Source organism: Psychrobacter okhotskensis (assembly GCF_013248965.1).
GTDB lineage: Bacteria > Pseudomonadota > Gammaproteobacteria > Pseudomonadales > Moraxellaceae > Psychrobacter > Psychrobacter okhotskensis.
In genome coordinates this window covers 1-111,840 of sequence record NZ_JABRVQ010000010.1, presented here as the reverse complement: position 1 = coordinate 111,840, position 111,840 = coordinate 1, and the positions used below count along the sequence as shown (strand labels likewise).

91 protein-coding genes and 1 pseudogene are annotated in these 111,840 nt (G+C 43.5%); 52 read left to right on the top strand and 40 right to left on the bottom strand.

Translation table 11 applies throughout. The annotated features are described in order from the left end of the window. Positions 1 to 429 precede the first annotated feature (429 nt). Both HQR03_RS07010 and HQR03_RS14340 read right to left on the bottom strand, forming a co-directional pair. Positions 430 to 1,962 (bottom strand): sensor histidine kinase, encoded by a 1,533-nt coding sequence (locus HQR03_RS07010; protein ID WP_227523205.1) that lies wholly within the window; start codon positions 1,960 to 1,962, stop codon positions 430 to 432. 41 nt (positions 1,963 to 2,003) lie between these two features. After that, positions 2,004 to 2,690 carry a response regulator gene (locus tag HQR03_RS14340; protein WP_173239664.1) on the bottom strand — a complete coding sequence of 229 codons (687 nt, stop codon included), beginning with the start codon at positions 2,688 to 2,690 and terminating at the stop codon, positions 2,004 to 2,006. A 279-nt stretch (positions 2,691 to 2,969) separates the two neighbouring features. Between HQR03_RS14340 and HQR03_RS07000 the strand changes: the two genes are divergently transcribed. Next, positions 2,970 to 3,506 (top strand): Spy/CpxP family protein refolding chaperone, encoded by a 537-nt coding sequence (locus HQR03_RS07000; RefSeq protein ID WP_173239663.1) that lies wholly within the window; start codon positions 2,970 to 2,972, stop codon positions 3,504 to 3,506. A 119-nt stretch (positions 3,507 to 3,625) separates the two neighbouring features. Here the strand turns inward: HQR03_RS07000 and HQR03_RS06995 are convergent, their stop codons facing one another. Genes HQR03_RS06995 through HQR03_RS06985 form a run of 3 tightly spaced genes read right to left on the bottom strand, consistent with a single transcriptional unit; the run spans position 3,626 to position 8,390 of the window. Further along, positions 3,626 to 4,510, bottom strand: a complete 885-nt coding sequence (locus tag HQR03_RS06995; RefSeq protein ID WP_173239662.1) for an exonuclease domain-containing protein — start codon at positions 4,508 to 4,510, stop codon at positions 3,626 to 3,628. A 44-nt stretch (positions 4,511 to 4,554) separates the two neighbouring features. Continuing rightward, entirely contained in the window at positions 4,555 to 6,291 is a 1,737-nt protein-coding gene (locus HQR03_RS06990; RefSeq protein ID WP_173239661.1) for a hypothetical protein, read from the bottom strand. A 44-nt stretch (positions 6,292 to 6,335) separates the two neighbouring features. After that, positions 6,336 to 8,390 (bottom strand): hypothetical protein, encoded by a 2,055-nt coding sequence (locus HQR03_RS06985; protein WP_173239660.1) that lies wholly within the window; start codon positions 8,388 to 8,390, stop codon positions 6,336 to 6,338. 261 nt (positions 8,391 to 8,651) lie between these two features. Between HQR03_RS06985 and ggt the strand changes: the two genes are divergently transcribed. Next, the gene (gene ggt / locus HQR03_RS06980; protein ID WP_217271556.1) at positions 8,652 to 10,598 is read left to right on the top strand and encodes a gamma-glutamyltransferase; all 1,947 of its coding nucleotides are present in this window, start codon (positions 8,652 to 8,654) and stop codon (positions 10,596 to 10,598) included. A 10-nt stretch (positions 10,599 to 10,608) separates the two neighbouring features. Here the strand turns inward: ggt and HQR03_RS06975 are convergent, their stop codons facing one another. Continuing rightward, entirely contained in the window at positions 10,609 to 11,424 is an 816-nt protein-coding gene (locus HQR03_RS06975; protein ID WP_217271555.1) for an AraC family transcriptional regulator, read from the bottom strand. 375 nt (positions 11,425 to 11,799) lie between these two features. Between HQR03_RS06975 and HQR03_RS06970 the strand changes: the two genes are divergently transcribed. The 10 genes from HQR03_RS06970 to cysE all read left to right on the top strand — a co-directional run bounded on the left by HQR03_RS06970 (position 11,800) and on the right by cysE (position 25,267). After that, positions 11,800 to 12,786 carry a proline racemase family protein gene (locus HQR03_RS06970; protein ID WP_173239659.1) on the top strand — a complete coding sequence of 329 codons (987 nt, stop codon included), beginning with the start codon at positions 11,800 to 11,802 and terminating at the stop codon, positions 12,784 to 12,786. Between the two features lie 113 nt (positions 12,787 to 12,899). After that, on the top strand, positions 12,900 to 14,147 hold the full coding sequence (locus tag HQR03_RS06965; RefSeq protein WP_173239658.1) for an NAD(P)/FAD-dependent oxidoreductase: 1,248 nt from the start codon (positions 12,900 to 12,902) through the stop codon (positions 14,145 to 14,147). A 104-nt stretch (positions 14,148 to 14,251) separates the two neighbouring features. Further along, positions 14,252 to 15,133 (top strand): 4-hydroxy-tetrahydrodipicolinate synthase, encoded by an 882-nt coding sequence (gene dapA / locus HQR03_RS06960; protein WP_173239657.1) that lies wholly within the window; start codon positions 14,252 to 14,254, stop codon positions 15,131 to 15,133. 111 nt (positions 15,134 to 15,244) lie between these two features. Continuing rightward, complete coding sequence (locus tag HQR03_RS06955) at positions 15,245 to 16,741, top strand: aldehyde dehydrogenase (RefSeq protein WP_173239656.1); 1,497 nt, start codon at positions 15,245 to 15,247, stop codon at positions 16,739 to 16,741. An 89-nt stretch (positions 16,742 to 16,830) separates the two neighbouring features. Continuing rightward, positions 16,831 to 18,279: an alanine/glycine:cation symporter family protein gene (locus HQR03_RS06950; RefSeq protein ID WP_025651020.1), complete on the top strand. Its 1,449-nt coding sequence runs from the start codon at positions 16,831 to 16,833 to the stop codon at positions 18,277 to 18,279. Positions 18,280 to 18,585: 306 nt separating this feature from the next. Then, a complete protein-coding gene (gene dnaE, locus HQR03_RS06945; protein ID WP_173239655.1) occupies positions 18,586 to 22,302 on the top strand; it encodes a DNA polymerase III subunit alpha in 3,717 nt (1,238 codons plus the stop codon). A gap of 55 nt (positions 22,303 to 22,357) precedes the next feature. After that, positions 22,358 to 22,756 (top strand): Hpt domain-containing protein, encoded by a 399-nt coding sequence (locus HQR03_RS06940; RefSeq protein ID WP_173239654.1) that lies wholly within the window; start codon positions 22,358 to 22,360, stop codon positions 22,754 to 22,756. Beyond that, entirely contained in the window at positions 22,756 to 23,628 is an 873-nt protein-coding gene (locus tag HQR03_RS06935; RefSeq protein WP_173239653.1) for an RNA methyltransferase, read from the top strand. The genes HQR03_RS06940 and HQR03_RS06935 overlap by 1 nt, the downstream gene beginning before the upstream one ends. Positions 23,629 to 23,728: 100 nt before the next feature. Continuing rightward, the gene (locus tag HQR03_RS06930; protein ID WP_173239652.1) at positions 23,729 to 24,172 is read left to right on the top strand and encodes a YtoQ family protein; all 444 of its coding nucleotides are present in this window, start codon (positions 23,729 to 23,731) and stop codon (positions 24,170 to 24,172) included. Between the two features lie 174 nt (positions 24,173 to 24,346). Next, positions 24,347 to 25,267, top strand: a complete 921-nt coding sequence (gene cysE / locus HQR03_RS06925) for a serine O-acetyltransferase (RefSeq protein ID WP_173239651.1) — start codon at positions 24,347 to 24,349, stop codon at positions 25,265 to 25,267. 97 nt (positions 25,268 to 25,364) lie between these two features. Here cysE and HQR03_RS06920 read toward each other — a convergent pair whose 3' ends face one another. Beyond that, positions 25,365 to 25,730 carry a DUF488 domain-containing protein gene (locus tag HQR03_RS06920; protein ID WP_173239650.1) on the bottom strand — a complete coding sequence of 122 codons (366 nt, stop codon included), beginning with the start codon at positions 25,728 to 25,730 and terminating at the stop codon, positions 25,365 to 25,367. A gap of 263 nt (positions 25,731 to 25,993) precedes the next feature. Between HQR03_RS06920 and HQR03_RS06915 the strand changes: the two genes are divergently transcribed. Beyond that, complete coding sequence (locus HQR03_RS06915) at positions 25,994 to 26,728, top strand: glucose 1-dehydrogenase (protein WP_173239649.1); 735 nt, start codon at positions 25,994 to 25,996, stop codon at positions 26,726 to 26,728. A 160-nt stretch (positions 26,729 to 26,888) separates the two neighbouring features. Here the strand turns inward: HQR03_RS06915 and HQR03_RS06910 are convergent, their stop codons facing one another. From HQR03_RS06910 to pheA, 6 genes are all read right to left on the bottom strand, one after another. Continuing rightward, positions 26,889 to 27,422 carry a 2-amino-4-hydroxy-6-hydroxymethyldihydropteridine diphosphokinase gene (locus tag HQR03_RS06910; protein ID WP_173239648.1) on the bottom strand — a complete coding sequence of 178 codons (534 nt, stop codon included), beginning with the start codon at positions 27,420 to 27,422 and terminating at the stop codon, positions 26,889 to 26,891. After that, positions 27,415 to 27,834 (bottom strand): dihydroneopterin aldolase, encoded by a 420-nt coding sequence (gene folB / locus HQR03_RS06905; RefSeq protein ID WP_025652742.1) that lies wholly within the window; start codon positions 27,832 to 27,834, stop codon positions 27,415 to 27,417. The genes HQR03_RS06910 and folB overlap by 8 nt, the downstream gene beginning before the upstream one ends. Before the next feature lie 80 nt (positions 27,835 to 27,914). Further along, positions 27,915 to 28,877: an EamA family transporter RarD gene (gene rarD / locus HQR03_RS06900; RefSeq protein ID WP_173239647.1), complete on the bottom strand. Its 963-nt coding sequence runs from the start codon at positions 28,875 to 28,877 to the stop codon at positions 27,915 to 27,917. Between the two features lie 289 nt (positions 28,878 to 29,166). After that, positions 29,167 to 31,515, bottom strand: a complete 2,349-nt coding sequence (locus HQR03_RS06895; protein WP_418889568.1) for a bifunctional prephenate dehydrogenase/3-phosphoshikimate 1-carboxyvinyltransferase — start codon at positions 31,513 to 31,515, stop codon at positions 29,167 to 29,169. Positions 31,516 to 31,607: 92 nt separating this feature from the next. Then, complete coding sequence (gene hisC / locus HQR03_RS06890; protein ID WP_025652739.1) at positions 31,608 to 32,738, bottom strand: histidinol-phosphate transaminase; 1,131 nt, start codon at positions 32,736 to 32,738, stop codon at positions 31,608 to 31,610. 249 nt (positions 32,739 to 32,987) lie between these two features. Further along, the gene (gene pheA, locus HQR03_RS06885) at positions 32,988 to 34,163 is read right to left on the bottom strand and encodes a prephenate dehydratase (protein WP_173239646.1); all 1,176 of its coding nucleotides are present in this window, start codon (positions 34,161 to 34,163) and stop codon (positions 32,988 to 32,990) included. 643 nt (positions 34,164 to 34,806) lie between these two features. Between pheA and HQR03_RS06880 the strand changes: the two genes are divergently transcribed. Both HQR03_RS06880 and HQR03_RS06875 read left to right on the top strand, forming a co-directional pair. Further along, positions 34,807 to 35,748 carry a transaldolase gene (locus HQR03_RS06880; protein WP_037025863.1) on the top strand — a complete coding sequence of 314 codons (942 nt, stop codon included), beginning with the start codon at positions 34,807 to 34,809 and terminating at the stop codon, positions 35,746 to 35,748. A 108-nt stretch (positions 35,749 to 35,856) separates the two neighbouring features. Next, a complete protein-coding gene (locus tag HQR03_RS06875; RefSeq protein ID WP_025652736.1) occupies positions 35,857 to 36,324 on the top strand; it encodes a hypothetical protein in 468 nt (155 codons plus the stop codon). Positions 36,325 to 36,400: 76 nt separating this feature from the next. Here the strand turns inward: HQR03_RS06875 and HQR03_RS06870 are convergent, their stop codons facing one another. Next, positions 36,401 to 36,970, bottom strand: coding sequence for an adenine phosphoribosyltransferase (locus tag HQR03_RS06870; protein ID WP_173239645.1), 570 nt, complete (start codon positions 36,968 to 36,970; stop codon positions 36,401 to 36,403). Positions 36,971 to 37,299: 329 nt separating this feature from the next. Between HQR03_RS06870 and HQR03_RS06865 the strand changes: the two genes are divergently transcribed. Continuing rightward, on the top strand, positions 37,300 to 37,464 hold the full coding sequence (locus tag HQR03_RS06865) for a rubredoxin (protein WP_010201990.1): 165 nt from the start codon (positions 37,300 to 37,302) through the stop codon (positions 37,462 to 37,464). A gap of 27 nt (positions 37,465 to 37,491) precedes the next feature. Further along, positions 37,492 to 38,526 carry an alpha/beta fold hydrolase gene (locus HQR03_RS06860; RefSeq protein WP_173239644.1) on the top strand — a complete coding sequence of 345 codons (1,035 nt, stop codon included), beginning with the start codon at positions 37,492 to 37,494 and terminating at the stop codon, positions 38,524 to 38,526. Between the two features lie 125 nt (positions 38,527 to 38,651). Here HQR03_RS06860 and HQR03_RS06855 read toward each other — a convergent pair whose 3' ends face one another. After that, on the bottom strand, positions 38,652 to 39,689 hold the full coding sequence (locus HQR03_RS06855; protein WP_173239643.1) for a WG repeat-containing protein: 1,038 nt from the start codon (positions 39,687 to 39,689) through the stop codon (positions 38,652 to 38,654). Between the two features lie 286 nt (positions 39,690 to 39,975). Here HQR03_RS06855 and HQR03_RS06850 point away from each other — a divergent pair, with 286 nt between their 5' ends. Continuing rightward, positions 39,976 to 40,908, top strand: a complete 933-nt coding sequence (locus tag HQR03_RS06850) for a DMT family transporter (protein WP_025652732.1) — start codon at positions 39,976 to 39,978, stop codon at positions 40,906 to 40,908. A gap of 133 nt (positions 40,909 to 41,041) precedes the next feature. Here the strand turns inward: HQR03_RS06850 and HQR03_RS06845 are convergent, their stop codons facing one another. Further along, positions 41,042 to 42,463: a solute carrier family 23 protein gene (locus tag HQR03_RS06845; protein WP_025652731.1), complete on the bottom strand. Its 1,422-nt coding sequence runs from the start codon at positions 42,461 to 42,463 to the stop codon at positions 41,042 to 41,044. A gap of 536 nt (positions 42,464 to 42,999) precedes the next feature. Between HQR03_RS06845 and HQR03_RS06840 the strand changes: the two genes are divergently transcribed. Continuing rightward, the gene (locus HQR03_RS06840) at positions 43,000 to 44,433 is read left to right on the top strand and encodes an L-serine ammonia-lyase (protein WP_217271554.1); all 1,434 of its coding nucleotides are present in this window, start codon (positions 43,000 to 43,002) and stop codon (positions 44,431 to 44,433) included. Positions 44,434 to 44,622: 189 nt separating this feature from the next. Here HQR03_RS06840 and HQR03_RS06835 read toward each other — a convergent pair whose 3' ends face one another. The 3 genes from HQR03_RS06835 to xthA form a co-directional block, all read right to left on the bottom strand. Further along, positions 44,623 to 45,021 (bottom strand): DUF4377 domain-containing protein, encoded by a 399-nt coding sequence (locus HQR03_RS06835; RefSeq protein WP_025652729.1) that lies wholly within the window; start codon positions 45,019 to 45,021, stop codon positions 44,623 to 44,625. A gap of 369 nt (positions 45,022 to 45,390) precedes the next feature. Then, on the bottom strand, positions 45,391 to 46,614 hold the full coding sequence (argJ, locus tag HQR03_RS06830) for a bifunctional glutamate N-acetyltransferase/amino-acid acetyltransferase ArgJ (RefSeq protein WP_101211942.1): 1,224 nt from the start codon (positions 46,612 to 46,614) through the stop codon (positions 45,391 to 45,393). Between the two features lie 68 nt (positions 46,615 to 46,682). Further along, positions 46,683 to 47,507 (bottom strand): exodeoxyribonuclease III, encoded by an 825-nt coding sequence (gene xthA / locus HQR03_RS06825; RefSeq protein WP_173239642.1) that lies wholly within the window; start codon positions 47,505 to 47,507, stop codon positions 46,683 to 46,685. A 246-nt stretch (positions 47,508 to 47,753) separates the two neighbouring features. On the opposite strand from xthA, the gene HQR03_RS06820 reads away from it, so the two are divergent. The 5 genes from HQR03_RS06820 (at position 47,754) to HQR03_RS06800 (ending at position 55,004) form a co-directional block, all read left to right on the top strand. After that, the gene (locus HQR03_RS06820; protein ID WP_173239641.1) at positions 47,754 to 48,374 is read left to right on the top strand and encodes a hotdog domain-containing protein; all 621 of its coding nucleotides are present in this window, start codon (positions 47,754 to 47,756) and stop codon (positions 48,372 to 48,374) included. A gap of 9 nt (positions 48,375 to 48,383) precedes the next feature. Next, entirely contained in the window at positions 48,384 to 49,256 is an 873-nt protein-coding gene (locus HQR03_RS06815) for an ABC transporter ATP-binding protein (RefSeq protein ID WP_173239640.1), read from the top strand. A 390-nt stretch (positions 49,257 to 49,646) separates the two neighbouring features. Beyond that, positions 49,647 to 50,438 (top strand): ABC transporter permease, encoded by a 792-nt coding sequence (locus HQR03_RS06810; RefSeq protein ID WP_025652753.1) that lies wholly within the window; start codon positions 49,647 to 49,649, stop codon positions 50,436 to 50,438. A gap of 417 nt (positions 50,439 to 50,855) precedes the next feature. After that, on the top strand, positions 50,856 to 52,553 hold the full coding sequence (locus HQR03_RS06805) for an AMP-binding protein (protein ID WP_173239639.1): 1,698 nt from the start codon (positions 50,856 to 50,858) through the stop codon (positions 52,551 to 52,553). 750 nt (positions 52,554 to 53,303) lie between these two features. Then, positions 53,304 to 55,004, top strand: coding sequence for an AMP-binding protein (locus HQR03_RS06800; RefSeq protein WP_101211948.1), 1,701 nt, complete (start codon positions 53,304 to 53,306; stop codon positions 55,002 to 55,004). A gap of 539 nt (positions 55,005 to 55,543) precedes the next feature. On the opposite strand, the gene HQR03_RS06795 is transcribed toward HQR03_RS06800, so the two are convergent. From HQR03_RS06795 to sohB, 5 genes are all read right to left on the bottom strand, one after another. Continuing rightward, positions 55,544 to 56,413, bottom strand: a complete 870-nt coding sequence (locus tag HQR03_RS06795) for an SDR family oxidoreductase (RefSeq protein WP_101211949.1) — start codon at positions 56,411 to 56,413, stop codon at positions 55,544 to 55,546. Between the two features lie 172 nt (positions 56,414 to 56,585). After that, positions 56,586 to 57,350, bottom strand: a complete 765-nt coding sequence (locus tag HQR03_RS06790; RefSeq protein WP_101211950.1) for a histidine phosphatase family protein — start codon at positions 57,348 to 57,350, stop codon at positions 56,586 to 56,588. A 48-nt stretch (positions 57,351 to 57,398) separates the two neighbouring features. Continuing rightward, positions 57,399 to 58,643, bottom strand: a complete 1,245-nt coding sequence (locus tag HQR03_RS06785; protein ID WP_173239638.1) for a phosphotransferase family protein — start codon at positions 58,641 to 58,643, stop codon at positions 57,399 to 57,401. 241 nt (positions 58,644 to 58,884) lie between these two features. Continuing rightward, positions 58,885 to 60,135: an acyl-CoA dehydrogenase family protein gene (locus HQR03_RS06780; RefSeq protein WP_227526716.1), complete on the bottom strand. Its 1,251-nt coding sequence runs from the start codon at positions 60,133 to 60,135 to the stop codon at positions 58,885 to 58,887. Positions 60,136 to 60,393: 258 nt separating this feature from the next. Further along, entirely contained in the window at positions 60,394 to 61,374 is a 981-nt protein-coding gene (gene sohB, locus HQR03_RS06775; protein ID WP_173239637.1) for a protease SohB, read from the bottom strand. A 374-nt stretch (positions 61,375 to 61,748) separates the two neighbouring features. On the opposite strand from sohB, the gene aspS reads away from it, so the two are divergent. The 12 genes from aspS to rffA all read left to right on the top strand — a co-directional run bounded on the left by aspS (position 61,749) and on the right by rffA (position 74,132). Beyond that, positions 61,749 to 63,575 (top strand): aspartate--tRNA ligase, encoded by a 1,827-nt coding sequence (gene aspS / locus HQR03_RS06770; protein WP_173239666.1) that lies wholly within the window; start codon positions 61,749 to 61,751, stop codon positions 63,573 to 63,575. Positions 63,576 to 63,642: 67 nt separating this feature from the next. Beyond that, positions 63,643 to 64,656 (top strand): lysophospholipid acyltransferase family protein, encoded by a 1,014-nt coding sequence (locus tag HQR03_RS06765; RefSeq protein ID WP_173239636.1) that lies wholly within the window; start codon positions 63,643 to 63,645, stop codon positions 64,654 to 64,656. 133 nt (positions 64,657 to 64,789) lie between these two features. Further along, a complete protein-coding gene (locus tag HQR03_RS06760; protein ID WP_173239635.1) occupies positions 64,790 to 65,593 on the top strand; it encodes a glycosyltransferase in 804 nt (267 codons plus the stop codon). Between the two features lie 88 nt (positions 65,594 to 65,681). Beyond that, positions 65,682 to 66,851 carry a nucleotide sugar dehydrogenase gene (locus HQR03_RS06755; RefSeq protein ID WP_173239634.1) on the top strand — a complete coding sequence of 390 codons (1,170 nt, stop codon included), beginning with the start codon at positions 65,682 to 65,684 and terminating at the stop codon, positions 66,849 to 66,851. Between the two features lie 99 nt (positions 66,852 to 66,950). Continuing rightward, positions 66,951 to 67,799: a hypothetical protein gene (locus HQR03_RS06750; protein ID WP_173239633.1), complete on the top strand. Its 849-nt coding sequence runs from the start codon at positions 66,951 to 66,953 to the stop codon at positions 67,797 to 67,799. A 33-nt stretch (positions 67,800 to 67,832) separates the two neighbouring features. After that, positions 67,833 to 68,591, top strand: a complete 759-nt coding sequence (locus tag HQR03_RS06745) for a hypothetical protein (RefSeq protein ID WP_173239632.1) — start codon at positions 67,833 to 67,835, stop codon at positions 68,589 to 68,591. An 88-nt stretch (positions 68,592 to 68,679) separates the two neighbouring features. Then, the gene (locus tag HQR03_RS06740; protein WP_173239631.1) at positions 68,680 to 69,375 is read left to right on the top strand and encodes a putative nucleotide-diphospho-sugar transferase; all 696 of its coding nucleotides are present in this window, start codon (positions 68,680 to 68,682) and stop codon (positions 69,373 to 69,375) included. Between the two features lie 95 nt (positions 69,376 to 69,470). Further along, positions 69,471 to 70,529 carry a dTDP-glucose 4,6-dehydratase gene (rfbB, locus tag HQR03_RS06735; protein WP_173239630.1) on the top strand — a complete coding sequence of 353 codons (1,059 nt, stop codon included), beginning with the start codon at positions 69,471 to 69,473 and terminating at the stop codon, positions 70,527 to 70,529. Beyond that, positions 70,529 to 71,401 (top strand): glucose-1-phosphate thymidylyltransferase RfbA, encoded by an 873-nt coding sequence (rfbA, locus tag HQR03_RS06730; protein ID WP_173239629.1) that lies wholly within the window; start codon positions 70,529 to 70,531, stop codon positions 71,399 to 71,401. The genes rfbB and rfbA overlap by 1 nt, the downstream gene beginning before the upstream one ends. Then, the gene (locus tag HQR03_RS06725) at positions 71,401 to 72,438 is read left to right on the top strand and encodes a TDP-N-acetylfucosamine:lipid II N-acetylfucosaminyltransferase family protein (protein WP_173239628.1); all 1,038 of its coding nucleotides are present in this window, start codon (positions 71,401 to 71,403) and stop codon (positions 72,436 to 72,438) included. Before rfbA ends, HQR03_RS06725 begins: the two co-directional genes overlap by 1 nt. A 1-nt stretch (position 72,439) precedes the next feature. After that, on the top strand, positions 72,440 to 73,015 hold the full coding sequence (locus HQR03_RS06720; protein WP_173239627.1) for an acyltransferase: 576 nt from the start codon (positions 72,440 to 72,442) through the stop codon (positions 73,013 to 73,015). After that, a complete protein-coding gene (rffA, locus tag HQR03_RS06715) occupies positions 73,002 to 74,132 on the top strand; it encodes a dTDP-4-amino-4,6-dideoxygalactose transaminase (protein ID WP_173239626.1) in 1,131 nt (376 codons plus the stop codon). Before HQR03_RS06720 ends, rffA begins: the two co-directional genes overlap by 14 nt. Positions 74,133 to 74,219: 87 nt before the next feature. Here the strand turns inward: rffA and HQR03_RS06710 are convergent, their stop codons facing one another. From HQR03_RS06710 to HQR03_RS06680, 7 genes are all read right to left on the bottom strand, one after another. Further along, positions 74,220 to 75,080, bottom strand: a complete 861-nt coding sequence (locus tag HQR03_RS06710; protein ID WP_173239625.1) for a glycosyltransferase — start codon at positions 75,078 to 75,080, stop codon at positions 74,220 to 74,222. Between the two features lie 53 nt (positions 75,081 to 75,133). Further along, positions 75,134 to 75,970, bottom strand: a complete 837-nt coding sequence (locus HQR03_RS06705) for a glycosyl transferase (RefSeq protein WP_173239624.1) — start codon at positions 75,968 to 75,970, stop codon at positions 75,134 to 75,136. A 106-nt stretch (positions 75,971 to 76,076) separates the two neighbouring features. Continuing rightward, positions 76,077 to 77,006, bottom strand: coding sequence for a branched-chain amino acid transaminase (locus tag HQR03_RS06700; protein ID WP_173239623.1), 930 nt, complete (start codon positions 77,004 to 77,006; stop codon positions 76,077 to 76,079). Between the two features lie 292 nt (positions 77,007 to 77,298). After that, on the bottom strand, positions 77,299 to 80,145 hold the full coding sequence (gene glnE, locus HQR03_RS06695; protein ID WP_173239622.1) for a bifunctional [glutamate--ammonia ligase]-adenylyl-L-tyrosine phosphorylase/[glutamate--ammonia-ligase] adenylyltransferase: 2,847 nt from the start codon (positions 80,143 to 80,145) through the stop codon (positions 77,299 to 77,301). A 338-nt stretch (positions 80,146 to 80,483) separates the two neighbouring features. Next, complete coding sequence (locus tag HQR03_RS06690) at positions 80,484 to 82,442, bottom strand: bifunctional metallophosphatase/5'-nucleotidase (protein WP_173239621.1); 1,959 nt, start codon at positions 82,440 to 82,442, stop codon at positions 80,484 to 80,486. Between the two features lie 55 nt (positions 82,443 to 82,497). After that, positions 82,498 to 83,154, bottom strand: a complete 657-nt coding sequence (locus HQR03_RS06685; RefSeq protein ID WP_173239620.1) for a phosphatase PAP2 family protein — start codon at positions 83,152 to 83,154, stop codon at positions 82,498 to 82,500. A 116-nt stretch (positions 83,155 to 83,270) separates the two neighbouring features. Continuing rightward, positions 83,271 to 84,677, bottom strand: coding sequence for a glycosyltransferase family 4 protein (locus HQR03_RS06680; RefSeq protein WP_173239619.1), 1,407 nt, complete (start codon positions 84,675 to 84,677; stop codon positions 83,271 to 83,273). 221 nt (positions 84,678 to 84,898) lie between these two features. Between HQR03_RS06680 and tusD the strand changes: the two genes are divergently transcribed. The 4 genes from tusD (at position 84,899) to HQR03_RS06660 (ending at position 86,671) form a co-directional block, all read left to right on the top strand. Then, on the top strand, positions 84,899 to 85,333 hold the full coding sequence (gene tusD / locus HQR03_RS06675) for a sulfurtransferase complex subunit TusD (protein ID WP_173239618.1): 435 nt from the start codon (positions 84,899 to 84,901) through the stop codon (positions 85,331 to 85,333). Positions 85,334 to 85,400: 67 nt separating this feature from the next. Beyond that, positions 85,401 to 85,724, top strand: a complete 324-nt coding sequence (locus HQR03_RS06670) for a hypothetical protein (protein ID WP_173239617.1) — start codon at positions 85,401 to 85,403, stop codon at positions 85,722 to 85,724. A gap of 258 nt (positions 85,725 to 85,982) precedes the next feature. After that, on the top strand, positions 85,983 to 86,312 hold the full coding sequence (locus HQR03_RS06665) for a hypothetical protein (RefSeq protein WP_101211964.1): 330 nt from the start codon (positions 85,983 to 85,985) through the stop codon (positions 86,310 to 86,312). Further along, a complete protein-coding gene (locus HQR03_RS06660) occupies positions 86,309 to 86,671 on the top strand; it encodes a TusE/DsrC/DsvC family sulfur relay protein (protein ID WP_173239616.1) in 363 nt (120 codons plus the stop codon). Before HQR03_RS06665 ends, HQR03_RS06660 begins: the two co-directional genes overlap by 4 nt. A gap of 75 nt (positions 86,672 to 86,746) precedes the next feature. Here the strand turns inward: HQR03_RS06660 and HQR03_RS06655 are convergent, their stop codons facing one another. Next, positions 86,747 to 87,310, bottom strand: coding sequence for a tRNA (cytidine(34)-2'-O)-methyltransferase (locus tag HQR03_RS06655; protein WP_025652776.1), 564 nt, complete (start codon positions 87,308 to 87,310; stop codon positions 86,747 to 86,749). Between the two features lie 376 nt (positions 87,311 to 87,686). On the opposite strand from HQR03_RS06655, the gene HQR03_RS06650 reads away from it, so the two are divergent. Next, positions 87,687 to 87,827: an entericidin A/B family lipoprotein gene (locus HQR03_RS06650; protein WP_037025595.1), complete on the top strand. Its 141-nt coding sequence runs from the start codon at positions 87,687 to 87,689 to the stop codon at positions 87,825 to 87,827. Positions 87,828 to 87,949: 122 nt separating this feature from the next. On the opposite strand, the gene hemW is transcribed toward HQR03_RS06650, so the two are convergent. Further along, positions 87,950 to 89,287, bottom strand: a complete 1,338-nt coding sequence (gene hemW, locus HQR03_RS06645; protein WP_244951993.1) for a radical SAM family heme chaperone HemW — start codon at positions 89,285 to 89,287, stop codon at positions 87,950 to 87,952. 662 nt (positions 89,288 to 89,949) lie between these two features. Between hemW and HQR03_RS14180 the strand changes: the two genes are divergently transcribed. The 6 genes from HQR03_RS14180 (at position 89,950) to accC (ending at position 95,975) form a co-directional block, all read left to right on the top strand. Beyond that, entirely contained in the window at positions 89,950 to 90,147 is a 198-nt protein-coding gene (locus tag HQR03_RS14180) for an EVE domain-containing protein (protein WP_244951991.1), read from the top strand. Beyond that, on the top strand, positions 90,096 to 90,428 hold the full coding sequence (locus HQR03_RS14175) for an EVE domain-containing protein (protein ID WP_336217829.1): 333 nt from the start codon (positions 90,096 to 90,098) through the stop codon (positions 90,426 to 90,428). Before HQR03_RS14180 ends, HQR03_RS14175 begins: the two co-directional genes overlap by 52 nt. Before the next feature lie 195 nt (positions 90,429 to 90,623). Further along, complete coding sequence (locus HQR03_RS06635; protein WP_173239614.1) at positions 90,624 to 91,664, top strand: hypothetical protein; 1,041 nt, start codon at positions 90,624 to 90,626, stop codon at positions 91,662 to 91,664. A gap of 644 nt (positions 91,665 to 92,308) precedes the next feature. Then, positions 92,309 to 93,676, top strand: coding sequence for an MATE family efflux transporter (locus HQR03_RS06630; RefSeq protein WP_173239613.1), 1,368 nt, complete (start codon positions 92,309 to 92,311; stop codon positions 93,674 to 93,676). Positions 93,677 to 94,045: 369 nt separating this feature from the next. Beyond that, positions 94,046 to 94,474: an acetyl-CoA carboxylase biotin carboxyl carrier protein gene (gene accB, locus HQR03_RS06625; RefSeq protein WP_025652782.1), complete on the top strand. Its 429-nt coding sequence runs from the start codon at positions 94,046 to 94,048 to the stop codon at positions 94,472 to 94,474. 139 nt (positions 94,475 to 94,613) lie between these two features. Next, positions 94,614 to 95,975 carry an acetyl-CoA carboxylase biotin carboxylase subunit gene (gene accC, locus HQR03_RS06620; RefSeq protein WP_173239612.1) on the top strand — a complete coding sequence of 454 codons (1,362 nt, stop codon included), beginning with the start codon at positions 94,614 to 94,616 and terminating at the stop codon, positions 95,973 to 95,975. A 162-nt stretch (positions 95,976 to 96,137) separates the two neighbouring features. Here the strand turns inward: accC and HQR03_RS06615 are convergent, their stop codons facing one another. Beyond that, on the bottom strand, positions 96,138 to 96,758 hold the full coding sequence (locus tag HQR03_RS06615) for a hypothetical protein (protein ID WP_025652784.1): 621 nt from the start codon (positions 96,756 to 96,758) through the stop codon (positions 96,138 to 96,140). Between the two features lie 284 nt (positions 96,759 to 97,042). Beyond that, the gene (gene leuA / locus HQR03_RS06610; protein ID WP_173239611.1) at positions 97,043 to 98,839 is read right to left on the bottom strand and encodes a 2-isopropylmalate synthase; all 1,797 of its coding nucleotides are present in this window, start codon (positions 98,837 to 98,839) and stop codon (positions 97,043 to 97,045) included. Between the two features lie 218 nt (positions 98,840 to 99,057). Here leuA and HQR03_RS06605 point away from each other — a divergent pair, with 218 nt between their 5' ends. After that, positions 99,058 to 99,546, top strand: coding sequence for an Lrp/AsnC family transcriptional regulator (locus tag HQR03_RS06605; protein ID WP_101211969.1), 489 nt, complete (start codon positions 99,058 to 99,060; stop codon positions 99,544 to 99,546). On the opposite strand, the gene HQR03_RS06600 is transcribed toward HQR03_RS06605, so the two are convergent. From HQR03_RS06600 to HQR03_RS06580, 5 genes are all read right to left on the bottom strand, one after another. Beyond that, a complete protein-coding gene (locus tag HQR03_RS06600) occupies positions 99,543 to 100,793 on the bottom strand; it encodes a YbfB/YjiJ family MFS transporter (protein ID WP_173239610.1) in 1,251 nt (416 codons plus the stop codon). The two genes, HQR03_RS06605 and HQR03_RS06600, sit on opposite strands and share 4 nt — an antisense overlap. Before the next feature lie 102 nt (positions 100,794 to 100,895). After that, entirely contained in the window at positions 100,896 to 102,248 is a 1,353-nt protein-coding gene (locus HQR03_RS06595) for an ABC1 kinase family protein (protein ID WP_173239609.1), read from the bottom strand. Between the two features lie 71 nt (positions 102,249 to 102,319). After that, positions 102,320 to 103,114: a HesA/MoeB/ThiF family protein gene (locus tag HQR03_RS06590; protein ID WP_173239608.1), complete on the bottom strand. Its 795-nt coding sequence runs from the start codon at positions 103,112 to 103,114 to the stop codon at positions 102,320 to 102,322. Between the two features lie 47 nt (positions 103,115 to 103,161). Beyond that, complete coding sequence (gene prmC / locus HQR03_RS06585) at positions 103,162 to 104,040, bottom strand: peptide chain release factor N(5)-glutamine methyltransferase (protein ID WP_173239607.1); 879 nt, start codon at positions 104,038 to 104,040, stop codon at positions 103,162 to 103,164. Between the two features lie 66 nt (positions 104,041 to 104,106). Next, positions 104,107 to 105,765, bottom strand: coding sequence for an AmpG family muropeptide MFS transporter (locus HQR03_RS06580; protein ID WP_101211974.1), 1,659 nt, complete (start codon positions 105,763 to 105,765; stop codon positions 104,107 to 104,109). Between the two features lie 821 nt (positions 105,766 to 106,586). Here HQR03_RS06580 and katG point away from each other — a divergent pair. The 4 genes and pseudogenes from katG to HQR03_RS06560 all read left to right on the top strand — a co-directional run bounded on the left by katG (position 106,587) and on the right by HQR03_RS06560 (position 111,711). Then, positions 106,587 to 108,779: pseudogene (katG, locus tag HQR03_RS06575) on the top strand (catalase/peroxidase HPI). Between the two features lie 300 nt (positions 108,780 to 109,079). Beyond that, positions 109,080 to 110,012 carry a LysR substrate-binding domain-containing protein gene (locus HQR03_RS06570; protein ID WP_173239606.1) on the top strand — a complete coding sequence of 311 codons (933 nt, stop codon included), beginning with the start codon at positions 109,080 to 109,082 and terminating at the stop codon, positions 110,010 to 110,012. Positions 110,013 to 110,508: 496 nt separating this feature from the next. Beyond that, positions 110,509 to 111,528, top strand: a complete 1,020-nt coding sequence (locus HQR03_RS06565; protein WP_173239605.1) for an LLM class flavin-dependent oxidoreductase — start codon at positions 110,509 to 110,511, stop codon at positions 111,526 to 111,528. A gap of 30 nt (positions 111,529 to 111,558) precedes the next feature. Continuing rightward, positions 111,559 to 111,711 (top strand): hypothetical protein, encoded by a 153-nt coding sequence (locus HQR03_RS06560; protein WP_173239604.1) that lies wholly within the window; start codon positions 111,559 to 111,561, stop codon positions 111,709 to 111,711. Positions 111,712 to 111,840 lie beyond the last annotated feature (129 nt).

Sequence of the window (111,840 nt, the reverse complement as noted above, 5' to 3'; positions counted from 1 at the left end):
GGACATTGAGAACAAACTAAATAACAGACCAAGAAAACGCTTAGGGTTTAAAACGCCTATGCAGGCGTTCTATAATATTAATTAGCGTTGCACTTGGTGTGTTAATCTAAGTCTCTATATATTAGTATTACCGAATATACAGAGAGTAACAATGCAACTCATCAGCCAATTACTACCGTTTGTCCATTATATTCATAATAATGAATATAATGTCTTATCAGAAATGGACTAGTCTTGATTGTCCAGCTTTTTGAACACAGATTCATATTCTTATTACAAATTTGTATAGGGTCTGTTGAACATTCAAATATTAGGACTGCCAGTGCCACATTTGAATGTTCAACAGACCCTATATGTTACTGACTGATATTGTGTATTAAAGCACCACTTTGTGTGTGAATCTATATACAAGTCATAGTTAAATAAGTGTTATCCAATAGGCAAAACTATCTGCACCACAAGCCCTTGTACGCCATCTTTGCGGTTATAAACATTGATTCGTCCTTTGTGCGCCATGACAACCGCGTAGACGATTGCCAGTCCCAAGCCATAGCCACCCGTCTCGCGATGACGCGCAGAATCGAGGCGGACAAAGGGCTGAAAAATACGATCTACATCCTTATCCTCGACGCCGCCGCCCTCGTCAGTGATACTGATTTGGATAGCAGGTGTTTTATTGTCCATCTGCACTTCTGTCATCTCAGCAATCACGGTAGAGGCTGGTGAGGTATGCATAAAGGCATTGCGAATGACGTTCTCAAGCGCACTGTGCAGCTGTTCTTGATTGCCAGATATGGTCCAACACTCTGTCAAAGAATCCGTTCGTGATATTTTTAGTGAGGAGCTAGGCGGCTGCCATTGCCAGCGTACGTTTTTATGTTGAAACTCGAAACAAACATCTTGGGCAATGTCGCTAATAATCTCAGAGAGATTGACGGCCTCACTTTCTAGATTATCGATGGTGTATTGCTGCATTTGTAGCGATTGAATATGGATAATTTGCTCAATCAACTCATTCATTCGTGCCGACTCTTTATCGATACGGTCGAGATAACGACTGGCATTGGGCGCAAAATCCCGCGTCAGCTCAGTGGCGACATCCAAACGCGCCAATGGCGAGCGCAGCTCATGCGAGATGTCACTGAGCATCTGCTTACGTGCCAGCTCGCTATCAGCCAGTCGTATCGATAATTGGGCCACGTCTTTACCCAATAATCCTAACTCATCATCTCCCATCGTTGTTAAGTTTGGATTGACTTGATAATCACCATCAATCATGCGATGGACGGTATGTTGCACTCGGCGAATACGCTGGGTCAAGGTACGACTGAGCCAATAGCAGACCAAAATACTAAAGAGAATTATCAGCAACAAGCGCACAGGAAAATGACTGCGTTGCAGCGCGACCAATTCGGCAAAACGCAGATGGGGACGCAGCTGTATGATAACGCTCTGCTCATCCGGTAAAGCAACTGTCAGGTCAGCCAATTCAGGGCGATTATCGCTATCAGCTATCGCAGCTCTCCGACTAGGCATCACTGGCTGAAAAATGCTTTCGAAATAAGACGGCTTAGCACTGGGCATCTCATTAGCGGGCTGAGCAAATGGGGCATTGTTAGGTTTCGGCGGTGTTTCCATAGAATAATCAAGTGCTTGCCGATCTTTTGGCTGATCCTCTCTGTCCCGATAGCGTGGAAATATGATAGCGCCTTGCCCATCGTAGACTCTAATCTGACTCATCAATCGTCGCTCTTGACGATACATATCTCTAACCGTGGGTAAATCGCCTATTTCTAACGCTGCAACCAGCTTTTCACGCTTGACCAATAAGCGCTCAATCTGCACATCCATCCGAGCGTTCAGCTCTTTTTCACTGAGCCAGCGCTCCACCATAATGGATAAAACCGAGGTGATCAAAATCGTCACCAATAAGCTTAAAAATAGACGCCAAAATAGAGTCATACGTATCTTAAATATTGACGCTTTTATTGAGGAGTCCGTCATCACAGCACCAACTGATAGCCTTTACCACGAATCGCTTTTATCGGCTCATCGTGGAAAGGTTGAAGTTTTTTGCGCAATCGCGAGACGTGGACATCAAGGCTACGATCAAATGGCTGTAACTCTCGCTGCAACACATGCTCTGACAGCCACGCTTTACTCACGACCTCGCCTTTTTGTTTAAGTAGCGCGACCAAGAGATCAAACTCTGTACCGGTGACTTGTAGCTCTATGCCATCTATCTGACAAAGCCGCTGATTTTGATCCAGCGTTAAACGGCTCTCTGGTAGTGGCGTATGCTCTGATGCCGCCGCGTTGGTGCGTTTGATGACGGCATTGATACGTGCCAAAAGCTCTCGTGGATTGCAGGGCTTGGTAATATAGTCGTCAGCGCCCAGCTCCAGCCCAATAATACGATCAATCTCCTCCCCTTTTGCAGTCAGCATGATTACAGGGATATCACTGATATTGGGCAATTGACGCAAGACACTCAATCCATCGATTTTTGGCATCATAATATCTAGCACCAGCAAGTCATAAGCAGCAGTTTGGTTATTTACTGCTTTCAAACGCTGTATGACAGCCTCGCCATCGTGAACGCAGTCGCATGTCACCCCATGATTGTGCAGATATTCTTGTAATAACTGGGTCAACTCTTCGTCATCATCACCTAATAATATGTGTGGCACATCTGTCTCCTTAAGCGTTATATCGATTTATTAGCCATATTATCAGTTAATTGCTTATCGATTCGCTATAAACGTTACCTTTCTTAATATTTCATAAATGTTCGCAACCTTTAACTGTCGTAATATAGCGGCTATCAGCGACAAATACTGATGATATGCAATGATGGATAGTGGCTATCCGGGACACTTACCATGCATAGGCTGATCAGATAAAAACTGACTGTTTCACAATCAATAACGTATGCACCATAAATCAAGGTAATGATTAAGGTAATGATGATGAAAAAATTATTAATGGGCTCAGTATTAGCAATGTCTAGCATTTTCACCGTAACGGCTTGTACCAGTGTTAATGCAACCACTGACACCAAATCAACGACCAGTAAAATGCAGCATAAAGATGGCATGAAAAAAGGTGGTATGAAAAAAGACGGCATGAGAGATCCAATGTCGCAGCTAGATCTAACAGCAACGCAACAAGCACAAATCAAAGCCATCATGCAAGCACAACACGGCGATCGTAAAGCTGACCGTACAAAATACCAAGCAGAACGTACGCAAATGCAGCAACAAATGCAAGCATTGACCAGTGCCAGCACATTGAATACAGCCGCCGTTAATCGTCTAGCTGACCAGCAAGCGGCGAAAACCAAACAACGCTTTATTGAGCGTGTACAAACTCAACATGCTATCTCGCAAGTATTAACCGCTGAGCAGCGCGCCAAGCTTGCCAAATTGCAAGCCGAAAAAATGGCTAAAGGTTATAAAGGCTCAAAGCACGGTAAAATGCATGGCAAACCACATCAAGGCATGTAATTCGTCATTAATAGGCTATTTTGCATTCATGCTGAATGTCCTATAAGACTGATTATGAACACATAAAAAAGCGCATCGTATAAACGGTGCGCTTTTTAGTTTTAATGTTGAGGCTCGCATTACTTTGATATTTTAATTAACTGTAAAAAGGCGCTTTCTTCAAGAATTTTGATATCTAAACCACTCTGAATCAGTTCTTCTACTTTGCGATGCTTACTACTTTTTTCATGACCAGCAAGCAACGTTAAATCTTGAGCACCAACCACGAGATAATCTAATTTCTTCGAAGCACCCGCTTTGACATTAAAACCATTTTTGGCTGCTATCTCAGCAATATCTCCTCGACTGATACTAAGGTTACCTGTAAAGCAAATATTGAGTCCGGCATATCGCCCCGACTCATCTCCAACTTTTGTGATATTACTGGGGTAGTTTCTACTATTTGCACGTTGTTGCTGAGGATAATTGCGACTGTATTTACTATCTTCTACCCAATCATGAATTGATAAACCATTTTCTCTAAGAATGGTTACAACTATAAAGCCACATGCTTTGGCATCTTCTAGCGCGTCATGATGGTCAAACTGATAACTCCATTCTCTACAGACATTCGCCAGATTATAACCTTTGACCGCAAAACGCTGACACGTCTTACGTACCAACACTGTGGCATCGACCCACTGTAGCTCTGGTATTGGTAATTTGTGAAGCTCTAGACTTTTTGTCAACGCCCTTTGATCAAAGTCAGTATAGCTAACGACAACATTTTCACCGACAAATTTTAATATTTGCCCATAAATGTCATACATAGACGGCGCATCTTTTACCATATTACTGGTAATACCATGCACTTCTATATTTTGACGACTAAAAGAAGTCTGAGGACATACTAACGTACAGTAGGTATCAATTAACTTACCGTTCAAATATTTAGCCAAGCCTATTTGACAAATAGACCCTACGTCGCTGTTTGCAGTTTCAACATCAATGGTCACAAAATTCATTATCTCGTCCTCAATGTCGTAGATTTAGTCTGATTTAATTTTATTTAATCAATCGCCCCAAACTTCTCTTTAGCCATCGGCATGACACTAAACATCATCTTTCCTATCGCAGTACCATTACCATCACGATAATACTGCATCAGCTCATTACCATACTCGCGCACATCAATACTATTACTGGCATTGGGCACTTGCACATCGTTTGGTAAATTGGGAAATGCCATGTTTTTGGCGCTTATAGCGGAATACTGCTGCAAAACATCTATGACCATGTTTTTATTGGAAGCAGTCTCGCTCGGAAGCTCACTACGCAGATGCTGCCATTTGAGCTGACCACGCTTATCAAAGCCATACAACTGCTGTGTCTCTGCTTTCGCTAGTATTGTACCTTCTTTCGTCTCTTCTTTTGCCTCTGCCATTGTTTCATCTACTGTCTCACTGCCACTATCTATGTCATTCTTTATCATTGCCAACATTTGCTGCACCAACGCTTTACTGGTAAATTTCTTAGCATTTGTGTCGCCTGCCTCGTAAGCCGCGCTTTCTTTAACCAGTTCTGGATATCGCTGACTTAGCCGCTCGTAGATGATGCGCATGTAGTCTTGATAAAACTGCTCATAACTCTCAGCACTTTGTACACGGCGAATGACTTGATTACTTGCCAGCATGGCTGGTAGCTGATGCGCGGGCAGCTTGGGAGAGAGCGAGGCTAGCGTATTAGGGGCGACATAATCAAACTGGCTGACAGGTGCAGCATCAAATGTGGCATCTAACGCTGCAAAGTGGCTTTTTATCAATTCACTACCAAAGCCTTTGGGTAAGGTGCCGTCATCAATGGCTAGTTTTAACCACTTGTTGCGCCACTTTATGCCGAGCTTATCGTCTAACAGTTCTGAATTGAGCATCGCAAAATTATCTGCCCACAGATAAATATCACCGTTTTTAAAATCTATATAAACTGGCTGATTGATACTGCTTTGATGATTGCGCGCTTGATACTGCGCGCTCACCAGCATAGTCGCCTTGCCAGCCATTGGCTGATAAATGCCTTGTGCATTGATAGACAGTGGCTTTAGCACATAAGCATCTAGTAATTGTGACTTTTTGATATCTTGTTTGCTCTGCTTATTCTCATATTCATTAAATAGCTTTTCATAATAGGGCGATACATAGGGTGAGACAGTCGTAGCGCTTGCTTCACGAGCCGAGTCCATATCAGACGCGGTTGTTTCCATCTCTGCTACTGAATCTACAACGTCTTCAGCTGCCGCATCAATGGCATAGGATTCACTATCATAGTGCGCGTCTCTCCATGCCTCATAAGCAGCCGAACAAGCTAGGTAGGACTGTTTAAGTGCCTCACGCTGGTCATCATAATCAGTCGCTGCAATATCCTTATGCTGTGCTTGCGCCTTTGTTAATAAGGCCCCATAAGCTTGGTCGTGGCTATCATCACAATAGCTATCCACATATTCTGATGCCACCAGTTGCGTGCTATCAACATCGCTAAACTGTTGCTCGTTACTGATTTCAAGATTGCTATGGTAGCTAAAGGACTGGCGGCGCTGTTTTTGTAACGCCGTCGCCAATGCTGTCTTGGCTGCCGCTGGTGTTTGCTTAGCAGTTATCGCGTTAGATTGTTCGAGACTGGTAGATTGGCAACCCGTTAATAATAGTGCCCCTGTGATCAATGTACCAGCAAATAGGCGGTGGCTATTGATAACTGACGGAAAGCTAGCTGACGGAAGACGACTTGCAATGATTTGATGTGCTTTTTTCATTTTTTATCCTTAATAAATATGGGCTTGAACATGACAAGATAGCGTTATTGATCGTCTACCCTGTTGTCAGCATCATCTGCGGCATCGTCTTCGATATCATTATCATCTTGACGATCAACACCGTCATATTCTGCTGCCTCATAGCTGCTATCATCATCCGCATAATCGCTACCATAGTCGTCATCATCGTAATCACCACTGCGACCACTATAATCATAGCGGGCATCACGTGCCGCTTGCAGCCTGTCTTTTTGTTGGCGTTGCTCTGCGATCCATGCATTGCCATCGATAGCAGCTTTAGCATTTGCGCCAAAAGACTCGGTCAATAAAGGGGTTAACACATTACTATTAAAACTGCCTTTGTCATAGCGTACTTGGTTTAATACAGTGGTCGTAGAACCCATCAAATCGCCACCGATATTTACTCGCTGCTGCTTAGCAAGCAGGCGATCTGAGCTATCTAAATAATAATAATTTATCTGATTAAAAGAGATCGGACCGATGGCCTCAATAAGCTGCAATAGCGCGCCCACATCCGCACTTTGATAGCCTTTATTGTATAGCTGCACTTTCGCAAGCGCAGTTTTCAGCATAGCGCCATCAGGATATTTCTGTGGATTGGCATCGACATAATCCTGTAGCGACTTTGTCATATATTTTAGGGTTTTGCCGATCATCTCACCGCTTTGCTTGCTACCAAAATATACTTTTACCGCACGGCTCGCACCGACTTCTTTGGCAAAGGCATCACTGCGAATGTCTACCGCGCTAAAGTGCTCAGGCGCAAGCTCTGCCATGCTGCTCTGTATGGCAGCGATAGCGGCATCATAAAGCACTGCTGGCGGTAGCTGCGCCGTAATACTCTCGGGTAACCCAAAACTGACAGTATGCGAGGCCATTTGGTTAGGTAAAGGGGTATTGTCAGGATTAACAAGCGCCACGATAGGCATGATTGCAGACGGGTCTACCGTGACTTTGCTATGGTTAAAATCGAACGCTAACGGTATCTGGATGGATGAGCTAATCGTCGGTGTCACATAGTCATAGCTATAGACGCTCTGTAGTTGTCGTTGTTTGGGTTTGTACTGAGTGACACTATTAAAGGTTAAATTTTGATATTGATAAGCATTTGACGCAGCTATCTGTTCAGGCGTGCGATGGAACATACTCAGCATTTGACCAATGACGCCCGTAGATGACGCTGATGGGCTATCTTGTTCTACCGCCTCTGACTGCTGTTTAGCCATTTGTATGGCTTCATAGTTTTTTAACAGATTTTTGGACTTTAGGTTTGAGACCCCTGAGAGAATGCCACCTTCTGCATTACCATATTCATTATAGCCATCGCTGTCGTAACCCTCTCGATTGTAGCCATATTCATTGTAACCGTCTTGATCATAGCCGTCCTCATCATAGTTAACATCTTCTACAACACAGACTTCATAAGCGTCATCGTCCTCATTGTCATTGCATTTATTCGACTCTGCACTTACCTCTGCTAACTCTGCCATAGCCTCAGTTTGCCTGCCCTCATAATCACTCTCATCATAATCACTTTCATCATAGTCACCGTCAGGCTCATAAGCATAGGCTTCTATAATCGTTCTAAGCAAGCTACTAGAGCCTGCGTCAATACTATCTGGATCAATAAAAGGGACCGCTTGATAATTGGCTTGCGCGACTGCCACATGTTCTGTTACCAGATGCTGACGAATAGCCGCCAGTAAATGTGATTTGGCTTGATTGTCGGTATTTGGGTATTTGTCTTGGTCAAATAATTGTTGATAACGCTCAGATTTGGCAGTGCGGCTTGCATTAAATGCACGTCCTTGGGCTTGGCTCTGCGTGCTATCAGCGCTACTAAAATCAATCATGCTTTTTGATACCGCAGATGATGATAGCGCTGGGTTTGATTGGCAGCCTGCCAGCCCAAACGCACTGCCAACCAGTAATGCGCAGCCTGCTATAAAGGTTAATTTGCGCGACTGATATGAATGCTTATTATGCTTGTTGTGGTTATAGTTATGGGCAGATGACTGATGATGAGCCATGCCAGAGTGACGCTGTTGGTCGCGTTTATGAGTATGGTTGGATGACATAGTAATTTCTTCTTATAAATAGACAGACAATAACGAATAAATTCTAGCACTATTATTTATATCACAATGCGTTACAATTTAGTAAGATTAGAACGTATTTCTTAAAAATTTTCAGCATTTTTGATAAGACTGTTTATCTAGCAAACGTGGCGCTAATCATTATGTCAATTAAGGCACGCCCTAACGTTCTAGCCTCTTTATTTTTACAGTCTTATTTTTACAGACCAAACGTGTCATCAATTGCTCAAAAAGGAATTTATAATGCAAAATCTAATATCAAAAGATGAAATCAATGCTTCTCAAAATAACTTTAAAAACAGAGCAAAAATAAAAACCGCTATTCTATTAATCAGCAGTACGTTTTTAGTATCGCTATCTGCTCATGCGGCTGAGCCAACCACCAATCAATCAACTACCATCAACCCAACATCGATTAATACCAGCGCCATCAATCTCGCTATTATGGCTGATAATCCTACTGTGTTGTCTGAAACCAAACGTGTTACACGAGCCAAAACCAATACCCTTACCTCCACGATTAACAACGCCAATGCCGATCAAGCCATCTATTCTGAAGATGCCATTCATCATCCTGTCTGGGCAAAGAACGGTATGGTCGCTACCCAAGAAGCGCTTGCCTCTGATATTGGACTCAAGATTTTAAAAGACGGCGGTAATGCGGTTGATGCTGGGGTCGCGGTTGGCTTTGCCTTAGCAGTGACTTTGCCGCGTGCTGGGAATATCGGTGGCGGTGGTTTTATGATGATTTATGACGCCAAGCAAGGCAAAACAGTGGCTCTCGATTACCGTGAAAAAGCACCAAGTAGCGCCTCACGTGATATGTATCTCGATGAGGAAGGTAATGCTGTCAGTGATTTATCTCGTTATCATGGTCTAGCGGTTGGCGTACCCGGGACAGTAGCAGGATTACTCAAAGCACTAGAAGATCATGGCACCATGAGTCGCGGGCAAGTGATGGCACCTGCAATTGCACTGGCTGAGAACGGTATAGAAGTCACGGCTGGCTTGTCCGAGTCGCTCACCGCCTTGAGCGAGCGTTTACAAAAATGGCCAAGTACTAAAAAGATATTCTTTAAACCTGACGGCAGCGCCTATCAACCCGGTGAGCGTTTAAAGCAGCCTGAACTGGCAAAATCGCTTAAGCTGATTGCTGCACAAGGCGCAGATGGATTTTATAAAGGGGAAACCGCGAGTAAGTTGGTCAAAGCGGTCAATGAGGCTGGCGGTAGCATGAGCTTACAGGATTTGGCTAATTATGAAGCCATCGCTCGCGAGCCAGTTAAAGGCGACTATCGTGGTTATGAGATTGTCTCGATGCCGCCACCGTCTTCTGGTGGTATCCATATCGTGCAAATCTTAAATATCTTAGAAGGCTACCCGCTAAAAGACTACGGTCAAAACAGCGCGCAAACCATTCACTTAATGGCAGAAGCGATGCAGCTCGCTTATGCGGATCGCGCTGAGTACTTGGGAGATTCTGATTTTATCGACGTACCTACCAGTGGTCTAACCTCTCAGGCTTATGCGGATAAACTGCGTAGCCTAATCGATCCAAACAAAGCCACACCAGCTTCGACGATTAAAGCAAACAATCCCCTACCATATGAGAGCGATCAAACCACGCATTTCTCTGTCGTTGATAAAGACGGCAATGCCATAGCCAATACTTATACGCTAAACTTCTCTTACGGTACAGGTCTTGTCGCTGATGGCACAGGCATTTTATTGAATAATGAAATGGATGATTTTTCTGCCAAACCGGGTGTGCCAAATGGTTATGGCTTATTAGGCGGTGAAGCAAATGCCGTTGAAGCCAATAAACGTCCATTATCGTCTATGAGTCCGACGCTGGTATTCAAAGACAGCAAGCCTTACATCGTTACTGGTAGCCCAGGTGGTAGCCGAATTATCACCACGGTTCTACAAGTCATATCCAACGTCATCGACCATGACATGAATATCGCTGAAGCCACTCACGCACCGCGTATTCATGACCAATGGCTGCCTGATGAGATTCGTATCGAAAAAGCCCTTAATGTCGATACCATTAAAAAACTAGAATCAATGGGACATAAGGTCAGTCCGCAGTCTGCCATGGGCTCAACGCAATCGATTATGCTGACCCCAAATGGCGTGTATGGATCTTCAGATCCACGTATCGTCGATGCGGCAGTGGTTGGGTATTGATTTGATTTTTTTATGATAAATGCGTTTGGCGAAATTGGCTGGGCGACAAACCCGTGAATTGTTTGAACTGACGGCTAAAAGCACTGTGATCGCTGTAGCCGCAGTTCAACGATATCTGAGTCACTGACACCTCATGACTAGCCAATAACTTCACCGCATACTCCAAGCGCAGCTTTTGCACAAACTGTAATGGCGACATATTCAGTACGGCCTTAAAGGTGCGCTCTAGCTGCGATACGCTTAAATTAGCCAAGTCGGCCAATTGGGCGATATTTATTTTTTGATCAAGATGTGCTCGTACAAACTGAGCGACTTCAGCCAAGCGCGCGTGTTTACGTAAAACGCGCTCGTTATCTTCATCAATATCGACCGATATCCCAACCATGGCGACCACTTGTTGGCTCTTATTATAGATAGGCAGTTTATTGGTAATACACCATCCTAACTGACCGGACGCATAACTGTGCAGCTCTAAGTTATCAACGATAGACTTCCCCTCTCGCAATACCTTCATATCTTGCAAAATATAATCCCTACTCTGTCGATGCGAAAACACCTCTTCTGTGGTAAATCCCACGATATCTTCGTGCTGACTCAACTGACAGCGTTTTAACAAGGTTTTGTTTGCCAGCTGATAACGCGCCTGCTCATCTTTCACAAAAAATACCACATTGGTCAAAGTATTCAGCAGCGGTAGTAATAATGAGACATTACCGATAAAAGCCTCACGGCTGTCAGGACGATAGACAGTCATACTCTGCTGCAATGACGTGGTAAGCATAGCAAGCGCGGTATCTTCTATTACATCTGTTATTACATCAGTCATCGCATCTCATCCCTGTCATATCAATTTTACATTCAGCCAAACATCCATAACTCGAAGGCTATGTCACGCTGGCGAACAGCACGCAAGAAAAATTTACCGCAGCAGCACGTGGCTATTAACGTATCGACTTTATTTCGAACTGACTATTTTATTGCCAATTTTTAGGCACAGACCTCTCTAGTGTACACCGAGCCACTATGCAGAAATACGCATTTATCCATGAAAAAACACCAAGACGCTCTCTCTAAAAAAGTCCACTCTATATATAGACCTCAGAAAATAACAACCAACTATTGGCTGTTAACTTAAAACCATTAGGTCTCATGCATAAAAAGCGGAATATAACTTTTTCACGGATGAATTAGGGCGTCAGTCATGTCTTCTATATTATTTAATTTTAAAATTATTGACTCTCATACGGGCGGTGAGCCCACTCGTATGGTCTATGACGGCTTTCCTGAACTCGTCGGCGACACTCTTCAAGATAAGCTGCAATACTTCAAACAAAACTTCGATCATCTACGCAAAAGTATCATCTTAGAGCCACGCGGCAATGATGTTCTTGTCGGTGCGTTACTCTTCCCTGCTACCAATCCTAAAGCCACAGCGAGCGTTATTTTCTTTAACAATGCTGGTTATTTAGGCATGTGCGGACACGGCACGATTGGCGTTATCGTCTCATTGGCTTATCAACGAAAGATATCGGCAGGCGTGCACTGGCTAGAGACTCCTGTCGGTCTGGTTAAAGCAACCTTACATGATGATGGCAGCTGTAGTGTACAAAACGTCCCTTCTTACCGTTATAAAAAACAAGTTGACGTTCACGTTCCTGAATTAGGGCTTATCCGTGGCGACATCGCTTGGGGTGGCAATTGGTTCTTTTTAGTCAGTGAGCATGGACAAGACATTCAAGCAAATAATGTCGAAAAATTGACTCAAGTAACCATGCAAATTAAGCAAGCATTAATCGCTCCTAATATCACCGGCAAAAACGGCGGCGAGATTGACCACATCGAGTTATTTGCCGATAGCGATGATGACCAAGTCGATAGTAAAAACTTCGTTTTATGTCCAGGTGCTGCTTATGACCGCTCACCCTGTGGCACCGGCACCAGTGCCAAGCTTGCCTGCCTTGCTGCTGACGACCTCTTAGCGCCTGGTCAAATCTGGCGCCAACAAAGTGTTGTTGGCAGTGTATTCACTGGCAGTTATCAATATGCAACTGAGCTCAATAATGCAGCTGGTACGGCTTATCCTGAGCAGACCATTATCCCAACGATTTGTGGTCATGCTTATGTTTGTGCTGAGACCACACTCATTGTGCAAGAAAATGATCCTTTTAAATGGGGAATTCCATCTTAGTTGATTCGTAGCATTATTTATTAAGCGAAATGATTTATTAGTGACATATATATTGATAAACGCGTAAACACTATTGAGAGTGCTTAATCAGAAGAACGTAATCGAGAAAAATTATGACTACCTCAAACGTCGACTTACATATCATTGGTGGCGGCATTATCGGTCTAGCGGCTGCAGTGACGTTGCAAGCGCGAGGCGTAAAAGTCGCACTGCTGGACGCCAACGAAGTGGGTCAAGGTGCGTCATTTGGTAACGCCGGTCATATCGCTACCGAGCAAGTATTCCCCATTGCTGATGCCAGTATGCTCCGTCATGTACCCGCTATGTTATTGAATCCGACTGGACCGCTGCGCATAGACTGGCGCTATCTACCGCGTTTGTTGCCGTGGGCAATGCAGTTGCTCATGAATATGCGCCCTGAGCCATTTGAGCGGATTCATCAAGCGTTGTTAAGCTTAAATCAAAACAGCCTGCAAGCATGGCAAGGTTTTGCTGATCAGTGGCAATTAGGCGACTGGATACAAGTAAAGGGTTCGTTATTAACGGTTGAAAAGCCTAGTAGTCTTGAGCTATTAACAGCACACGGCAAGCGTCTCAATGACATTGATGTGAGAAATGAGCTGTTGAGCAAAGAGGATTTATTAGAGCGTGAGCCTGCCTTACAAGATAACCAATTAGCGGCGTTATTTTTCCCAAATACAGGACATATCACCAATTTAAAAGCTGTCATTAATCAGCTTCACAATACCTTTATACAATTGGGCGGTCATGTTATTGAACATTGTCGCGTCCTTGCAGCGACTAATGGTGCAGATGGTGTTCATTTAACCACCAGTCAAGGTGATATGACAGCGTCCAAAGTGATGCTATCAGCAGGCGCCCACTCTAAAGCCTTGGCCAAGCAACTAACAGGCGTCAACATACCTTTAGATACCGAACGTGGTTATCACTTAATGCTACCTCATGAAAGCGCGCGATTACAGATTCCCGTATCGAGTTTGGATCGGCGCTTTGTTATGACACCGATGCAAGAAGGCCTACGTTTGGCGGGTACGGTAGAGTACGCAGGACTTGATGCGCCTGCCAATATGCAGCGTGCGCAAATACTCTTACAACATGCGCAGCCTATGTTAAAAGCTCCGTTAGATGCTAGCGATAGCGTGTCATGGATGGGTTTTCGTCCATCGACCGCAGACTCCTTGCCAGTCATCGACAAAATCGAGCGCGTATTTTTAAGCTTTGGTCATCAGCATTTAGGTTTAACGCAAGCCGTCATTAGTGCGCAAATGATTGCAGAATACTATTTTGATGAAGACCATACTATCGATCCAAAACCGTATCAACTGGCTCGTTTTAAATAAGCTGCTTATTCAACGGTTATGAACCAAGCAAAAATCAACCGATTCATCATTGAATCATTACCCATTAAACCACCAACAATATCAACACCAATAAGGATAGTCTCATGAACATAAATGGAATTTTAGTCCCAATCGTCACCCCTTTCGACAATAACGGCGACGTTGATGCGCAAAAATTAACGACACTGGTCGAAGCTTTTATCGACAAAGGCGTAGCCGGTATCGTCGCTTGCGGTACCACAGGTGAGTACTATACGTTTTCGGCCGCAGAGCGCGAGCTCGTATTAACCACTATCGCTGCAGCCGCAAAAAATAAAGGCGCTGAAAATAAAGTCACTCTGATTGCTGGTATCAACAGCTTATCGACTGACCACTCTATTGAGCTTGCCGCACAAGCCAAAGCCTTAGGTTATGACGGCCTGATGCTGTCTGCCACCCCTTATAGCTTACCTGAGCAAGATGGCATCATCGCTCACTTCGAAAAAGTCGCGGATGCTAGTGAGCTGCCGATTATTATGTACAACTTCCCTGATCGTGTTGGCGTTGCCATTGAATTTGACACTGTTGCTCATCTAGCTAAGCATCCTAACATCGTCGGTGTAAAAGAAAGCAGCGGCGACTTTAGTCATGCGCTACGCATGCTGCAAGCTAATTTTGATGACTTTGATGTGGTTTGTGGCTGTGATGATCAGCCCGTTGATTTCTTCTTTTGGGGTGCAAAAAGCTGGATCGCAGGCGCAGCGAACGTCTTCCCAGCAGAACAAGTCGCATTATTTAACGCCACCCAGCAAGGCGACTGGGATAAGGCCAAGCAAATCATGAGTGAGATTTATCCTGCTATCCATTCTATGGAGTCTGGCAACTACAACCAAAAGGCCAAAGCGGGATGTTTAAAAGGCAGCATGGATGTCGGCTCAGTTCGCGTGCCACTAACTGACATGCCAGAAGACGAAAAAGCAGAGTTTTTAGCCTTACTGTCTAAATAGCACTCAGCTCAGCTTAGTAAAAACAATGTTAAGGATAACCCACGCTAAATTTGATGCCGTATTCAAATCTCGAATCGATGACATCAAACTTAGCAGATAAGGATTAGAAAAATGAGCGCCAAACAACAATCTACCAAACAACAAGTATTTGAGAAAGCAAAACAGCAGCAATTATGGGCGGGTCACTTAATAGCAGCGGATGGCTTATCAGACGCTACTTTGGACAATTACACGCCGATTGATAACAGTATTATCGGTCAAATTGCGTCAGGTACTAGCGATGATGTCGATACTGCCGTGCAAGTCGCTCGCGATGCTTTTGAAAACGGTGAATGGCGTCGTCTGGCTCCTGCTGAGCGCAAGGCTATTGTGCAGCGCTGGTGTGCACTCATGCATGAGCACGTCGAGGAGCTGGCAGCATTAGATTGTGTGGATGCGGGCAAGCCGATTACCGAATGCTTAAACACTGACATGCCAGCGACTATTGAAACTTTTGAATGGTATGCCGAGGCCGCTGATAAGGTATTTGGCAAAGTCGCGCCGACAGGTAACGCGGCTTTAGGACTTATCGTGCAAGAGCCCATTGGTGTCGTTGGTGCGGTATTACCTTGGAACTTCCCAGCCCAAATGTACGCTTGGAAAGTCGCCCCTGCTCTCATTATGGGCAACTCCGTTATTGTTAAACCTGCTGAGCTGACCTCTCTATCGGCTTATCGTTTAACCGAGCTTGCCTATGAAGCTGGCGTGCCCAGAGAAGCGCTGCAAATGGTCTGTGGCCTTGGTGAAAATGTCGGTGCCGCACTCGGTCAACATATGGATGTTGACATAGTGTCTTTCACTGGCTCAACTGAGGTCGGACGTCTGTTTTTACAATACTCAGCACAAAGTAATCTAAAAGAAATCGTCTTAGAATGCGGCGGTAAAAGCCCACAAATAGTCTTTGACGATGCTGTACTCGATGACGCTGCCATTAATGATATCCTATCAGCCGCGTTTTGGAATATGAGTGAAAATTGTAGCTGTGGTTCACGTCTGCTGGTACATAGTAGCCAAAAACAAGTGCTACTTGAGCAACTAAAAAACGGTCTAAAAGGTTGGAAGGTCGGCTCACCTTACGATCCTGATACTGCCATTGGTCCGATGATTGAAAAAGCCCATTTTGACAAAGTTTCACATTATTTACAGACTGCTAAAGAGGAAGGTGCAACGATCGTTGCAGGTGGCAACACTCGTGAAGATTTAGGCAGTGGCTGGTATATTGAACCGACTATTTTTGATGATGTTACAGCCGATATGACTTTGTTCAAGGAAGAAGTATTTGGTCCTTTGCTGGCGGTAACGAGTTTTGAGACCGAAGAAGAAGCCATCAAATTAGCCAATGAAACCAACTATGGGCTCGCCGCTTCTTTTTATACACAGAACATCAAGCGCGCTTATCGTGTTGCATCGTCTATTAAAGCGGGCACTGTTTCAATCAACGGTTTTTCAGAAGGTGATATCACGACGCCATTTGGCGGTTATAAACAATCAGGGTTTGGCGGTCGTGACAATGGTTTAGAAGCCTTATCGCAATATGCACAGACCAAGACTATCTGGTTAGTTAATTAACAAGCGTGTTCAGTCAGTACAGTCATAAATTAAAAAAACAGCTTAAATGATTTAAGCCTTTAGTCACATACTTACAGGGAAGTAAGGCCATGGAAGCGATTATTAATACCATCGTCGGCTATATATGGAGCGATGCGTTAGTTTATTTGGCACTCGGTGTCGGCATTTATTTTACCGTGATGACTCGCGGTGTCCAGTTTCGCTATCTCAAAGAGATGACTAGACTGTTGTTTGATAAGCAAACTTCAACCCAAGGTATTAGCTCTTTCCAAGCCTTTTGTATGGCGTTATCAGGTCGTATTGGGGTTGGTAATATCGCAGGGGTGGCCACCGCTATCGCAGCGGGTGGTCCAGGAGCGGTATTTTGGATGATTGTCATGGGCTTACTTGGCGGTGCGAGTGCTTTTATTGAGTCTACCCTTGCACAGGTTTATAAGCATACGGTCGATGATCAATATCGTGGCGGCTCGCCCTTCTATATCGAACGTGGTCTAAAGATGAAGCCATTCGCTATTCTAGTAGCAGCAGTCACTTGTCTTTCTTATGGTGTTTTGGTGCCGGGCGTGCAAGCCAACACCATTGCCGACTCTTTCAATACCGCCTTTAATATCCCACCCGTCATAACTGGTGCCATCATCGTTGCTCTATTGGCCTTTATTATCTTTGGCGGTGTCAAACGTATCGCCAGTTTTGCTGGCACGGTTGTGCCCTTTATGGCAATTGGCTATATTCTGTTGATGGTTATTGTCTTGGCCTTTAATGCCTCAAACCTACCTGCTATGTTCGCTCTTATTTTCAAAAGTGCGTTTGGTATGGATGCTGTCTTTGGCGGTATTGTTGGTTTAGCAATATCTTGGGGTGTGCGCCGTGCTGTATTCTCAAACGTTGCTGGTGCAGGCGAAGCTACTTTCAGCTCCGCTGCTGCAGAAGTCTCTCACCCTGCCAAACAAGGTTTGGTGCAAAGCTTTTCTATCTATGTTGATACGGTTCTCGTCTGTACTGCAACCGCGCTTATGATCTTGTCTACCGGCATGTATAACGTTATTCCTGCCGAAGGCTTGGTCTTAGTCGAAAACATGCCTGGCATTGCAGCTGGAACCGCATTTACTCAAGCCGCAGTATCAACGGTATTTAGTCAATTCGGTAGCGGTTTTGTTGCTATTGCTATCTTCTTATTTGCCTTTACTTGCTTGATTGCTTATTACTACATCGCTGAAACCACCCTAGTCTATTTGGATAGCAAGCTACGCTATCCAGTACTAAAGCCAATATTAAAAATTATATTCTTAATAATCTGCTTCACTGGTAGTATGCAATCAGTCGGTGTTATGTGGGCGCTAGGTGATATTGGTTTCGGCAGTATGTGTTACCTTAACTTCATCGCCATCGTCTTACTCAGCAAAACGGCGTTAAAAGTGTTAAAAGACTACGACGAGCAAATGAAGCTAGGACTCGATCCTGTCTTTGACCCTAGAAAAGCAGGCGTTGAAAACGCAGACTTTTGGATAGCTTATAGTGATAAACATGATAAGCGTTAAATATTAGCTAAATAATCGTAAATCTTTCACCTATCAGAGCCTTCTACATCATTATGATATGGAAGGCTTTTTTCTATAATCAAACCCATTCCCAAAAATCATCCATTCAATTTGATACCCTTGAATCGGTGGTTGTCTGTACCAAATAATGCTATTATTAGCAGCTAAATTTAAAATGAATAAATATGGCTATTGACGTCTTATTTACTCTTAATTACTTTTAAAAACTCACTTAAAGCATTGATAATAATAAATTTATTTTCTTAGCAGCTCATCTCCTTTCGATTGCATTAGTAAGAGTCCTCTATGGCATTTGTACACCTTGGCATTCACAGCGAATATTCAATTACCGATTCTATCGTGCGCATCAAGCCGCTTATCAAAGCTGCTGCCGCCGATAATCAATGTGCGCTGGCGTTAACTGATTTATCCAACCTTTATGCCACGGTGAAGTTCTATCGTGCCTGCCTAGGTGCTGGTATCAAACCGATTATCGGTAGCGAAGTCATCATGGAGAATGAGGACACGCGGCTAACCCTGCTAGCGATGGATAACGAGGGTTATCAAAACATTACCCGTATCGTCTCGCTTGGCTTCATTGAAGGACGCGCTGACGCTGCCAATCATGGTGTGCCTGTCATCAAACGCAGCCATATTTTAGAGCACGCAGCAGGTGTTATCGTTCTCTTCACCGAAAAATCAGATGTCGGTCAAGCGCTAGTCGGCTCTATGCCAGAAAAAGCTGATGAGCTGCTGACAGAATGGCAAGCACAGTTTGATGATCGCTTATACTTTGCCATCAAGCGTACCAATCGTTCAGGGGAAGACACCTTTATTCAGGCTGCTATCCACTCAGGTGCCAAACATAATATTCCTATTATTGCTCATAACGACGTACGCTTCTTAGAGCAAGACGATTTTGACGCCCATGAAGCACGCGTCTGTATCGCAGGCTCCTACGTGCTCGCTGACCAAAATCGTCCGCAAACCTATTCAGATGAGCAATATCTTAAAACCCAAGCACAGATGGAGCAGTTGTTTGATGATATTCCACAGGTTATTAATAATACTTTGCGTTTAGCAACCCGCTGTAATGTAACCTTGACCCTTGGTATTAACGTCCTGCCCGATTTTCCTGTCCCTGAAGGCGAAACGATTGAATCGTTTTTTCGCGCAGAGTCAATACGGGGCCTTAACAATCGATTAGATAAGCTATTTCCCGTTGAAGCACGTACTGATAACTGGAGCGATTTTCGCCAAAAGTATGATGAACGCTTAGAATATGAGCTGGAAGTTATCTTATCCATGGGCTTTCCCGGTTACTTCTTAATCGTGATGGACTTTATCCGCTGGGCAAAAGCCAATGGCGTACCCGTTGGACCCGGTCGTGGTTCTGGTGCAGGATCCTTGGTCGCTTATGCGTTAAACATTACCGACCTCGACCCTATCCATTACGACCTACTATTTGAGCGCTTCTTAAATCCTGAACGTGTCTCCATGCCCGATTTCGATATTGACTTTTGTATTGAAGGTCGTGACCGTGTTATTGATTATGTGGCGCAAACTTATGGGCGTGAAGCGGTCTCGCAAATTATAACCTTTGGTACCATGGCGGCAAAAGCAGTGGTACGAGATGTGGCGCGGGTACAAAGTAAATCGTACTTTCTTGCCAGCAAATTGTCTAAATTAATTCCAAAAACCCCCGGTATTACGCTCAGCCAAGCGCTCGAGCAAGAGCCACAGCTTAAAGACTTAATCTCCAATCCTGACAATATGGATTATGAAGATGCTATCGAAATTTGGGAGATGGCAATTAAGCTTGAAGGTGTCTGCCGAAACGTCGGTAAACATGCTGGTGGCGTACTAATCGCTCCGCATAAAATCACCGATTTTAGCGCCATTTATTGTGATGACGATGGTCACCGTGTTAGCCAGTTTGATAAAGATGATGTCGAAGCGGTTGGTCTGGTAAAGTTCGACTTTTTGGGTCTACGTAACTTAACCGTCATTAACGCTGCGGTAGAAAACATCAACTTGCGTCGTGCGAAAGAAGGCAAAGAAGCGTTGGTGTTAGAAGACTTGCCATTAGATGACAAAAAAGCCTACAAGCTCTTGCAAGATGCCAAGACTACTGCCGTCTTTCAGCTTGAAAGTATGGGTATGAAAAAGTATTTGGCGAAATTACAACCGACTAATATCGAAGATGTGATCGCCATGTGTGCGCTCTATCGTCCGGGTCCGCTCGATGCTGGCATGGTAGAGATGTATATTGATCGTAAACACGGTCGCGAGGAAGTCATCTATGACCATCCAAACCTTGAGCCAATATTAGAAAACACCAACGGCGTTATTGTCTATCAAGAACAGGTCATGCAAATCTCGCAGGTGATGGCAGGCTATAGCTTGGGCGGTGCGGATATGTTACGCCGGGCCATGGGTAAAAAGAAACCTGAAGAGATGGCCAAACAGCGCGATATTTTCGTCACTGGTGCAACCTCGCAAGGTATCGATGAAGTTACCTCAGGTGGCGTCTTTGATTTGATGGAAAAGTTTGCTGGTTACGGTTTTAACCGCTCGCATTCTGCCGCATATGGCGTGCTTGCTTATCAGACCGCTTATCTAAAGCAATACTACCCTGCCGAATTTATGGCAGCGGTATTGACATCAGATATGAACAACACCGACAACGTGGTGTTCTTTATCAACGACTGCCGTGAAAACTTTGATTTGACCGTCGTTAATCCATCGGTGAATCGTAGTGAATGGCATTTCGTCGCCGATACCCCGACCAATATCATTTATGGCTTGGGTGCGATTAAAGGCGTTGGCGAAGGTGCAGTTGAGTCTATCGTTGATGCGCGTCGCCGTGAAGGTCCGTTTAAAGATTTATATGACTTTTGCCGCCGAGTTGATATTAAAAAAGTCAATAAACGTACCCTTGAGGCATTAGTGAGTGCTGGGTGTTTTGATGACTTTGCGGCGACCCTACGTCCTGACTTACCAGCCGATGAAGCATACGAGATTCGTGGCGCGCTTATGAGTCAATTGCCAAGCGCCGTACAAGCCGCTGAGCAAGATCGCCAAAACAATGAGCTTGGCATGATGGATTTGTTTGGTGAAATGGACGGGGTGGTCGCAGCTCCGCCGTTGAAAATGACGCCAGAGCTGATTTGGGGAGACAAACACCGCCTTAAAGCTGAGAAGAATACTTTAGGTTTATATTTAACCGGACATCCTATTAATGAGTATTTGGATGAGATTAAACGCTACACCTCAGGCGCACGTCTCGATAAGCTAACGGACACTGGTTACAACGGTAGCTGCTATTTTGCAGGCTTAATTATCGATATCGCCAACTTTGGTAATCGTAATGTAATTATCTTAGATGACGGAACCTCAAGACTAGAAGTTAGCTGCTATGCTGAACGTTTTAACCGCGTCAAAGACCAGTTAAAGGTTGATGAAGTGGTCATCATCAAAGGCAGTATTCGAGAACGTGATGGTCGTCTGTTTGCGCGCCTTGATAATGCAATGAGCATGGTTGATGCACGCTTGCGCTGGCTGAAAAAAATCAGTATCAAAGTCCACGGCAGTGATATTAATCTGCTGACACGCTTGCAACCACTTCTTAAATCGGCGCAAGCGGATATCATACCTGCGCCACGCTTAGCTTATAACACTGATCAGGACGAACAAGAAGGCAATAGTAACAGTGCCGTTTACGACCCTGCAATGGGTGGCAGTTTGTACGATGAAGACGGCAATGACTTATTGGCGCTAGAAAATGACATCAATCAAGATGCGCTTCATCAAAATAGCAACAGCTATGCCAATAACGCTTTGAGCAATACAGACGACTCAATCAATGATAACTGTCTACCGCTGGGACTGAGTATTTATGAAGAGTATGGCATTGCTAATGTAGGGCTATCTGAGCATTGGCGCGTCTATCCTAATGATGACAACTTACAGCAGCTAAAAAGCATGATTAACGAAGAAAATATATATTTCCATTATAGTTAGCACTATAAATATAACGAATTAAAACCCCCATTCTGACCTTACTGGATATGTAATTATGACCGGAGCTGATGTTAAAAATAATATTATTAACAATGACTTAAATAATAGTTTAGACAATGACATTATTAATCATGAGCAATTTGAAGATATGCGTGATCTGTTTGAAGAAGATTTTGCAGAGTTGATACAGACTTATATTGCTGACAGTCAGCAGCGTACTGTAACCCTACGTGCGACACAAGCAGCCAATGATAATGCTAACGGTTTTGAAGCCGCTCATGCTCTTAAAGGAGCTAGTGCGAATATAGGTGCGACTCAATTGGTAGCGCTCAGTGATCAGTTGCAAGAATACTGCCGCGAGCGAAAGATTAACCAGCAAGCAGCTCTTATAGAAAACATATCATTGGCATTGCAGCACGCTGAACAAGAGATTAATAAAAGAATGAGTTACTAATGAGCACTTCTTCCTTACCAGCATCGCCTACCCCATCAATATCTACTGTTACTGATTACCTGTCTTGTTTGCAAGTTGTTATGGTCAATACCACCTTACCTGCTAACATCGGCTCAGCCGCACGCGCGATGCATACCATGGGATTATCTCGTTTGACAGTCGTTGATCCTAAGCTACCGATTGATGAAACCAGCGTCTCTCATGCAGCAGGCGGTAGTGAGCTGCTATCATCAGCTTTGATAGCGCCAACGCTAGAGTCTGCGATAGCAGATTGTCAGCTGGTCTTTGCCGCCAGTAGTCGCAGTCGTCATTTGCCGCGCCCTGTAGTAACGCCCACGCAAGCCGCCAAAATTATGTTCGATTTTATCGATAAGCAGTCCACTTTTTCTACTGATAAACCTAATATCGCCGTTTTGTTTGGTCGTGAAGATCGCGGTCTAACCAACGAAGAGCTGGCTTATGCAGATTACCATATTCAAATAGATGCCAATCCTGCCTATCCAGTGCTTAATGTGGCATCAGCTGTCCAAGTGATTGCCAGTTTTATCTTTTCTTACGCACAAACACATATTAAAACTGATAGCGAAGCCGATTATGATAAATTAGATGTGACTGATAGTCTAGAGACGATAGGACAACCTATGCTCAATACTTATACACGCCAGCAATGGGATGAGCCAGCGATTACTCAGCAGCAGTTGCAACAGCTTACTGAGCGTACCACCGCATTAATGGTTCAACGCAAATTGGCTGACAGTGAAAACTTAAAATCATTACCATCAAGACTGTCTCGACTTGGCTCACGTATCCAGCTCGATCAAAAAGAATACCAACTACTAAGCGCACTTATTGCCAAGCTTGCAAAAGACTAAATCTTCTAAGGCGCAAAGTTTGGGGCATTGAGTGTTTGGCATTATCAGCACTAGTACTGTTTTATAAGTCATATGGTTTAATAATAAAAAGGAGTTAACAGTGAACTGGACTGTTTATTTATCTGGAGAGATACACAGCGACTGGCGGCAGAAAATTATGCAAGGTGCGAAGGATTATGGTCTTGCTATTACCTTTACCTCCGCCGTGACTGAACACGAAGCCAGCGACGCAGCCGGTGATGTGCTTGGTAAAGAGGAAAATGGATTCTGGCGCGACCATCAGTCATCAAAGGTGAATGCGATTCGTACCAAAAATATGATTCAAAAATGTGATATTGCCATAATTCGCTTTGGTGATAAATACAAACAGTGGAACGCCGCCTTTGACGCGGGCTACTGCGCCGCTTTGGGTAAACCTTATATCACGCTACATGCTGAAGATATTATTCATCCGCTAAAAGAAGTGGATGCGGCTGCAATGGCATGGGCGCAAACGCCTGAACAGGTTGTCGAACTGCTAAAATATGTTACCAGTGACAGCTAAGTAACCTGTGCAAGTCGCCTATGTAAGTCACCTATGATTGTCTATAGAAAAATCGCCACTGCTTGGTGTTTATCTATAAACAATCTGTTTTAATTTATTATTCATCGCTATATTTTGTACTGCGAAACTGCTATAACTAAAGAGATTGTCATCAAAAATACGATAGGACGCTTTATGTCATTGCCATCCAAATTGTTCAAATCGCTTGCCAGCATCAAAAAAGACCTAAAAGAAGATATCGATGCGGTATTCACCCGCGATCCTGCAGCGCGTAATAGCTTGGAAGTCATCTTAACCTATCCTGGCATCCACGCGCTTATTTTGCATCGCGGGGCACATTATCTGTGGCAACATGAGCAAAAGCTCGCTGCTCGCGTTATTTCTTACGGTTCGCGTATCATCACAGGCATTGAAATTCATCCGGCTGCCAAAATTGGTAAGCGATTCTTTATCGATCATGGGGTTGGCGTGGTCATTGGTGAAACAGCAGAAATTGGTAATGACGTCACGCTTTATCATGGCGTCACCCTCGGCGGCGTCTCGCAAAATAATGGCAAGCGTCACCCAACCTTAGAAGATGGAGTGACAGTCGGGGCTGGTGCAAAAGTATTGGGCCCATTTACTGTGGGTAAGAATGCCAAAATCGGCTCCAATGCTGTGGTTGTCAAACCCGTCCCAGCAAATGCCACCATGGTCGGTAGTGCGGCTCGCATGATTTCGGACTATCATGATGAAAAAGGCAATCCGATCGCGACTAAGGTAAAGGACGCCAAACAGCAAGAAAAAGCCGCTCAAGCAGGTAAGATAAATCAAGGCAATCCAGACAATATTGAAAGCAATACTACCAGTGCTGCACGGGCCACAACCTTTCAGGCTTATGGTATCGACCCCTCTTCACAAGACCCAGTTGCTGAAGCATTTTCTAAAATGCTCGAACATATTCAGCAATCAGAAAATCGTCTTGATCAATTACAAGCAGCGATGTGCAAAATTGACCCTAAGTTTTGCGAAAAAGAATATGACAAACTATGCTTAAAAGACCTTGATGTGATTGGTCAAAGTGATATAGATAATGCGGACATTGAGCAGAAATAGTCATAAATTTTGATAGACTAAAGTGACTGTTTGTATTGTTTATAATGCTTCTTATGTTGCTTTTAATATTTACAAACAGTCATCACCAACACTTTTATCAGTCTAGTGCTTTTTTAATCCATTCTTTTAGCACGACTGCTTGATTGTGTTCTTCGTCTTTTGCGCCATAAACCAAAGTAACATTATGCTTTTTGAGCTGAGTTTTTACTTTATCTAAAAACGCATCTTTAATGTCATTATCTTCTAATTCTTTTTTATATGACTTTTTAAAATCGTTAAATTTATCTTTATCATGACCGAAACGCTCCCTGAGTTCATCTGAAGGCGCTATCTCCTTTGGCCACCAGCTAAAGCTTAAGTCTTCTTTTTTGATACCTCTAGGCCAAAGACGATCCACCAATATATTATATCCATCCTCTTCGCCTTTCTCAATATAGGCTCTTCGTATTTTAACTTCATACATAACGGTTAAATCCTTTTTTGTTCTGAATAGTTTGTCTGGCTATTCGGTAAGCCTTTGCGCCCAAAAGTGCAAACTAACCTGTCATTAATCTTAACATAACTATTGCGTGCCTAAAATGATCGATCAGACAGTAATAGTTCAAACTCTTCAAACAAATTTAATGATTTTACTGATCTGAGACAAGTCTTTAAGGTTCACTACTGAATAGTAAGACCTGGTGGCTTATACTTCTCATTATTCATAACTAAAAAACAGGAAAACTCATGGCTCGTTTACAAGACAAAGTAATCATTATCACTGGCGCGGCACAAGGTATGGGCGAGACTCATGCGCGTTTGTGTATGCAAGAAGGTGCGAAAGTGGTATTGACCGATATTAATTCTGATAAAGGCGAAGCGTTGGCAAAAGAGCTTGGTGATAACACCCTCTTTATCAAGCATGATGTCACCAATGAAGACGATTGGGCACAAGTCGTTAAAGCAACTCAAGAAAAATTTGGTCAAATCGATGTGTTGGTCAATAATGCAGGTATCACTACGCACAAATCTATCTTAGATACCTCAGTAGCAGACTATCGTAAGATTCTAGAGATTAACCAAGTGTCGGTCTTTTTAGGCATGAAAGCGGTTATTCCAACGATGAAATCCGCCAAACAAGGCTCTATCATCAATATCTCATCGATTAATGGCTTAGTTGGCGGCGCTATCGGTTATACCGATTCTAAATTTGCGGTACGTGGGATGACCAAAGCGGCAGCATTAGAGTGCGCCCCTCACGGCATTCGCGTGAACTCCATTCATCCAGGCGTCATTGCCACACCGATGATTATGCAAGGCGATAACAAAGATGCGGTTGAAGCTTTTGCCAAAACCATTCCAATGAGACGTGTGGCGCAGCCCGAAGAAGTCAGCGGCATGGTGCTATTCTTAGCGTCAGATGACTCTAGTTATTCAACCGGCTCAGAATTTATCGTTGATGGTGGGTTGACTGCGCAGTAAGACTTTTTACGCTAAACCATGTAAATTTGATAAAAGCTGGGCATATTGCTCAGCTTTTATTTTGAGATTTTTTCAGAAAAATATTAAGCCTTCGAACACGAAGCCTTTAATAACTTTTACTTGATTCTTGATAACATCTCAGCTGCTGCATTTGACCTCTTCAAAGCCCACTCAAAATCAATTCTTCAATCCCTGCTCTTTCATGCGTTTTAAAAGGATAGCGATCTGCCATGATTATCCATTGGTTCAAGCTTTTAGATGTTGTATTTCTGCTTAGGCTATTTTGATTATCATCTAATTTTATTAGTAAAATATCGATATCCATGGTGACTTGCTTTATGGATGTCTGAGCTTCTGTTAGACGCTGTCTGTTACACTCACTTTCAAAATTTTTAAAGGTCTGCTGCAACTGTTGTAACGGTATCGGCGACGTTAGTGAAATATAGACACATTGATTGGTATAGTCAGGTTTTGGGTGTTCCAGCGTCGCCGTAAAGTCAGGGTTTTGAAATGCCGTAGATAGCTGTATTTCGCCCAAAACGGCTAATTTTTTTCGGACACACGGTAAGTGTTTTTCAGCTTGATAATTGCTACCCAATGCCAATAGCACTGCCGTCACCGACTGTGTTTGCAGCAGTTCAGGCGCATACGTTTGTAAGCCATCAAGATTTAAATGAGTCAGTGCTTTATGCATTATCAGATTGGCTATTGTCGTTTGCCGCTGACTCAGTTGCTGATGCTTTAGCATAACGGGTGATTTGTACCCCAACGGCATCCGCTTGCTTGATTGCCGTCGGCTTGGCAATGCTTAACGTCACTTTATGACTCGCATATTTTTCCAGCAGCTTATCAGCGATTTGCCCGGCTAGGTGTTCAAGCAACTGTGCCTTAATCGCTTTGCACCATTCGCTCACATCATCACAGACCGCTTTGTAATTGAGCGCATCATGGACATCGTCTGAAACAGCAGCTTTACTAATATCTGTTTCAAGCGTTATATCAATTAGGAGCGGCTGCGTAATAGCGCGCTCCCACGCGTAAACACCAATGACTGCTTCTACTGTTAAGCCTTTGACAAATACCACATCAGATTCGGTATGAAACATGCGCTCATCCTTATTTATTAATTTTTGACTGAGCTTTTTAATTTAAGTCTTTCGCCCAAAATTTTATTTACTTTGTTTTTTTATTTACTCTGCTGCAATGCTTCTTCGCGCAAGCGCTCGGCTTTTAATGCTTTACTAGGGCGATGACGCCACAAGTCAATGCTGAATAATAACAGTCCTAGCCAAATCAAACCAAAAACGGCTAAACGGTTTAAGTCAAAAGGTTCTTTATAATAAAACACCGCCAAGAAGAAAATAAAGGTCGGCGTCAGATAATTCATAAAACTTAAAATACTATAAGCGACTAGCTTAGTCGATCTATTAAATAGTAATAGCGGTATCAGCGTAATGGGACCTGCTATCATAAGCAACCAAATATTTGGGGTAAACCAAAAACTCAGCTGGCTACTGACCACATCCGCTTGCCAAAACCACCAAATAAAGATGGGTACCAACATGGTCGTTTCAACAAACATTGCATCGACTGCGGTCAATGGCGTTTGGCGCTGAATCGTACCGTAAGTACTAAAGCTAAAGGCAAGAATGAGCGATAGCCATGGCAGACTACCGAGCATCACGACTTGAATGACCACAGACAATAGCGCAAAACCAATCGCGACCCATTGTAAAGGTCGCAGGCGCTCTTTGAATAAAATCATCGATAACGCCACGCCAACGAGCGGGCCAATAAAATACCCCAAGCTCGCCTCAAGTATCTGATCGTGATTGACCGCCCATACATAGGTGAGCCAATTGGTGGCGATAATAATACCTGACAAAAAGGTCAAGGCTATCCATTTTGGATTTTGTTTTAAGGTATTTATCCACTGCCAGCGTTTGGTCACGACCACAACGATGAGCAAACAGGCAAACGTCCAAACAATGCGATGACCGATGATTTCTGTCGCGTTATAAGCGGCCAATTGTTTAAAATATAAAGGAAATGCACCCCATATACAAAAAGCGATCAGCGCAGTGACGATACCACTTCTCGTAGTTTTGATTGGAACGACTGGTTTTTTGACGACATTTTGAGTAGTCATAAGGCAAGACAACTTAAATTAGAGCAAAGCGCGACCTCACCTAATGTTTATCAATAATGAAAACTTAGCGGTAAGAGCGCAGGGTTACTACATATAGGGTAGAAAGTAAAAAGCAATGCGTTAATACTATTAAAGTATCAACACATTGCTGACGATAACCACGTTGAAAATAACTTTTATATCAAGGTCAAGAAAGGCTAAAAAGCAGCCTTGCTGGCTTCATTAAATCCAGAAGTCAACATCTCAAAAGCCAATAATACTGCTTATCAAACTATTAGGGTTTTTAGCATTAGGCTACACCATTATCCACTTGAATAGACATACCGATTTGATTGGCAAGTTCAGCAAACCCTGGAAAACTGGTATTGACGGTCTCAACGCCTTCAATGGTAATCTGCTTGGATGCGCGTAAGCTGGCAACCGCAAAGCTCATAGCAATACGATGATCATGATGTGAGGTAATTTGACCGCCACCGAAGACTGGCTGGCTGTTATTAACCTCATTAACATCAACATTACTGCCCTTGCCTTCAATACCTTTACCTTCAATAATTAGACCATCTTCAGTCACGGTGCAATCGATACCAAGCGTTTGTAGACCGTCTGCCATCACGGCAATGCGATCTGATTCTTTAACGCGCAACTCTTTTGCACCCGTTAATACTGTACGACCTTGGGCACAGCTAGCAGCAATGAATAAGACTGGAAACTCATCAATCGCTAAAGGCACTAAGTATTCTGGAATCTCAATACCTTTTAGTTTTGAGCTACGAATCGTGATATCTGCTACTGGCTCACCGCCCACATGCGTCTCATGGCTTAGGCTAATATCAGCATTCATCAGTTGTAAGATATCGATAATACCCGTACGTGTCGGATTAATACCCACTTGCGTTAAGGTCAATTCGCTATCTTGACTAATAGCAGCGGCTACCATAAAGAAGGCCGCCGATGAGATATCCGCAGGGACAGCGATATCACCGCCTGTGAGCGTGCCACCCCCTTCAACGCTAATGCGATTGCCATCAACAGTCACAGGATAACCAAAGGCTGAGAGCATACGTTCGGTATGGTCACGGCTAACTTCAGGTTGAATGACAGTCGTTGTGCCTTTTGCCCACAGTCCAGCCAGCAATAAGCAAGACTTAACCTGTGCAGACGCGACTGGCATATCATACTCAGCCCCTTGCAGCGGCTGTCCGACACTATCACGACCAATGATACTTAGCGGCGCAGTACCGCTATGACCCGTACTTTGAATCACGGCACCCATGGCGCGCAATGGCGCTGCGACACGCTCCATAGGGCGCTTGTTTAAACTCGTATCACCGATCAACACACTATCAAATGCTTGTGCCGCCAAGATACCTGCCAGCAGCCGCATACTAGTACCCGAATTGCCCATATATAATGGCGTTTTGCTTGGCTTTAAACCATTCATACCAACGCCATGGATGGTCAATTTGCCTTTATCAGGGCCTTCAATGCTCACGCCCATATCACGAAAAGCTTGCAAGGTGGCAAGCGCATCTTCCCCTTCCAAAAATCCTGTGACATTGGTCACCCCTGTCGCAAGGCTACCGAGCATGATACTGCGATGCGAGATAGACTTGTCACCAGGAATGTTAATGGTGCCAGAGACGGTATTGCTGGGAGTAATATTATAAGAAGCTGACATGGCAGAAGTATCCGTATAAGGAGTGCTGGCTAACATATGGCCAAAATGTCGCCGTGCGGCTTGCGCGCGGCCCAAAAGTCCCATCAGGGCGGTTGAATCTTTATCAATAATAAGCTGACGCATGGTCTGTAAATAAACGCCATACTCGTCAAGAGCGCTTACGATGGCGCTTTGATTGGCAAAAAATATATCATGCCACATTTTAGGATCGCTGGCAGCAATACGGCTAAAGTCACGAAAGCCGCCCGCGGCATAACGAAACATATCTAAATTGTCATCATGGCTTGCCAGCTGCTCGACCAGATTAAACGCCAGCAAATGCGGCAAATGACTGGTATGCGCCAAAATAGAATCATGATGGTCAGCGGACATCGCCATCACTGAAGCGCCCACTGCTTCCCATAACTGCCGCAATCTAGCAATAGCGGCAGAATCCGTCGTTGGCAGCTCACATATAATCACGCTATGATTGACAAATAATGTGGCACGCCGCGCATGATACCCTGAATCTTCGGCACCAGCAATCGGATGCGCAGGTACCAATCCTGTCGGCAAAGCCCCAAATACTTCTTTGGCAGCTTCAATGATATTGACCTTGGTACTACAGACATCGGTAATGATGCAATCGGACACAAGCTGACCATTATCCATAGCGGATTTGATATCGACAAACACGGCTTTCACCGCTTGTACTGGTACGGCGATGACAATTAAGTCACTGCCTGATACCACGTCACTTAAGATAGCACTACCCGCATCTAGCAAACCATGCTGAATGGCTTCGTCGATGCTTGGCGCATGTCGATCTACCGCCACCAAGCGCGCGCTTAAACCATGGTCTTTGATGGCTTGGGCAAGGCTGGCACCGATAAGTCCGAGACCGATGACACAAACCTGCTTAAATAACGGCGGCTGGGTATTGATAGCGGACTGCCTATTATTATTTTGATCATTTTGAATGTTTTGCTGGCAACTCACGGCGTTTCTCTTTGAACAAACGAACGTCTTGTTAGGTGATATAAACTGACATTCATTTTATAAAGTTTAATTGTCTAATCATCAGTCAGTATAGAGCGTAGTGTATCAATCAGGCGCATATTGTCTTCTGCCACGCCTACCGTGATACGCAACCAAGTAGGCAAGCCATAGCCTACCAATGGCCGCACGATGACCCCTTGCTCAAGTAATGCTTGATTGATCGATAGCGCATTTTCATCGTCCATTTCTACCATGATAAAATTGGCATGCGACTTAACAAAACCCAACCCTAAAGCATCAAACTGCTTTTCTAACCAGCGCATTTGCTCTTCGTTGGTCAAGCGTACTTTTTCAATGAAATCTTGATCACCAAGTGCTGCTGCGGCGGCCGCCAGTCCAACACGACTGACATTAAATGGCTGACGGATACGGTTTAATAAATCCGCAACTGCTACCGAGCTTAGTGCATAGCCAACTCGCAGACCTGCTAATCCATACGCTTTGGAGAAGGTGCGAACGATGACCACATTATCAAAATCCTCGATTAGCGCTCTGTTATTACTCTCAGGACTGTACTCAATATAGGCTTCATCCAATACCACCAATACTGAGCTTGGCACACCTGCGACGAACTGACGCAGCGCTTTATGCTCAAGCTGTGTTCCGGTTGGGTTGTTAGGATTGGCAATAAAGACAATTTTGGTATTAGGATTGTCCTGAACCGCTTGGCTCATGGCGTTGAGATCATGACCAAAACGCTGCGCGGGCACTTCTACGCCCGTCGCGCCTTGCATTTTTGCTAGCATCGAATAAACCACAAAGGCATACTGGCTATAGACGATCGCGTCATCCGTACCCACAAAACTACGCGCCAAGATATCGAGCAAATCGTTAGAGCCATTGCCCAAGGTGATCTGATCGATATTCACATCATTAAAATCAGCCAATGCTTGCTTTAGGTAGTAACCATTACCATCAGGATAACGCGCCAGCTGACTAAGCTGCTCTGTCACTGCCAACGTCACTTGCGGTGAGCAGCCCATTGGATTCTCATTGCTAGCAAGCTTCACCACATCTGAGACGCCATATTCGCGCGTCAACTCTTCCACCGGCTTGCCTGTTTGATACGGAGCAAGCTCTAAGATACTGTCATAGGCAGGTATGAGCGGTGATAAATTTGACTCAGTCGATTGAGGTGTCTGCATGGTTTATCCTTAGAAGTGATGACGCATCTACGATTTATTGATACTAATGAGTAATTTAACGAGTCTTTCGAGCACAAACCAGCGCTGTAGAATTGCTTCAATTTAAAGTAGTTGATTCGATTTAAAAGAGCAACAAGGACAGATAGTTATAGTCGGTTCAATGCAAAAGTGGTACAAGGCAACCAAGCGTACAGCTATATTTAATACTTCAAGCAAGGTTAACGCTGTCACACTTTTATAGTGAATTGACTATAGCACGGCTTTTGGGTATGAACCCAACACACGTAAATCCTTCACTAACGGGCGAATATCATTGATGGCCGCACTGACATTTGGATCGTTGATATGACCGTCCATATCAATAAAGAAGACATAGGCCCATTTATTAGGACGTTCAGGACGCGTCTCAATACTGGTCATCGACACGCCATGATAAGACAAGGGCTTTAAGATTTCGATAAGCGCGCCCGCTTTGTCATGAGCTGAGACGACGATAGAGGTTTTATCCTGTCCTGATGGCGCAATCGCTTCGTGACCGATGATAAGGAAGCGTGTGGTGTTGCTTGGATTGTCTTCAATATTTGAGTAAAGCTTATGCAAGTCATACTCTGCGGCTGCGACATCCCCTGCAATTGCTGCTGAATGCCATTCATTTTTGAGTCGACGTGCGGCTTCACCATTGCTCGATACAGCGACACGCTCAACATTGGGATAATTGACATCGAGCCAATGACGGCACTGGGCTAGTGACTGCTGATGCGAATAAATACGGCTGAGACCGTCAAGCTTGGTGTGCTCAGCGACCAAGAAGTTTTGATGAATGGGCAGCTCAACTTCCCCAATTATCTTTAAGGTAGAAGACAAAAAGCCATCCAAAGTATGATTGACCACACCCTCTGATGAGTTTTCAACCGGCACAACGCCATACATTGCCGTCCCCGCTTCGACTTCACGGAATACATCAGTGATAGTCGTCATTGGTACGGTATCAGCCGCTTTACCAAAATGCTTGAGGGCGGCGGCATGAGTAAAGGTGCCAACTGGACCCAAAAAGGCAATACGTTGCGGCGCTTCTAGATCTAAGCACACCGACATAATTTCACGAAACAAACGGGCCATTTTTTCATCAGCGATTGGACCAGTATTACGTGCCATCACGGCTTTTAGTACTTGAGCTTCACGTTCTGGGCGATAAAAAATAGGATTGCTTTTTTCAGCCGCAGGACTTTTTGCTATGTGCTCTTTTTTGACCGTCGCCACTTGCTGAGCCAGTTTGGCACGGTTGTTGATCAGCGTTTGAATGTCGCAGTCTACGCTATCAATACTGTGGCGCAGCTGATCTAAAAACTCTTTTTCGCTTGAGTTATCGCTTGCGCTGCTTTTATTTAGGTTGTCCATTTTTTGCTCTGGTGACTGCTCACTCATTACCGCCCATCCTTTTTCTAATATTATTACTGAGTTTTATAACTGTTAATAATCACTGTTTTTATGTTTGCATATAATTATATTTATTGATAACTGAGTCCAACCATATTGATAGTCCCTGTTTGCTAAACCAGTTTATCAACATAGGCTGCTTTGCCCGCTTTATTCTAACGCTGCTCGCCGATACGGCTCATGGATTACTCTGTTAATACAACAGAAGATGTGCTGGCCGGCTCTACTATAACAAAAACTACGCGCAGTGCCCATTCGTAAATGCGTGTAAAGCATCGAACCGTCATAAATATTAGCACAGTTATCCAATTTGGCAGCCATGTACGGGGAACTATAATTGATTAAATTTAAAAGTAGTACAAGGCAACCGAGTGTAGAGGTATATTTAATACTTCAAACGGGGTTAACGCAGTAATACTTTTATAGTGGAATGACTATATGGCAGAACAGTGGCTCAAAACTATGTTACAGTTCAAAACTAATGGTAACTAGCACCACTAACAAAAGCATAAACACCTTTTAAATACATTTAATCTTTAGAACATAACCAATCTTTTAACACTTAAATACTTTTTAACACTTAACAATTTTAAAACACCACCCTGTTAATTGATTCATACAAGGATACCTGATGAGCGCATTACAACAGCTTCGCACCATGACCACCATTGTCGCTGATACTGGCGACCTTAGCGCTATTGCTCGCTTAAAACCTGTCGATGCGACCACCAATCCCAGTCTCATTACCAAAGCCCTTATTCATCCTGATAACCAGTCTATGCTCTCAGAGACGATGAGTCGCTATCAAGGTAACGTAGACGATGTCATTGATGCGCTCACTATCAAGATTGGCTGTAATATTTTAGAGCTAATCGAAGGGCGTGTCTCAACTGAGGTCGATGCGCGTTTGTCATATGACACCCAAGCGACGATTGATAAAGCCTTAGCATTTATGGAGGCCTATCAGCAAGCAGGGGTCGACTCAGAGCGTGTCCTCATTAAGATGGCGGCGACGTGGCAAGGCATTGAGGCCGCACGGTATCTAGAAACTCAGGGAATTCACTGCAATCTGACGTTATTATTCGGACAGCATCAAGCGATTGCCTGTGCTGACGCTGGCGTGACCCTCATATCACCCTTTGTTGGTCGTATTTTAGATTGGCAAAAACGCCAACAAAACCGTCAGAACGTGCCTGTCTCTGATGATATGGGTGTGCAATCGGTCAAGCTTATTTACCAATATTTCAAGCAACATGGCTACAACACGCAAGTAATGGGCGCAAGCTTTCGCTCTACTGAGCAAATATTGGCATTGGCAGGCTGTGATCTGTTGACCATTGCTCCCGATCTTATTGATGAGTTGGCAGCGATGGATATAGAAGTCCCTCGTCAGCTTTCACCAAGCATGTCGATGGCGTTAGATGATATGACTCGAGTAAGTTTGACGCAGGAAGAGTTCAGTCAAGCCTATCAAAAGGATACCGTTACCCAAGACTTGCTACCCAAGGGTATCGATGGCTTTATCGGTGCGCGTGATGAGCTTGCTCAGGCATTGGCTGCGATGCGCAGTTAGTCGTTACGATAACGCGCAGTTAAACACCGGCAAATAAAAGAGATTTGCCTGCTAATAGTAAGTTAGCTATTATAACCTACTTCAAATAACAAGAAGTAAGGCTTGATTATGAGACGGCTATCAGTGGTATTAGCAGGTAGTGCGCTAGCGATTAGTGCACATGCAGTAAACTGGATAGAGATATCTGAGACTGATTCTGGTTCGACTTTCAGCCTAGATTCCGACTCTATTGAAAGCTCTGATATCAATATCATAGATGAGCATCATGTCGAAAACATTTTGGCATCCATTCGTAGAACCTATCCGCCGCAGCTACAACAGACGGATAAAAAAGATAAAAAGAGCAAAAAAGAAAGCGCTATAGACCATAGCGATCAGCAATTATTGATATCTTGTAAAGATGCCAGTTACTATCGACGAGCCTACGTGAATTATGGCGCTGATAATAAAGTCATAAAATCTTGGCAATCAGACAAACCCATATTGACCACCAAGGATTTTAAAATTACAACGCCAAAAACGATCGGGCGCAAAATAGTAGAGCAAACTTGCGAACGTTATCAACAAGACAAATAAAAAATATCGATAGCAAAAAAGCGCGCTGACCTTATATCAGCGCGCTTTTTCTTTATGGTCAATTTAAAAATTAACGTTAAGCTTTTAGCACCGTATAAACAGGCACGGGGAACTCACCATGCAAGTCAACCAAGTCTAGCAGTACTAAAGCCCCGACCACAGTATGATCCGCTGATTGGCACAGCTCATAAGCGGTAGTCAACGTGCCGCCGGTTGCCAAAATATCATCGACCAACAATACTCGCTCAGAAGGCAGGTTATTTTGCATCTCAAGCGTGTCTTTACCGTATTCTAGCGCATAGGCCTTGTTGGCAACAGGCGGCGGCAACTTACCGGGTTTACGCAACAAAATCATCCCTTTACCCAAGCGACCTGCCAGCAAGCTGGCAAACACAAAGCCACGTGCCTCTACTGCACCCAAACAGTCCACTTCATCCATCAGCCCATCTGGCAATACCGCAAGCAGCGCATCAATCACCGCATTAATGTGACTGCGCAGTAACGGGGTAATATCATAAAAATCAATGCCGACTTTCGGGAAGTTTGGTACTGTGCGAATAACCTGCCAAAACGGATGGTCGGTATTGAGCGTATGAGACGGCTCAGTTTCAGTATTAGTAGATGTAGCGGCGGCGTTGACGCTCATAATAACCCTTATTTCATATGGCTTAGATGGTAATAAGTGACGGTGATAAATGACAGACATCACCGTGAAATTAGTAGCGATTACTATAACATAATTTGGTGTAATATAGCGGTCAAACGAGCAATGATAGACTCGTTTAAATCAACGAAATGCTCATATCAGACTTGATAAAAGCGCGGTTATCTCAATATACAAGTGTAAACTTAACTATTAAAACACCGGTTATATGCTAAACTACGGGCGTTTTTACCGTCCAAATATGAGCGTCAATGCTCAGTAGACGCGCTAAAGACACCCTGTAACACTGGTAATGATCGATAGGACTATTTATGAAACGTTATGAATGTATCGTCTGTGGCTGGATATACGATGAAGCACTTGGCTGTCCTGAAGAAGGGATTGCGCCTGGCACTAAGTGGGAAGACATCCCTGAAGACTGGATTTGCCCCGAGTGCGGTGTTGGCAAGCTTGATTTTGAGATGCTTGAGATTTAGTAGACGACTCTCTAATTAGGACACTTCATGACAAAATCCAATGATATCAATAACGCGCCATTGCCTAAGAGCACTGGAGAGGATGGGCTATACCCTACTCCTGACTGGCAACGATTTGGCAAACACCAATGGCGCGAATCAAACCTGAGCGAACACCTCCATCAAGCGATGATAGATATCGGTGATGGCATCGAGTTGTGTGTTGAGGCAGGCGGCAATCCCAATCACCCACCACTGTTGATGATTATGGGTCTTGGCTCGCAAATGATATTTTGGCCGAACAATTTTATCAAGCGCCTTATTGATGCCGGATTCTTTGTGATTCGCTTTGACAATCGGGATATTGGCTTGTCTTCTAAGGTGCAGATCGATGGTCTACCGCGTATCAGCCAACTAAAAATGATGATGCGTTTGCAAACCGGATTGTCTAATAAAAGTACGCAGGTTGCTTATAATTTAACCGATATGGCCGAAGATACAGCGCGTTTGATTAAAGCATTGCAGCTGGGTAAGACCCACCTACTTGGTGCTTCTATGGGCGGTATGATTGCCCAAATTGTGGCGGCACGCTATCCAAGCCTAGTACAACGCATGGCCTTGATGTTTACCACCACCAATCGGGCATTCTTAAAGCCGCCCAAGCCTAAGCAGTTGTATACGCTTATCAATCGTCCTGAGAGTCATTCTGAGCGCGATATCGTGCGCCATAGTGTCTGGTTTATGAAGACAGTCGGCACCCCAGGACATGTCAACGTGCGCATGGTGCGTGAAATTGCTAAGTTACGTTATCAGCGCAACTTTCATCCGCTTGGCACTGTACAGCAGCTCAATGCTATCTTAGCATCAGGCTCTATTAGCCGGTTTAGTAAGCAAGTTAAAGCACCGACGATTGTGCTGCATGGTAGTGCAGATGGGCTGTTGCCTCCTTCGCAAGGACGCGTAGTCGCTAAGACTATTCCGAATGCCAAGTTTCATTTAATCGAAGGCATGGCACACGATATTCCAGAGTACTACCAACCTTATATGGTCGATTTAATCAGCAAGCACCTATTAGACCAGTAGTTTTATTTTTTGCCCATAAAAAAGAGCGTAAACCCTACTATTGATTTGTAGGTTTTACGCTCTTTTTTATGCTGGCTATTTTACGTCGATCTTTTCATTTAAACACGCCCTAATTTAAACACGCCCTAATCGCAACCGACACCCGTCCCTTCTTTATCAATACACATCTTATTGCCATTTTTTAAGTTACCAATCCACGCTTTGCCACTGGTAAAGGTAAAGGCGGGTCTGCCTTGGTAACTGTCACCACTCGATACACCGCTATTAGCAAAGCGAAAAGGAATCACCAGCTCACCGCCCAGATTGACAAAACCCCAATTATCATCGATACGCACGCCAGCCAAGCCTTCTGAAAAAGGGCGAGCATCATCAAATGAATAAGTAATCATCGTCACATTGTTTTCATCGACGAAACCCCATCGACCATCTTGCTGACGTGGTTGTAACGTCGTAAAACGATTGGGCACTGCTTGCCTAGATTGCGCTGGCGCTGTAGCAGAGCTATTATTAGCAGTTTGCTTCGAGGACAAAGGCTCATTATTACTGTTACTACCATTTGGATTGCTAGTGGCTTTGCCATTTTTATCCAACCAACTGGTCGCTTGATTTTTACGTACTTGCATCACACCGCCACGATAATCGTCAATATCACTGATTGACGCAGAAAACGACACGACGGTCTTATTCGCCGTATCGATAACCCCATAATTGCCATCTTTTTTGACCACGATACGTCCATCAGATACTGGGCGCGCCCAACCCTGACTTTCCTTTAGCATATCGTAGGTCGCAGGTATTACTTCACGGCCCTGCATATTAAGGTAGCCGACGTGACTATTGCGCAGCACGGGTAGCAAGCCACCAGCTATCTTATCTGCATCGACTTTTTGATAGCGTGATAAATCAACGACTTTTTTGCCTTTACTATTTAGCAACGCTACTGGTGCACCGAAGTCCTTTGTTGCTAGAAAATAACCGTTACTCGCGGTACAAGAGACATTTTTATAATAGCTTTTGGGAATTTTACAGCTGGCGGCGTGTGCAGTCGGCATCATAAATAACGCACTGATTAACAGGCTAATGGTAGCACCGTAGCGCGTTACTTTTAGCGGCGATCCAAATATCGGGGAAAGCGGCGCTTTTGATTGAGTCTGTCGATGCATAAATAAACCTAGGCTAAAAATAGTAGGAACTATATTGAGTGTTTTAAAAGAGCGATAAAAGATAGATTAGCAAATCATGGGCTTTGCGCCAATGCTATTCCTGTAAGGATGTGACTCGATGATATAAGCACTATTACATACAGTCATCATAAGAATAAATTATGTTTCAACCATTTCATTTTGGCTGTAAAACATCGACAATGTCGGTATCTGAATTATATCGTGCATACCCTAAACTTTCAGCAGATCGTTACCCATTTGCACGCGACCAAACTAAGGACAATCTATGGCTATTGCCGCTTCACGCTCTGCACCTATTGGCTTGGTCATTGGTTGCGTTATATTCGGTCTAGGCAGTCTAATCGTCGCGCACGTTGATATCGGCGGTTGGGCCATGTCGTTTTGGCGACTCGCTATCTCAGGAGTGGTCTTTGCTATTTTAGCTAGAGTCATGGGACAACGATTGCCACGTTCGAGACGCGCTATTTTTTATGGTCTATTATCAGGCGCATTTTTAGGGTTAGATTTGGCGCTTTGGCATGAGAGCATCTATGCCGTGGGGCCTGGTATTTCAACCTTACTTAATAGTTTGCAGATTTTCTTTTTGGCAGCGATTGGCTTTTTATATTTTAATGAACGACAATCTATTTTGCAGCTCATCAGCTTGTTTTTGGCGATGCTTGGCGTGGCGATGATAGGCAGCCCAGAGTTTGCGCAAAATACAGCAGCTACGTGGGGGTTTGTGACGGGCATTGTCTCAGGGGCGATGTTGGCTGCCTCAATGACTTTTATTCGTAAGACGCACGATACCGAACCCACGCCCATATTTATGCTGATGCAGCTGATCAGTATCGGCGGTGTGCTGGCGATGGTTATTCCGATGTTTGTGTTTGATATGGGCAATATCCTGCCCAATACGTGGTCTGAGATTGGCTGGGTGCTTATTTATGGTACCGTCATGCAGTGCTTAGCTTGGGGTCTGATTGCCTACTCTATTCCCAAGCTATCTTTGGCACTGACAGGGCTACTGCTACTAACTGAGCCGATTGCCGCCTTAGTGATTGACTATAGCTGGCTGGACAAACCGATTAATACCTTACAATGGAGCGGTGCGCTGTTGACGATGTTTGCCATTTACTTGGGTTCATTGAAGCCCAAGCCGCGCGCACTTCGTCGTTATCGATTTTTCGCACGGTTTTATAAGCGTAACTATAAATAAAGATCGCAGCAAATAACAATATTTATAAATCAGCGTCATCACAAATAAAAGCCACAATAATTATTGTGGCTTTTGCTTATCAATATATTAAGTTCTTTAATTTTATGATTAAAAAAATCAGTCTTTTTGACGACTAAACTTTTTGTCTATTAAATAAGGCATTAAGCACAATCGCAGCCAAGGTAGCCGTGCCGATACCACCCAAGTCAAAGCCGCCCAGATGCAAGCTAAAGTTACCTGTACCCATGATGACAGTAACAGCAGCGATGATAAGGTTGCTGTTTTTGCTAAAGTCGATATGGTTGTCTATCCAGATTTTGATCCCAGCGACAGTGATAAGTCCGAATACCACGATAGAAGCGCCACCCAATAATGCCGGTGGTATCGTTTGAATAATTGCGCCAAATTTTGGTGATAACCCAAGCAAGATAGCCACCAGTCCAGCGATGACAAAAATTGTGGTGCTATATACCTTAGTCACCGCCATGACGCCGATGTTTTCTGCATAAGTAGTGACGCCTGTGCCGCCAAAACCTGCTGAAAAAGTAGTCGCTAAGCCATCAGCGAAAAATGCCCGACCCATATAAGGGGTCACGCGCGCCTTGGTCATGCCTTCCACCGCTTTGAAATGTCCCAAGTTTTCAGCCACTAGAATAAAAGCCACGGGCGCTATTAAGATAATAGCACCCATCTCAAAACGTGGTGAATGGATACTTGGTAGACCAAACCATGAAGCAGCAGACACGCCGCTAAAATCAATGGGAATACCGAAGCCCATCACATTGGTCATCACAAAATAGGCGACGTATGACAATATTAAGCCCACCAGTAATAACAGCCGACGTAACATACCGCGCGTAAAAACAGCCACACCACTAATAAGCAATACAGTTAAGGTGGCCATCCAAGCATCAAACTGATTGGCAGACACCCCTTGTATAGTGACTGGTGCTAGGTTCAAACCAATAATCATGACGATGGCACCAGTGACGATAGGTGGCATCAAACGCTCAATCCAGCCTGTCCCAGTCTTCATGACCAGCAGCCCAATCAGTGCATAGATGATACCGCAAGCCATAATACCGCCCAAAGCGACATTCAAATTGTCATTAAAGCCTACGCCTGCATAAGCAGTGACAGCAATGACGGGACCAATAAAGGCGAAGCTTGAGCCTAAGTAACTGGGCATGCGCCCACCCGTGATCATAAAGAACATCACGGTACAAATACCGGACATCAAAATCGCTAGATTAGGATCAAAGCCCATTAATAATGGTGCAAGCACCGTCGCCCCAAACATGGCAAAAGTATGCTGCACACCCAGCAGTATACTTTTTGACGGTGGTAGATACTCATTGATACCGACCGGATCACGATCCAAATCACCACCATAAGGTCGCCATGTTGGAAACCAACGACCATTTTCAAAATCTGGGTTCTTTGGGTAGCTCGTAGCTGCTGCTGAATGAATGCCAGCCGCCTCTAAGGCGTTGCGAGTAGATAATGTATCAGCGCTGTTGTCTGATTGAGAGGAATGATCGGTGGGAGATGTCATGCACGCTTGTCCTATGTGGGCAAAGCCAATAATAGGCTAAATAACTGGATCAATAAAAAACTGAGCGAAAAAATATCAATAAATAGCGGGTTATAGCCAAAAACAATAGTGAAGCAAGGCTTTACACTATAGCACTTGTCATATGTCAGCTAATTCATTCATTTATGTTGCAAGGTCGCAAACCAAAAGTATTATTTGGTACGATAGCCATGTTATGCTAGAGGTATAGAGTCAGATACGTTCTACTTGAACCATCGTCTCGGTCATTTTTGACTGACCTATTTTAGCGATGACCTATTTTAGCGACAACTAACTTACAGGATGTTACATAAACGCTGGCTCCAAGCATCATAACGGAGTTTAGTAACAAATAAAAGTTATTATTCATTTGTCCCATATAGACATACATTCATAGACAACACCCCAAACTAAACACTTATCGGTGTTTGGTTTGAGGTGTTTATTATATTTTTCATGCCAGTGCTAAAGCCAATCGATAAGCCATGCTGAAGCACATAAAATTTTGGTGATTTATTATGATTAGTGTTTTTGATTTATTTAAAATTGGCATTGGCCCTTCAAGCTCACATACCGTCGGTCCGATGGTGGCAGCCAACTTGTTTTTGGAATCACTTCTGCAGCAAACAGAACTGACGGCTATAGACAGTATTGAGATTGAGTTGTATGGTTCCTTAGCAGCGACGGGCAAAGGCCATGCAACGGATACCGCCATCTTATTGGGACTGCTAGGACATACGCCTAGCACCATCGATACACGGCTAACCGGCAGCTACTTAGCGCCGATATTTTCGGAAAAAAAGCTGAATGTGTCAGGTACTCATTCGATTGTTTTTGATACCGAGCGTGACATTTATTGGTACGATGATACCGTCCTGCCCTATCACCCCAATGCCTTGACGCTCCGGGCGGTATTGGCCGATGGTACTCGTTATCAGCAAACCTATTATTCGGTTGGTGGTGGTTTCGTCATTAACGAAGAAGACGCCACTGATCCAGATGAAGACCATGCCAGCCCTACCATTGATAGCGTGCCCTATCCTTTCAATAACGCCGCAGAGCTATTAGAACAGTGTCGTCAAAACGGCTTGAGCATCAGTGAGTTGGTGCTGGCGAACGAGTGTCATTATCGTGAACAGACAGAAGTCTTTGCCTACTTAGATAGCATCTGGGACGTCATGCAAGACTGTGTCAAACAGGGCTGTGAAAATGGCGGTATTTTGCCAGGCGGTCTAGATGTCAGACGCCGCGCACAAGACTTATATTCACAGTTATGTGCGGAGAAGAACCAACCGATTGCAGAAACCGATAAATTGGCAGCGATGGATTGGGTTGACTTATATGCGCTCGCCGTCAACGAAGAGAACGCCAATGGCGGCAAAGTAGTCACCGCGCCTACCAACGGTGCCGCTGGCATCATACCAGCCGTCCTGCACTATTATCGTGACTTTTTGCCCAACTACGACCAAAGCGGCGTCTATAAGTTTTTGTTAAATGCTACTGCTATTGGCAGCCTTATCAAGCAAAACGCCTCTATCTCTGGCGCTGAGGTTGGCTGTCAAGGCGAAGTCGGCTCAGCATGTGCAATGGCGGCATCTGCCTTGGCTGAGATTATGGGCGGCGATCCTGCCAAATGCTTGAATGCCGCTGAGATTGGTATCGAGCATAACTTAGGTCTCACTTGCGATCCTATCGGTGGCTTGGTTCAGGTTCCTTGTATTGAACGCAATGCCATGGGCGCGGTAAAAGCGATCAACGCTGCCCGTCTTGCCTGTCGGGGTAATGGTCAGCACTTTGTCTCTTTAGATAAGGTGATTGAAACGATGAAAGTAACCGGCGCTGATATGTTAGATAAGTATAAAGAAACGGCTCGTGGTGGTCTGGCGGTTTATGCTGATAACCGTATTCCCACTGCGACTCATGGTGTCAGCGTAAAATATAGCCAATGCTAATAGCCGCTATCGACTGTTATTGTCATTATTGAATCAATGTTATGTCAAATTATCATTGAGTTGGCTTCGTTATTACAGTATTAAAAACAGCTCATACAAAAAGCCTCTAAATCATTAGAGGCTTTTTTATTTTACAAATTATTTGAACATAGACTATTTACTTGTTCAAAAATTCATAAGGTCATCTGATTACTCAGCAGTTTTTGAAACCACTTCATTTAAGATCCAGATAGGCTTAACTACGTTAGAGGCTTCGTCAGTTACCGCTTCTTGGCGTACATCTAAGATGTAGCGATAGTTTGGCTCATAAGTGAAACCTTGGATGTTACCATTCAAAGTAGTATAGTTTTTCTGATAAGTTTGACGATACTGTAAGCACTCTGATTCAACTTTGGTGCCATTAGCGGTGGTCAGGTCACAAACCGCTTTACGTGGGGCAATCTCTACTTCAAAACTTGGAATGTTAATAACTTTAACATTCATAGGTTGGCCTTCAACGACCATCGTACGCTCATTATCCATACCCATAGTAGAACAACCTGACAGGGCAAAAGTAGTCATCAACGCAGCAAGTGCTAATTTTTTCATTATTCAATCCTCAGTTAATTAATATTCATTATCGCCCGTTTGAACTCGTTTTAATCATTTATAGACGTTCAAAACGTAGTAGGCATTTAGGGCCATACTGGCAAAATCGATTGAGACAGCCAAATAACGCTAGTAATCGCTCAGCAGTATGGTCTATTGTTTACTGGAGCTAGTATATGTCGCAAACCGACTCATCCTCTATAACTGGTTTGTAAAGTAACGTCAGCTTTTGCAACTCATGTTAGTTAAACGTATTAAAAAACAGTCTAAGCCGATATTCATTTGACAACATAAAAAATGGCCGAAGTAAGCATTACTCCGACCATTTTTCAAAATCTACTTTTCGCTAATTAGCGTTTAGTACGATCATTAACTGCGATAATCAGCATTTATCTTGACATAATCGTAAGACAAATCGCAGGTATAAACCGTATCGCTAGCTTCGCCACGTGCCAGATCAATATGAATGGTAATCTCAGGACGACTCATGACGGTCTTGCCCGCGGCTTCTGTATAGTTGGGAGCAACACCACCATTTTGGCAAATCATCACCTCATCTAGATAAACATCGACTTGCTCGGTATCCAAATCTTCGATACCAGCATAACCCACTGCAGCAAGGATACGACCCCAGTTGGCATCACTAGCGAAGAACGCGGTCTTGACCAACGGAGAGTGCGCAACTGCATACGCCACATCGCAGCACTCTTGCGTCGTCTTGCCACCAGTGACTTTGACAGTCATAAACTTGGTAGCGCCTTCCCCATCACGTACGATTAACTGTGCTAGACGGACGAATACCTCAGTCAAAGCTGAAAATATAGTCTGATAATGCGGATGTTCTGGACTGTCAATCATATCAGCGCTGGCTGTACCGGTGGCAATCAATACACAACAGTCATTGGTCGAGGTATCACCATCGACAGTAATACGGTTAAAAGACTGCTCGTTAATGGCACTTAGCATCTCTTGTAATAAATCAGGCGCAATATTGGCATCGGTCGCCACATAGCCAAGCATGGTCGCCATATTTGGTCGTATCATGCCTGAGCCTTTTGACATGCCAGTAATATGATAGCTGCTACCCGCGACGTCAACTTTTTGGCTAGCAAGTTTGGGGATTGTGTCAGTGGTACGGATACCATTTGCAGCAGCCAGCCAATTATCAGCAGCTAAATGGGTAAGCGCCTTATCTAAGCCTGCGATGACCGCCTCGCTGTTTAGTGGCTCACCAATCACTCCAGTCGAAAACGGCAACACAGAACTGACATCCACGCCTGCTTTACTAGCTAGCGCTGTACAGATATCAACCGCGCGGCGTTTGCCATCTGCGCCCGTCCCAGCATTGGCATTGCCCGTATTGGTGACCAAATAGCGCGGACTGGCTTTAGCAAAATGCTCACGCAATACTCTTACTGGCGCAGCGCAAAAAGTGTTTTTAGTCGTGACCACGGCACTGGTTGCCGTCTCAGCAATCTCAATCACCACCAAATCATCACGATCTTTGTAGCGTACGCCTGCAGCAGTCGCACTTAACTTGATGCCATCGATAGGATAAATAATATCAGGTACTGCAACATTTCCAACAGCCATAGTGACTTCCTTACTTTCCAGTTTTTATGATTATAAATAGAATGTTATTTGTGAGTGTTCAACACGCCCTAGGGTTTGCTTAAGTTAAATGCTGACCAGATAGGCGCATGGTCAGAGGGTTTTTCCATGGCACGTAGCTCATAGCTGATACCGGCATCGACACAATCATCAACTAGATCTGAGGTGCACAAGATATGATCGATACGTAGACCACGTTTAGGGTCATCGTTGAAACCGCGGCTGCGGTAATCAAACCAGCTATACAACTCTGTACTCTCTGGATAGTGCAAACGATAAGTATCGGTCAACTCGCGTGACATTAGTGCTGCATACCAATCACGCTCTTCTGGCAAAAACGAGGTCTTTCTGTTTTTCAACCAACGTTTGGCATTAACTTCACCAATACCAATATCAATATCTTCTGGGGCAATATTCATATCACCCATGACGATGAGCGAGCGACCTTCTGTTATTAGGGTATCGATATATGCTATCAAATCGGCATAATAAGCACGTTTCATGGGAAATTTGGTCGGGTGGTCTTGGCTTTCACCTTGAGGGAAATAGCCATTGAGCACATCAACTTCACGACCGTCAAATTCATAACGCGCATGGATAAAACGCTTTTGTGCCTCAACGTCTTCACCAGGAAAGCCTTTTTGCACAAATATAGGCGCAACCTTGGACAATAACGCCACGCCATAATGTCCCTTCTGCCCAAAATACTCTACGTGGTAACCGAGGCTTTCTATGTTCTCTAGAGGAAATTGCTCATCGTGTACTTTGGTTTCTTGTAGACCCATTACATCAGGATCGATTACCTCACGCACCGCCTCTAGCTGATGTTGACGAGCGCGAATACCATTGATATTAAAACTGACAAAACGGGTCATAAACTATCCTATACTGATTGATGAAAAGACGGTGCTGATACGCGTATATAAATCACTATGATAACAGACGTAAGCAAGCCTGACTGTTGCGTGCCCTGATATCTTAAGCTAGAGTAGCTGTTATTAGGACGATGGCTATTAAATGAAAGCGAGCAAATTAACACTATTAAATCAAAGCGACCAAATCGTTGAGAGCAAATCAGGACGATCACACAACACTTATTAAAATAATTATTGAGCATTGTTATGACAACCACTATTAGCAATAAAGCCAACACCTTGCCAAAGACAAAAAAACAAATCACGCCATTATTTGCAAAAGACTACAACGTCTATATTAACCATACTGACGCTGGCGGTATAGTCTACCACGCCAATCATTTGGTGTTTTTTGAAAACTGCCGCCGCGATTGGTTTGGCCAGCTGGGTCTAAATGGGTATTTCTTACAGACTGATGAGGGTCAAGTACAGCATTTTGTGGTGAGTCAGGCAGACTTACAATATAAAAGAGCCATTCTGCTGGATGAAGTCATTAGTGTGCGTGTCGATAAAATCGAGTTAAAACCTGCCAGCATCGTTTTTTACCAGAGCATTCACCGTCATAGTCCAGACAAGGCCTCTACTGATAATAACCTTACCGATAACGCTTCTACCGATAGCGTCAAGAACAGTGCCAAGAACAACGCCAACGCCAATAATAGTTTATTAAGTAGTGGTAAAATCGTCATCGCTTGCGTGCAAAATCAAGTCAGAGCAGAGCCGGATGTTGCCGTTGCGAGCGCTGCACCAATGCGTCCAATTCGTGTGCCAAACAAACTGCGTGAGGCCTTACAAGAAGCGATTGATCAACCTATAAATACACAATGATGCCGACCTATGAGCGTTGATAATGACATGCCTATCGTTGAATTTAAAGACATCTGTGTCCATAGCCAGCGTATCACGCTAATCGATACTGGTGATAAACAGCCCACTATTAAGGCACAAACAAATAACTTGTCTGCCATCTATGATAAGTGGACGCGCAAATTCAGAAAAAACGCTTCTTCTAAGCAAATATTATCGACACCCAAAAGAGTCTTGATAAACAACGTTAGCGGTACATTATTAGCAGGTCAAGTGACCCTTTTGACAGGGTCTTCTGGTAGCGGCAAGTCCGTTTTACTGCGTGTGCTTGCAGGCTTACTGCCGATGAGCAGCGGTGAAGTCTATTTGCGTAATGATAAAGAGCTAAATAATAGAAGTGATAGTAGCAGTACTGGCAATAGCAGCGCTTATCATAGTATTTATAATACGCCGCCGCCTGAGTGGCGCGCGCGTATCGCCCTACTGGCTCAGCAGCCACAATTGCTAGAAGGCACGGTACTTGAGAATTTGCAAATACCCTATCGCCTACAAGCGCATCAACACCTTGACTTTGATATTGACTGGCATATCGCTCAGCTTGTTCAGCTCGAACGCCGCGCTGATTTTTTACAGCAAGCGGCCAGTTATTTATCTGGTGGCGAGCGCCAACTGGTCAACACTTTACGTCTTTTACAACTAAACCCACAAGTGCTGTTATTAGATGAGCCGACGGCGGCTTTAGACAGCGATACTTCAGCTCAGCTGGTATATTTACTGATTGACTGGTTACGCGGTGATGCCCAGCGCAGCGTATTATGGGTGACACATGATACGCAAGACATTATGCCATTAGCCGACAGACATTGGCACATGCAAGCAGGCGTCTTAACCGAAGTGAGCTAACATTATCATCAGCTTTCAGTTATTGCTGTTGTTGACAATAGTGACGGCATTTAGGGTCTGTTGAACATTCAAATGTGGAACTGGCAGTGGCTATTTTTTAAACAATACGCAGTGAAGTTTTTGACGCCTAGTCATTCTAGGTTAGATAATTTCGCCATGTATTGGCAAAAAATAGCCCTGCCCTGAAAGGCTGATACTGAAATCACCCCAAACGTTGTTGTAAACCTAGCTAAGGTCTCGACATTATCGTCGGTTTACGCCTGATTTGATAAAAGGTTTGGGACGATTTTAGCAATCAGCAGTCCTAATATTTGAATGTTCAACAGACCCTAATATTTATTGACCTACATCACACCTTAACTCCTTAAACCCCTTTGATAATGAGCCGCTATGAACGCGACGGACGATATGCAAATATTCCTCACCTATGGTGATATTGCGCTTGCCAGCAGTTTAATTATTATCGTGCTTATCATCTCTTGGCGACTGCGTTTAGCTTTAACCAAAACACTATTAACAGCTGCTATTCGCACCATCGTTCAGCTCAGCTTTATCGGTCTGATTTTGGCATGGATTTTTGCTCGTGAACAGTGGTACGAAGTCCTACTCATACTGACTATCATGACCGTAATCGCTGGTGCTGCAGCCAAAAATCGAGTCAAACGCAGCTACAAAGGTTTATTCACTGACACCTTGCTCGCTGTCAGTCTATCAGCCGTATTGGTCACCAGTATCGCAATCATGCTTATATTAAGAGTACAGCCGTGGTATACACCGCAATTCGTCATTCCCATATTAGGCTTAATATTAGGCAATTCTTTGACCGCCATCTCCTTGACCAGCAACCAGTTGATTGAGGCCTTTCATGAGCAGCAAGGACGTATTGAAACGATGTTGAGTCTCTCTGCCAGCCCGTTCGAAGCTGTGCATGAGCAGATAAGAGCCGCCATTATTAATGGCATGACCCCAACGCTAAACTCTATGCTGGTGGTTGGTATTGTCAGTCTACCAGGGATGATGACTGGGCAAATACTAGCGGGTGCAGATCCTACTCAAGCGGTACGCTATCAGATTATCACTATGTTCTTGATCTGTGTTAGTAGCACGTTGGGATGTACTATCAGTGCGTTACTGATTTACCGACGTTTTTTTAATAGCAAACAACAGTTTACCTTGCCTTAGTGACCATGCGTCTTATTTATCTTGCCTCAGATATAAATCTAATTATCTAATTTTTGTATGTACTGCTCAGTACTTGCATGCTAATATTGCCTACAATTAGATTCATGCTAATGTGTTACTCAAATGTATCATTATATTCTTTCTAGTTGATATAACAGGTAATTAATAAGACGTTTTTCGTACCAATCAGATCTTTTGGTATGGATTTACCCATACGGTTGCTTCGCTTATTTACCACTTTTTATCATGATATAAAACATATAATGGCAACAAAATCTTAGCAGCCAGTCAATAGATAAGGATGTTATCGCTCTCAGCGGCAAATGGTTCACGTCAGCGCTGATTTGTTTTATTGACACGGATATGACTGCTTTCTCACCAAACCTTAATCTATATTAAACCTCAAGGACGCTGACTATGACGTTAAATAAACCTTGGCTTGCCCAATATCCGGCAGGCATGCCGAAGTCGATCGATCCAGATAGATATGGCAGCATAGTAGAGCTATACGAAGAATGCTTTGATCGCTTCCGTATGCATCCCATGAGTATCTGTATGGGCGTCACCCATACGTATGACGACATTGATAAAGCGTCGCTCGCCGTTGCTGCATGGCTGCAAGCTCAAGGGTTACCTCAAGGTACGGTGGTTGCGCTCATGATGCCAAACGTCCCGCAATATTTGCCAACCATGATTGGTATTTTGCGCGCCGGTTATGTCTGTACGCCTGTCAATCCCCTATATACTGGTCGTGAGCTACGCCATCAATTGAATGACTCGGGTGCTCAGGTTATTTTTGTGGTTGATAACTTTGCCCAAGCGCTCGAGCAAGTTATCGACGAGACCAATATCAAGCGTATTGTCCTATCGAAAATGGGCGATATGATGGGTCTAAAAGGTATCTTAGTAAATACTATTATTCGTCAGGTTAAGCGTCTGGTACCCAAGTACAAGCTGAACGATCCTAAGCATGAAGTCACTAAGTTCCCTGACGTTCTTAAAAAAGGTAGAAACCTACCGCTACAAAAACCAAGAATGGCCTTGGACCAAAAAGCTTTTTTACAGTATACAGGCGGTACTACTGGTCTATCTAAAGGGGCGATTTTATCGCAGCGTAATATCGTGGCAGCTTCTATGCAATCAGAAGCATGGACACGCCCTATTACCTCGGAGATCAATGAAGTCTATATCAATATGGTCATGGCCTTACCGCTGTATCATATCTTTGCCTTTATGTTGAGTTTGCTCGGCATGCGCTCGGGCTATACCTTTATCTTGGTACCCAATCCACGTGATATCCCTGGATTTATCAAGACCTTGTCAAAACAACCGTTCCATATCTTCCCAGCGGTCAATACTCTATTTAAAGGATTGCTTGACAATCCAAACTTCAAAGATCTCAATTTTAGCTCATTGCGTATCTCACAAGCCGGTGGTATGGCAGCGACTGAGCAGACAGCGACACGCTGGCTTGAGACGACGGGCTGTGCGATGATTGAAGGTTGGGGCATGACTGAAGGTGTCGCGGTAGGCACCGCCAACGTCATTACAGATCGTAAATTTAACGGTACGATTGGTGTTCCCGTCCCTAGCGTCGATGTGATTGTCATCGATGATGAAGGCAATCGTGTGGGCGTCAACCAAGCTGGCGAGATGTGTGTCAAAGGTCCTAACGTAACCTTAGGCTATCTGAATAGAGACAGCAGTGATGACTTCACCAGTGACGGTTATTTCCGCACTGGCGATATCGTTAGCATGGACGAAAAAGGCTACTTTAGACTGTTAGACCGTAAAAAAGATATGATTTTGGTCTCAGGCTTCAACGTCTTCCCGAACGAAATTGAATCGGTCATGCTCGATTGTGAAGGTATTCTTGATTGCGCGGTCATTGGTATCCCTGATGATCATCAAGGCGAAGCGGTGAAAATCTATGTGGTACCAGAAGATAATAACGTCACCAAAAGTACCATTAAAGAGTTTGCATTGGATAATTTGACGGGCTATAAATGTCCACGTCATATCGAATTCGTCAGCGAGCTACCAAAGAGTAACGTTGGTAAAGTTTTACGTCAAAAACTGCGTGAAAAACATGACGCGGATCACCCTCAGTTATAAATAAACTGAACGCAGTCACATATATCTGCCCTATAAATTTGATTATAAAAAGCGCTTTACCTACAAGGTAAGGCGCTTTTTTTGCTCAACTATTCAAAACAGTATAGTGATGATTCTCATAAATTTGATTTAACGCCCTGTTTCTTACGCGTGAATGACGGTCATTAAAGTATGCTTCTGTTCAAAAAATACATCAAGATATTGTAACGCTAGTTTTAAAATAAGTGACTCAAATACCGTATTCCATAGCGTTGCCCTACTTCATTATATTTTTTTATGATATAGCACAGCTTATCCTAACTTATCTACCGCTTGTCGTTTTTTGACTTGCAACACAGATCACTCTATTTATCAAATTTATATATGTACTATGAAGTGCGCTTATCATAATATCGACTTCAGTTGTAGTTGTGTTAATGTGTTGCCAAAATATGTCAGTCGATGTTCTAAAGTTTTAATTGATAAGGTTTTTATTGAAAGTAACTTATAAGGGTTATTGAGACGTGACGATATTTTCTAAGTGACATTTTAATCGTTAAATGTACTTATTTGCCGTTTATCCTACAGAAGCCATCATTCTTTGTAGTTAAACAAAATTGTGTAAGGGCCACCGTATGTTAGCAGTCAGTTAATAGTTAGGATAGCACTCAGCACCGCGTTGATTACTACGCAATGATTTATGGTGTTGACAGGGATGTGACTACTTTCTTCTAAGACCTTAACTTATATTAATATTTAAGGACGCTAAATATGACCGTGAATAAACCTTGGCTTGCTCAATATCCTGCAAGTGTACCCAAGACCATCGATCCTGACCAATACGAAAACCTGATAGAACTTTATGAGGAATGCTTTGACCGCTTCCGTCCGCACCCCCTGTCTATCTGCATGGGTGTGACGCACACTTATGGAGACGTTGATAAGGCCTCACTAGCAGTTGCAGCATGGTTACAAGCGCAAGGCATTCCTAAAGGCAGTGTGGTTGCGCTCATGATGCCAAACGTCCCGCAATACTTGCCAACGATGATTGGTATTTTGCGCGCCGGTTATGTGTGTACCCCTATTAATCCGCTATATACGGGTCGTGAGCTGCGCCATCAATTGAATGATTCAGGTGCTCAAATTATCTTTGTGGTCGATAATTTTGCTCAAGCACTGGAGCAAGTCATCGATGAGACAGCCATCAAGCGTATTGTCCTATCAAAAATGGGCGACATGATGGGCCTTAAAGGTATCTTGGTCAATACAGTTATCCGTCAGGTAAAGCGCCTCGTACCCAAATATAAGCTTGATGATCCTAAGCACGAGGTAACCAAGTTCCCTGAGGTCCTTAAAAAAGGTAAAAACTTACCGTTTCAAAAGCAGAAGACCTCTTTAGAGCAAAAAGCTATCTTACAGTATACTGGCGGTACCACGGGACTGTCTAAAGGTGCTGTATTATCTCAGCGTAACGTGGTAGCAGCGGCGCTACAGTCAGAAGCATGGTATCGCCCTGTGACCTCAGAAATTAACGAAGTCTATATTAATATGGTCATGGCCTTGCCGCTGTATCATATTTTTGCCTTTATGCTAAGCCTACTGGGTATGCGTTCAGGCTATACCTTTATCTTGGTACCAAATCCGCGTGATATGCCGGGCTTTGTCAAAACCCTGTCAAAACAACCGTTCCATATTTTTCCTGCGGTTAATACCCTATTTAAAGGCCTGCTGGATCAACCAAGCTTTAAAGATCTCAATTTTAGCTCGTTACGTATTTCACAAGCTGGTGGTATGGCTGCTACTGAGCAGACTGCGAAACGCTGGTTAGAAGTGACTGGTTGCCCGATGGTTGAAGGTTGGGGGATGACTGAAGGTGTGGCCGCAGGTACGGCCAATGTCATCACTGACCGTAAGTTCAATGGTACTATCGGCATACCCGTACCTAGCGTTGACATCATTATTGTCGATGACAATGGTAAACGTGTAGGACTACACGAAGCGGGCGAGATGTGTATCAAAGGGCCGAATGTCACGTCAGGTTACTTTAATAAAGACAACAGCAATGACTTTACCAGCGACGGTTACTTCCGTACCGGCGATATTATTAGCATGGACGAAAAAGGCTACATTACCTTATTAGACCGTAAAAAAGACATGATTTTGGTCTCAGGCTTTAACGTCTTTCCGAATGAGATTGAGTCTGTCATGCTAGATTGTAAAGGTATTATTGACTGTGCAGTGATTGGTATTCCTGATGAACATCAAGGTGAGGCGGTCAAAATCTATATCGTTCCTACCGACAATAATGTCACTAAGAGCGATATCAAAGAGTTTGCGCTAGATAATTTGACTGGCTATAAATGTCCGCGTCATATCGAATTTGTGAGTGAATTGCCTAAAAGTAACGTTGGTAAAGTATTACGCCAAAAGTTACGTGAGCAGCATATGCTGGATAACCCACAAACGCTTTAGTCAAAATATCCAAAAAACGCGACGCTATTGCTGATATTGGTTTTTTGTAGCCTCTGTCTGCGCAGGCGCAGCAAGCAAAAAAATTGATATCAGCAGTGCGTGATGGTTCGATATTATTTTTCACTCACTATATAACGATTAAAACGAAGCTGTTTTATTTTTATTGCTAGGGTCTGTTGAACATTCAAATGTGGAACTGGCAGTGGCTATTTTTTAGACAATACGCAGTGAAATTTTTGACGCCTAGTCATTCTAGGTTAGATAATTTCGCCATGTATTGGCAAAAAATAGCCTTGCCCTGAAAGGCTGATACTAAAATCACCCTAAACGTTGTTATAAGCCTAGCTAAGGTCTCGACATTATCGTCGGTTTACGCCTAGTTTGGGACGATTTTAGCAATCAGCAGTCCTAATATTTGAATGTTCAACAGACCCTAAATTGCTATACCAGAAATTAGCGAAAAAAAGCCCTCTACAGATGATGTAGAGGGCTTTTTTCTGAATTTACTCTTACCAAAATTTACGTCAAGAAAAACATCATCAGCTGAACTTATTGAGCACTCGTAACGGCAAATGCTTCATGGCATGACCGACCACTGCCCAGGGCAAGCTAGGTACACAAGCTTCTTGAACGCCTGCTTCGATCGCAGCAACCATTGCTTTCGTACCCGTATCTACATCCACTTCAAACGGTAACGGCTTAGCGTTTTCGTTAATTTCCGTACGGATATAGCCTGGATAAATAGTAGAAACGTTAATCGGTAATTTGGTCAACAGCATATCAGCTCGGATGCCTTCTGCCAAATGAGCGAGCCCTGCTTTAGTCGCACCATAAGTGGTCAGGTGTCTCGGTAAACCGCGCATCGCCGACATACTTGATATGACGACCAAATGGCCGCTATTCTGGGCTCGAAAAATACTCATGGCCGCTTCACACTGCGCCAGTGCTGAGATAAAGTTAATTTCAACCGTACGGCGATTGGTCTCAAAGCGACCTTTACCAATACGGCGACTCTCACCGACACCTGCATTGACCACCACACGATCGATACCACCAAAGTCGGCGGCAAAAGCATCAAACACCTCAAAAACTGCATCGTAATTACTGACGTCTAATACGCGATATTCAACGCGAATATTGGGATAAGTGGTCATCAGTTCTGACTTCAAACGCTCTAAGCGCTCAGTACGGCGCGCACAGATAGCGAGGTTGTAGCCAAGCTTGGCAAACAGTCTCGCCATCCCCTCGCCTAAGCCGGAGCTGGCACCCGTGATTAAAATGGTCTTATCACGCCCTACTTGCTGCTTATTCAAGCCTTTAAGATAGCGTGCCGGTTGCACAGCACTCAATATCTGCTGCTGGCTTTGCTTAGTGGTTTTGGTAGCTAAGCCAATTAATTGATTTTTCATGACCAATCCTTTGTATAACGATAACGAAATAGCTTCGATACCTCATAAAACGGTACTTATGAGGTATTGAAATCAATTGCTTACATTTATATTCTAACAGCTGATGAGTAATCACTGAGTCATGGTTATGTATTTAGGCCAGTGTGTATGACTAAAAGAATAGTCTGGTCACCTATCGCCACGTCACGAAGCGTTTACCGTCGGCAAATAGATGACTATATTCATTGAGAGACATCAGGCGTGTGCTTTGATCTTTTAGCGTAAGAGAGGTTACCCCGGTATTGACCAAGCTTTTATTAAGCTGATACGCAGTCTGGCTACCTTGCTGCAACAGTTGTGCGGTGATAGCAGCGATCACACCGCCAGAGGTGAAGACCAGTACCGTACTGTGGCGATCTAAGTTTAAACTGGTGACTTGCGTGCGGATTTGCTCAAGCGCTTGTTGAGTACGGCTATTGAATTGTGACCAGCTCTCAAGATAGTCATGATCATTATCACCCGCATGCCAGCGCTGCATCGCCAGATCGAACAGCTCAGCTAAGCGCCGCGCTGGAACCTCTGCCTTGGCAATCTCAATAGCAATTGCCGATCTACTGGCAAAAGTAGGATCTGATTTAACCAACACGTCTTTGTGATTAAACTCATCAAACTGCGGAATGATGTAGCTGTCAGGCTCATTTATATCGAGTGCCGCTAAGAGAGGCGCATTATCATTACCATTATGGTTAATAGAGGTCTGGTAACTCTCCCAAAAGTGCCGCGCCGAGTCTTTTTGCCGTTCTAAACTGCCACTAAAAATAGCGTCAATGCGGCGCTGCGTCGTTGCATAGTGCTGGCCGAGCATCTGCGCTTGCATACTCCCTAATTCTGAGAGCTTATCATAATTCTTTTGCCCAAACGATGCTTGACCATGACGTGCCAGAAGGATGGTTGTCATAAATAATCCCTTGTTATTATATTCACTAAACGGCTGCTTTTAAGACAATTATTCGTCAGAAGCATCAGTACTCTTGGCAAAATAGCCTTTTGGCAAAATACCTTTGACCACCTTTTGTACAGGGCTCGGTAGCTGCTCAATCGTCGTAGCGTCGACCCCCATCTCTTTTAGGTGTGGCTGTACATGAGTGTTAAACAGTGCCTCACCTTCATACTGAGCAATCAGCTTAAGACATTTGGCGTGGAGAACGTGGACGATAAGCCAAAAATTCTTAAAGGCGGGATTACTTGTTTGCTTATGGTAGTAACGATAGTAAATTTGCTGCACGATACCCGCTAAGCGAAACAAGCCAAACACTTCATAAAAGGTCCAGTTGTCTACCGCTAACCCTGTCTGCTTCAAGTAATAGGCAACCACTTCGTCACGCGTCATCATGCCCTTTAAATGGGTGGGCTGACGGCGTGACTGTTGCATGACGATATTGTCATCTTCTTCAATCCAATACGCCAAGGCACTACCCAAATCCATTAAAGGATCACCAAGGGTCGCCATCTCCCAATCAAGCACACCAATGACTTTGGTCGGATCATCAGCTGCCAAAATGACATTATCAAAACGCCAGTCATTATGGATGATGCAGGTTTTGCTATCAGCAGGCGTATGCTTACCAAGCCACTGCCGTACTAGTGCAAAGCTTGGTACGTTGGGCGTTTTTGCTTTGACGTAGCGTTTATCCCAGCCGCTAACTTGGCGCTCACAATAGCCGTCACCGCGACCTAGCGTGACCAAATCTGGATGCTCTTTATAATCTACTTGATGCAATTCGACCAACGCATCGATGACATTGGTACACAATGCACGCGTTTGCTCAGGATCTAAATCGATGCCTTTTGGCAAATTGGCACGAGGAATGATGCCTTCCATGCGCTCCATGACATAAAAATCGGCACCGATCACAGCTTCATCGGTACATAACGCCACCATCTTTGGCACATAAGGATAGGCGTCTTTTAAGGCTTTTTGCACGGTATATTCGCGCACCATATCATGCGCTGACTTGGCCTTGGTGCCTTTTGGCGGACGACGTAGAATTAAATCTTGACCATCACCATCACCGCCGTATTGTAGTCGATACGTCCAGTTTGATGCGCCACCTGAGAACTGAGTGACTGTAGGCTCGCCTACCACGTCGACGCCTTGACCGCGAAGCCATTCACTGACTGCTTTGGCATCAAGCTCTTCACCTTCGCGTACGGCACCGCCTTTGTCTAGTACTTTATTATCAGTTGCCATGAGACATTCCTTATCATGTGGTCATTTATTTTTATAACAGATATGCGAGCCAGTTCTCAATTCAATTTATCTCATTCTTCTCGCTATTTTTGAAATGAGGACTCGCTCTAGTGATGAAAAATTCACTACTAAGTTGTTAATAGTGAATTCTTAATTAGCATTTTGATTGGCTTATTCTTGATAGTTGCGTGAGCAAATCAAAACTAACTCACACAACCGTTTGTTAAGATCAAACTTAAGACTAAGCTTTGTCAGATTTAGCAGAACGACTAAAGCCCTGACGTTTTAACTCTAATTTAGCAATCATGGTTTTATGTACTTCATCTGGACCATCTGCCAAACGTAGTACACGTGCTTGCGCGTAGAAATTCGGTAGCAAGGTATCTTGACACACGCCCATACCACCATGAATCTGAATCGCCATATCGACGACTTCTTGTAGCACAGTTGGCGCCACTACTTTAATAGCAGAGATTTCCGTCAATGCGGCTTTGGTACCCTGAGCATCCATTTTTTGGGCGGCGTACAATGTGAGCAAGCGTGCTTGGTCGATTTTGATACGGGCTTCGCTGATACGCTCAAAGTTACCACCCAATTGTAGTAATGGCTTACCAAAGGCAGTACGTGACATACCACGCTTGACCGCTAACTCAAGAGATTTTTCGGCAGCACCGATACAGCGCATGCAATGATGAATACGGCCTGGCCCTAGACGACCCTGTGCAATCTCAAAACCTTTACCAGGTCCACCAATAAAGTGGCTGACTGGCACACGCACATTCTCGAAGCTAATCTCACCATGGCCGTGCGGTGCATCATAATCACCAAACACTTTAAGCATACGTTTGATGTTCACACCTGGTGTGTTGACTGGCACAAGCACCATCGAATGCTGATGATGACGGTCTGCACTTTCATCCGCGGTATATGCCATCACAATCAAGACATCAACTGCTGGATCGCCAAGACCAGATGACCACCACTTGCTACCATTGATGACAATCTCATCACCATCTACTACGGCGGTTGCTTGCATATTGGTTGCATCACTTGACGCCACGTCAGGCTCAGTCATACAGAATACAGAGCGTGTCTTACCTTCTAGGATTGGGGTAAGCCACTTGTCTTGCTGCTCTTGAGTACCGTAGCGCCATAACAGCTCCATGTTACCGCTATCAGGTGCATTACAGTTAAACACATGAGGTGCTAGCAAACTACGACCAGTCAACTCTGCAATAGGCGCATAATCAGTGACTGACAGTCCTGCACCTAGTGTGTCATCTGGCAGGAATAAATTCCATAAGCCTTCTTCACGTGCTTGTTTGCGCAGGTTTTCGTAGGCTTCTGGCCATTCCCAGTTTTCCCAATTACCATCAGGGTTTTTCTTATGACAATCTTCCCAGAATTGGGCTTCGATAGGCTCAATATTCGTTTCGATAAACGCTTTGACTTTGGCATGCATGGCTTGACCATGTTCTGTTGCGGTAAACATTAAATTGTCGTTAGACATAAATGACTTCCTTTTCTTTATTGATTGTCTAAATCAAATGTTGATAAAAAGCTCTACTAGAGCTTTAGTGTACGCACGTATACTGTTTTCCGTGTGCTACATTTATAACACAGCAATTGTCAATAAACAGCAAAAAGGCGCGACCAGCTAGGCCACGCCTTTTACAAAATATAAACAATGTATCCAAAAACTTCTGAGCGCTGAAATACCATTATTTAACTATCATAATGATAACTAACATTATTTCAGAATATTTAGGCGGCTGTTCAAATCAAAACGTGCAAGTGCATCAGGTAATTTATCTACAGCCATGCTCAGTGTCGCTTCTGCTGCTTGAGCCAATCCTAGCTTTTCTGCTAACGTCGGCTTCTGACGTGAATAAAGTGCGTACACTTCGTTGTCTTCCATACGCTCTAAAATATAGCTGTCTGAAGTTTGTAGACTGTCAATTAAGTTAAGCTTTAACGCATCTTCGCCATACCAATGCTCACCCGTAGCTACTTTGGCAACATCGAGTTCTGGACGATACGTGTTAACGAAATGCTTAAATAGCTCATGCGTCTGCTCTAGCTCTTCTTGGTATTTGGCACGGTCTTCGGCATCATTTTCACCAAATACAGTCACCGTACGCTTGTAGTCACCAGCGGTAAACATCTCATAATCAACGTCATGGTTTTTTAGCCATTTATGAAAATTTGGCAATTGTGACACCACACCGATTGAACCAATGATAGCGAATGGTGCGGCTATTACCTTGTCTGCAACGCAGGCCATCATATAACCACCGCTCGCCGCCACCTTATCAACACAGACAGTCAATTTTAAGCCAGCATCCTTTAGGCGAACCAATTGCGCTGCGGCCAAACCATAACCGTGTACCAAACCGCCGCCTGATTCAAGACGGACGATAACTTCGTCACCTTTATTTGCGGTACTAATTAAAGTACTGATTTCTTCACGCAAATGTTTGACCGCAGTTGCTTTGATATCACCGTCAAAATCGAGCACAAAAACTTGTGCCTTATCATCGGTATTTTTTTTCTTATTTTTAGTTTTTGCTTTCAATGCTTGCTTGGCTTTTTTGGCCATGACTTTTTTGAACTGTTTGAGGGCAGCTTTGCCTTGGGTGGCTTCCATCAAATCTTCACGGCGCTGCTTTTGAGCATCATTCAAATGGCGTATTTTAAGCTCAACAGGGTTTTTAGGGGGATGAAATAGCATGGTTACAAATCCTCAAGTCAGTAAATATATTGATATGGCTGTTTTTATTAACGTGCGGTTGATATGTGCACACTAAGCGGCGTTTTCAAGCATGATGACAATATTTAACCCAATATAAATATCACTGAATAAATACCTCAGATACTTGCAGACTCCCGTTCTTTGATTGAACTCAGCCGGTTGTATAACAAAGGCAGATTAGGCATAATATGCGTTTATATCAAATTTTCTGCAGCCAACGTGATGACCATATGTCTTAATCGCGTTGTTTGTGTGTTTTTTTTGCAAATAGCTTGAAACGCACAACAATGGCTGCATTATTGTACTTCGAATTGGGCTGATAACTGGATAACCATATTATGACGCAAAGCACTATGACGCATAGCGAATACCGAGACGAGTATTGCGGAGCCGTAACCGAGAGCTTGCTTGAGCAAACCATTAGTATCGTAGGCTGGGTACATCGTCGTCGCGATCACGGTGGCGTAATTTTCTTAGACATGCGTGACCGCGCAGGTATCTTACAGGTCGTGGTCGACCCTGATACCCCAGAAGCTTTCGCAGCAGCTGATGCTGTACGTCCTGAATACGTGCTAAAGATAACTGGCCGTGTACGTCGCCGTTATGAAGGTACTGAAAATAATAATATGACCAGTGGCCAGATTGAGCTATTGGGCAAAGAAATTGAAGTACTGGCTAAGTCTGAAACGCCGCCATTCCCATTGAATGACGAAAAAACGACTGTATCTGAAGACCTGCGTCTAAAGTATCGTTATCTTGATATGCGTCGTCCGCAAATGCAAGAGCGTATGGTGTTCCGTGCCAAGGCAACGTCAGCGATTCGTCGTTATTTAGATGACCATGGTTTCTTGGATGTTGAGACGCCTATCTTGACTCGTGCAACGCCTGAAGGTGCGCGTGATTATCTTGTACCATCACGTACTCGTCCAGGTAACTTCTTTGCCCTGCCGCAGTCACCACAGCTATTTAAGCAATTATTGATGGTGTCAGGTTTTGACCGTTATTATCAAATTGCTAAATGCTTCCGTGATGAAGATTTACGTGCCGATCGTCAACCTGAATTTACTCAGGTTGATATTGAGACTTCTTTCTTAAATGAGGAAGAAATCATGAACATCAACGAAGGTCTTATCAAGCATTTGTTTAAGACAATGATGGACGTTGAGTTCAAGCAGTTCCCACGTATGACTTACGCAGAAGCCATGCGTGACTATGCATCAGACAAGCCTGACTTACGTATTCCTCTAAAGTTGGTTGACGTTGCAGATTTGATGAAAGACGTTGACTTCAAAGTATTTGCTGGCCCTGCAAACGATCCTAAAGGTCGTGTGGCTGCCCTACGTATCCCTGGTGGCGCATCATTAAGCCGTAAGCAGATCGATGCTTATACCAAGTTTGTTGGTATCTATGGCGCACGCGGTTTGGCTTATATCAAGGTCAATGACGCTAGCAGCATCAACAACGGTGTGGATAAAGAGTCAGGCCTACAGTCTCCAATTATCAAAAACATGACTGATGACGTACTTGTGAGCTTGATCGAGCGTACTGCTGCTGAAGATGGCGACATTATCTTCTTTGGTGCGGATAAAGCCAGTGTCGTGAATGATGCAATTGGTGCATTACGCCAAAAAATCGGTCTAGATCTTGAAATGACGACTTGTGAATGGGCCCCACTTTGGGTGACTGACTTCCCAATGTTTGAAGAGACTGACGATGGTCGTTGGACGTCAATGCATCATCCGTTCACTAAGCCTAAAGGCTCAGTTGAAGAATTGAAAAACAACCCAGAGTCTGCCCTTTCTATTGCTTATGACATGGTATTGAACGGTACTGAGATTGGTGGTGGTAGCTTACGTATCAATACTTACGATATGCAGCAAGCTGTACTTGAAGCTTTGGGTATTGGTGAGCAAGAAGCTGAAGACAAATTCGGTTTCTTACTTGATGCTTTAAAATTCGGTGCGCCACCGCATGGCGGTCTAGCATTTGGTTTGGATCGTTTGATTATGTTGATGGTAGGCGCAAGCTCTATCCGTGACGTTATCGCCTTCCCAAAAACCAAAACAGCTGATTGCCCATTGACTCAAGCTCCTGCTGGCGTTGATAGCAAACAACTACGTGAGCTTGGTATCCGTGTGCGCGAAAAAGCACAAGCTGATACCAGCAAGCCTGCTGAATAAATCGTTTGATGATGCGCGGTTGCTGTCTACAGTGCTTGTTACGTGATTCATTACCATGTGAGTGGTCATGAATCCGTATCATATTTTCAAAGTCGTGCCATTGTCTGTACTGCAGATGCTGGCACGTTTTGCCGCTTGGGTTATCATTAAGATACCCAGTTTAAGTATCATGCGTACCATTCAGATCAATATGGCGCTGATTACTCATACACTGTCTGAGCAGCAAAAGCGCGCATTGACCAAAGACATTATTTATCATCAATGTCTGACCAGTATTGAATCTATAAAAAGCTGGGCGATGCCACCTGAGTGGAGTATCGCTCAGATTCGTGATGTCCATAATAAAGACATTTTTTTAGAGGGTCTTGCCAATCCAAATGGCATGCTTGCTATCGTACCGCATCTCGGCACTTGGGAGATGATGAATGCTTGGCTCAACCAGTTTGGTGCGCCAACCATTATGTATAAGCCAGTTGACGGCAAATTCGCTAACGAGTTTATCCTTCAGGGTCGAGCGCGACTCAATGCCACTTTGGTACCTACTGATGGGAGCGGCGTCAAAGCCGTGTTTAAGACGCTCAAGCAAGGTGGTTTTAGTATTGTACTGCCCGACCACGTTCCAGAGCCATCAGGCGGCGTTGTCGTTCCGTTCTTTGGTATCAAAACATTGACCAGTACCCTTGCATCCAAATTGGCAAGCAAAACCAAATGTGCGCTGGTTGGCTTATCTTGTATTCGCCGTACCGATGGACGCGGTTTTGATATCTACTGCTACAAACTCGATGATCCAGCCTTGTATGACCGCAATGCTGAAGTGGCGACTCATGCTCTCAATCAGGCCATGGAGCGTATGATTACAGACAATTACAGTCATTATATGTGGGGCTATCGACGTTTTAAGCGTATACCAAACTTAGGCAATCCTTACCGAAAAGATAAAGAGACTTTAGCAGCCTTTATCCAATCTCACCATTCTAACGTTTCTAGTCGTTCTGCTAGCGATATCAACGATAGCATTAAAAATGACAACGTTAAAAGCGACAATGTTAAAAATAATAACACTAAGCTCGACAATCATTAGTCATCACTAACCTAACGTTGCACTATTTAGACGTACCATCAGTCACAGCTATGTTAATATTGGCTGAACTCTATATTTTTTTATTTTTATTAGTCCTTCATTTATCTGACTATTATCTCAATACGAGTGCATTATGACATCTGACGTAACTAAGACCTCATCTATAGGCCCTAAGCAAACCAGTACAAATGCTGCTGAACAGCGTTATATCATCTGTATGAAATGGGGTGACAAGTATGGTCCTGAATATGTCAATCGCTTATACAATATGGTCAGCAGACATTTGACTTTAGACTTTCAAATGCTCTGTCTCACCGATGACAGCACTGGTATTGACCCTGCCGTTCAATGCTATCCTATTCCTGAGCTTAATCTACCAGCTGGGCTACCTGAACGCGGCTGGAAAAAGCTTACTACCTTTAAAACTGAATTATATGGTCTAAAAGGTATCGCACTATTTTTAGATATTGATATTGTTATCGTCGATAATATAGATGGTTTTTTCACTTATGAAGCCAAGCATGATGATAGTGTCGTCATTATCCGTGACTGGAAAAAGCCATGGCGCATGGTGGGTAACAGCTCAGTGTACCGATTTAAAATTGGTCAAAACACCTACCCCAATTTGCTAAATAACTTTGAGCAAAACTTTGCTAAAATCAGCTCAGAAGTACGCCATGAACAGGCTTATCTATCAAACTATTTACGTGAACATCACCATTTAGAATACTGGAATAAGGAATGGTGCGTCAGCTTTAAATATCAGTGTATTGCACCCCTTCCTTTTAATTTGATACGAGCACCAAAACTTCCTGACGGCGCAAAAATCGTCATCTTCCACGGGGAGATTAATCCACCAGATGCGATAGCTGGAGACGGTGGTAAATGGTATCGTCATGTCAAGCCAAGCCCTTGGTTGAAGGAGCATTGGCAATGAGTTTAAATAAGAAACTATGCCAATAGATGCTGCAGGTTAAGTCATAACTTCTTGAAAACAATCAACCACCTATAACATTGGACTCTTCATGAATATCACCGTAGTAGGTACAGGTTATGTCGGATTATCTAACGCTATGTTGCTTGCACAACATAACGAGGTCATAGCTGTTGATATTGTTCCTGAAAGAGCTGACCTGCTTAACCTCAAGCAATCACCTCTTGAAGATAAAGATATTGAAGACTTCTTAGCCAATAAAAGCATTAACTTTAATGCAACTTTAGAGGCAAAAGTAGCATATAAACATGCTGATATCATAATTATTGCTACTCCAACCGATTATGACCCTGAGACAAATTTTTTTAACACCAAAAGTGTTGAATCAGTTATCGATGAGGTGCTCGCAGTCAATAAAAATGCATTAATCGTTATTAAATCTACGGTTCCTGTTGGATTCACCGAAAATCTAAAAGATCGTCTATCTACAAAAAACATTATATTTTCACCTGAATTTTTGAGAGAGGGTCAAGCTCTACATGATAACCTCTACCCTTCTCGAATTATTATCGGTGGTCAGCTAGAAAAAGCTAAGCAATTTGCTACGCTATTGCTTGAGGGTGCTATTAAAAAAGATGTTCCTATTCTTTATACTGAATCAACTGAGGCGGAAGCTATTAAGCTGTTTTCAAATACCTATCTCGCAATGCGTGTGGCTTACTTTAACGAACTCGATACTTATGCTCAAACTTACGGACTTGATACCAGACAAATTATTGAAGGTGTAGGGCTAGACCCACGTATTGGTAGTCATTACAACAACCCCTCATTTGGTTATGGTGGCTACTGCCTACCAAAAGATACCAAGCAGTTATTGGCCAATTACGATGAAGTTCCAAGCAATCTAATTAAAGCTATTGTTGACTCTAATAAGACTCGTAAAGACTTTATAGCCAATACTATAATTTCTAAAAACCCTAAGATCGTCGGTGTACATAGATTGACAATGAAAAGTGGCTCAGATAATTTTAGAGCTTCATCTATTCAAGGTGTGATGAAGCGAATCAAGGCCAAGGGAATTGAGGTAGTTGTATATGAGCCCGCTTTACAAGAAGATCTATTTTACAACTCAAGAGTCATTCGGGATCTAGAAGAATTTAAGTCTATCAGTGATATCATTGTCGCTAACCGTAGGGCAGATGAGCTAAATGACGTGGCTGATAAAGTATTTACCAGAGATTTATTTGGTAACGATCAATAGTTTTATTAAAAAGTAGACTGGAACTATAATTATACTTAATGCTTTTATATATACTAAACAATATATTTGATTGCCAAACTGTGAATAAAAGTCTATCTTATGAAACCTCCAAAGTATGTTGAAATTAAAGCCTTTAATAATTCATATTCTATTGTCAGATTTACACAGAAAAACGATTTAGTTAGCTATAAGGATTTGTCTGTCAATATAATAGCCTCTGGCCCTTCAATAAGTAATATGAATTATGACAAGGACTTTCTAGATAGCCCTACTATTTTTGTTAATGGCAGTATTACTCTACTCGAAAATTTTAACTTTGCTAAAATAATTGGCTATGTGATTAGTGATGATAGATTCATTAAACATAATCCCAAAATCATAGAGAATATATATTCTGGTCAACCCTTGTTCATTACTAAGCCAGTTCTATATTCGCTTGCAGAGAGCTTACCTGAACTCATAGAAAAATATCACGATTTTATTAATATAATCTACCCTGTAGATAGACCGTTACTTGTTAATAATAAAACTAGCCTTTTAAAGTCTCTTCCTATACTGGACAAAGTAGCTAAGAAAAAACTTTCTTTGAATAAGTTTAAAGACCATCAAGACTTTGTAATCGACTCTACAAGCTACCCTAAACCTATTGGCGTTTCTTTAAATATAGAAAATGGCTTTGTTGAAGCTGGCACGGTAGCTTTTGTCGCTGCCCAATTGGCTTATACTTTGGGAGCCAAACACATTAACTTATACGGCATTGACTTAATTAATAGCAGCCAACCTAGATTTTATGAAAGTAAAGATGAGGTTGCCCCTTGTAAACTTGATAAGGCCATCACCGATCGTATCGTACCCTCATTTGACTTGATGGGTAAAGTGTATAATCAGCATGGGGTTAAAGTTACTAATAAGTCTCCTGTATCTAAGGGTTTATTTAGAAACATATAGAACTTTAAAATAAACAAGAGGAGTGATGACTCAATGAAAGAGTTGTCTGGATGGAAAAGAAAAGCAGTTCTACTATTTGCTAGTGAAAAAAAGTTGGGTGCCAGCGAAGCTCTATCGAGTTACTCTAATAAATTCTATGCAGATATGAAAGCCAAAATCCTAACAGAAAACGAAGTTGAATTGGTAGAAGATGCTCACAAACCGCGTTTAAAAAATCTATCTGATCATCTTAATAAGGTCAAGGCAGAGTTTATTAATCAGCCAGAAATCTGTTTTTATCATGCCACATTAATTATTCTTTTACGCCGTGGATACAAACTGCAAGAAACTTTTAAAGAGTTTGAAAGGTTATGGGAGGCTGAGTCTGATTTTTTATTGAACAGTCTATCTTTACGCTGGATAGTATCTGCATGCGATACTTTTGTCGACCATTCAACGGATCCTCTACGCTCTGCGATTTTGCTCAATGTGACTACACTGGTAAATACACTTAAAGTATATGAAACGCAAACATACTTGTGCGGATTGAAAGACATAAAGACCACCCATGAGGAAAATATAAATGCTCTATATGCCGAGCATTTGACCTTATATAATGGGTTAACGTACTTCCGTATAGGTAAAGACGATACGCTTAGAAATATGCGAGAACGTTATGAGGGTTTTAAAAAGTTAGACCCGTTAGCAGCAAAAATTTTATTATTTGTATTTGATAAAGTTCAGGCCTTAGGCACCGCCTTTTCTTTAGTAAAAAGTTTACATAAAGATGAAAAATCACAATGGTGGGTATAAAAAACCTAGTAGAGAAACTCTGCCACCTTATTCATCTAATAGTTTATCAAATAACCATTCAATTTGTTTTTAACTTATCGAGAATTTTATGAGCGAATTAGTTCAAACCGACTCTATTACTAATGTTAGCGATAATCAAAGCTTCATTGTCTGCTGCTTTTATACTGCAAGCTATCAAGAGCATGCTATGCGTTTAAAGTCCTCTCTAGATGAGTTTAATATTAGCTACTACTTTAGTGAAGTTGAGGATGCGGGCTATTGGGAAGCTAACACATGTCTTAAACCACATTTTGTACTAGAGTGTTTAGACAAGTTCACAAACAAGGATATCTTGTATTTAGATGCAGATGCTATTGTTAAAAAACCGATTGACTACTTTAATGACATAACTGCAGATGTTGCATTTTATAAAACCAAAGGTATGCCAGGTATGTCGCACGACTACCTAGCTAGTACTATGTTCTTTAGAAACACTAAGCTAACCAAAGCGTTAGTAAAGCAATGGATCGCTGAGCAAGTAGATGGCAAAGAAACTCAGGTTGATCAAGACAGCCTTGATGAAGCAATGATTAAATTTGAAAATAAAATTTCAGTTGAGCCTTTACCTGCTGGCTACATCAAAATCTTTGATAAGGACTATGAGGGTGAGATATATATCGAGCAATATCAAGCCAGCCGCGGGCAAACTAAATTAAGACGTCAGAAAATTCGTCGTCGTAATAGAATAGCGGGTGTCGTTCTTATCGCTACCATTGGTATTGCCCTATATTCTGTGATTAATTAGATTCTTGATAAGAAGCTTCTTTGCTTAGTCTTGCAAATTCTTGCACAGCAACTGATTACGTAACTTCATATCAACTAAATTTTAAAAGATATTATATGCATATTCTCATTACAGGCGGAGCAGGCTTTATCGGGTCCGCTCTTATACGCTACTTAATCAAGAATACTGACCATCAGATTTTAAATATTGATAAATTAACCTATGCAGGAAACTTAGAATCACTGGTCGAAGTTGAAAGCAATCCCAACTATACTTTTCAAAAAATAGATATATGTGATGCGGCAGCTATCGAGCAGTCCTTTAGTGAATTCCAGCCTGATCTAATCATGCATCTTGCTGCTGAGTCACATGTTGATCGCTCAATTGATGGCCCTTCTGAATTTATAAACACTAATATCGTTGGTACATATACGCTTCTAGAAGCTAGTCGGAAGTACTGGCAAAGCTTAGACCAGCATAAGAAATCTCAATTTAGATTTCATCACATATCTACTGATGAAGTGTATGGGGATTTAGAAGGTACTACTGATTTATTTACTGAGTTGACTCCTTACGCTCCAAGCTCTCCCTACTCTGCCTCAAAAGCCAGTTCAGATCACTTGGTTCGTGTTTGGTATCGAACCTATGGTCTGCCTATTGTTATCACTAACTGCTCTAACAACTATGGCCCTTACCACTTTCCAGAAAAACTGATACCTCTAGTTATCTTGAACGCATTAGATGGAAAAGCACTCCCTATCTATGGTAAAGGTAACCAAATACGTGACTGGCTTTATGTTGAAGATCATGCAAAAGCACTTTATAAAGTTGTGACTGAAGGAGCTATTGGCGAAACTTATAATATTGGTGGCCACAATGAAATGCAGAATATTGAAGTCGTAAAAACGATTTGCCACATCTTAGATGAGTTAAAGCCTCAATCGAACAATCAATCTTATGAAGAATTAATTACTTTTGTTGAAGATCGTCCTGGGCATGATTTACGTTATGCTATTGATGCCTCCAAGATTAAGAATGATTTGGGTTGGACTCCAGTAGAAAGCTTTGAAAGTGGTATTCGTAAAACAGTTGAGTGGTATTTAAACAATTTAGATTGGTGTCGCCGTGTTCAAGATGGCAGCTATCAACGCGAAAGACTGGGAGTAAAAACTTAATGGCTACTAAAGGAATTATCTTAGCAGGTGGTTCAGGCACTCGACTCTATCCAATCACTCAAGGTGTCTCAAAACAGCTTTTGCCAATCTATGATAAACCGATGATCTATTATCCACTATCTGTCTTAATGCTAGCAGGCATTCGAGAGATACTGGTTATCAGTACACCCGAGGATATCGATGGGTTTAAGCGCTTGTTAGGAGACGGTAGCCAGTTAGGCATTGAAATTACATACAAAGTGCAGCCGAGCCCAGATGGGTTAGCACAAGCATTTATTATTGGTGAAGATTTTATCGGCGACAGTAACGTGTGTTTAGTACTGGGAGATAATATTTTTTATGGACCCGGTCTAACTCCCTTATTACGAAATGCGGTGAGTCAGAAGTCTGGGGCTACTGTATTTGGCTACCAGGTGAAAGATCCTGAACGTTTTGGAGTGGTCGAGTTTGATGACAATAAAAGAGCAATTTCAATAGAAGAAAAGCCTACCAACCCTAAGTCGAACTTCGCAGTGACTGGCCTATACTTTTATGACAATGATGTTATAGAGTTTGCTAAACAGGTAAAACCCTCAGATAGAGGTGAGCTTGAAATCACCACTATTAATCAAATGTATATGCGGCGTGGAGATCTAAAGGTTGAACTGCTAAGACGTGGCTTTGCTTGGTTAGACACAGGCACTCATGAAAGTTTAATTGAGGCTGGGATGTTCGTGCAAACCATTGAAAAGCGTCAAGGGTTCAAGATTGCTTGCTTAGAAGAAATTGCTTATCACAATGGCTGGCTAAAAAAAGAAGATTTAGAAAGAATTGGCAAGGCACTTAGCAAAAACAGCTATGGTCAATATTTATTAGACCTGGTGACACAATAATGAGTCATAAGATATTACATATAGGCTCAGCTGAAAAGTTTATGCCAAGTTTCATAGAGCTGGTAAAAGAGAACTTCGATTTTAATTGCCATGAGTTCTATTTGTCTAAAGGTATGGCTGAAAAAGACTTACCTCAATCAGATAACATATACTTACTTCCTAACAAAAAAAGACTGTCTAAGTTAAAGCATTATTCTCAGATTTTAATAAAGATGCATCAAGCCGACAAAGTAATACTGCATAGTCTGGTTGATATTAGCATCGTGAAACTACTGTTTTTATCTCCATGGCTACTAAAAAAGTGTTACTGGGTAATTTGGGGAAACGACTTATACACTTATAAATTTGACAAGCGCAATCGCAGATGGCGTGTCAGAGAAATATATAGACGACCTGTCATTAAGAAAATGGGCTATCTCGTTACCTATATGCAAGGTGATATCAATTTAGCTAGGGAGTGGTATGGCGCTCAGGGCGAGTATAAAGAGTGCTTAATGTATACCAGTAATATCTATAAATCAGTTGAAATTAAAAAGTCAGCCAATAGCCAGGTTAGCATTCAACTGGGAAACTCCGCTAATAGTACAAACAATCATATAGAGATAATTGAAAAACTAGCCCGATTTGAAGACAATAATTTTCGAGTATACACACCACTCTCCTATAGCGACCAAAATCATGCCAAAAAAGTTATTAAAATAGGAAATGAGTTGCTCGGCGATAAGTTTTATCCAATGACAGACTTCATGCCATTTGATGATTACCTAAAGTTTCAAGGTTCTGTCGATATTGGGATTTTTAATAACAGTAGACAGCAGGCATTAGGTAATATCATTACTTTACTAGGCCTGGGAAAAACAGTATATATGCGTGATGATACCAGCCAATGGAGATTATTTAAGGACAAAGGCTTAAAAATCTACAATATTCAAGATTTCAATAATATAAACTACCGTCACCATGAAAACAATGTTTTATTAGTTAAACAGTATTTTTCCAAAGAGACTTTAATTCAACAACTTACGGAACTTTTCTAAGATGGCTTATTTAAACTCTGAGCAATTAAGAGAGATGGGATTTAAGTCTCTTGGTAAAAATGTAAAAATTAGCGATAAAGCTAGTATTTATAATGCCGATCAAATTGAAATCGGTGATAACTCAAGAATTGATGACTTTTGTATCATATCTGGACATATCCAAATTGGTTCATACTGCCATATCACCCCTATGTGCTTACTAGCAGGTGGCATAAAAGGAATTCAACTTGAGGACTTTTGTACGCTTGCATATGGTGTTAAAGTTTTTTCACAGTCTGACGACTATAGCGGAGAGACAATGGTAAACTCTCTCATTCCAAAAAAATATAAGAATGAGAAAATGGAGAAGGTAACTCTTAAACGTCAAGTAATTGTGGGTGCTGGTAGTATTATTATGCCTGGTGTCACTATTGCTGAAGGCTGCTCAATTGGTGCTATGACGCTGGTTAATAAAAGCACAGAAGCATGGGGTATATACGTAGGAAACCCTGCTAGAAGAGTTAAAGATAGAAAGCAGGACTTACTACTATTAGAAAAGACATTTTTAGAAGAAGAAAGTATTAATGATTCCATTTAATAAACCCCCATATACTGGTAATGAAGACCAGTACGTTTTACAAGCCATGCGCAGTGAGAAAATGTCTGGTGATGGGGACTTTACTAAGCGCTGTCACTCTTGGTTTGAAAAAGAGCTTTCCTGTAAAAAAGCGCTGCTGACGCCGTCTTGTACTGCAGCATTAGAAATGGCTGCTCTTTTAATAGATATCCAGCCAGGTGATGAAGTGATTATGCCTAGCTACACCTTTGTTAGCACGGCAAATGCTTTTGTCTTACGTGGAGCGAAAGTGGTTTTTGTTGATGTCCGTCCTGATACGATGAATATCGATGAATCTAAAATAGAATCAGCCATCACTTCTAGAACCAAGGCTATTGTTCCTGTTCACTATGCAGGTGTTGCTTGTGAGATGGACACTATTATGGAACTAGCAAACCGCCATAATATCTATGTTATAGAAGATGCTGCCCAAGGCATGATGAGTACTTATAAAGGTCAGGCTTTAGGAACTATTGGACATATAGGCACTTATAGTTTTCATGAGACTAAGAACTATACAAGCGGTGGCGAAGGTGGCTTATTAATTATTAATGATGATCAGTTTAAAGAAAGAGCCGAGATAATTAGAGAAAAAGGCACCAACCGAAGTCAGTTTTTTAGAGGTATGGTAGATAAGTACTCGTGGGTTGATATTGGCAGTAGTTATCTGCCCAGTGATATTCAAGCCGCCTATCTTTGGGGACAGCTTGAAAAAGCTGATGAGATAAACAGTGCGCGTCTAGACTCTTGGTCGTATTACTACGATAACCTTAAAACACTTCAGTTAAAAGGTAAAATTGAACTAGCTACTATACCAAGCGGCTGTCAACATAATGCTCATATGTTTTATATTAAAGTATGTGACATGCAGACGCGCTCTGACTTAATAAGTCATTTAAAGGACTGCGGCATACTTGCTGTCTTTCACTACATACCTTTGCATACGTCAGTAGCTGGAGAAAAAAGTGGTAGGCTGCATGGAGAAGATACTTATACAACCAGTCACAGTGAAAGACTACTTAGATTACCAATTTATTATGGTATGACTCGTAATGAGCAGAAAAACGTTATACAAGCGATTCTTGATTTCTACTCTTAAATAACTATCTTTTTTTGCACTAATCTGAAATTAAAAACCCGCTCTATTTATTAAAAAAGCGGGTTTTTATATAGAATTATTTATACTCTATCTCTTAAAAATCTTTGATAACAACCCACTCTTCAATGGACGCGTTATCTTATTACCCTTATAACGCTTATGTGACTTCTTAGGTATTACACCAAACGGCTCTACACGATAGTTTTCTAAACTATAACCTGCATCTATAGCTTCTTGATAATAGGCATCAAATAAGTCGCTAAGTTCTTGTCTTGGATGAGGCATGATTTTTCCGTCAAACCAATGCTTCGCTCCCTCTTTTTCTAACCGTGGTATCGAATATTTGTGACTGAACTGCGTACCCATATCAGAATAATGAAGGATTTTTATATCTTTAATCTCTAAATCCTCACCATCGATACAGTTATAACTATCTATATAAGGAGTGATTAGCTCTGGATGCTCTTTAAACTGTTTCATCAGCTTGTTATGCCCTTCTGGATCAGCTTTTAACTGACTGACAGGCGTTAAAACCTTCTGAGATTTTTGGCAATCCCATACGCAAGTACAAAGACGGGCAATGGCATCCTTTGTTTTAGCCGCGACTACACCCTCACCTTGGATAGGGTGATTCCACAGTTCTTTTAAGTCGCTAAGCACAACCATATCGGCATCCATATAGATTGCACGGCCTTTAAAATCACAATACTCAGGGATTGCCCAGCGGAACCCCGAAAAAGGCGTTGCCCATTTTCGAGTATCCCATCCCTCGCCCTTTTCTGGGTTCGAATACCAAAAGCTGTCAGGATCACGAGAAAGCTGCATCCATACGATTTCAACCGCCATACTCGTGTGCTTTTTTATACTGTGATCTAGCACCATCATCTGCTCTAGATCACTATTGTTAGGATCGCAGCCAACAAACACTTTTACAATTTCATTACTCATAGGTTCTCCTGCCATATGTGGATGTTGTACAGTTTATCAGTACCAATAATTTTTTATTCTTTCCAGTTCTCTTTAACCCAACCTACTGGCAATATAAAGTGACGTAAATGACGTATTGGATGCTTAAGGTTTTTAGAGTCTTTTAGCTGTCTTAAATGGTCAGCAGCATTATCAGCAGATTTAGAGGTATATTGTCCATTGATAGCATTTGTCGGATACAAACCACCTGGGAAAATAACTATTCTGGCACCTTTAGGGATTTTAGGTGGGATAAAATAGTTTAGAGGGAAAGGTTGGCGACATTTACGTCTAAAATGAGCGACCCACTTTTTTGGAAATATCTTTACACCCCCCGGCACATTACGAGTCACAAAGCGTTGTTCAAAACGATATTTATCAGCAATACCTTGCGGATCTGCCTTAAATTTCTCTTGTAAAGAAACCATTGAACCCACTTGAAATCTAAAGCATGAGGTCTGTCCAAGTTTCTCTAAAGGATTACTTGGATTGTATGACAAGATAACGTCATCTGGCACACCATACTCAAAGAATGGATCAAGACTATCGACTATCACCACATCCAAATCTAAGAACAAAACAACACCTGTGACATCACCTAGCTTCTCACCCCACAAACGAGACTTGGGCCACTTGCCTAACGTATTAGTGGGCATAGTCACATCTAATAGCGGTAATTCCTGACATTCAATTTCAGGTCTGACATCGGTAGGGTCATCTGTAAAGCAGATAAAACGAAACGGTGGCGTAATATTTCGAGAAACCATGCCGTATAGCTTATTGGCATAATGAGCACCGTATTTTGTACCCCATTTAATACAAATAATTTGTTTGAGGTTTTTATTATCGGCTGTACTAGAATCTATTGGCATTGACTGCTCACTTTGATCGTATGAATAAATATGATGGCTATATTAGCACAAAAAAAAGACTGAACAATTATGTTCAGCCTTTTTGGTCTTTAAAGTAACTTTATTATCAGTCGATAAAACTTAACCAATCCATATACTGCTCATTACGGCCATGTACTACGTCAAAGTACAAGGTTTGCAATTTCTCAGTCAACGGACCACGGCCACCATTGCCGATAGTACGATCATCGTATTCACGAATTGGTGTGACCTCAGCTGCCGTACCAGTCATAAAGATTTCATCTGCTAAGTAGAACTCATCACGAGTGATACGGCGTTCAACGACTTTGATACCTAAGTCTTCAGCAAACTGAATAATAGTACGACGGGTGATACCATCTAGCGCGCCGCCACCTAAGTCCGGCGTATGCAGCACACCGTTTTTGACTAAGAATAAGTTCTCGCCAGCACCTTGGCAAACATAACCTTGCGGATCCATCAAGATGGCTTCGTCATAGCCGTTACGCGTGACTTCTTGATTGGCCATAATAGACACAGGATAGTTACTAGATGCTTTTGCTTTGCACATGGTCACATTGGTCATGTGATGCGTAAATGATGAGGTTTTTACACGAATACCATTTTTGATACCGTCTTCACCTAGGTATGCACCCCAATGCCATGCTGCGACCATCGCATTAACACTATTATCACGCGATGACAGACCCAGTTTTTCAGCACCAAACCAAATCAGCGGACGGATATAAGCTTCTGCTAAGTTATTTTGTTTGACCACATCTTTTTGTGCTTGTTCAAGTGCCGCTGCATCAAAAGGCACACTCATTTGAAAAATCTTTGCAGACCCTAACAAACGCTCAGTGTGTTCTTTTAGGCGAAAAATCGCCGTGCGGTTGTCAGCAGTCTGGTAAGCACGCACACCTTCAAATACTGCCATGCCATAATGTAGGCTATGCGTCAGTACATGGATTTTGGCATCTGGCTGTTCGATCATCGTGCCATTCATCCAAAGCTTGCCTTCTTGTGTTGCCATATTCATTTTATAGTCCTTATGCTAGCGCTGACGTCTAACTTTTTAAGTAGTTTTTGTTTAACAGTAATTATCAACATCATATGATAACACCACCGCATTCATTTTTATTGTTAAAAATATATCTTCGTTACTATCAATATCTAATACCATGTGTGGGCGATTATATCACTGGCTATATTAGTAAATAAAATCTTTTAGTTGTCCCCTAGTAGGTCATTATTTGTATAACCAATCCTATATAAAGCTGACCGATTGTCGGTCGCGCTAAAACATTATTATCTTCGAGGTTTTATGAATGCTATTCTGAGTCAACACCCATGAGATGCTGCCACTGGTCTTGTACCAGCGTGCGTGTCTCTTTCCATAGTGATTCGTCCACCAATAGTGACTGCTCTGACAATGCCAACTGATGGGTAGCCGCACGAATTCTGAGATAGGCATCGGTTAAATCTTGACAGACTTGCTCCTCCCAAATACCAAGCAGCGCCACTTCTTCAAAAATACGGACGTTGTCACTCCATTTGGTCAAGCTTCGATGCTCATGCGAATAAGCCAATACTGCAAATTGCGCCAAAAATTCAATGTCAATTATCCCACCGGCGTCTTGCTTGAGATGAAACTTACCTGCTTGCTGTTGCCATTGACTGGTCCCTAGATGTTTTTGCATCTTGATACGCATACTGGTGACCTCAGTACGTACCTGCTCTATGGTACGCGGTAGTGCCAATACATCTCGGCGGATATCACAAAAGCGTGCTGTTACGCGTCTGTCACCGCAAATCGCCCGTGCCCGTACCAATGCCTGATGCTCCCACGACCATGCCTTATCCATCTGATAGGTTTCAAAGGCATGACAAGATACCACCATCATGCCAGCATTCCCCGAAGGACGTAGACGCATGTCAATCTCATAAGCGCGACCATCTCGAGTTTGGGTGTTGAGATAGTTCATCAGCTTTTGTACCAAGCGCGCCGCAAACTTCATACCACTGACGGACTTTTCACCTGTGGTCATGCCCTGCTCTTTTATCTTATGTAAAAACACCAAATCTAAGTCTGATGAATATGACAATTCTAGCCCGCCAAGTTTGCCATAACCAATGATAGCAAAGCCGCAGTCCGCTTCGGTTACAGGATCGCCATCTTGTCCAATGGGATAGCCATAGCGTTTGACAATCTCTGCAAATGCTCGCTCTAGCGCCGCTTCCAACACCACTGCTGCTATATAAGTTAGAGAGTCTGACACCTTCATAATCGGACGTTCAGCCAATACGTCGCTGGCGGCGACAGCCAATACTTGGTTCTTTTTGAACAGTCGCAATACACTAAGCAGCTCTTCTTCGTCATTGGGCTCTACCCGCAATAACTGTTGTCGCAAAATATCACGCAGCTCGAGCTTGTCCGGCAGATGACGATAGCGCTGCTGTAAAAACGTATCTAGTAGCACAGGATAATGTGCCAATTCCTTGGCAATCCAAGGACTGGCGGATAACATCGGAATCAGCTCAATGGTGGCATTAGGGTTTTCGGCAATCATGACCAAATAGATAGAACGGCGGCAAATCGCTTCTAGCAAGGCAATCAGGCGTGGCAAGGCGGTATTGGCCAGCTGCTGCTGCTCTTGATGCGCCAGTAACGCATGGACAATCACAGGATACGCATCATCCAGGCGCTCTCTGGCTTCATCACTCAAGTTGGCGACCATCTTTGATTGCCAAAACTCTTGCAACTGCGCGCGGTTCTCTTCTGTCAATACTTGATCCAAACTGGCAATTTGTTCTTCAAGATGAGCTGGTTCGAGCTCGGTATCTTCTTTAGCGGGAACCTGACGTTCGGTCACCATGCGCTCAAAGGGCACATTGACATTGTTTCGATGACTGTTCAGTGTGTTGAGCAATGCCTGCCAATCTTCAAACCCAAGGGTAATGGCGAGATTGTGCTGCCAATAGTGGTCATGGGGTAAGCGCTGGGTCTGCTGATCATTGATGGCCTGAATGCCATGCTCAAGTCGACGCAAAAAGCGATAGGCCGCTTGCAGCTGCTCATAAGTTGACATCTCTAAATATTTGAGCTCATATAACGCCTGCATGGCTTGTAAACACGACTTAACCTGTAGCTGTGGATGCCGACCGCCATAAATCAATTGGAAAGCCTGTATGATAAACTCAATGTCTCGAATACCGCCTGCGCCCAGCTTAATATTATCCAAATCTTCACGCTGCGCCACTTGGTTCTGAATCAAAGACTTCATTTCTCTGAGCGCTGAAAAAGCACTGTAATCGACATAATAGCGAAAGACAAAAGGCCTAATGAGCGCTTGTATTCGGTCATAAAATGGCGACTCTATTTGTCCCACTACACGCGCCTTTAACCATGCAAAACGCTCCCATGCGCGCCCATGCAAGGAAAAATACTTTTGCAAGGCGGATAGATGAATAGCCAGATCGCTGCCATCACCCCACGGCCGCAAGCGCATATCGACACGAAACACAAAACCATCAGCGGTATTGTTATCCAATAGCTTGATAATCCCTTGACCAAGCCGGGTCATAAAACGCTTGTTATCGATGCTGCGAGTGCCTTTTGCTTTGTCACCATCGGTAGCGCCGCGGGCTTGATGAACAAAGATAAGATCGATATCACTCGATAAGTTCAGCTCGTGAGCACCAAGCTTACCCATCGCCATAATCGCCATGTCATCAGTTTGAACGTTGCCTTGCTCATTGATGAAGGTTGGCTTGCCATAGCGGGTCACCAGCTCCTGATAGGTATATTCCTTGGCGAACGAAATACAACCATCAGCAAACTCAGACAGCTCATCGGTCAATTGCTCGAGGGCAATCATACCGAGGGCATCTTGCCAAATCCAGCGCATCATCAGCAGCATGCGTAAGTGTCGTAGGCCACTCATGACCTTGGCTTCATTAGCCAGTTGGTAGTTTTCATCCAAGGTATAATCTTGTATCAGATCATCAATTTGCTGACGTGTTAAGGTATGATCAAGTGGATAACTGCGTAAAAATGTCTGACAGGAGGCGGTTCGGCTCTGCCAAATCTGATAAGCAAACTCACTCGCCGTCTGCAATACTTGGATTTGCGCCGATGTCGGTTGATAGTCGGTATTATTGGATGTGACAGATAGCATATAAATAACAACTCCTTGCAGCATAGACCACTAAGACTACGTGAACTTCCACTCTAAGTTTATTATTTTTTCTTACGAGGCAGTCACAGTATCAAGCAACTATCTTGCCGATGTCAATACTTGATACGAAACTGAGCACAGCGGTGAGCTGTAAAACCCCTTTATGACCAAGTCATTTATGACACGCACATGGTTATCTCGATTCAAGTCAAAGTCACGCAAGTAACATCAAAAAAAACCCCATAAGTTGAACACAACTTATGGGGGGTCATTTCACTTTAGGCGGGTTTTCTCAAATTATTAGCGCTCAATCAATGTACAAGAAAGCATGCACAATATTACAGGGCAAGCAAGTTACCTTGTGCTGTGATCACTGTTTTGTGAGAATACTCACTTCGTTCTGGACGCTCGATGACGCTCACTCTTTCGACATAATCGATAAACGACTGGGTATAGAGCAGCTTCGTGTCTTCCACCTTGGTTTTATCAGCAAAAATCGGACCTAGCGTCGTATAGCCATCACGACCTTCAGCAATATAATCATTGGTCACCATAGTATAGAGGTGGTTAAGATCAATTGGCGACCAAATACCAGTGGTACGGTCACGTACCTCGACCGCTTTTACACGCCTGCCTTTGGCTTGCGTCATATCTAAATCCCAGCGTAAACCAGCAGCATAAGGATGCGACCCTGACGAACCTTCATTATCCTTATGATTGGCGATAGCCTCTTCTAACGTATCGATGACTTGTTTGCCTGAAATATCCAGATTTACCAAAGTATTACCGAATGGTAGCAGCGTATAAGCGTCATTATAGGTTATGTCTCCAGCCTCGATAGTGCTGCGCACACCGCCTGCATTTTGTAAGGCGAAGTCTGCACGCAATGCACCATCTAAAAAGGCGCTGGCAACTATTTGTGCAATATCACTACCCCGAGCCGAACTTGCTGTATTTTCACAGCCGGCAATATCTTGCGCGCGCGTGGTGCCCGGCACACGCACCAAGCATAACGACTCTGTGGCACGTCCAAGCTTTTTAGACAAATTATCATCTAACAAATCAGTATAACTTTGCAGTACTGCCGCAGATTTAGAATCTTCCATATAAGGAATGATTAAATCTTTACTGAGTAAGTCAGACTTACCTGCTAATAGTTTTTGTAATACAAGCTGATTTTCGCCCTCACTTAGCGTGTGAAAGGCTGCGGTGGTCTCATCATACGTCTCAAACTTTTGTGACACAGGAATAACGGCCGACCCGCTACAACCTGTCACATCACCGTGTTTATCGAAACTAATGTCCATAAGCCCAATCGCCTTAGTGTATTCCCATGCTTGACCCACACAAACCGTTTTGCCCTCTTTATTTTTTAGTACTGTCGGATAGCTTCCTTGTGCACCAAAAGTATCATCCGCCGTCTTACCATAGCGAGTAAAATCCCCTAGCAAAGTATGTGAGTCGCCACCAATAATGACATCAACACCTGAGAGCGCAGTAGCCAATTTTTTGTCGTTTTCGTAAGTATAATGTGTGAGCAATACAATATGCTCAATCCCTTTGTTTTTTAACTCATTGATGTAGTTTTGGGCAGTGGTTGTTTCATCCAAAAACTCTGTTGTAGACAAAGGTCGCGATGAGTTTTGGGTTTTTCCTTTGATATCGATACCGATGATCCCAACCTTTACCCCTTCTTTTGTGGTTTTGATAGTATAAGGCTGAATATAGTCATCCACTTGGCTCAGTGCCAATGGGGTGCCAACTGCTGGCTTTACATTGGCGCTCAACACTGGCGTTTTGCACCCATTAGGGTTGCCCTCTGTGCCGTGTAACCTGTCTATAAAACGCTTGAGCCCTTCATCGCTCTCGTCAAATTCATGATTACCTAAAGCAAAAGCATCAAAGCAAATCGTATTCATCATGTCGGCATCGGCTGCACCTTTATAAAAACTAAAGTAACGTGTGCCGGTAATGGCATCGCCTGCATGTAACTTTAAAAAGTTTTTATCACTGTAAGTGGACTCAAAATCATCAAAAGCAGTTTTTAGACGGGCAAACCCACCGCGCTCGGCACGATAAGCAACCCCATCTAAGAAAAAGCTTTGCTCGCCTTCTGACTCTAGGTGAGAATGATGATCGTTAATATGAGCAATGGTAAGCGAGGTTGGAACAAACACAGATACATTGTCTGATGTATTGTCTGATGTATTGTTATCGTCGTCATTACAGCCTGTTATAAAAACCATAGCGGCAGCCATACCTGCCGTTAATACAGTTTTTGTAAAAAAATCACTCATCTCTTTACTCTCCCATTAATAGTCAATGATTGTTGCATGTTATTTCCTAGCTCTACTAAAAACCCGACATACTTAAAAAAGGCAGGCTTTGGGCCATAAGCTGATGCAAACTGGTCATCCATAGTGACAGTACGTAGCCGATGCCAGCACCTACCAAGACATCAGTTGGATAATGCAGACCCAATACGATGCGAGACAATGCAACTAAGATGGTAAACGGCAACATAATCGGCAGCAGCTCTGGATAATAACTGCCAAGCGTGGCCGTAAACAGTACTGCTTGTAATGTATGGCCTGATGGAAAACTAAAAACGTCCAATGGTCGCTCGCCCAGCACAATCACTTGATGCACTTGATAAGGTCTTGGGCGTACGGTTTTCAGCTTTAGTATTTTGTAGGTTACAAGACCGCCTGCACTAAGTAGTATGGTCACCACCAGTGGTAGTATCGCTGAGACACCATGTGCAGCCAAAGCAATGAATAGCATCACATACCAAAACCACCCATCCCCTAATCGACTGATACCCTTAAAAAAGGTGGCAATTAGGTAATTTGTTGAGTAACGATTTATGTGGATACATAAACTGGTATCCCACACGATGAATTGATTGAAGTAAATGGCCCATGCTGGGTTTTTGGGAGAAAAAGCATGTCGCTTGATTGACGAATTGGTTGTCTTATTTTTTGGTGGCTTGACACGATTACGTTTCATAGCTTATCCCCTCAAATCAGATCATGCCCGTTTATTCGCGAATACAACGGGCTCAGACAATGCATCTTGCGTTATCACTCCACTCCTTATTACAGACTGGCTGTTGATCACTAAATTTATCGTTTCTTCTTGCCTTCAGTTCCCGTAGATGCGGTGGCGCGCTTAGCGATGACATGATAAAACATGGCGAGCATCTGATTGGTAGGGCGTTGCCACGAAAAGCCAGAGACACCACTCACCGACTGTTTACCTTGCTGTTTTAATACCGTCAGTGAGGGTAAGTTTGCCACCATATCTATAAATGCTTGCTGCATGCCCAACGTGGCAAGCATTCCTTTATCTTTTGTCACCAACATGCCAGCCGCGGCATCATCAAACGCATAAACAGGCATACCACTGGCCATCGCTTCGACCACCACATTACCAAAGGTTTCGACCTGACTGGCAAACACAAAAGCATCTGCACTGGCATAGTGGTGTGATAGCGCTTGGCCTATTTGAGTACCTGCAAAAATAATATCCTCACCACCCTTTTTTGCCAGTGTCTCTAGCCGTGTGCGATCAGGACCATCTCCGACGACCACTAGCTTTACCGCACGTGTTGGCTGTGTACGCTTTAGCGCATAAAAACTTTGGATGACCAAGTCGATGCCTTTTTCTGGAGACAATCGGCTAACCACCATCAATACCGTATGCTGATGCCGTGCGCCCCACTGCTCTCTTAACGTGGCGCTTTGGTGCGCAGGATTGAATTGTACCAAATCGACACCTCGGCCCACTTCATACAACCGGTGAAAGCCGGTATCAGCTAACTCATTTAGAGTTTGCTTATTTGGTACACAAGTGGCTTGCGATGTATTATGAAACCATCGTAAATAAGCCATCAGCGGCGTTGATAGTATGCCTAAGCCAAAGTGTTTACTAAAATTATGAAACTGCGTGTGATAGCCTGTTGTGACGGGGATGTTTAGCTGTTTGGCCACCAGTAGAGCCGCAAAACCAAGCGGCCCCTCTGTAGCCACATGCACGATATCAGGCGTTAGTGCTTGGCACGCTTTTTTAATCTGAAAATAACAGGGCAACCCAAACTGTAGGCTTGAGTACTTAGGAATAGACATTCCGCCAACCTGAAGCTCATCTGTCACAAATGCTGGTGCCGTGGCGAAGTTATCTACTATTGATGGCTGAGCTGGCAGCGAGTTTGGTGCCTGCAGCGTGGTCGTGGTTTGATGAGGGAGCTGTTTTGGTTTGGGTCGAACCAAGCTGATTTTATGACCCATCTGAACCATTTGCATCATGAGACGCTGCAAGCTCATGGCCACACCGTTGACATCAGGCCACCACGTCTCAGTTACCAATAAAATATGCAGCGCGTCAGATCTGCGATGGTTTGATAGCTGCCATGACGTTGGTTCATCGGTGCTCGAAGGCTTATCAAGATCGGCTAAATATACATCGCCATTCGCTGCTATCGATGGTTCGTTAACATAGGTCTTTGTCGCCATACCATCAAAAATCATCATGAGCGTTGGCTCGTCATTGCAAGTTTTTGTCGTATTTATATCACTACACTACGTCAGTCACTTTACAGTTTGATGACATGCAAATATCAATGATGCCGTTCATCAGCATGACACCTTGAGAGACAAGATCGCCGCCCTAATGTGAGCAGCAGTTAGAGCTTGCCTCGATAGGCAAGGCAAGGTAGCATACTACTCTAGCATACTGATCAATAAGACCCTCTATGACAGCCAACAGCCAGCTATTGCTCATTACAGCCGATCCCAGTCATCCGCTTGCCCAGTTAGCATTGCGTTATGCTCGCGCTTATCTTAAGAGCACAGTCATGAATAATGAGACAGCGGATAGCGATGCTTCTAAAAAGAAGACTACCTTAAGTGTGTTTTTTTATGCAGATGGCGCCCACACCGCCAATCGCTTACGTTGGCAATCAGCCGAACAAATCGACCTCACTCAACAATGGCAAAATCTGGCTAAACAATATCAATTGCCATTACCTGTTTGCGTCAGCACTGCTCTCAGTCGCGGCGTCAGTGATAGCGAAAACGGTACACGCCATCAGCTCGAAGGAGACAATCTAGCAGCAGGATTTAGCTTGGTCGGGCTGAGTGAGCTGGCAATGATGATGCAAAGCAACTGTCGCCTCATACAATTCTAGCAGCGCATTATTAACAGCGACTTCTTTGACGACAACTGTTTGAGACCTCCACCCTTTGGAATAAACCATGAAATTACTGATTCAGCTGCGTACACCGACAGAAATGGCAAGTTATGAAGGTTGCGCCCTCGCTTTAACCTTGGCAACGTTTGGACACGACGTCCAGCTGTACTTAGATGCCCCTGTCTTTGGTTTATTAATGCAACCAACATCGCGTTTACATGGCATGATTCAATCGCTTGAGCTGTATGATATGCCAGCGGCGTGGCTACCTGCGGATGTATTTAGTGGATGGCTCACCGGTATGTTGCCGGCTGATTTGGCTAGTCAATTAACTTTGATGCCTGAGGTCATTGATTCCCAAGACTTTGAGCAAATACTCAATTTTTAATACCACAACGCTGTTTTTAATATCACAACGCTATCAAACGATAGTATTAGATGACGCAATTCTAGGGCGTGTTTTCATTTTAAAAATGAGATAAATTGCCATCAAACAAGAAAAATAGTGTAGATAATATCAAGATATTAACCAGCTATTTGATGATTTTTGGCAAGATTTAGCCATTTTTAGCCCATTTAGATGACTATCGAGTGAATTAAAGACACGCTCTAGCCAATCAAAATATAACCAGCAATCGGATCCATTATGGCCACCTTATACCAGTTACATAGCAGCATGGAAAAGCTCGAACGCAGCACAGAAGAGCTATCACGCACTTGGCACGCGGGCGACAGTATCCTCTTACTGGGCACGACTGTCGCTTTTATTGATTGGCTCAATGCCTCTTTAGGTGAAAATGATATCGATGGTATTGCGGGTATTTATGCGCTCTCCGATGATGTGGCACAGCTAACGCCGAACATAGTTACGCAGCTCAACCTAGCGGCCAAGCTAACCGGTCTGCTAACGGATGATGAATGGGTCACTCTGACTCAAGACAGCCAGTTTGATAAAGTGGTGACGGTTGCCTTATGACTAATGATGTCCTTAATACCGCTACCACGTCTGCTGAAACGGCAGATAATATTGCGCTCGATCAAGACGGCCATTTATGTGATCACACTATTTGGTCACCTGCGATTGCACAGCAGTTGGCAAATACGCTAGATGTCAATTTGACAGTGGAACATCTAGAGATTCTGCAACAAGTGCGAGCCTTTTTTACTAAGTTTAATCACGCGCCAGCGACAAGACCGCTCATTAAGTGGTTACAAAAGACCTTACCAGAGCACGATATTAGCAATCAAAAACTCCAGCAATTATTCAATACTGGCTTGGTCGCCCGTCATGTCAATCGTCTTGCTGGACTACCGAAGCCGCCTAATTGCTTATAAAGTAGCACTGATTGCTGCTCGCGTTCAGACGTTTAAAGCATGACTTTCAGTAAAAATCAATCAGTATATCAGCCGCTACTTTGGGTCATAAACCGTTAGCGTGTCATACCCAACACTGCGACCTTCATCACCCATAAAACCCTGCTGACGCCATATCTCATACAGACATATTGCCACGCTATTGGACAGATTCAAGCTGCGTGAATCTGCCAGCATAGGCAAGCGCAACCAATGATCAGCGCCGATACTTTCACGAATATCATCCGCCAATCCTGCTGTTTCAGAGCCGAATACTAAAGCAATATTGGGGGGCGATGTCAGCGCATCTTGCTCATTGTCAGCAACTTGCCCACTAAAATTATACTCATAAAATGGCTTGCTCAGCTTGGTGGTCAATGCTGTGATGACATGACAGTCCGATGCTATAAGCGCCTGCCTAGCAGCTGCCCAATCGTCATGTACTTGCAGATGGGCATACTCATGGTAATCCAATCCTGCACGGCGTAGTTTTTTGTCATCAAGCTCAAATCCTAATGGCTTAACCAAATGCAACTGCGCCCCACTATTGGCACATAAACGAATAATATTGCCAGTATTACTGGGCATTTTGGGTGCTACCAGCACGATATGAATAGTCATTATCACTCCATCAATTGTCTGAACATCATTATTTTAGTGCTATCGCCAATCCTATATAAACAGATTTAGCTATCGGGCTCGTTCAACCCACTACTGCTAGTAGCTTTTGCTAATGGATTCGCTCGTTGTCTTTATATAAAAATTACCTTGAATGGAATATATATGCCAAGCGTAATCAAAAGTTACAGTTTACTGGCAAAAATTACATTTTGATACTGGGCACAGATTTTAACTTTCTTTATTATGGCTTTACTGGATTGCGAGATAATATACACACATTGTTGTCGTATCCTGTAATCCTTCAGTGAGGCTTAAGCAAACTGCTTAGCATCGCTGTTGTTATTTATAACCACCTATCTATTTTGAGGAAATTATTATGAAAAAATTAATCATTGCATCTTTGACGGCTATGTTTGTATTGACTGGTTGCAACACTTTTAAAGGTCTAGGTCAAGACGTATCTAGCGCTGGCGATGCTGTAACTGGCGGTGCTCAAGACGTACAAAACAAAATCTAATTATTCATTTATTAGACTTGTTTTTAAAAGGCTTACCATTTGTTTGGTAAGCCTTTTTTTGCTTTGTTACATTATTTCTTTTAAGTAGTCATTTCAGAATATCTAAAATAAGCAGTTTTCTATTATAAGAACGCTCTTAATATTTGGTTGAGGTATCTGCTGCCTAATGCAGTCGGTTTTAGATACTGACGATCATCCACGAGTAACCCCTGCTTGATTAGTTTATTGATTTGCTCAGCGATACTGTCATAGCAAAGCCCTGTTCGAGCCTCAAACAATGCCCATGACACCCCAGCATGTAAACGTAGTGCATTGAGCATAAATTCGCTGACCAGCTCATCACTATCAATCTGCTGCCAACCAATCATTTTTGGGAAATTCTGGCTGGTGTTAGATGGGTCAGTAATATCTTGATAGTCGACATAATCCTTCGGTAAGCGTGACTTACTAAAACGATAAATACCTGATTCTGCTAATAACTCACTGCTTTGACCTTCATACTTTTCTAACGCTTTAAATGTATTTTCGCTTAATAGTGCCACTTGATTACCTGATTGCTTATTATCGCCTGAATCTTTATTATCACCTAATTCGTTATCATCTGACTTGTTATTAGCAACAGTCACCTTACCATGAGCACCTGCGCCAATCGCCAAATAATCACCAAACTGCCAATAATTGACATTGTGGCGGCACGGCTTATCGGAAGCGCCAGACCATGCCGACACTTCATAATTATCGTAGCCCAATTGCAGTAGCAATGCCTGACCGGCTTGCTCAATATCAGCGAGGCTGTCCTCATCTGGCAAAATAGGCTGATTGCGATAAAATACTGTGTTAGGCTCAATCGTTAGCTGATACCATGAGATATGGGTCGCGCCAGCAGTGTGTGCGGTTTGAATATCATTTAGTGCTTCGGTTAAACTTTGCTGCGGCAAGCCATGCATCAAGTCGACATTGACACGCTCAAACCCAGCACTCCGTGCCGCCTTAATGGCTGATAACGCTTGCTTGGGATCGTGTATGCGCCCGAGAGTTTTAAGCTTATCTGCAGCGAAGCTTTGCACGCCAATCGACAAGCGATTGATACCAACATCCAAATACTGAGCAAATGGCGCATGTTCAAGCGTACCCGGATTGGCTTCCATCGTAACCTCAATGTCATCTGCGAATATAAAACACGCACGCAAGCCAGCAAATAAACGCTGATACTGCGCAATCGGTAGTAGCGATGGCGTCCCACCGCCAATAAATATCGAGCCAATCTCACGTCCTTGAGTCAACGGCTGCTGCATTTGAGCATCCAATAACAACGCATCGACGTATTCGTCATACATCGATAGCTGACTGTTTACTGGTAGCTCATGCGAATTAAAATCGCAATACGGACACTTCTTTACACACCATGGAATATGAATGTAGAGGGCTAATGGAATATCCATCGCACTTATATCCGTCATATGATCATCGCTATTGATAATATTAACGTCATCACTCTCTTTTAAATGGCTTTCAGATTCAGTTTTGGGCATAGATAGACTTATTGATTATTGAGCTATTATTATACAGTCGGTTCACCATAGTTTAGATACAAGGAAGGCGCGTAAAAATAATACAAATAGTAGACTAAACGAGCCTGACACCGTATCTGACTTATGTAGGATTGACTATAGCTATAAAAAGTATCGCTAGGATAACGGTTAGAAGCCTTAATGAAAAGCATCATGACAACAAAATAACTCACAAAATCCATGTTAATACTGGCATCTGACAGGCAATATAATCGTTACTGATAAAAATTGGTTACTAGGGCGTGTTGAACATTCAAATATTAGGACTGCTGATAGATAAAATCGTCCCAAACCTTTTATCAAATCAGGCGTAAACCGACGATAATGTCGAGGCCTTAGCTAGGTTTACAACAACGTTTGGGGTGATTTTAGTATCAGCCTTTCAGGGCAGGGCTATTTTTTGCCAATACATGGCGAAATTGTCTAACCTAGAATGACTAGGCGTCAAAAATTTCACTGCGTATTGTCTAAAAAATAGCCACTGCCAGTGCCACATTTGAATGTTCAACAGACCCTAATAAACCATCGCTAATAATAAAGGAATACAAGATATGGCCTATTGGCTTATGAAATCAAACCCAAAGTTTTTTAGTATTCACGATTTGCAACGCTTAGGCACAGAAGGTTGGGATGGCGTGCGCAACTATCGAGCCCGTAACTTTATGCGCGATGATATGCAAGTCGGTGACAAGGTAAGGTGTTCTTTTATCACTCTAGCGCCAAGCCTTCTGGCGTTGCTGGTATCATGACCGTCAGTAAAGCCGGCTATCCGGACCCCACACAGTTTCATCCGGAACATCGTCACTACGACCCTATCGCCACCGAAGATGAGCCAAGATGGTATATGGTAGATGTCACCTTTGAGCAAGCGTTTATAGAAGTATTGCCCTTATTAGAACTCAAGTTTTTGCCTGCACTTGAGGATTCATTATTGCTTAGAAAGGGCTGTCAGCAGCTAACCGTCATTCCTCTAGAGCCCAAGCACTGGCACGCTATTATAGAGATGTCGGATCATATGGATTTATTGTGAGATGATTTATTGTCAGATGATGATCATCTTGGGCGGTAACTATTGGGTATACTTTCTCTGACATCAATTAACACTTATCCCTGCGCTCGTCGTTTAAATTTTGCTATATTTATTAGCAGATAACAACATCTCCATACTCAACAGTAATATCTCATCTTTTTATAACTATCATATTTCAATTATCAGGACTCGTTTATGAGCGCACCCAAACTAGTATTGTCTTTATTAACCGTTAGTATGCTTGGCCTAACACTGAGCGCTTGCGGCAGTGATGGCGATAAGGTCAAAGAAGAATACGACCGCGTAGAAGATCAGGTTAAAAACGAATACGATCGTATAGAAGACAAAGTCAAAGAAAAATATAAAGAAGCCGAAGATAAGCTGACTGATGACGAAAAAAGTATGGCAGAGATTTTAGAATCTGTGTTTTTACCAGAGGAATCATTTGATAATTTCTTAGACAAGCTCACTCCAGAAGGCGGACGAGGCGGCTTATATGTCGGACACTTCATCGAGCTAAACGACGGTGATAGTAATGACATCGATATTGGTGCGGTCTACTTCGATATCAGTGAGCAAGGTGCGGGTAGCGTCGATGGCAGCTTTAGTTATCAGCAGCAAGCTTGCCAAGAAAACAACGCTTTGGGCATCAACTCAGGGCTAAAAGTCGACAACTATATCGCTGGCAAAGTGACTGGTAGCCTCGATACCTTGGAGTTTTTGGACGTTAAATATGTCAGTGACTTAGGCTTAGAGACACCAAACTTGCTCACCACTTTTGCAGGTAGCTTTGAGGAAAAACAAGCGGGCTCACCGTGGAAAGGCAGTTTTGAATACCTAGATGGCTTAGGCGGGCAAAAACTGTCCAGCGGTGAGGACAATTGCAAAGTGACTTATACGTTAAGCGATCGCGCCAATTTTACCACTTATCCGCTCGATTATGACCTTGGTAAAATGAACCTCGATGTAACGGGCAATGGTAGCCAAAAAATCGTCACTTGGCAAAACCCCATCAATACTCAGCACCTATTGGTCAGTCAAATTGATGTTAATAAAGCCGAGTCTGGCGCTAATGGTTACGTGCAAAACTTAGTATTGAGCAATCGTGAGACCCAGTTTACACCTGTGATTCCTAATAGCTCAACCAACTACGCTATTGTAGTGCAAGCGTTTGATGCTAATAATAAGTTGATCGGCTATCAAGCAGTGGTACAAGATTTGCCAGAATCCCTGTAGGCCTAAGCCATGTAAAATTCTGGATATAGGCACAATGTTATATGAATCTAGGCACAATGTTATAAATGTTATAGATGTCGCTCAGCATTATAAAACCTTCCTAAAACGTTGACATACTTGTCTGGCTTCTTTACCATCCTATCTACTTATGACCTGTCAATCTATCACTTGAATTGACGGGTTATTTTTATTTAAGTGTCTTCACTTTTAGTATCATATTTTTATTCTAATACTTAGGGTCTGTTGAACATTCAAGTGTGGCACTGGCAGTGGCTATTTTTTAAACAATACGCAGTGAAATTTTTGACGCCTAGTCGTTCTAGGTTAGATAATTTCGCCATGTATTGGCAAAAAATAGCCCTGCCCTGAAAGGCTGATACTAAAATCACCCCAAACGTTGTTGTAAACCTAGCTAAGGTCTCGACATTATCGTCGGTTTACGCCTGATTTGATAAAAGGTTTGGGACGATTTTAGCAATCAGCAGTCCTAATATTTGAATGTTCAACAGACCCTAGTTTATATAGACTTTCTCGTCTTATTAATCGTCGCTACAACACTCCGGTTACTGTCTCGCTATTGAGTGGTTGATGGCAGTATTTGTCTATCAACACTAACCACCGTGAATCATAAAAAGTTGCTAATTATGGCGTTGCCAATATCCTTTACTGATTTTAAAAGCTACAGTTTACGCTTAGGCGTGCTCGCCTTACCCATCTTGATTACTCAGTTTTGCCAAGCGGCACTGGGTGTCGTCGATGCCATCATGGCAGGTCAGGTTTCTGCCCTTGATTTGGCGGCGGTCGCTGTTGGCTCTGGTATCTGGCTACCATTATTTTTATTAGCGACAGGTATTTTAATCGCCACTACCCCTCTCATTGGTGAAGCAATTGGACAAAATAAACACAGCCAAGTACCTCATATCACCCAGCAGTCTTTATGGACAGCAGGCGTCATCGGTATTCTTGGGTTCATTATTGTCAATCTTGCACCCAATGTTCTTGGTATCATGGGTGTCCCTGAGAATATCCAACCAATAGCGTCGCAATATTTACATGGGGTGTCGTTTGGTTTCCCTGCACTGGCGGTCTATGCCGTGCTACGTAGTTATTGTGAAGCGCTTGGGCGACCAGAGCCCGTGACCATCATTAGTATCATTGGCCTACTCGCTGATATCCCGCTCAACTATATCTTTATCCATGGTCTGTTTGGTATGCCAGAAATGGGCGGTGCAGGCTGCGGGGTCGCAACGGCACTGGTATTATGGATAAACGTCTTATTATTGGCCACTTATACCAGCTTTACTAAGCGCCAGCAATTTGCCAGCACGCGCTTCTTTTATGGTTTTGCGAGACCCAATCGCACGCAGATAACAAAACTGCTGAAGCTTGGCATTCCAATTGGTATCTCTATATTTTTTGAAGCCAGTCTGTTTAGCTTGGGCGCTCTTGTTATTAGTCCATTGGGTGAGCTGGCCACCGCGTCGCATCAAGTCGCATTAGCGGTAACCTCGCAGCTGTTTATGATACCGATATCCGTTGCCATGGCGTTGACTATTATGATATCGAATCGCTTTGGTGAAAAGAACCTACTCACGCTGCGCCATGTGCAAGCGACTGGTCTTATCTGGACTGTCCTGATTGCCTTCGTGTGTATGCTGGGTATTTGGCTGTTTCGCCCACAACTGGCAGCGGCGTTCACAGACAATGTAGAAGTCAGAGCACAAGCCATGCACCTCCTCATCTTTGCGCTTGCTTATCAACTATTTGATGGTTGGCAGGTCAATGTCGCGGGCATACTGCGCGGCATGCAAGACACCACAATACCAATGTGGGTCACGCTATTTTGCTATTGGTTGGTTGCCTTGCCCCTTGGCATCTATTTGGTGCGTTTCACCGATGTGGGCGCGCAAGGGTTTTGGATGGCCTTAATCACTGGTCTTTTCTTATCTTCGATTCTGCTCACCCTGCGTCTACGCTATCAACAAAAGCGCCTCAGGATACTTTGGGCTTAAAGTTGCTATAGTCGGTTCAATATAATTTAGATACAAGGAAGCCGAGCGAAAGTACTACAATTAGTAGACTAAGCAAGGCTGACACCATATCCAACTTATATAGGATTGACTATATCATTTTTATCTAATTTTAGTCTTTAGTAAGTAGCGTCTAGTAACCAGTACTGGCGCTACCTCGTCACATAGACTATGATAAATCATTAGCATTTCTTACTCACAAGAAAAGCTTACGTCAAAATATGTAAAATTTCTCAGTTAACAACTGTACATTGATTGCTCATTGCCGCGAATCTAGGTATCATTAGCAATTACTTAGACAATATTTCGTTACACTATTTCTCGAATTTAGTACAAGGCATTATAAAAATTATGGATATTGAAAAAATACGTACCCTAATCGCCCTCATGGAAGAAAGTGAACTGGTCAATTTAGAAATCAGTTCAGATGATGAGCATATTAGCCTAACGCGGCACTACGATACGCCAGCGCCAACCATGATGGCTGCGCCTGCTGCTGGAGTAGCACCTATCGCAGCTGACGCTAAACCGGCGGTAAAAGCTGGTAGCGTTGAGACGTCGCCAATGGTCGGTGTTTATTATTCAGCCCCTAGCCCGAATGATCCGCCGTTTGTGAAGGTCGGACAAAAAGTGCAAGCGGGCGATACGCTTGGTATTATCGAAGCCATGAAAATCATGAATCCCCTTGAAGCGACTCAAAGTGGTGTCGTTGACGAAATCTTGGTAGATAACTCTGAAGTCGTACAGTTTGGTCAGCCTATCATTCGCTATAAAGCGTAATAAGATTCGCCATACTTTACATCGTTATGATTGACATTGCGCTATTAGTCATCGCACCCCATCATTGCATTTGATGATGCCCATCGATGACTGATATAGCGACTGCATCATTAACTGCCGCTTCGACAAGGATGACCCCATGATAAAAAAACTGCTCATCGCCAATAGAGGTGAAATCGCTCTACGTATTGTTCGTGCCTGTAAAGCGCTAGGAATCGAAACTGTAGGCGTTTATTCAACAGCTGATGCTAACTTAATGCACCTGCGTTTCGTTGATGAAGCCATCTGTATCGGCAAACCCAATGCCAATCAAAGCTATCTTGATATTAATACTATTTTGACAGCAGCAGAAATCTCTGGTGCTGATGCTATCCATCCCGGCTATGGTTTTTTGTCTGAGAACGCTGAATTTGCAGAGCGTGTTGAAGAGGCAGGCTTAACCTTCGTCGGTCCTAATGCGGATCATATTCGCCTGATGGGTAACAAAGTCTCTGCTATTAATGCCATGAAAAAAGCAGGCGTCCCTACCGTACCTGGCTCTGTTGGAGCAGTGACGTTACATAATGCTGAAGAGCAAGCACGTAATATCGGTTTTCCACTGTTGATCAAGGCGGCCTCTGGTGGTGGTGGTCGTGGTATGCGAGTGGTTGAACGCTTTGAAGATATTATCGGTCAAGTACAGGCGGCAAAGCAAGAAGCTGAACTATGGTTTGGTGATGATACCGTCTATATGGAACGCTACCTACAAAATCCGCGCCACGTCGAAGTACAAGTACTGGGCGATGGTAATGGTAATGCAATCCATCTATATGACCGTGATTGTTCATTACAACGTCGTCACCAAAAAGTATTAGAAGAAGCCCCTGCCCCTGATATTCCTGATGATGTGCGTGAACCTATCTTAAGAGCGTGTGTCAAAGCTTGCGAGCTTGTTAAGTATCGCGGTGCTGGTACGTTTGAGTTTTTGTTTGAAAATAACGAGTTTTTCTTTATTGAGATGAACACTCGGGTACAGGTAGAGCATCCAGTTACCGAGATGATTACGGGTATTGATGTCGTCGTTGAGCAGCTAAAGATTGCGGCAGGTTATGGTTTGTCTTACCGTCAAAGCGAGATCGAAATTCAAGGTCACGCGATTGAGTGCCGTATAAATGCTGAAGATCCAGCGACCTTTATGCCTTGTCCGGGTACCGTCAATCAGTTGTTTGCGCCAAGTGGTGCTGGTGTTCGTTTTGACTCTCATCTCTATCCCGGCTACGAGATACCAACCTATTATGACTCGTTGATAGGCAAACTGATCTGTCATGGGCAAACTCGCCAGCAAGCGATTTCCAAGACGCTACACGCACTTGATGAATTGGTGATTGAAGGTATCAAAACCAATATACCGATGCACCGTGATGTGATTTTAGCGGATGATAAGTTTGTGCAAGAAGCACAAAACATCCACTATCTAGAAAGAGAATTATTGACCGCGCAGAAAGGCAAAGCAGCCTCTTAATTCACAACTTTCGTTTTCTGCAAAAATAAAGCGAACCGCTATTAGCATTGATATCCCCATTAAAGAACCCGCCATCTTAGTAGATAGCGGGTTCTTTAATGGGCTCATGTAAAATAAAAACCTTCTTTAGAGCTCAGTATATCAATATGACTTAATCAAAAATTATGGCAATACTCTATTGAAATTCATAAAGCATTCTTTGCCATCAGGGTCGGCGCACCACTGCATTTGGTTGCCATCATGGTTCAAAAACGCTATCAGCGCCTCATCTGTCTGGTCAACCTTATTACCTGAGCAGTCTACTTCATTATTGTCATACACCGTTCTAATGGCAATGACAGGCAAGCCCTCTTCGCGATGAGTGACCAAATAGCGACCGTACGTCCATTCTTTACCGCTGACCGCCCACATCTCATTGTCAGCACCAAAGTTATATAACTCGCGACATTGATTGGCGCGCGCAGCAGCATCTATCAAGTTGCTAGCGCTGTTCGGCTGAATATTTAGGACACGCTCTTCGCTTTGGGTAAGGATGCCACCATCTGTACCAGCGGTTATTTTTGGCTCGTCGCTTTTGCCATTTTGGGTATTAGCCAAAGCCGCTTGCCGAGCTTCTGCCTCTTTTGTCATGGTAATACTACTGTCTAAATCTATTTCCCATTGTCCAGCAATGGCAGGACTAATATGCGTCGTAATCGTCGGCTTACTAACTACTTCGCCATTCGCTGGCAAGGAGGCCAGAATAGAGGCCAATGTAAATGAAGCAAATGATATCGGTTCCATAATTAACCTTTTTATTTATAATAATAGAGTAATACGAACATTAGCGTAAGTCTTAGACACCAAAAACACAAGTAACATTATGCTATTGGCTTTTACCATTCGTCCAAGATCTTATCTAATGACACCTTACTTATCTTATCATAAGTTAAGTGATTGCTATCTCCGTGAGTTTCAACCACTCAAACAATAACGCCATGGCTCTCATTGACGAATCGCAAAGAATCATGACGTTATGAGTGTGCAGTATTAACGCTACGAGCGCACTATGTACTACTGTTAAGATATTAAGCGGTCGTAGTGCTGATTGCTTGTGCAAAGGCAGATAACGCGCCTTTTAGCATGGCTGATACCGTACTGCTACAGGTACCAATACCAGAATACACGTCCCCATCGACATTCAATTGAATATAAGCGGCAGCATTGGCATCGGTCTTATTGTCGCTATTGGTATCATCATCGATACCGTTACCATCACCATTAATATTGTTGTGCTGCGGATTGATGGCGTGCTCAGCATAATTGATGATGTGTAGCGACTTGCCAGTGTGCTGCGCTAGGCCATTGATAAATGAGGATAATGGGCCATTACCCGTACCATCAATAGTAATGATATCGTCATTCATCTGTACTTGACCGTTAAAATAAACCTGTCCGCCTTTATTGTTCACGCTGTAATCGAGTAGCTCAAAGCTACCTTGACGTAAATAGGTGTCTTCAAAGGTTTGTAAAATTTCATCATTTTGTAGTTCGCGCGCCACTGCTTCAGCCTGCTGCTGCACCACGCGGCTAAAGTCGATTTGCATCCAACGTGGTAAGTTAAAGCCATAGTTGCGTTGCAAGATATAAGCGACACCGCCTTTACCAGACTGGCTATTGATACGTACCACGTCTTGATAGCTGCGGCCAATGTGCGCCGGATCGATGGGTAGATAAGCCACATCCCAGACGTTATCGGTTTGGTCTTTGTGCTGCTCGTTATAATCGAGAGATTTTTTGATGGCATCTTGATGCGAGCCACTAAAGGCGGTAAAGACCAGTTCACCAACATAAGGATGACGTGGATGAAGCGGCAAGTTATTGCATTCGCTAACCACTTGGACGATTTCGCTCATATTGCTAAAATCAAGCTCAGGATCGATACCTTGGCTAAACAAGTTCATCGCCATTACCATGATATCCATGTTACCGGTACGCTCACCATTACCAAGCAACGTCCCTTCGATGCGATCTGCACCTGCAAGTACCCCTAGCTCGGCAGCCGCAACGGCACAGCCACGGTCATTGTGCGTATGCAGACTGACAATCACATGCTCGCGCATCGCAAGATGACGACAGAAATACTCAACCTGATCGGCAAAGACATTGGGCATAGACGCTTCAACGGTCGCGGGCAAGTTAAAAATTACTTCTTGACCGTTCTGCGGCTGCCAAACGTCACAAACGGCATCGCAGACTTCTACCGCAAATTCAGTCTCGGTCTGGCTAAAGCTTTCTGGCGAATATTGAAACACCCACTCTGTCTCAGGGTACTTTGCCGCGTATTCCTGCACTAGCTTGGCACCTGTGATAGCAATCTCTTTAATCTCAGCTTTGTTCTTGCCATAGACTTTTTCACGTTGGACGCGGCTGGTTGAATTATAGACATGAACCACCGCCCGTTTTGCGCCTTTTAACGACTCAAACGTACGCGCAATTAAGTGCTCACGTGCTTGTACCAAAACCTGTAACGTCACATCGTCAGGCACATGATTTTCTTCGATTAGTTTACGGGCAAAGTCAAATTCAACTTGCGCCGCGGATGGGAAACCAATCTCGATTTCTTTAAAACCCACATCAACCAAGGTCTCAAAAAAGCGCATTTTTTGTTCAATGGTCATTGGATCGATCAGAGCCTGATTACCATCACGCAGATCCACACTTGCCCATATTGGTGACTTTTCAATCGTTTTGCTTGGCCATGTGCGATCTGGCAGTGACGGCGCAAACGCAAATGGACGATACTTTTTATAATCAAAAGCGGTGCTTTTTGGTGTCATCTTAGCACTCGGCGTGGCTGCAGTGCGTGTGGCTTGGTCAGACATAATCAATCCTTAGATAATATGGAGATTTATATTTTAGCGGGTAAGGCTACTGATTAGATCCGTATTTTTCATACGAGATAACTAAAACTTATAGCCTAATAATAGCAAAGTTTATGAAATAGAAATCAGCTTTATTACATTATAATTGGAGTCAATTTAGTGAAATAATACGTTTTTATAGATATAATTAGATTATTTCACTAATGAGTAATTATGCCATGCCTAACAGTCGCCCTGAAAGCGCTATGTTGACTGATATTGATGAGACCGATAGGCGCTTATTATGCTTATTGCAGACTGAAGCGCGGATGAGCATTACCGAGCTTGCAGAACGGGTCAATTTATCCGCAACCCCTTGTGCACGCCGTATCAAGCGCTTAGAAGACACTGGCGTCATCACCGGCTATCATACCCAAATCGACGCGCAAAAGCTGGGTTACCCGCTCGCGGTATTCATCGCGGTCAGTATGGATCGTCATACGGCTGAACGCTTCAAAGAATTCGAATGCAAAGTTCAGAGTTTTGATGAAGTCATCAGTTGTAGCATCGTCACTGGACGTACAGAAGACTATTTGATCAAAGTGCGGGTACGCGATATGGCGCATTACGAAGAGTTTTTATTACACAGGCTCAATCGTATCGAAGGCGTCGCTCAAGTGCATACCAGTTTTGAGTTACGAGAAGTATTTAGTCGCAGCGTTATTTAACGGATCATTCGCGATTGGCGGCGAAAAAAGTAAATTAAAATCAGCCCAATGACCAAGCCTATAGCCGCTACTAGCAAGCCCGCGTTAAAGTTATCGTCCTGCCCCGCCAGCGCCACTGTGACTAATGGGCCAATAAACTGCCCTAGCGCATAGGCCAATGTCGCCAGACCCATCAATAAGTTTGAGTAGGCAGGGTTGATGTTTTTCATCAACGTGAGTGTCATCGATACCATACCGACGAAGGTTAAGCCTAGAATAATAGCATTGCCATATAGACCGACACTGCCTTCAACCCATATGGGCAGACACATTCCTAGCACTTGCAACAACGTTAAGCCCATCAAGGTTTTGGTTTCACCAATGCGCTTGGCAAGCGCACCCCAGAGGGGGTTTGACAACATCGCAAAAATACCAACGACTAGCCAAATCAGTAGTCCAGCATAGGTTTGTGTCGTTAAGCGCTGCGCTGCCATGACAGGCAAAAATGTCGCAGACGTAATATAACCAAAGCCTGCTAGCAAATAGCTGGCGGACAATAACACAATCGACTTGGTATGACCGGCCACAGCTTCATACAACGACCGTTTAAAATTAACATAAGTCTGCAATATTGATGAGCGTTGATAATCACGCGGTAATTCGGTTGGGTGCGAAGGGCTTGGTCTTATAGCAAATAATAGCCATAACAACGGTAAACTGCTGATACCAGCGCTTAGCCAAATGACATCGAAATGATAGCCTAGCGTCAAAAGCCATAAAGTAAGGATAGCGGAGGCACTAATCCCCACCCCAATACCAGCATAATGTAAGGCTGAGAGTACAGAGCGGCGCGCGTGACTAAAGCGTTGGATGACCAATGATGAACTCAAAATCATCGCAACCCCGCTTGCGATACCAGAGAGCAGACGAATGACATACCATGTATTTAGCGACATCTCTGGCACCATGAGCAGCATCGTCGTGACAATGCTGACCATCGTCCAGAGTATCAACATCAGCCATGTCAAGCGCTGAGGCACAAACATGGCGATGAGCGCACCGATGAAATAGCCAATATAATTGATTGACGCCAGCCAGCCAGCAATGCTCGTCGAGAGTGACAGTTGCACCATGATATCGGGCAAGGTCGCAGTGAACAAAAAGCGTCCATAACCCATCACCACTGCCAAGCAGTAAAGACCGATGCACGCGATGGCGGTTTCATTGGTAATAGTTGATAGCGCACGGCTTTTGAAAGCAGTCATCATGACAGAGCCAGCTTGTGGCGGTTAGCACACAATCCATTGTATTAAACAGTGTGAATGATTCAAAAGCAGTGTCTGATCAATAATCAATAACACGATTGAAACTTAAGACACTTGCAGTGTGGTTGAGGTGTTCGACTGACCCTCTGTCTGTCCTAGCATTTGTACCCGCTGATCACTAAACATATCCATATCAGGCGCCAGCGTGCGCATAAAACGGTCAAAATAGAGCATCTGCTTGGTTAATAAGGCAAAATCACGCGGGAAATGAATACCGTGACGCTTACCGACATCTACAATCTCTAGCATCATTTGATTCAATTCATCGGCCTGCTCTTTACTATTGAAAGGCACACCGCTGGTAAAGGCTTTGTCTTCTGCCATGATGGTCTTCATCATACGCTGCAAGTCATTACCCAGTGCCACTACATCGACCTGATTGCCGCCATGGGTCATCTCCATATCAATCATATGGCGTGCCATCGCTTGGTAGTCGTTGTCCTGCATCGCTTGCATCATACCCATACAGGCGCGCCAACTCTCCGCTTTTAATTTCCCAACGATACCAAAATCCAAAAAGCCAATACGACCATCGGTTAGCAGCATCAAATTACCCGCATGCAAATCAGCGTGAAAGCTATTGCATAACATTAGACTGGCAAACCAAGTATTCAAGGTATCTGCCATTACTTGTGCCGGATCAGCACAATATTGACGCATTACCGACTCATCGACCATGGAGACGCCGTATAAGCGGCTCATGGTTAGCACGCGCTTGGTCGTCAGCGCCTCATAGACCGCTGGCGCCACCACGCGGGTATTTCCTGATACTGCTAAGAACTGCTGAAAATCACGGATGTTTTGCGCCTCAGCGATAAAGTCCGTCTCAGCCAGCATACGCAAACGAATTTCATCAATAATGGGTGCAATACTGGCAAACTTCATCGATGGCATGAGTAGCTCAACTAACTTAGTGGCGCCATGCAATACACCCAAATCTGTCTGCATGATGGTCTCAACGCCCGGCTTTTGCACCTTTAATACTACCTCATCGCCATTATGCAAACGAGCGGCATGAACTTGAGCGATGGAGGCTGAGGCTAATGGTTCTGGGTCGATATGAGCAAACTTATCATCCAGCGTCATGCCATCAACAGCTAGCTCTTCATTCAATACGTTTTCGATATAGGCGTAGGATAAAGGCGTGGTTTGATCCAAACAGCTCTGAAATGCTTTGACATAGTCACGTGGAAACAATGACGGCGTACTAGCGATAAATTGGCCGATTTTAATATAGGTCGTGCCCAACTGCTCAAAGGTTTCTTTTAGCAGCATGGCATCTGGCTTCTCACCTTTGGCTACTCTGAGCGCAGACAGACCAGCGACACTCGCTGTCTGGCGAACACGATTGACGACATTAAAAGTATGTTTTAATAAATGCGGACGATGAATTTTCATAAGAAACAACTATGGTAATAAAAGGAATATTTGGGGATAGAGAGTTGCAACAGCTCAATATCGAGCCATTGCTAATGACTGATACAAATGGGGCATTGTGGATCTTGACGATAGCCCATCAGCCTTTGCTGCATTTGACTACCATCCCATATTAGCAGCTTGTTTGTCAGTGGATTTTTGGTTAATCCTAGATACTGCAAGGCAGCATTGGCTTGCAAATTTCCCATGATGGCAGTGGTACTGGCAAGTACGCCCGAGTTGGCACAAGTACGCTCATCCGCTACGGCATCAACGGCTACTGAACCAAACACACAATGATAGCAGCCAGTATGAAGATGTGGCTCATATAACGCCAACTGCCCTTGCATCGCAATCGCTGAGGCAGATAATAATGGAATCTGGTAGCGCACGCTAATACGATTAATAATATCACGGGTGGCAAAATTATCGGTACAGTCTAGGAGCAAATCAGGCTTAGCGACTGCTATATCGAGCAACTCATAAGCATTGTCTTCACTCAATCGAGCCACTGTACCACGCGCACGAATTAAAGGATTAATGCGTGTTAACATTTGCGCCGCTGTTAGCGCCTTGGGTTTGCCAATGTCGTCAGGTAAAAACAGCGTCTGACGTTGCAGATTACTGGCTTCAATCTCATCATCATCAATCAGATGAACGTATCCAAGTCCTGCACGGACTAAGGTCTCAGAGGCCGGGCAACCTAGCCCGCCTGCGCCAATCATAACGACGCGCGATGCTTTTAAGCGTAATTGAGCATCGATATCCCAGCCATCAAGTAGTATCTGCCGCGCATAACGCAGCAGCTCTTCATCCAACAACTGCCCTGCATTTAATGAATGCGACATAGCCATTTAAAACCTATTATTAAAAAACTGTTAAAAAAATCCAACTATTAAATTTGCCCTAGCGTTACACGATCGTTACCACCAAGGTCTTGCACAGTATGGACAGCATTAAAGCCATTGTCCAAAAATAACTGACGTACTGCCGCTCCTTGATCAAAGCCATGCTCAATCGCCAGTAGCCCACCTTTGAGTAAATATTGTGGTGCTTGCTGAACGATATATTCTATATCGGCAAGACCATGATTGGGGGCACTTAACGCACTAATCGGCTCGGCAATCAACCTTGCTAAATGCTCGTCTTCTTCATCGATATAAGGCGGATTAGAGACAATCACATCGAATAATTGCTCGTCTTGAGTGGGCAGCTCGTCATACCAGCTGCTTTGTAAAAACTCAATATTGCTGACATCATTAATAGCTGCATTGTGCTTAGCAATTTTCAATGCTTCTTGCGATAAATCAACCGCGACCGTTTGCCAATTATCAGACTTTAACTCATGCGCCAAACTAATGGCGATACAGCCTGAGCCAGTACCTAAGTCTAGTAGCCGCTTTGGTTTATTATTACCGACGCTTTTTGGCTGAGACTGTATCCAATTTAAAACTTGCTCAACCAAAACCTCAGTATCAGGTCGAGGAATTAAAGTATGCTCATTAACGGTAAAATTAAGCGACCAAAATTCCTGACGACCCGTCAGATAAGCCAACGGTGTGCCCTGCTTCATTTTAGCTACGCCCGCATTGAATTGCTCAAGCTCACTGTCAGACAATTGATAATCTTCATCAGTGATTAAAAATATGGCAGGCTTGTTAATGACATGCAACAACCAATCCGTTAGCCAAAATGACGGCAACGGATTATTTGCATCGCCATTCGTCAGTTGCTGAATATTATGCTTTATTTGACGAATGGTCGACGCTGTCATAGAACACTCTTAAAATTACTAGTTAATGAATAATACCGTTAAACTGATGATAATTTACTACCTTAGTTACTCTGAGGCACGCGGTGGTTCCTTGGTATCTGTCAAACTAGGGTTTACCTTGCTTAATGAGGACTTACCACCACTATTGCTATCGCCACCATCGCCATCGCCATAAATATCATCGTTATCACCAATAACAATATGCTTATCGACAAAGTAAATCAGTGCCAAAATCGGAATACCAATCGCAAAGGTAAACATAAAAAAGAAGGGGTAACTGGTACTATCAACGATAGCGCCAGAGTATCCGCCTATTACTTTTGGGAGTAGCACCATGAGCGATGAAAATATCGAATACTGTACTGCTGTAAAACGAATAGAAGTAAGCGCTGACAAAAAAGCAATAAATACCGCACTAGCAAGACCAGCAGCGAGGTTATCTAAAATCACTGCTAGATACATATAAGGCAAGCTACCGGGATGATAAGTCAGCAGTATAAAAAGTAAATTGGTCACGCAAGCAAGGATGGCGCCAACCATCATCGCCCGCATGATACGCATTTTTTGTGCCAATATACCGCCCAAAAAACCACCAGCAATAGCCATGACCACACCAACGAGCTTGACTGCATTGGCGATGTCCACTTTGGTAAATTGCATGTCTTGATAGAATACGTTTGAGATAACCCCTGCGACGATATCAGAGATGCGATAAAGTCCAATCAATGCTAACAATAATAAGGCTTTCATGCCATAGCGACGAAAGAAATCCACTATAGGCTCAATCCAAGTGGTATAAGCAAACTCCTGCTTTACTAGCTTGGCTTTGACCAAGCAGTAGCCGATGAATAAGGCTGCTGCTAGACTCATAAGCATGCGTATGACTTGTACTAAAAATTTTGAAAATACATCTTCAGTCTCAGGTAATATTAACCCTGCGTTGGCAAAAACAAACACAAACCCTACTATGGATATAGCAAAGACAAGTACCAAACGCATATAATCAGACGTTTTACGTTCGACGACTACTTTCTGGCTTATGGGCTCATGTATTATCAAGGTCGTAATAATACCAACACCCATGACACCTGCCATAATCCAGTAAGTATTACGCCACGCCTCATAACTGTACAGTGCCTCGGTCGAACCAAAATAATCTGCTAAATATAACGCCCCTGCTCCTGCGACTATCATGCCGATACGATAGCCTGTCACGTACATGGCAGACAGTACCGCTTGCAGATTTGGCGGAGCCAGCTCAATCCGATAAGCATCAATGACGATATCTTGTGTCGCTGATGAGAACCCTAACAACACCGCACCTACTGCCATCAATACTAAGCTACCCTCAACAGCAGGGTTGACGTTTGCCATCATGCAAATCGCTATGATAATCAAAATCTGTGACACTAAAATCCAGCTTCGACGGCGACCCAACCATTTGGTCAAAAAAGGCACAGGCAAAGCATCAATCAATGGCGCCCAAATAAACTTAAAAGCATAGCCTAATGCTGCCCAACTAAACATAGTAACGACAGTACGGTCAATACCTGCTTCACGCAGCCACAATGACAGACTAGAGAAAATAAGTAAGATAGGTATGCCAGCGACAAAGCCCAAAAACAGCATGATAATCGCTCGACGATCAAGATAAGCTTTTAAGGTTTCACTTAGTGATTTTTTGGCGACTGGAGGATTAGGGGGAATAGATTGGACAGCAGACATAATAGCTCACCGAAACTTGAGACAAAAAACACAACTACGCACAATTTTTATCAATCATTTATAGCAAAAACCCGCTATCAGCTGTCGCTAACAAGGATTGATAAAAATTGCTCAGCGTTGCACAAAACGAGCATTACCACAAAATTCAATTATGGTACTTGAGAACGCTTACCTTGACTAGATATTTTTGCATTAACTTATCATAGACAGCACTTCGTCAAAAATGCTATTTCACAGTCGCCACATGGAATGTGATAGTCTGCAATGAAGGGTAAATTTATCCTGATTTTTTCTTATGCTTCTTATGATGTTAAAAATAAGTAAATAAGTAAGTCGTTAACTATTAACCTATTTGTATATAAAAAGAATGAAATCAACGCGAGTGGCGTTATTGATAAGGGGGAATGGCGTTTACAGCATATTGAGTAGGACAAAAAATTAAAACCGCTTATGATTGGTTATTTAAAACTTATGATTCTTATATATCAGTTTTATAAATACATGGTACTTAGTTATGCTTCACGTATAGGCATACATATATCAGCAAGCTTCACTACTAATAAACGTCACTTCTAAAAATTACCATAGCTAGCTATTTTTCCTTTCTCTCACTACCGCCCAGGATTTATTCAATGTCCAACTCGACCCCCAGCTCAGCTGACAAAAATGCGACCCCAGACGCTGCACGTTGCCCTATCGATCATGAAAGCAATAACAATAATGGTGCCGCCACTAACACAACTTATGACCAAGGTGATGATAAAGGTCCGACGATTCATAGTGAAAACGTAGACCATACGCATGCGCCGCAGCGCCCTAGTATGGGCGGCTGTCCTGTCATGCATCAAGCACACACTACTGCTGCTTCTACAGCAATTGATTGGTGGCCGAACAGCTTGAACTTGGATATTTTGCATCAGCAGGATAATAAGACCAATCCGATGGATCCTGACTTTGACTATGCGGCAGCCTTTAAGCAATTAGATTTAGAAGCCGTCAAGCAAGACCTAAAAGATTTGATGACTGAATCGTAGGACTGGTGGCCAGCAGATTGAGGGCATTATGGTGGTTTGATGATTCGTATGGCATGGCATTCGGCTGGTACGTATCGTAGTGCTGATGGCCGCGGCGGCTCCAACACTGGTAATCAACGCTTTGCGCCATTGAACAGCTGGCCTGACAACGTCAACTTAGACAAAGCGCGTCGCTTACTATGGCCTATCAAGAAAAAATACGGCAATAAACTGTCTTGGGCTGACTTAATGATTTTGGCAGGCAACATGGCCTATGAGTCAATGGGCTTTAAAACCCTAGGTTTCGCTGGTGGTCGTGCTGACATCTGGCATCCAGAAAAAGATATCTACTGGGGCTCTGAGCGTGAATGGCTCGCCGCTACAGAAAACCGTTACGATAGCGATGAAGATCGTGCGTCACTCGAAAACCCATTAGCAGCGGTGCAAATGGGCTTGATTTATGTCAACCCTGAAGGGGTCGATGGCAACCCTGACCCGCTCAAAACAGCGCAAGATATGCGTACGACCTTTGCTCGTATGTCGATGAACGATGAAGAAACCGTGGCGTTGACCGCTGGTGGTCATACCGTTGGTAAATGTCATGGTAATGGTGATGCGACGATATTAGAAGATGAGCCAGAAGCAGCTGATGTCGCCGAACAAGGCTTAGGCTGGCGCAATCCTAAAGGTAGTGGCAATGCAGGCGATACGGTATCGAGCGGTATCGAAGGTGCATGGACGACCAATCCTACCCAATGGGATTACAATTATTTTGAGTTACTCTTAGGTCATAACTGGGAGCTAACCAAAAGCCCAGCAGGCGCTTGGCAATGGGAGCCTACCGATATTCGTGAAGAAGATCGCCCATTAGATGCGCATGACTCAAGCGTACGCCGCAACCCAATCATGACCGATGCCGATATGGCGCTAAAAAAAGACCCTATCTATCGTGAAATTTCAGAGAAATTCCATCAAGATCCAGAGTACTTCGATGAGGTCTTTGCCAAAGCGTGGTTCAAACTAACGCATCGTGATTTAGGTCCAAAAGCTCGCTACTTAGGCGCAGACGTGCCAAGCGAGGACTTCATATGGCAGGATATCGTTCCTAAAGGCAATACTGACTTAACCGCTGATGATATTGCAGCTTTAAAATCGCAAATATTAGACAGTGACTTGAGCCGCCGAGAGTTGATTATCACTGCTTGGGATAGCGCCCGAACCTTCCGTGCCTCAGACTATCGCGGCGGTGCCAATGGTGCGCGTATTCGCCTTGCCCCGCAAAAAGACTGGGCAGGCAATGAGCCTGAGCAATTGCAACGTGTGCTCGAGACGTTAACCAGCATCCAGTCTGGCTTTGATAAAGACGTTAGCTTGGCAGACCTTATTGTGTTGAGTGGTAACGCCGCTCTTGAACAGGCAGCTAATGATGCCGGCGTAGACATTACAGTACCGTTTAACCCAGGTCGCGGTGATGCTGACGCATCAATGACCGATGCGGAATCTTTTGCAGATTTGGAGCCCTTACACGACGGCTATCGTAATTGGGTTCAAGGCGACTACGCGGTATCACCTGAAGAGATGCTGCTGGATCGCACTCAGTTGATGGGCTTAACTGCTCCTGAGATGGTGGTATTGATTGGTGGTATGCGCGTTCTCGATACCAACCATGGTCAGAGTCAACATGGCGTCTTTACTGAGCGTGCTGGCGTGCTTACCAATGACTTCTTCGTTAATCTGACGGATATGAATAACACTTGGCATCCTATCAAAACCAGCGACGACGTTCGTAACACCTCTAACCTTTATGAAGTACGCGAACGTGGCACTGGAAAAACGAAATGGCAAGCGAGCCGTGTGGACTTAGTGTTTGGCTCCAACTCTATACTACGCGCTTATGCTGAGCTATACGCGCAGGATGACAATTTAGAGAAGTTCGTTCATGACTTCGTCGGCGCTTGGAGTAAAGTAATGAACGCCGATCGTTTTGATATCGCTGACTAACCTTCTGTGCTCAGTTTGACATGTTCACTAAGGTTTGCCTTAATAATTAAATCCAAACTTTACAAACAGCTATCTTTTAGAAGGTAGCTGTTTTTTTTGAATAATGCACTTTTATTGAAATTTCAAAACTCGCTAGCAATTAGATTACAATTTCTATATTCCCAATTATTATTAATTGATAGCTATTTATTATATACAAGAATAATAGATTTGATTTACACTGGTCGCTTACGGCATATTCGTAGGTTTTTACTTTTATATACAGACAGGGTTTGTATATTTATACAATAGGATTCAGTTATGGCAATCGACGTAGTGGTCAATCAGCGGCACTTGCAAATTCAGCTCAAGCAGTTGGAGACGGTGTGGCATACGGTGATTAATGGCTATAACTTAAGCCAAGCGGCGACAGTACTGCACACCAGTCAATCAAGCTTATCCAAGCATATCGCAGCGCTTGAAAACCAACTAAAAACTGAAGTATTCGTGCGTCAAGGCAAGCGTTTGACCGGTCTGACGACCATGGGCACAGCGCTCATGCCGCATATCGAGTCTATCTTTGTTGAAATCCGTACGATTGAGAATCTAAGCCTCGACTTTAACAACCCCAATGTCGGTACCTTAACCATTGCCACTACTCATACGCAGGCACGTTATGTATTGCCGCAAGTGGTCAAAGAATTTAAAGAACGTTTTCCTAAAGTGAATTTAATCTTGCAACAGGCTGATCCTGAGACCATCGCCCAGATGGTGATACGCGGGCAAGCTGACATCGGTATTGCAACCGAGTCGTTGCTCCATAATAACTATCTGCGCTGTTATCGCTATTATGACTGGACGCATCGCGTTATTGTGCCAAGCGATCATGAGCTTGCCAGTCACGAGTCTATTGATTTGCCGACCCTCGCCAGCTATCCAATTGTTACCTATCATGGTGGTTTTACCGGACGCGGTGCGATTGATAAAACCTTTACGGATGCAGGTCTTGAGCCAGATATTGTTTTAGCAGCGCTCGATGCTGATGTAATTAGCACTTATGTTGGTCTTGGTTTAGGCATTGGTATTATAGCCGAGATGGCTTTTGAGCCAAGCCATTATCAGAACTTAACGGCGATTCCGGTGGATCATTTCGGGCGCTTTACCAGTTGGATGGCGGTACGGGATGATGCAGAAATCCGCCAATACGGGCGCGCTTTTATGGAATTATGCCAAAAGCAATTTAATCCAGAATAGGCTATCTGCTTAATCATTGTTTTTACCCTCGCTGTAAACATTTTAATAAATATCAGACAGTACAGACTGACGGCATCGTGATCAATAGATAGCGATGCCGTTAATTTTTATGCCTAAAAAGACGTGCCTTCAATAAGAACCAACACGACTAAATGGACTAAAAGCGGCTAAATAGTCTAATCTGTACACGCTATTAGATTATTAAGATTTGTTATCGTTCTAACTTTTGACCTTGATATTGCCCGCAACTGCCCCATCATATTAACTATTAAACGGGTAGCACATCGCAACCTTACACCACTAGCAACGATGAACTGGCCTTGTTGTACGTTCAATATTGTTTCGACATGAAAAGCCACTATTTATTTAGAGTTTGTTGCACATTCACAACTTGTTGCACATTCACAAATAAGCACTGCTGCCGTTTATCCTTACCACCCTCAAATACAAATATAATAATGTCGTTAAAAAGCGGCGTTAGAAACACAGGTGATCTATGAGTAACACAATTCCTTTATCCTTTTTAGACTTAGCCCCCGTTCCTGAGGGTAACACTATCGCTGAAGGTATCGCCCAGACGGTTGAGACCGCACAGCTTGCAGAAAAAGTCGGCTTAAACCGTTATTGGATGGCAGAACATCACAATATGCCCGGTATTGCGAGTGCAGCAACCTCGGTGCTGCTAGCGCATATTGGTAGTCAAACCAAGCGAATACGTATTGGCGCAGGCGGCGTGATGCTTCCTAACCATGCACCGCTCGTGATCGCTGAGCAATTCGGCACATTACAAGCGTTATATGGCGACCGTATTGACTTAGGCTTAGGCCGCGCTCCTGGTACAGATGGGGCGACTTTTCAGGCGCTACGTCGGCAGATGAGCGACGCTGAACGCTTCCCGCAAGACGTGCAAGAATTAATGTACTTCTTAGGAAATTCAACTGACAACAGTCCTGTGCAAGCATTCCCTGGCGCCAAATCAAACATTCCTATCTGGATACTCGGATCTTCACTTTTTGGAGCGACCTTGGCCGCACATTTAGGACTGCCTTACGTGTTCGCCTCGCATTTTGCGCCGCAAATGCTCAGTCAAGCTATCACAACTTACCGCGAGCAGTTCAAGCCGTCAGCCTATTTAGACAAGCCTTATGTGATGGTGGCAGCGAACTTACTACTGGCTGATGACGATGCAACTGCCCATTATCACTTTACCTCAGCACAGCAGAGCTTTGTGCGTTTACGCCGAGGTGAAACAGGGCAAATGCCAAAACCAACCCACGATATGGATAGTATTTGGAGTCAAGCAGAGAAGATGATGGTAGACAACGCGCTATCGATCTCGTTCATCGGCTCTGTTGAAACGGTCAAGCCCAAATTGGCTAATTTTTTGGCCCAATATGAGCCAGATGAGTTGATTGTAACGGCCAACGTTCATAATCAAGCAGCGCGTTTGCGTTCACTTGAACTTACACCTGAGCTAAACTTGTTTACTTTACAATCGGCAGCGGCACTTGCATAATTATTGATAACTTTTAATGAGATTATGGTCATGGAACCCTCTGCTTTTATTGGTTCATCAATATTTTTGTACATCGCAGCATTTATCGCCGTGATGGTACTGGGTGGTTATCTGACGTATCATACTACTGCAAAACGGAAACGGCAGCGAAAAGATAAGCGCGATAGAGATAATTTAAATTAATGCACTCTGATTTAATGTCTTAGATTAACACACCAAGTGCAACGCTAATTAATATTATAGAACGCCTGCATAGGCGTTTTAAACCCTAAGCGTTTTCTTGGTCTGTTATTTAGTTTGTTCTCAATGTCC

Excerpts from the sequence above, each read along its gene's own strand:
- HQR03_RS07010 (WP_227523205.1), bottom strand. The coding sequence starts at position 1,962 with ATGACTCTATTTTGGCGTCTATTTTTAAGCTTATTGGTGACGATTTTG.
- HQR03_RS07000 (WP_173239663.1), top strand. The coding sequence starts at position 2,970 with ATGAAAAAATTATTAATGGGCTCAGTATTAGCAATGTCTAGCATTTTC.
- HQR03_RS06995 (WP_173239662.1), bottom strand. The coding sequence starts at position 4,510 with ATGAATTTTGTGACCATTGATGTTGAAACTGCAAACAGCGACGTAGGG.
- HQR03_RS06990 (WP_173239661.1), bottom strand. The coding sequence starts at position 6,291 with ATGAAAAAAGCACATCAAATCATTGCAAGTCGTCTTCCGTCAGCTAGC.
- HQR03_RS06985 (WP_173239660.1), bottom strand. The coding sequence starts at position 8,390 with ATGTCATCCAACCATACTCATAAACGCGACCAACAGCGTCACTCTGGC.
- ggt (WP_217271556.1), top strand. The coding sequence starts at position 8,652 with ATGCAAAATCTAATATCAAAAGATGAAATCAATGCTTCTCAAAATAAC.
- HQR03_RS06975 (WP_217271555.1), bottom strand. The coding sequence starts at position 11,424 with ATGACTGATGTAATAACAGATGTAATAGAAGATACCGCGCTTGCTATG.
- HQR03_RS06970 (WP_173239659.1), top strand. The coding sequence starts at position 11,800 with ATGTCTTCTATATTATTTAATTTTAAAATTATTGACTCTCATACGGGC.
- HQR03_RS06965 (WP_173239658.1), top strand. The coding sequence starts at position 12,900 with ATGACTACCTCAAACGTCGACTTACATATCATTGGTGGCGGCATTATC.
- dapA (WP_173239657.1), top strand. The coding sequence starts at position 14,252 with ATGAACATAAATGGAATTTTAGTCCCAATCGTCACCCCTTTCGACAAT.
- HQR03_RS06955 (WP_173239656.1), top strand. The coding sequence starts at position 15,245 with ATGAGCGCCAAACAACAATCTACCAAACAACAAGTATTTGAGAAAGCA.
- HQR03_RS06950 (WP_025651020.1), top strand. The coding sequence starts at position 16,831 with ATGGAAGCGATTATTAATACCATCGTCGGCTATATATGGAGCGATGCG.
- dnaE (WP_173239655.1), top strand. The coding sequence starts at position 18,586 with ATGGCATTTGTACACCTTGGCATTCACAGCGAATATTCAATTACCGAT.
- HQR03_RS06940 (WP_173239654.1), top strand. The coding sequence starts at position 22,358 with ATGACCGGAGCTGATGTTAAAAATAATATTATTAACAATGACTTAAAT.
- HQR03_RS06935 (WP_173239653.1), top strand. The coding sequence starts at position 22,756 with ATGAGCACTTCTTCCTTACCAGCATCGCCTACCCCATCAATATCTACT.
- cysE (WP_173239651.1), top strand. The coding sequence starts at position 24,347 with ATGTCATTGCCATCCAAATTGTTCAAATCGCTTGCCAGCATCAAAAAA.
- HQR03_RS06920 (WP_173239650.1), bottom strand. The coding sequence starts at position 25,730 with ATGTATGAAGTTAAAATACGAAGAGCCTATATTGAGAAAGGCGAAGAG.
- HQR03_RS06915 (WP_173239649.1), top strand. The coding sequence starts at position 25,994 with ATGGCTCGTTTACAAGACAAAGTAATCATTATCACTGGCGCGGCACAA.
- HQR03_RS06910 (WP_173239648.1), bottom strand. The coding sequence starts at position 27,422 with ATGCATAAAGCACTGACTCATTTAAATCTTGATGGCTTACAAACGTAT.
- folB (WP_025652742.1), bottom strand. The coding sequence starts at position 27,834 with ATGTTTCATACCGAATCTGATGTGGTATTTGTCAAAGGCTTAACAGTA.
- rarD (WP_173239647.1), bottom strand. The coding sequence starts at position 28,877 with ATGACTACTCAAAATGTCGTCAAAAAACCAGTCGTTCCAATCAAAACT.
- hisC (WP_025652739.1), bottom strand. The coding sequence starts at position 32,738 with ATGCAGACACCTCAATCGACTGAGTCAAATTTATCACCGCTCATACCT.
- pheA (WP_173239646.1), bottom strand. The coding sequence starts at position 34,163 with ATGAGTGAGCAGTCACCAGAGCAAAAAATGGACAACCTAAATAAAAGC.
- HQR03_RS06880 (WP_037025863.1), top strand. The coding sequence starts at position 34,807 with ATGAGCGCATTACAACAGCTTCGCACCATGACCACCATTGTCGCTGAT.
- HQR03_RS06875 (WP_025652736.1), top strand. The coding sequence starts at position 35,857 with ATGAGACGGCTATCAGTGGTATTAGCAGGTAGTGCGCTAGCGATTAGT.
- HQR03_RS06870 (WP_173239645.1), bottom strand. The coding sequence starts at position 36,970 with ATGAGCGTCAACGCCGCCGCTACATCTACTAATACTGAAACTGAGCCG.
- HQR03_RS06865 (WP_010201990.1), top strand. The coding sequence starts at position 37,300 with ATGAAACGTTATGAATGTATCGTCTGTGGCTGGATATACGATGAAGCA.
- HQR03_RS06860 (WP_173239644.1), top strand. The coding sequence starts at position 37,492 with ATGACAAAATCCAATGATATCAATAACGCGCCATTGCCTAAGAGCACT.
- HQR03_RS06855 (WP_173239643.1), bottom strand. The coding sequence starts at position 39,689 with ATGCATCGACAGACTCAATCAAAAGCGCCGCTTTCCCCGATATTTGGA.
- HQR03_RS06850 (WP_025652732.1), top strand. The coding sequence starts at position 39,976 with ATGGCTATTGCCGCTTCACGCTCTGCACCTATTGGCTTGGTCATTGGT.
- HQR03_RS06845 (WP_025652731.1), bottom strand. The coding sequence starts at position 42,463 with ATGACATCTCCCACCGATCATTCCTCTCAATCAGACAACAGCGCTGAT.
- HQR03_RS06840 (WP_217271554.1), top strand. The coding sequence starts at position 43,000 with ATGATTAGTGTTTTTGATTTATTTAAAATTGGCATTGGCCCTTCAAGC.
- HQR03_RS06835 (WP_025652729.1), bottom strand. The coding sequence starts at position 45,021 with ATGAAAAAATTAGCACTTGCTGCGTTGATGACTACTTTTGCCCTGTCA.
- argJ (WP_101211942.1), bottom strand. The coding sequence starts at position 46,614 with ATGGCTGTTGGAAATGTTGCAGTACCTGATATTATTTATCCTATCGAT.
- xthA (WP_173239642.1), bottom strand. The coding sequence starts at position 47,507 with ATGACCCGTTTTGTCAGTTTTAATATCAATGGTATTCGCGCTCGTCAA.
- HQR03_RS06820 (WP_173239641.1), top strand. The coding sequence starts at position 47,754 with ATGACAACCACTATTAGCAATAAAGCCAACACCTTGCCAAAGACAAAA.
- HQR03_RS06815 (WP_173239640.1), top strand. The coding sequence starts at position 48,384 with ATGAGCGTTGATAATGACATGCCTATCGTTGAATTTAAAGACATCTGT.
- HQR03_RS06810 (WP_025652753.1), top strand. The coding sequence starts at position 49,647 with ATGAACGCGACGGACGATATGCAAATATTCCTCACCTATGGTGATATT.
- HQR03_RS06805 (WP_173239639.1), top strand. The coding sequence starts at position 50,856 with ATGACGTTAAATAAACCTTGGCTTGCCCAATATCCGGCAGGCATGCCG.
- HQR03_RS06800 (WP_101211948.1), top strand. The coding sequence starts at position 53,304 with ATGACCGTGAATAAACCTTGGCTTGCTCAATATCCTGCAAGTGTACCC.
- HQR03_RS06795 (WP_101211949.1), bottom strand. The coding sequence starts at position 56,413 with ATGAAAAATCAATTAATTGGCTTAGCTACCAAAACCACTAAGCAAAGC.
- HQR03_RS06790 (WP_101211950.1), bottom strand. The coding sequence starts at position 57,350 with ATGACAACCATCCTTCTGGCACGTCATGGTCAAGCATCGTTTGGGCAA.
- HQR03_RS06785 (WP_173239638.1), bottom strand. The coding sequence starts at position 58,643 with ATGGCAACTGATAATAAAGTACTAGACAAAGGCGGTGCCGTACGCGAA.
- HQR03_RS06780 (WP_227526716.1), bottom strand. The coding sequence starts at position 60,135 with ATGTTTACCGCAACAGAACATGGTCAAGCCATGCATGCCAAAGTCAAA.
- sohB (WP_173239637.1), bottom strand. The coding sequence starts at position 61,374 with ATGCTATTTCATCCCCCTAAAAACCCTGTTGAGCTTAAAATACGCCAT.
- aspS (WP_173239666.1), top strand. The coding sequence starts at position 61,749 with ATGACGCATAGCGAATACCGAGACGAGTATTGCGGAGCCGTAACCGAG.
- HQR03_RS06765 (WP_173239636.1), top strand. The coding sequence starts at position 63,643 with ATGAATCCGTATCATATTTTCAAAGTCGTGCCATTGTCTGTACTGCAG.
- HQR03_RS06760 (WP_173239635.1), top strand. The coding sequence starts at position 64,790 with ATGACATCTGACGTAACTAAGACCTCATCTATAGGCCCTAAGCAAACC.
- HQR03_RS06755 (WP_173239634.1), top strand. The coding sequence starts at position 65,682 with ATGAATATCACCGTAGTAGGTACAGGTTATGTCGGATTATCTAACGCT.
- HQR03_RS06750 (WP_173239633.1), top strand. The coding sequence starts at position 66,951 with ATGAAACCTCCAAAGTATGTTGAAATTAAAGCCTTTAATAATTCATAT.
- HQR03_RS06745 (WP_173239632.1), top strand. The coding sequence starts at position 67,833 with ATGAAAGAGTTGTCTGGATGGAAAAGAAAAGCAGTTCTACTATTTGCT.
- HQR03_RS06740 (WP_173239631.1), top strand. The coding sequence starts at position 68,680 with ATGAGCGAATTAGTTCAAACCGACTCTATTACTAATGTTAGCGATAAT.
- rfbB (WP_173239630.1), top strand. The coding sequence starts at position 69,471 with ATGCATATTCTCATTACAGGCGGAGCAGGCTTTATCGGGTCCGCTCTT.
- rfbA (WP_173239629.1), top strand. The coding sequence starts at position 70,529 with ATGGCTACTAAAGGAATTATCTTAGCAGGTGGTTCAGGCACTCGACTC.
- HQR03_RS06725 (WP_173239628.1), top strand. The coding sequence starts at position 71,401 with ATGAGTCATAAGATATTACATATAGGCTCAGCTGAAAAGTTTATGCCA.
- HQR03_RS06720 (WP_173239627.1), top strand. The coding sequence starts at position 72,440 with ATGGCTTATTTAAACTCTGAGCAATTAAGAGAGATGGGATTTAAGTCT.
- rffA (WP_173239626.1), top strand. The coding sequence starts at position 73,002 with ATGATTCCATTTAATAAACCCCCATATACTGGTAATGAAGACCAGTAC.
- HQR03_RS06710 (WP_173239625.1), bottom strand. The coding sequence starts at position 75,080 with ATGAGTAATGAAATTGTAAAAGTGTTTGTTGGCTGCGATCCTAACAAT.
- HQR03_RS06705 (WP_173239624.1), bottom strand. The coding sequence starts at position 75,970 with ATGCCAATAGATTCTAGTACAGCCGATAATAAAAACCTCAAACAAATT.
- HQR03_RS06700 (WP_173239623.1), bottom strand. The coding sequence starts at position 77,006 with ATGAATATGGCAACACAAGAAGGCAAGCTTTGGATGAATGGCACGATG.
- glnE (WP_173239622.1), bottom strand. The coding sequence starts at position 80,145 with ATGCTATCTGTCACATCCAATAATACCGACTATCAACCGACATCGGCG.
- HQR03_RS06690 (WP_173239621.1), bottom strand. The coding sequence starts at position 82,442 with ATGAGTGATTTTTTTACAAAAACTGTATTAACGGCAGGTATGGCTGCC.
- HQR03_RS06685 (WP_173239620.1), bottom strand. The coding sequence starts at position 83,154 with ATGAAACGTAATCGTGTCAAGCCACCAAAAAATAAGACAACCAATTCG.
- HQR03_RS06680 (WP_173239619.1), bottom strand. The coding sequence starts at position 84,677 with ATGATGATTTTTGATGGTATGGCGACAAAGACCTATGTTAACGAACCA.
- tusD (WP_173239618.1), top strand. The coding sequence starts at position 84,899 with ATGACAGCCAACAGCCAGCTATTGCTCATTACAGCCGATCCCAGTCAT.
- HQR03_RS06670 (WP_173239617.1), top strand. The coding sequence starts at position 85,401 with ATGAAATTACTGATTCAGCTGCGTACACCGACAGAAATGGCAAGTTAT.
- HQR03_RS06665 (WP_101211964.1), top strand. The coding sequence starts at position 85,983 with ATGGCCACCTTATACCAGTTACATAGCAGCATGGAAAAGCTCGAACGC.
- HQR03_RS06660 (WP_173239616.1), top strand. The coding sequence starts at position 86,309 with ATGACTAATGATGTCCTTAATACCGCTACCACGTCTGCTGAAACGGCA.
- HQR03_RS06655 (WP_025652776.1), bottom strand. The coding sequence starts at position 87,310 with ATGACTATTCATATCGTGCTGGTAGCACCCAAAATGCCCAGTAATACT.
- HQR03_RS06650 (WP_037025595.1), top strand. The coding sequence starts at position 87,687 with ATGAAAAAATTAATCATTGCATCTTTGACGGCTATGTTTGTATTGACT.
- hemW (WP_244951993.1), bottom strand. The coding sequence starts at position 89,287 with ATGACGGATATAAGTGCGATGGATATTCCATTAGCCCTCTACATTCAT.
- HQR03_RS14180 (WP_244951991.1), top strand. The coding sequence starts at position 89,950 with ATGGCCTATTGGCTTATGAAATCAAACCCAAAGTTTTTTAGTATTCAC.
- HQR03_RS06635 (WP_173239614.1), top strand. The coding sequence starts at position 90,624 with ATGAGCGCACCCAAACTAGTATTGTCTTTATTAACCGTTAGTATGCTT.
- HQR03_RS06630 (WP_173239613.1), top strand. The coding sequence starts at position 92,309 with ATGGCGTTGCCAATATCCTTTACTGATTTTAAAAGCTACAGTTTACGC.
- accB (WP_025652782.1), top strand. The coding sequence starts at position 94,046 with ATGGATATTGAAAAAATACGTACCCTAATCGCCCTCATGGAAGAAAGT.
- accC (WP_173239612.1), top strand. The coding sequence starts at position 94,614 with ATGATAAAAAAACTGCTCATCGCCAATAGAGGTGAAATCGCTCTACGT.
- HQR03_RS06615 (WP_025652784.1), bottom strand. The coding sequence starts at position 96,758 with ATGGAACCGATATCATTTGCTTCATTTACATTGGCCTCTATTCTGGCC.
- leuA (WP_173239611.1), bottom strand. The coding sequence starts at position 98,839 with ATGTCTGACCAAGCCACACGCACTGCAGCCACGCCGAGTGCTAAGATG.
- HQR03_RS06605 (WP_101211969.1), top strand. The coding sequence starts at position 99,058 with ATGCCTAACAGTCGCCCTGAAAGCGCTATGTTGACTGATATTGATGAG.
- HQR03_RS06600 (WP_173239610.1), bottom strand. The coding sequence starts at position 100,793 with ATGATGACTGCTTTCAAAAGCCGTGCGCTATCAACTATTACCAATGAA.
- HQR03_RS06595 (WP_173239609.1), bottom strand. The coding sequence starts at position 102,248 with ATGAAAATTCATCGTCCGCATTTATTAAAACATACTTTTAATGTCGTC.
- HQR03_RS06590 (WP_173239608.1), bottom strand. The coding sequence starts at position 103,114 with ATGTCGCATTCATTAAATGCAGGGCAGTTGTTGGATGAAGAGCTGCTG.
- prmC (WP_173239607.1), bottom strand. The coding sequence starts at position 104,040 with ATGACAGCGTCGACCATTCGTCAAATAAAGCATAATATTCAGCAACTG.
- HQR03_RS06580 (WP_101211974.1), bottom strand. The coding sequence starts at position 105,765 with ATGTCTGCTGTCCAATCTATTCCCCCTAATCCTCCAGTCGCCAAAAAA.
- HQR03_RS06570 (WP_173239606.1), top strand. The coding sequence starts at position 109,080 with ATGGCAATCGACGTAGTGGTCAATCAGCGGCACTTGCAAATTCAGCTC.
- HQR03_RS06565 (WP_173239605.1), top strand. The coding sequence starts at position 110,509 with ATGAGTAACACAATTCCTTTATCCTTTTTAGACTTAGCCCCCGTTCCT.
- HQR03_RS06560 (WP_173239604.1), top strand. The coding sequence starts at position 111,559 with ATGGAACCCTCTGCTTTTATTGGTTCATCAATATTTTTGTACATCGCA.